The organism is Streptomyces sp. NPDC006134, assembly GCF_040628835.1.
GTDB lineage: Bacteria > Actinomycetota > Actinomycetes > Streptomycetales > Streptomycetaceae > Streptomyces.
In genome coordinates, this window is record NZ_JBEXTV010000012.1 from 1 (window position 1) to 113,823 (window position 113,823).

The 113,823-nt window shown below is 73.1% G+C and carries 100 protein-coding genes and 5 pseudogenes (1 of these 105 only partly in view); 49 read left to right on the forward strand and 56 right to left on the reverse strand.

The features are described from left to right. The 4 genes from ABZ340_RS10205 to ABZ340_RS10220 all read right to left on the reverse strand — a co-directional run. A partial coding sequence (locus ABZ340_RS10205) for an ROK family protein (protein ID WP_358781306.1) occupies nt 1–1,231 on the reverse strand: 1,231 nt, incomplete at its 3' end. A gap of 52 nt (nt 1,232–1,283) precedes the next feature. Further along, nucleotides 1,284–2,654 (reverse strand): nucleobase:cation symporter-2 family protein, encoded by a 1,371-nt coding sequence (locus tag ABZ340_RS10210; RefSeq protein ID WP_358781307.1) that lies wholly within the window; start codon nt 2,652–2,654, stop codon nt 1,284–1,286. A gap of 191 nt (nt 2,655–2,845) precedes the next feature. After that, nucleotides 2,846–4,279, reverse strand: a complete 1,434-nt coding sequence (locus ABZ340_RS10215) for an amidohydrolase family protein (protein WP_358781308.1) — start codon at nt 4,277–4,279, stop codon at nt 2,846–2,848. Between the two features lie 266 nt (nt 4,280–4,545). Further along, nucleotides 4,546–5,493, reverse strand: a complete 948-nt coding sequence (locus ABZ340_RS10220; protein WP_358781421.1) for a 2OG-Fe(II) oxygenase family protein — start codon at nt 5,491–5,493, stop codon at nt 4,546–4,548. 547 nt (nt 5,494–6,040) lie between these two features. Between ABZ340_RS10220 and ABZ340_RS10225 the strand changes: the two genes are divergently transcribed. The 3 genes from ABZ340_RS10225 to ABZ340_RS10235 all read left to right on the forward strand — a co-directional run bounded on the left by ABZ340_RS10225 (nt 6,041) and on the right by ABZ340_RS10235 (nt 8,485). Continuing rightward, complete coding sequence (locus ABZ340_RS10225) at nt 6,041–7,210, forward strand: MFS transporter (RefSeq protein ID WP_358781422.1); 1,170 nt, start codon at nt 6,041–6,043, stop codon at nt 7,208–7,210. A 147-nt stretch (nt 7,211–7,357) separates the two neighbouring features. Then, on the forward strand, nt 7,358–8,089 hold the full coding sequence (locus ABZ340_RS10230; protein ID WP_358781309.1) for a maleylpyruvate isomerase family mycothiol-dependent enzyme: 732 nt from the start codon (nt 7,358–7,360) through the stop codon (nt 8,087–8,089). 120 nt (nt 8,090–8,209) lie between these two features. Continuing rightward, the gene (locus ABZ340_RS10235; RefSeq protein WP_358781310.1) at nt 8,210–8,485 is read left to right on the forward strand and encodes a DUF6332 family protein; all 276 of its coding nucleotides are present in this window, start codon (nt 8,210–8,212) and stop codon (nt 8,483–8,485) included. On the opposite strand, the pseudogene ABZ340_RS10240 reads toward ABZ340_RS10235, so the two are convergent. Further along, a pseudogene (locus ABZ340_RS10240) lies at nt 8,455–8,583 on the reverse strand (DNA-binding response regulator); the annotation flags it as partial. The gene ABZ340_RS10235 and the pseudogene ABZ340_RS10240 overlap by 31 nt on opposite strands. A gap of 17 nt (nt 8,584–8,600) precedes the next feature. Continuing rightward, a complete protein-coding gene (locus ABZ340_RS10245; protein ID WP_358781311.1) occupies nt 8,601–10,841 on the reverse strand; it encodes an MMPL family transporter in 2,241 nt (746 codons plus the stop codon). Between the two features lie 241 nt (nt 10,842–11,082). Here ABZ340_RS10245 and ABZ340_RS10250 point away from each other — a divergent pair, with 241 nt between their 5' ends. Beyond that, a complete protein-coding gene (locus ABZ340_RS10250) occupies nt 11,083–11,925 on the forward strand; it encodes an AfsR/SARP family transcriptional regulator (RefSeq protein ID WP_358781312.1) in 843 nt (280 codons plus the stop codon). 19 nt (nt 11,926–11,944) lie between these two features. Here ABZ340_RS10250 and ABZ340_RS10255 read toward each other — a convergent pair whose 3' ends face one another. After that, entirely contained in the window at nt 11,945–12,691 is a 747-nt protein-coding gene (locus ABZ340_RS10255) for a TetR/AcrR family transcriptional regulator (RefSeq protein ID WP_358781313.1), read from the reverse strand. Nucleotides 12,692–13,152: 461 nt separating this feature from the next. Here ABZ340_RS10255 and ABZ340_RS10260 point away from each other — a divergent pair, with 461 nt between their 5' ends. After that, entirely contained in the window at nt 13,153–13,587 is a 435-nt protein-coding gene (locus ABZ340_RS10260) for a nitroreductase/quinone reductase family protein (RefSeq protein ID WP_358781314.1), read from the forward strand. Nucleotides 13,588–13,642: 55 nt separating this feature from the next. Here ABZ340_RS10260 and ABZ340_RS10265 read toward each other — a convergent pair whose 3' ends face one another. After that, nucleotides 13,643–14,875 carry a geranylgeranyl reductase family protein gene (locus tag ABZ340_RS10265; RefSeq protein ID WP_358781315.1) on the reverse strand — a complete coding sequence of 411 codons (1,233 nt, stop codon included), beginning with the start codon at nt 14,873–14,875 and terminating at the stop codon, nt 13,643–13,645. Nucleotides 14,876–15,069: 194 nt separating this feature from the next. On the opposite strand from ABZ340_RS10265, the gene ABZ340_RS10270 reads away from it, so the two are divergent. The 3 genes and pseudogenes from ABZ340_RS10270 to ABZ340_RS10280 all read left to right on the forward strand — a co-directional run. Continuing rightward, nucleotides 15,070–16,425 carry a dipeptidase gene (locus ABZ340_RS10270; RefSeq protein WP_358781316.1) on the forward strand — a complete coding sequence of 452 codons (1,356 nt, stop codon included), beginning with the start codon at nt 15,070–15,072 and terminating at the stop codon, nt 16,423–16,425. 309 nt (nt 16,426–16,734) lie between these two features. Next, nucleotides 16,735–16,869 carry an MBL fold metallo-hydrolase gene (locus ABZ340_RS10275; RefSeq protein ID WP_358781317.1) on the forward strand — a complete coding sequence of 45 codons (135 nt, stop codon included), beginning with the start codon at nt 16,735–16,737 and terminating at the stop codon, nt 16,867–16,869. Further along, nucleotides 16,866–17,150: pseudogene (locus ABZ340_RS10280) on the forward strand (MBL fold metallo-hydrolase); the annotation flags it as partial. The gene ABZ340_RS10275 and the pseudogene ABZ340_RS10280, both read left to right, overlap by 4 nt. Before the next feature lie 133 nt (nt 17,151–17,283). Here ABZ340_RS10280 and ABZ340_RS10285 read toward each other — a convergent pair. The 3 genes from ABZ340_RS10285 to ABZ340_RS10295 all read right to left on the reverse strand — a co-directional run bounded on the left by ABZ340_RS10285 (nt 17,284) and on the right by ABZ340_RS10295 (nt 19,920). Next, entirely contained in the window at nt 17,284–18,327 is a 1,044-nt protein-coding gene (locus ABZ340_RS10285; protein ID WP_358781318.1) for an NUDIX domain-containing protein, read from the reverse strand. A gap of 146 nt (nt 18,328–18,473) precedes the next feature. Then, on the reverse strand, nt 18,474–18,668 hold the full coding sequence (locus tag ABZ340_RS10290; RefSeq protein ID WP_358781319.1) for a hypothetical protein: 195 nt from the start codon (nt 18,666–18,668) through the stop codon (nt 18,474–18,476). 298 nt (nt 18,669–18,966) lie between these two features. Then, nucleotides 18,967–19,920: an ROK family protein gene (locus ABZ340_RS10295; protein ID WP_358781320.1), complete on the reverse strand. Its 954-nt coding sequence runs from the start codon at nt 19,918–19,920 to the stop codon at nt 18,967–18,969. 257 nt (nt 19,921–20,177) lie between these two features. Between ABZ340_RS10295 and ABZ340_RS10300 the strand changes: the two genes are divergently transcribed. Next, a complete protein-coding gene (locus ABZ340_RS10300; protein WP_358781321.1) occupies nt 20,178–21,227 on the forward strand; it encodes a LacI family DNA-binding transcriptional regulator in 1,050 nt (349 codons plus the stop codon). Between the two features lie 179 nt (nt 21,228–21,406). Here the strand turns inward: ABZ340_RS10300 and ABZ340_RS10305 are convergent, their stop codons facing one another. The 5 genes from ABZ340_RS10305 to ABZ340_RS10325 form a co-directional block, all read right to left on the reverse strand. Beyond that, nucleotides 21,407–22,696: an aldolase/citrate lyase family protein gene (locus ABZ340_RS10305; protein WP_358781322.1), complete on the reverse strand. Its 1,290-nt coding sequence runs from the start codon at nt 22,694–22,696 to the stop codon at nt 21,407–21,409. Between the two features lie 226 nt (nt 22,697–22,922). Further along, nucleotides 22,923–23,885, reverse strand: a complete 963-nt coding sequence (locus tag ABZ340_RS10310; protein WP_358781323.1) for an electron transfer flavoprotein subunit alpha/FixB family protein — start codon at nt 23,883–23,885, stop codon at nt 22,923–22,925. Nucleotides 23,886–23,942: 57 nt separating this feature from the next. Next, a complete protein-coding gene (locus ABZ340_RS10315; RefSeq protein WP_358781324.1) occupies nt 23,943–24,743 on the reverse strand; it encodes an electron transfer flavoprotein subunit beta/FixA family protein in 801 nt (266 codons plus the stop codon). Nucleotides 24,744–24,964: 221 nt separating this feature from the next. Continuing rightward, nucleotides 24,965–25,474 carry a flavin reductase family protein gene (locus tag ABZ340_RS10320; protein WP_358781325.1) on the reverse strand — a complete coding sequence of 170 codons (510 nt, stop codon included), beginning with the start codon at nt 25,472–25,474 and terminating at the stop codon, nt 24,965–24,967. A 68-nt stretch (nt 25,475–25,542) separates the two neighbouring features. Beyond that, the gene (locus ABZ340_RS10325; protein WP_358781326.1) at nt 25,543–25,917 is read right to left on the reverse strand and encodes a thioredoxin family protein; all 375 of its coding nucleotides are present in this window, start codon (nt 25,915–25,917) and stop codon (nt 25,543–25,545) included. A gap of 293 nt (nt 25,918–26,210) precedes the next feature. Between ABZ340_RS10325 and ABZ340_RS10330 the strand changes: the two genes are divergently transcribed. After that, the gene (locus ABZ340_RS10330) at nt 26,211–26,939 is read left to right on the forward strand and encodes a lysophospholipid acyltransferase family protein (RefSeq protein ID WP_358781327.1); all 729 of its coding nucleotides are present in this window, start codon (nt 26,211–26,213) and stop codon (nt 26,937–26,939) included. 165 nt (nt 26,940–27,104) lie between these two features. On the opposite strand, the gene ABZ340_RS10335 is transcribed toward ABZ340_RS10330, so the two are convergent. The 4 genes from ABZ340_RS10335 to ABZ340_RS10350 form a co-directional block, all read right to left on the reverse strand. Beyond that, nucleotides 27,105–27,698 carry a transglutaminase domain-containing protein gene (locus ABZ340_RS10335; protein WP_358781328.1) on the reverse strand — a complete coding sequence of 198 codons (594 nt, stop codon included), beginning with the start codon at nt 27,696–27,698 and terminating at the stop codon, nt 27,105–27,107. A gap of 83 nt (nt 27,699–27,781) precedes the next feature. Beyond that, nucleotides 27,782–28,852 carry a low specificity L-threonine aldolase gene (locus ABZ340_RS10340; RefSeq protein ID WP_358781329.1) on the reverse strand — a complete coding sequence of 357 codons (1,071 nt, stop codon included), beginning with the start codon at nt 28,850–28,852 and terminating at the stop codon, nt 27,782–27,784. Continuing rightward, entirely contained in the window at nt 28,849–29,595 is a 747-nt protein-coding gene (locus tag ABZ340_RS10345; protein ID WP_358781423.1) for an SDR family oxidoreductase, read from the reverse strand. Before ABZ340_RS10345 ends, ABZ340_RS10340 begins: the two co-directional genes overlap by 4 nt. 38 nt (nt 29,596–29,633) lie before the next feature. Continuing rightward, nucleotides 29,634–31,031: a DUF6421 family protein gene (locus ABZ340_RS10350; RefSeq protein WP_358781330.1), complete on the reverse strand. Its 1,398-nt coding sequence runs from the start codon at nt 31,029–31,031 to the stop codon at nt 29,634–29,636. Between the two features lie 207 nt (nt 31,032–31,238). Between ABZ340_RS10350 and ABZ340_RS10355 the strand changes: the two genes are divergently transcribed. Then, nucleotides 31,239–31,922: a glycerophosphodiester phosphodiesterase family protein gene (locus ABZ340_RS10355; protein ID WP_358781331.1), complete on the forward strand. Its 684-nt coding sequence runs from the start codon at nt 31,239–31,241 to the stop codon at nt 31,920–31,922. Nucleotides 31,923–31,925: 3 nt separating this feature from the next. On the opposite strand, the gene ABZ340_RS10360 is transcribed toward ABZ340_RS10355, so the two are convergent. After that, entirely contained in the window at nt 31,926–32,465 is a 540-nt protein-coding gene (locus ABZ340_RS10360) for a GNAT family N-acetyltransferase (RefSeq protein WP_358781332.1), read from the reverse strand. A gap of 189 nt (nt 32,466–32,654) precedes the next feature. Here ABZ340_RS10360 and ABZ340_RS10365 point away from each other — a divergent pair, with 189 nt between their 5' ends. Both ABZ340_RS10365 and ABZ340_RS10370 read left to right on the forward strand, forming a co-directional pair. Beyond that, on the forward strand, nt 32,655–33,047 hold the full coding sequence (locus ABZ340_RS10365; protein ID WP_358781333.1) for a VOC family protein: 393 nt from the start codon (nt 32,655–32,657) through the stop codon (nt 33,045–33,047). Nucleotides 33,048–33,160: 113 nt separating this feature from the next. Further along, nucleotides 33,161–33,922 (forward strand): VOC family protein, encoded by a 762-nt coding sequence (locus ABZ340_RS10370; RefSeq protein WP_358781334.1) that lies wholly within the window; start codon nt 33,161–33,163, stop codon nt 33,920–33,922. A 382-nt stretch (nt 33,923–34,304) separates the two neighbouring features. Here ABZ340_RS10370 and ABZ340_RS10375 read toward each other — a convergent pair whose 3' ends face one another. Both ABZ340_RS10375 and ABZ340_RS10380 read right to left on the reverse strand, forming a co-directional pair. Further along, on the reverse strand, nt 34,305–34,862 hold the full coding sequence (locus ABZ340_RS10375) for a MarR family transcriptional regulator (protein WP_358781335.1): 558 nt from the start codon (nt 34,860–34,862) through the stop codon (nt 34,305–34,307). After that, nucleotides 34,859–36,604: an FUSC family protein gene (locus ABZ340_RS10380; protein WP_358781336.1), complete on the reverse strand. Its 1,746-nt coding sequence runs from the start codon at nt 36,602–36,604 to the stop codon at nt 34,859–34,861. Before ABZ340_RS10380 ends, ABZ340_RS10375 begins: the two co-directional genes overlap by 4 nt. Nucleotides 36,605–36,835: 231 nt before the next feature. On the opposite strand from ABZ340_RS10380, the gene ABZ340_RS10385 reads away from it, so the two are divergent. Together ABZ340_RS10385 and ABZ340_RS10390 are read left to right on the forward strand one after the other, a co-directional pair. Beyond that, nucleotides 36,836–37,387, forward strand: coding sequence for a DUF5134 domain-containing protein (locus tag ABZ340_RS10385; RefSeq protein ID WP_358781337.1), 552 nt, complete (start codon nt 36,836–36,838; stop codon nt 37,385–37,387). A gap of 201 nt (nt 37,388–37,588) precedes the next feature. Then, nucleotides 37,589–38,296, forward strand: a complete 708-nt coding sequence (locus ABZ340_RS10390; RefSeq protein WP_358781338.1) for a phosphatase PAP2 family protein — start codon at nt 37,589–37,591, stop codon at nt 38,294–38,296. 16 nt (nt 38,297–38,312) lie between these two features. Here the strand turns inward: ABZ340_RS10390 and ABZ340_RS10395 are convergent, their stop codons facing one another. Then, on the reverse strand, nt 38,313–39,356 hold the full coding sequence (locus tag ABZ340_RS10395) for an urea transporter (RefSeq protein ID WP_358781424.1): 1,044 nt from the start codon (nt 39,354–39,356) through the stop codon (nt 38,313–38,315). Nucleotides 39,357–39,708: 352 nt separating this feature from the next. Here ABZ340_RS10395 and ABZ340_RS10400 point away from each other — a divergent pair, with 352 nt between their 5' ends. Next, nucleotides 39,709–40,395 (forward strand): helix-turn-helix domain-containing protein, encoded by a 687-nt coding sequence (locus ABZ340_RS10400; RefSeq protein ID WP_358781339.1) that lies wholly within the window; start codon nt 39,709–39,711, stop codon nt 40,393–40,395. On the opposite strand, the gene ABZ340_RS10405 is transcribed toward ABZ340_RS10400, so the two are convergent. Beyond that, nucleotides 40,383–41,885: a hypothetical protein gene (locus tag ABZ340_RS10405; protein WP_358781340.1), complete on the reverse strand. Its 1,503-nt coding sequence runs from the start codon at nt 41,883–41,885 to the stop codon at nt 40,383–40,385. The genes ABZ340_RS10400 and ABZ340_RS10405 overlap by 13 nt on opposite strands. A gap of 211 nt (nt 41,886–42,096) precedes the next feature. Between ABZ340_RS10405 and ABZ340_RS10410 the strand changes: the two genes are divergently transcribed. Continuing rightward, entirely contained in the window at nt 42,097–42,756 is a 660-nt protein-coding gene (locus ABZ340_RS10410) for a DUF305 domain-containing protein (RefSeq protein WP_358781341.1), read from the forward strand. 96 nt (nt 42,757–42,852) lie between these two features. On the opposite strand, the gene ABZ340_RS10415 is transcribed toward ABZ340_RS10410, so the two are convergent. Beyond that, entirely contained in the window at nt 42,853–43,305 is a 453-nt protein-coding gene (locus tag ABZ340_RS10415) for a DUF6214 family protein (RefSeq protein ID WP_358781425.1), read from the reverse strand. A 272-nt stretch (nt 43,306–43,577) separates the two neighbouring features. On the opposite strand from ABZ340_RS10415, the gene ABZ340_RS10420 reads away from it, so the two are divergent. Next, complete coding sequence (locus ABZ340_RS10420; RefSeq protein ID WP_358781342.1) at nt 43,578–44,966, forward strand: FAD-dependent oxidoreductase; 1,389 nt, start codon at nt 43,578–43,580, stop codon at nt 44,964–44,966. A 123-nt stretch (nt 44,967–45,089) separates the two neighbouring features. Then, nucleotides 45,090–46,505: a nucleobase:cation symporter-2 family protein gene (locus tag ABZ340_RS10425; RefSeq protein WP_358781343.1), complete on the forward strand. Its 1,416-nt coding sequence runs from the start codon at nt 45,090–45,092 to the stop codon at nt 46,503–46,505. Here the strand turns inward: ABZ340_RS10425 and ABZ340_RS10430 are convergent. Continuing rightward, nucleotides 46,425–46,781 (reverse strand): helix-turn-helix domain-containing protein, encoded by a 357-nt coding sequence (locus ABZ340_RS10430; RefSeq protein WP_358781344.1) that lies wholly within the window; start codon nt 46,779–46,781, stop codon nt 46,425–46,427. The genes ABZ340_RS10425 and ABZ340_RS10430 overlap by 81 nt on opposite strands. Nucleotides 46,782–46,938: 157 nt before the next feature. On the opposite strand from ABZ340_RS10430, the gene ABZ340_RS10435 reads away from it, so the two are divergent. The 3 genes from ABZ340_RS10435 to ABZ340_RS10445 all read left to right on the forward strand — a co-directional run bounded on the left by ABZ340_RS10435 (nt 46,939) and on the right by ABZ340_RS10445 (nt 50,560). Then, on the forward strand, nt 46,939–48,018 hold the full coding sequence (locus ABZ340_RS10435; protein WP_358781345.1) for an NADH:flavin oxidoreductase/NADH oxidase: 1,080 nt from the start codon (nt 46,939–46,941) through the stop codon (nt 48,016–48,018). A 430-nt stretch (nt 48,019–48,448) separates the two neighbouring features. Further along, nucleotides 48,449–49,246: a pectate lyase gene (locus ABZ340_RS10440; protein WP_358781346.1), complete on the forward strand. Its 798-nt coding sequence runs from the start codon at nt 48,449–48,451 to the stop codon at nt 49,244–49,246. Nucleotides 49,247–49,402: 156 nt separating this feature from the next. Beyond that, entirely contained in the window at nt 49,403–50,560 is a 1,158-nt protein-coding gene (locus tag ABZ340_RS10445) for an exo-alpha-sialidase (protein WP_358781347.1), read from the forward strand. A gap of 33 nt (nt 50,561–50,593) precedes the next feature. Here ABZ340_RS10445 and ABZ340_RS10450 read toward each other — a convergent pair whose 3' ends face one another. Next, nucleotides 50,594–51,583, reverse strand: a complete 990-nt coding sequence (locus ABZ340_RS10450; protein WP_358781348.1) for an aminoglycoside phosphotransferase family protein — start codon at nt 51,581–51,583, stop codon at nt 50,594–50,596. Between the two features lie 184 nt (nt 51,584–51,767). On the opposite strand from ABZ340_RS10450, the gene ABZ340_RS10455 reads away from it, so the two are divergent. Then, the gene (locus tag ABZ340_RS10455) at nt 51,768–52,859 is read left to right on the forward strand and encodes a MupA/Atu3671 family FMN-dependent luciferase-like monooxygenase (protein ID WP_358781349.1); all 1,092 of its coding nucleotides are present in this window, start codon (nt 51,768–51,770) and stop codon (nt 52,857–52,859) included. On the opposite strand, the gene ABZ340_RS10460 is transcribed toward ABZ340_RS10455, so the two are convergent. The 7 genes from ABZ340_RS10460 to ABZ340_RS10490 form a co-directional block, all read right to left on the reverse strand. Next, nucleotides 52,829–53,209: a phosphomannose isomerase type II C-terminal cupin domain gene (locus ABZ340_RS10460; protein WP_358781350.1), complete on the reverse strand. Its 381-nt coding sequence runs from the start codon at nt 53,207–53,209 to the stop codon at nt 52,829–52,831. The genes ABZ340_RS10455 and ABZ340_RS10460 overlap by 31 nt on opposite strands. A 49-nt stretch (nt 53,210–53,258) precedes the next feature. Beyond that, nucleotides 53,259–54,602 carry a hypothetical protein gene (locus tag ABZ340_RS10465; protein WP_358781351.1) on the reverse strand — a complete coding sequence of 448 codons (1,344 nt, stop codon included), beginning with the start codon at nt 54,600–54,602 and terminating at the stop codon, nt 53,259–53,261. A gap of 87 nt (nt 54,603–54,689) precedes the next feature. Then, nucleotides 54,690–55,757: a hypothetical protein gene (locus tag ABZ340_RS10470; RefSeq protein WP_358781352.1), complete on the reverse strand. Its 1,068-nt coding sequence runs from the start codon at nt 55,755–55,757 to the stop codon at nt 54,690–54,692. A gap of 21 nt (nt 55,758–55,778) precedes the next feature. Then, complete coding sequence (locus tag ABZ340_RS10475; RefSeq protein WP_358781353.1) at nt 55,779–56,867, reverse strand: radical SAM protein; 1,089 nt, start codon at nt 56,865–56,867, stop codon at nt 55,779–55,781. A 43-nt stretch (nt 56,868–56,910) separates the two neighbouring features. Then, on the reverse strand, nt 56,911–58,245 hold the full coding sequence (locus ABZ340_RS10480; RefSeq protein WP_358781354.1) for a hypothetical protein: 1,335 nt from the start codon (nt 58,243–58,245) through the stop codon (nt 56,911–56,913). A 25-nt stretch (nt 58,246–58,270) separates the two neighbouring features. Continuing rightward, on the reverse strand, nt 58,271–58,507 hold the full coding sequence (locus ABZ340_RS10485) for an acyl carrier protein (protein ID WP_358781355.1): 237 nt from the start codon (nt 58,505–58,507) through the stop codon (nt 58,271–58,273). Nucleotides 58,508–58,509: 2 nt separating this feature from the next. Further along, nucleotides 58,510–59,709 carry a radical SAM protein gene (locus ABZ340_RS10490; RefSeq protein ID WP_358781356.1) on the reverse strand — a complete coding sequence of 400 codons (1,200 nt, stop codon included), beginning with the start codon at nt 59,707–59,709 and terminating at the stop codon, nt 58,510–58,512. Between the two features lie 630 nt (nt 59,710–60,339). On the opposite strand from ABZ340_RS10490, the gene ABZ340_RS10495 reads away from it, so the two are divergent. Continuing rightward, nucleotides 60,340–61,677, forward strand: coding sequence for an MATE family efflux transporter (locus ABZ340_RS10495; RefSeq protein WP_358781357.1), 1,338 nt, complete (start codon nt 60,340–60,342; stop codon nt 61,675–61,677). Between the two features lie 88 nt (nt 61,678–61,765). On the opposite strand, the gene ABZ340_RS10500 is transcribed toward ABZ340_RS10495, so the two are convergent. Continuing rightward, on the reverse strand, nt 61,766–62,740 hold the full coding sequence (locus ABZ340_RS10500; RefSeq protein WP_358781358.1) for a ParB/RepB/Spo0J family partition protein: 975 nt from the start codon (nt 62,738–62,740) through the stop codon (nt 61,766–61,768). Nucleotides 62,741–63,436: 696 nt separating this feature from the next. On the opposite strand from ABZ340_RS10500, the gene ABZ340_RS10505 reads away from it, so the two are divergent. From ABZ340_RS10505 to tkt, 3 genes are all read left to right on the forward strand, one after another. Next, complete coding sequence (locus ABZ340_RS10505; RefSeq protein WP_358781359.1) at nt 63,437–64,702, forward strand: condensation domain-containing protein; 1,266 nt, start codon at nt 63,437–63,439, stop codon at nt 64,700–64,702. Between the two features lie 144 nt (nt 64,703–64,846). Further along, nucleotides 64,847–65,860 (forward strand): glycosyltransferase, encoded by a 1,014-nt coding sequence (locus ABZ340_RS10510; protein WP_358781360.1) that lies wholly within the window; start codon nt 64,847–64,849, stop codon nt 65,858–65,860. Beyond that, nucleotides 65,857–67,920 carry a transketolase gene (gene tkt, locus ABZ340_RS10515; protein ID WP_358781361.1) on the forward strand — a complete coding sequence of 688 codons (2,064 nt, stop codon included), beginning with the start codon at nt 65,857–65,859 and terminating at the stop codon, nt 67,918–67,920. Before ABZ340_RS10510 ends, tkt begins: the two co-directional genes overlap by 4 nt. A gap of 88 nt (nt 67,921–68,008) precedes the next feature. Here the strand turns inward: tkt and ABZ340_RS10520 are convergent, their stop codons facing one another. Continuing rightward, nucleotides 68,009–68,797: an SDR family NAD(P)-dependent oxidoreductase gene (locus tag ABZ340_RS10520; protein WP_358781362.1), complete on the reverse strand. Its 789-nt coding sequence runs from the start codon at nt 68,795–68,797 to the stop codon at nt 68,009–68,011. Between the two features lie 237 nt (nt 68,798–69,034). Then, complete coding sequence (locus ABZ340_RS10525) at nt 69,035–69,712, reverse strand: uracil-DNA glycosylase (RefSeq protein ID WP_358781363.1); 678 nt, start codon at nt 69,710–69,712, stop codon at nt 69,035–69,037. 443 nt (nt 69,713–70,155) lie between these two features. Here ABZ340_RS10525 and ABZ340_RS10530 point away from each other — a divergent pair, with 443 nt between their 5' ends. Next, nucleotides 70,156–71,109, forward strand: coding sequence for a BadF/BadG/BcrA/BcrD ATPase family protein (locus ABZ340_RS10530; RefSeq protein ID WP_358781426.1), 954 nt, complete (start codon nt 70,156–70,158; stop codon nt 71,107–71,109). Between the two features lie 378 nt (nt 71,110–71,487). After that, nucleotides 71,488–72,411 (forward strand): hypothetical protein, encoded by a 924-nt coding sequence (locus tag ABZ340_RS10535; protein WP_358781364.1) that lies wholly within the window; start codon nt 71,488–71,490, stop codon nt 72,409–72,411. A 135-nt stretch (nt 72,412–72,546) separates the two neighbouring features. Here the strand turns inward: ABZ340_RS10535 and ABZ340_RS10540 are convergent, their stop codons facing one another. Further along, on the reverse strand, nt 72,547–73,581 hold the full coding sequence (locus ABZ340_RS10540) for a lactonase family protein (RefSeq protein ID WP_358781365.1): 1,035 nt from the start codon (nt 73,579–73,581) through the stop codon (nt 72,547–72,549). Nucleotides 73,582–73,712: 131 nt separating this feature from the next. Then, a complete protein-coding gene (locus ABZ340_RS10545) occupies nt 73,713–75,206 on the reverse strand; it encodes an FUSC family protein (protein WP_358781366.1) in 1,494 nt (497 codons plus the stop codon). A 271-nt stretch (nt 75,207–75,477) separates the two neighbouring features. Here ABZ340_RS10545 and ABZ340_RS10550 point away from each other — a divergent pair, with 271 nt between their 5' ends. The 5 genes and pseudogenes from ABZ340_RS10550 to ABZ340_RS10570 all read left to right on the forward strand — a co-directional run bounded on the left by ABZ340_RS10550 (nt 75,478) and on the right by ABZ340_RS10570 (nt 80,665). Beyond that, complete coding sequence (locus tag ABZ340_RS10550) at nt 75,478–75,954, forward strand: Lrp/AsnC family transcriptional regulator (RefSeq protein ID WP_358781367.1); 477 nt, start codon at nt 75,478–75,480, stop codon at nt 75,952–75,954. Nucleotides 75,955–75,998: 44 nt separating this feature from the next. After that, nucleotides 75,999–76,694 carry an HAD family phosphatase gene (locus tag ABZ340_RS10555; RefSeq protein WP_358781368.1) on the forward strand — a complete coding sequence of 232 codons (696 nt, stop codon included), beginning with the start codon at nt 75,999–76,001 and terminating at the stop codon, nt 76,692–76,694. 133 nt (nt 76,695–76,827) lie between these two features. After that, nucleotides 76,828–77,202 (forward strand): annotated as a pseudogene (locus ABZ340_RS10560) (carboxyl transferase domain-containing protein); the annotation flags it as partial. A gap of 25 nt (nt 77,203–77,227) precedes the next feature. Beyond that, nucleotides 77,228–79,190 (forward strand): annotated as a pseudogene (locus ABZ340_RS10565) (beta-L-arabinofuranosidase domain-containing protein); the annotation flags it as partial. 278 nt (nt 79,191–79,468) lie between these two features. Beyond that, nucleotides 79,469–80,665 (forward strand): cytochrome P450, encoded by a 1,197-nt coding sequence (locus tag ABZ340_RS10570; protein WP_358781369.1) that lies wholly within the window; start codon nt 79,469–79,471, stop codon nt 80,663–80,665. Nucleotides 80,666–80,759: 94 nt separating this feature from the next. On the opposite strand, the gene ABZ340_RS10575 is transcribed toward ABZ340_RS10570, so the two are convergent. Then, nucleotides 80,760–81,599, reverse strand: coding sequence for a LysR substrate-binding domain-containing protein (locus ABZ340_RS10575; protein ID WP_358781370.1), 840 nt, complete (start codon nt 81,597–81,599; stop codon nt 80,760–80,762). A gap of 127 nt (nt 81,600–81,726) precedes the next feature. Between ABZ340_RS10575 and ABZ340_RS10580 the strand changes: the two genes are divergently transcribed. Further along, nucleotides 81,727–82,116: a DUF5997 family protein gene (locus ABZ340_RS10580; RefSeq protein WP_358781371.1), complete on the forward strand. Its 390-nt coding sequence runs from the start codon at nt 81,727–81,729 to the stop codon at nt 82,114–82,116. A 110-nt stretch (nt 82,117–82,226) separates the two neighbouring features. Beyond that, the gene (locus tag ABZ340_RS10585) at nt 82,227–82,655 is read left to right on the forward strand and encodes a DUF2267 domain-containing protein (RefSeq protein WP_358781372.1); all 429 of its coding nucleotides are present in this window, start codon (nt 82,227–82,229) and stop codon (nt 82,653–82,655) included. Between the two features lie 185 nt (nt 82,656–82,840). Here the strand turns inward: ABZ340_RS10585 and ABZ340_RS10590 are convergent, their stop codons facing one another. The 7 genes from ABZ340_RS10590 to ABZ340_RS10620 form a co-directional block, all read right to left on the reverse strand. Next, nucleotides 82,841–83,446, reverse strand: a complete 606-nt coding sequence (locus ABZ340_RS10590; RefSeq protein WP_358781373.1) for an ATP-binding protein — start codon at nt 83,444–83,446, stop codon at nt 82,841–82,843. 5 nt (nt 83,447–83,451) lie between these two features. After that, nucleotides 83,452–83,943 (reverse strand): DUF1360 domain-containing protein, encoded by a 492-nt coding sequence (locus ABZ340_RS10595; protein ID WP_358781374.1) that lies wholly within the window; start codon nt 83,941–83,943, stop codon nt 83,452–83,454. A gap of 160 nt (nt 83,944–84,103) precedes the next feature. Beyond that, complete coding sequence (locus tag ABZ340_RS10600) at nt 84,104–84,490, reverse strand: DUF2267 domain-containing protein (protein WP_358781375.1); 387 nt, start codon at nt 84,488–84,490, stop codon at nt 84,104–84,106. Between the two features lie 294 nt (nt 84,491–84,784). Beyond that, nucleotides 84,785–86,005 (reverse strand): XdhC/CoxI family protein, encoded by a 1,221-nt coding sequence (locus ABZ340_RS10605; RefSeq protein ID WP_358781376.1) that lies wholly within the window; start codon nt 86,003–86,005, stop codon nt 84,785–84,787. Then, nucleotides 85,998–88,127: a xanthine dehydrogenase family protein molybdopterin-binding subunit gene (locus ABZ340_RS10610; RefSeq protein ID WP_358781377.1), complete on the reverse strand. Its 2,130-nt coding sequence runs from the start codon at nt 88,125–88,127 to the stop codon at nt 85,998–86,000. The genes ABZ340_RS10605 and ABZ340_RS10610 overlap by 8 nt, the downstream gene beginning before the upstream one ends. Continuing rightward, the gene (locus ABZ340_RS10615; RefSeq protein ID WP_358781378.1) at nt 88,124–89,116 is read right to left on the reverse strand and encodes a xanthine dehydrogenase family protein subunit M; all 993 of its coding nucleotides are present in this window, start codon (nt 89,114–89,116) and stop codon (nt 88,124–88,126) included. The genes ABZ340_RS10610 and ABZ340_RS10615 overlap by 4 nt, the downstream gene beginning before the upstream one ends. Continuing rightward, nucleotides 89,113–89,664: a 2Fe-2S iron-sulfur cluster-binding protein gene (locus tag ABZ340_RS10620; protein WP_358781379.1), complete on the reverse strand. Its 552-nt coding sequence runs from the start codon at nt 89,662–89,664 to the stop codon at nt 89,113–89,115. Before ABZ340_RS10620 ends, ABZ340_RS10615 begins: the two co-directional genes overlap by 4 nt. Before the next feature lie 460 nt (nt 89,665–90,124). Between ABZ340_RS10620 and ABZ340_RS10625 the strand changes: the two genes are divergently transcribed. The 3 genes from ABZ340_RS10625 to ABZ340_RS10635 all read left to right on the forward strand — a co-directional run bounded on the left by ABZ340_RS10625 (nt 90,125) and on the right by ABZ340_RS10635 (nt 93,847). Next, nucleotides 90,125–90,706 carry a TetR/AcrR family transcriptional regulator gene (locus tag ABZ340_RS10625; RefSeq protein ID WP_358781380.1) on the forward strand — a complete coding sequence of 194 codons (582 nt, stop codon included), beginning with the start codon at nt 90,125–90,127 and terminating at the stop codon, nt 90,704–90,706. Between the two features lie 250 nt (nt 90,707–90,956). Further along, nucleotides 90,957–92,090 (forward strand): GDSL-type esterase/lipase family protein, encoded by a 1,134-nt coding sequence (locus tag ABZ340_RS10630; RefSeq protein ID WP_358781381.1) that lies wholly within the window; start codon nt 90,957–90,959, stop codon nt 92,088–92,090. A 122-nt stretch (nt 92,091–92,212) separates the two neighbouring features. Further along, nucleotides 92,213–93,847 carry a cellulase family glycosylhydrolase gene (locus ABZ340_RS10635; protein WP_358781382.1) on the forward strand — a complete coding sequence of 545 codons (1,635 nt, stop codon included), beginning with the start codon at nt 92,213–92,215 and terminating at the stop codon, nt 93,845–93,847. A 151-nt stretch (nt 93,848–93,998) separates the two neighbouring features. On the opposite strand, the gene ABZ340_RS10640 is transcribed toward ABZ340_RS10635, so the two are convergent. Further along, a complete protein-coding gene (locus tag ABZ340_RS10640; RefSeq protein WP_358781383.1) occupies nt 93,999–95,549 on the reverse strand; it encodes an MFS transporter in 1,551 nt (516 codons plus the stop codon). Nucleotides 95,550–95,913: 364 nt separating this feature from the next. Beyond that, on the reverse strand, nt 95,914–96,732 hold the full coding sequence (locus ABZ340_RS10645; RefSeq protein ID WP_358781384.1) for a response regulator: 819 nt from the start codon (nt 96,730–96,732) through the stop codon (nt 95,914–95,916). 320 nt (nt 96,733–97,052) lie between these two features. On the opposite strand from ABZ340_RS10645, the gene ABZ340_RS10650 reads away from it, so the two are divergent. The 3 genes from ABZ340_RS10650 to ABZ340_RS10660 are packed head-to-tail and all read left to right on the forward strand — an operon-like array spanning nt 97,053 to nt 100,085. After that, nucleotides 97,053–98,039, forward strand: coding sequence for a tripartite tricarboxylate transporter substrate binding protein (locus tag ABZ340_RS10650; RefSeq protein WP_358781427.1), 987 nt, complete (start codon nt 97,053–97,055; stop codon nt 98,037–98,039). Nucleotides 98,040–98,095: 56 nt separating this feature from the next. Then, entirely contained in the window at nt 98,096–98,590 is a 495-nt protein-coding gene (locus ABZ340_RS10655; protein ID WP_358781428.1) for a tripartite tricarboxylate transporter TctB family protein, read from the forward strand. A 1-nt stretch (nt 98,591) separates the two neighbouring features. After that, entirely contained in the window at nt 98,592–100,085 is a 1,494-nt protein-coding gene (locus ABZ340_RS10660) for a tripartite tricarboxylate transporter permease (RefSeq protein WP_358781385.1), read from the forward strand. 291 nt (nt 100,086–100,376) lie between these two features. Here ABZ340_RS10660 and ABZ340_RS10665 read toward each other — a convergent pair whose 3' ends face one another. Beyond that, the gene (locus ABZ340_RS10665) at nt 100,377–100,727 is read right to left on the reverse strand and encodes a hypothetical protein (RefSeq protein ID WP_358781429.1); all 351 of its coding nucleotides are present in this window, start codon (nt 100,725–100,727) and stop codon (nt 100,377–100,379) included. Then, a complete protein-coding gene (locus tag ABZ340_RS10670) occupies nt 100,643–101,230 on the reverse strand; it encodes a transposase (protein WP_358781430.1) in 588 nt (195 codons plus the stop codon). The genes ABZ340_RS10665 and ABZ340_RS10670 overlap by 85 nt, the downstream gene beginning before the upstream one ends. 1,133 nt (nt 101,231–102,363) lie before the next feature. Between ABZ340_RS10670 and ABZ340_RS10675 the strand changes: the two genes are divergently transcribed. The 4 genes and pseudogenes from ABZ340_RS10675 (at nt 102,364) to ABZ340_RS10690 (ending at nt 105,415) form a co-directional block, all read left to right on the forward strand. Continuing rightward, nucleotides 102,364–103,329, forward strand: coding sequence for a DUF2399 domain-containing protein (locus ABZ340_RS10675; RefSeq protein WP_358781431.1), 966 nt, complete (start codon nt 102,364–102,366; stop codon nt 103,327–103,329). Next, nucleotides 103,295–104,266: a hypothetical protein gene (locus ABZ340_RS10680; RefSeq protein ID WP_358781386.1), complete on the forward strand. Its 972-nt coding sequence runs from the start codon at nt 103,295–103,297 to the stop codon at nt 104,264–104,266. The genes ABZ340_RS10675 and ABZ340_RS10680 overlap by 35 nt, the downstream gene beginning before the upstream one ends. Nucleotides 104,267–104,466: 200 nt before the next feature. Next, a pseudogene (locus ABZ340_RS10685) lies at nt 104,467–104,765 on the forward strand (transposase family protein); the annotation flags it as partial. A gap of 188 nt (nt 104,766–104,953) precedes the next feature. Further along, entirely contained in the window at nt 104,954–105,415 is a 462-nt protein-coding gene (locus ABZ340_RS10690) for a transposase family protein (RefSeq protein ID WP_358781387.1), read from the forward strand. A 427-nt stretch (nt 105,416–105,842) separates the two neighbouring features. Here the strand turns inward: ABZ340_RS10690 and ABZ340_RS10695 are convergent, their stop codons facing one another. Then, nucleotides 105,843–106,280 (reverse strand): secondary thiamine-phosphate synthase enzyme YjbQ, encoded by a 438-nt coding sequence (locus ABZ340_RS10695; protein ID WP_358781388.1) that lies wholly within the window; start codon nt 106,278–106,280, stop codon nt 105,843–105,845. A gap of 92 nt (nt 106,281–106,372) precedes the next feature. Between ABZ340_RS10695 and ABZ340_RS10700 the strand changes: the two genes are divergently transcribed. Then, on the forward strand, nt 106,373–107,455 hold the full coding sequence (locus tag ABZ340_RS10700) for an NAD(P)-binding domain-containing protein (protein WP_358781389.1): 1,083 nt from the start codon (nt 106,373–106,375) through the stop codon (nt 107,453–107,455). 12 nt (nt 107,456–107,467) lie between these two features. Here the strand turns inward: ABZ340_RS10700 and mltG are convergent, their stop codons facing one another. Further along, nucleotides 107,468–108,340 (reverse strand): endolytic transglycosylase MltG, encoded by an 873-nt coding sequence (gene mltG, locus ABZ340_RS10705; protein ID WP_358781432.1) that lies wholly within the window; start codon nt 108,338–108,340, stop codon nt 107,468–107,470. A gap of 49 nt (nt 108,341–108,389) precedes the next feature. Further along, nucleotides 108,390–110,192: an ABC transporter ATP-binding protein gene (locus ABZ340_RS10710; RefSeq protein ID WP_358781390.1), complete on the reverse strand. Its 1,803-nt coding sequence runs from the start codon at nt 110,190–110,192 to the stop codon at nt 108,390–108,392. A gap of 202 nt (nt 110,193–110,394) precedes the next feature. On the opposite strand from ABZ340_RS10710, the gene ABZ340_RS10715 reads away from it, so the two are divergent. Beyond that, nucleotides 110,395–110,862: a MarR family transcriptional regulator gene (locus tag ABZ340_RS10715; protein ID WP_358781391.1), complete on the forward strand. Its 468-nt coding sequence runs from the start codon at nt 110,395–110,397 to the stop codon at nt 110,860–110,862. Nucleotides 110,863–111,093: 231 nt separating this feature from the next. Here the strand turns inward: ABZ340_RS10715 and ABZ340_RS10720 are convergent, their stop codons facing one another. After that, entirely contained in the window at nt 111,094–111,843 is a 750-nt protein-coding gene (locus ABZ340_RS10720; protein WP_358781392.1) for a hypothetical protein, read from the reverse strand. 194 nt (nt 111,844–112,037) lie between these two features. Here ABZ340_RS10720 and ABZ340_RS10725 point away from each other — a divergent pair, with 194 nt between their 5' ends. After that, nucleotides 112,038–113,823 carry the 5' portion of an ABC transporter ATP-binding protein gene (locus ABZ340_RS10725; RefSeq protein ID WP_358781393.1) on the forward strand. The gene runs 110 nt beyond the window's last position, so only the first 1,786 of its 1,896 coding nucleotides appear in the window; the start codon lies at nt 112,038–112,040; its stop codon lies beyond the right edge, outside the window.

Below are 113,823 nucleotides of genomic sequence, written 5' to 3' on the forward strand. Positions count from 1 at the left end.
CGCCCCCGGGTCCCGCGCCGGGGTCCCCCTCAACCACCCCAACCAACCCCCCGCCCCCCCCCCGGCCCGCCCCCCCCCGGGGGCCGGCCCCACGCAGCCGGGTGGTGCCCGTGCTCCACAGCCCGGACACCACCCTCAGGGCGAGTTCGCGGTCGACGGCGGGCGCGAGCCAGTCCATCAGCTCCCGGTAGACGCCGCCGAGCATCACCGCGTCGGGGTCGAAGAGGTTGACCGCGCCCGACACCACGACGCCGAGCTGCCGCCCCGCCCGCTCCAGCGCGGACACCGCGGACGGCTCGCCGCGCCGGGCCCGCTGCCGGAGCTCGGCGACGCCCGGGAGGCCCGCGTCCGGGTCGAGGCCGGCGGCCTTCAGCAGGGCGCCCTGCCCGGCGTACTGCTCCAGGCAGCCACGGGCGCCGCACCGGCACCGCGGCCCGTCCGGGTCGACGACCATGTGCCCGATCTCGCCGGCGAAACCGTGCGCGCCGCGCAGCAGTTCGCCGCCCAGGACCAGGGCGCCGCCGATGCCGATCTCGCCGGTCAGGTACAGGAAGCTGCGTACGCCCTCGGTGCCCGCGCCGTACCACAGCTCGGCGAGCGCGGCGGCGTTGGCCTCGTTGTCGGAGCTGACCGGCAGCGCCCGGCGAGGCGTGCCCAGCGCGAGCAGCGCCTGGGCGAACAGGCCCTCGACGGCGACCCGCTGCCAGCCGAGGTTGGGGGCCTGGCGGACGGTGCCGCCGGTCACCAGGCCCGGCAGCGCGACATGGACCCCGGCCGGCGCGAGGTCCTGTTCGGCGGCCGATCCGATGGCGCGGGCCGTGAGGCGGGCCGCGCGCGCCAGCACCTCCGACGGCTGTACGCCGCGGTTGTCGACGTGCTCGACCAGGCGGACGCGGTCGGTGCCGGCGAGGTCGACGACGCATACGGCGATGTAGTCGATGTTGATCTCGACCCCGAGTCCGGCCGGTCCCGACCGGGCCACCTTCAGGACGGTGCCGGGCCGCCCGGCCTGCCCGCTGCTCGTCTTGCCCCACTCGCCGACGAAGCCGTACGTCAGCAACTGCTCGACCAGGGACGACACCGCGGCGCGGGTGAGCCCCACGTGCGTCGCGACCTGGGCCCGGGTCGCCTCCCCCGCGTCGTGCACGGCCCGCAGCACCAGGCTGAGGTTGTGCCGTCTGACCGTGGCCTTGTCGGCCTTCGGCTCCAGGGGGGTGAGGTGGTTCTTCATGGTGGTGCCGAGCGTATGCGACGGCGCCGGGCGCGTCGCACGGCGCCGTCGGTCAGACGGCCGGTCCGGTCTCCTCCGCCGGTGCGTCCTGCCCCGGCCGGGTCCGGGCGGTCCGTGTCCGGGTGGTTCGTGTCCGGGCAGGTGGGCGTAGGTGGTGGAAGAAGAGGTTGAGGGCGACCGCGGTGAGCGTGCCGAGCATGATGCCGCTCTCGAAGAGGACCTGGAGCTGGCGGGTCGGCATGTGCTCGGCGAACTGCGGATACGCGGTGGGCAGGAAGCCGACGCCGAGGCTGGCGGCGACCAGCACCGTGTTGCGGGCGTCCGACAGGTCGGCCTTGACGAGGATCTGCACGCCCACGACGGCGATGGTGGAGAACAGCACGAGGGTGGCGCCGCCGAGCACGGCCGGCGGCATCGCGGCGACCACCGCGCCCACCTTGGGCACCAGCCCGAGCACCAGCATGATCACCCCGGCCGCGGCGACGATCCACCGGGACGTCACCCGGGTCAGCCGCAGCAGGCCCACGTTCTGCGAGTAGACGGTGGTCGGGAAGGAGTTGAGCAGCCCGGAGGCGACCGTGGCCAGGCCGTCGGCGCGCAGGGCGCGGGCGATGCCGCGTTCGTCCACCTCGCGTCCGGCGATCTCGCCGATGGCGAAGAACTGGCCGACCGACTCGACCGCGATGATCACCATGACCAGGACGATCGCGAGGACCGCCATCACGTCGAAGCGGGGCGCTCCGTAGTGCAGCGGGGCCTGCACGCCGAACCAGGCGGCGTCCCCGATGCCGGAGAAGTCGGCCCGCCCCGTCAGCGCCGCCGCCACCGTGCCCGCCACCAGGCCCAGCAGGACGGCGACGGAGGCGACGAAGCCCTTCGCGAACCGGTACAGGACGACGATGACGGCGAGGGTGACGGCGGCGAGCCCGAGCTGCGCGGGCGTGCCGAACCCGTCCGCGCCGGGATCGCCACCGCCGACCTGACCGGCGGCCACCGCCATCAGGGTCACGCCGACGACGGTCACGATGGTGCCGGTGACCAGCGGCGGGAAGAACCGCACCAGACGCCCGAAGACCGGCGCCACGAGGAACAGGACCGCCCCGGCCGCGATCACCGCTCCGAACACGGTCGGCAGCCCGGCGTCCGCCCCGCCGGCCGCGACACCGACCGACACCAGCGACGGTACGGCCGCGGTCGACATGCCCTGCACGACGGGCAGCCGGATGCCGATGCCGGGCAGTCCCACCGCCTGGAGCAGCGTGGCCACACCGCACGCGACCAGCGCGGTGTTGACCAGCGCCGCCGTGTCCGCCGCCGACAGGCCGAGGCCCTGGGCGACCAGCAGCGGCATGACCACGGCGCCCGCGTAGAAGGCGAGGACGTGCTGGAGGCCGAGCGCGACGAGACGCCACCACACGGGCACGGAGTCGACGGGATCCAGGGGCCTCTCCCTCTCCCTGGCCCCTTGCCCCTCCCTCTCCCTGGCCTCTTGCCCCTCCCTCTCCCTGGCCCCTTGCCTCTCCCGCTCTGACTCCCTCTCCTGGTCCCTGGGTGTTTGACGGGCCGTCACGTCCGCCAGGTCCGTCACGTGCCCTTTCCCGCTCGTCACGTCCCTCACGAGGCCCTCCCCGGTCGTCCCGCCACATGCCGCCACGGCTCGGTCAGCGCCCCGAACCCGGCCCGCTCCACCAGCCGTCCCGCCCGTTCGCGCGCGTGGGCGCGCAGGGCCTCCTCGTCGACGCCGGGGCAGTGACCGTCCTCGTACACGACCCGGCCGCCGACCAGCGTCATCACGACGTCCGCCGCGCGAGCCGCGTACACCAGCGCGGAGACCGCCCGGTACACGGGCTGGAGCGCCGTGCCGGTGAGGTCGACCACGGCGAGGTCGGCGAGGGCGCCGGTGCGGACGGTGCCGGTGTCCGCGAGCCCGGTGTAGCGGGCGCCGTCGCGGGTGGCCGCCTCCAGGGCGTCCTCGCAGCGGACGGCGGCCGGGTCGAGGGTGTCCAGGCGCTGGGCGAACAGGGTCTGCTTCATCACCTCGAACATGTCCTGCCGACCGCCCGCGCTCGGCCCGTCCGTGCCGAGCGCCACCACCGCCCCGGCCTCGCGCAGCCGCCGCCACGGCATCGTCCCGGACGCCAGGTAGGCGTTGGAGCAGGGCGCGTGGGCGACGCCGGCGCCGGCCGCGCCCACCGCCTCGGTCTCCTCCGCGTCCAGCCAGACGGCGTGGGCGAGGGTGGCGCGGTCGTCGAGCAGGCCCTCGCGTGCCAGCCACGTCACCGGCCGGACGCCGTACGCCTCCGCATGGCTCACCGGGTCCTTGGCGCCCTCGCTGCAGTGGGTGTGCCAGCGCACCCCGTGCTCCCGGGCCAGGGCGGCGGCACCGCGGACCAGGTCCCGGTCGCCGTAGGAGAGGTTGAGCGGGGCGGGCCAGACGCGGACCCTGGCGTCGGGGCCGCGCTCGGCCATGCACTGGCGGGTGAGGTCGAGTTCCTCGGCGGTGCCGTAGCGGTAGAGCGCCTCGGGCAGGCCGCGGGCGGCGGCGACCTCGGTGCGGTCGCCGAGCATGCCGCGGGCCACCGCGCCGCGCAGCCCGATCTCCTCGATCGCGTCGGCCACGGCGAGGACGGTGCCGGGGTCGGTGGGCGCGTAGTGGTGGTCGACGACGGTGGTGATGCCGGCGCGGGCCGCCTCGACGGCGCCGAGCCGCGCGGCGAGACGGGCGTCCTCGGTGTCGAGGTGGATGGCGTAGGGCCACATGAAGCGGTTGAGCCAGGGCCAGATGGCCAGGCCGTCGCCGATGCCGCGGGCGAGGGACTGGAAGAGGTGGGTGTGGGCGTCGGTGAAGCCGGGCACGACGGCACGGCCCCGGCAGTCGACCCTCCGGCGGGCCCGCCAGCGGGCGTCGACCTCGCGGGCCGGGCCGACGTCGACGATCCGGTCGCCGTCGACGGCCACCGATCCGATGGTGTGCACGGTGCGCCCGTCGTCGACGGTGACGACCTGGGCGCTGGACAGCAGGAGCGCGCAGGGGCGCGGTTCGGGCATGGGCACGGGCATGGGGAAACCCCGCTTTCGGTCCGTGGACGGTCCGTTGCCGGACCGTGGGAGTTCCGGGGCCGCCGCGGCCCGCGTACGGGCGGTACGCGGGCCACGTACGGGTAGTACGCGCAGCCCCCGTACGGGTAGTACGCGCAGACCCCGTACAGGAGTACGCGCGGCCCCGTACGGCGGTGCGCGCAGGCCGTGTACGGCGGTGCGCGCGGCCTGCGGCGGGCTCGTCGGGCGGGACGGGAGCGGGCGGAACTCGCCGCTCAGCCGCCGAAATTGGCGGCGATGCGCTGCCGCAGATACTCCTCCGCCGTGATCGGCGCGTACGTCCCGTCCGGAGAGGTGATCACGGCATCGCGGTCGGCCTGCGCGAAGTAGGCGATCGAGTACCGCGGTCCCTGGTCGGCGTCGGGCGCGGGCTGGGCGACGCGGTGGAAGTTGGACAGCAGCCGGTCACCGCTCCACCGCATCAGCATGTCGCCGATGTTGCAGGTGATCAGGTCGGAGCGGGCGGGCACCGGCGTCCAGGCCCGGCTGTCGGCCTCCCGCCCCGGGCAGACCTGGAGGCCCTCCTGCCCGTCACGCTGGAAGAGCAGGGTCAGGCAGTCGAAGTCGGTGTGGGCGCCCGCCCGCCACCCCGCGTCGGACCGCCCGCGCGCCTCCTCCGGCACGGCGTAGTAGTGCAGGAGACGGAGCGTGCTCTGGTGGGCGGGACTGGCCGGGTCGTGCCGCCGGGCGAAGAAGTCCCGCTCGAAGCCGAGGCGTTCGGCGAAGCAGGACAGGACCTGCTGGGCGAGCGCGTGGCAGCGGGCCTCGAAGTGCAGGAGGGTGTCCCGGAAGCCGGGCAGTTCGTCCTCGTCCGGCCACAGGCCCGCCATGTGGGGGCGGGTGAGCTGGTAGGACTCCTTCTCGTCCGGGGTCCCGGTGGAGGGGCGGACCTGGCTGCGGTACTCCCAGCCCGCGTTGAGGCCCTTCTTCAGCGCGTGCGCCCGCTTGATCCGCTCCGGCAGCGCGAAGTACGCCTCGGCGGCGGCGAACGCCGCGTCGGTCTCGGCGGCCGGGAGGCCGTGTCCGGAGAGCTGGAAGAAACCGGTCCCGGTGGCGGCCTGCCACAGCTCGTCGGTGATCTCGGCGCGGCGGGCCTCGAAGTCCGTCAGGTCGACGACCCGGATCTCGCGCACGGCCGTCGCCGTGCCCGCGGCGCGGCCCATGCGCCGCTCGCGGTCCAGCTCCGCCTCGGCGCTCGACGTGCGCTGCCCGTACTGCTCATGCTGCTCGTACTGGTCGTGTTGCTTGTGCTGCTGCGTGGCCAACGTGGTTCTCCCTGGTCGGGGCGTACGCGTGGGCCGGGCCCTGCGCACGCGGGGGGGAACGAAGCGCGGTCACCGCCCCCGGCGCTTCCACCGGCCCGTTCGCACACGGGCCGGGCACGCTCGCGCCCCGCCTTGCTGCCGGGCGCGTCGTGAGCTGGCAGCCCCGAACACGGGTCCGGTTCCCTGTCCGGGTCCGTGCGTCGGGTGCTGCGCGATGGCGAGGAGTCTCCCGGCCCGGTGTTACGGGCCTGCTACGGCGCATGTCGCGTGCGTAACGGTGTCGCTCCACCACGGACCGGCACCGCGACCGGCCGCCACCTCCTCCACCACCGCTACCGCCATCGCCACCTCCACCGCCGCCACCACCGACGCCCTTGCCGTTGTCGGCCCCCCTCCCTACCCTCATTTTGTGCCGCAAATAAACAAAACCCGTTCGCACAACGTCGTGCCGGGTCCCCGCAACGACCTCACCCGCCTCCGTGCCGCCCTCACCGCCTTCTTCGCCCTCGACGGCTTCGTCTTCGCCGGCTGGGTCGTCCGCATCCCCGCCGTCAAGGAGCAGACCGGCGCCTCCACCAGCGCCCTCGGACTCGCCCTCCTCGGCGTCTCCGCCGGTGCCGTCGTCACGATGACCCTCACCGGCCGCCTCTGCCGCCGCTACGGCAACCACCCGGTCACCGTCGTCTGCGCCGTCCTGCTCTCCCTCAGCGTGGCCCTGCCGCCGCTGACCCACTCCGCACTCGCCCTCGGCGCCGTCCTGCTGGTCTTCGGCAGCGCCTACGGCGGGATCAACGTCGCCTTCAACAGCGCCGCCGTCGACCTGGTGGCCGCCCTGCGACGCCCCGTCATGCCCAGCTTCCACGCCGCCTTCAGCCTCGGCGGCATGGTCGGGGCGGGACTGGGCGGCCTCGTCGCCGGATCGCTCTCCCCGGTGCGCCATCTGCTCGGCCTCACCGTGATCGGCCTGCTCGTCACCCTCGTCGCCGGCCGCCTGCTGCTGCGCTGCAAGCCCCCCGTGCCCCCGGAGCCCGCACCCGGGCACGGCCCCGCGCCGCGCCGGCCGGCCGGGCGCACCCGCGCCCTCGTGCTCACCTTCGGGCTGATCGCCCTGTGCACGGCCTACGGCGAGGGTGCCATGGCCGACTGGGGCGCCCTGCACCTGGAGCAGGATCTGGACGCGTCACCGGGCGTCGCGGCGGCGGGCTACTCCGGCTTCGCGCTCGCCATGACGGTCGGCCGGCTCAGCGGTACGGCACTGCTGGAACGGCTGGGCCGGACCCGCACGGTGGTGGCGGGCGGCACGACCGCCGTGGCGGGCATGCTGCTCGGCGCGCTCGCCCCGTCGGTGGGGGCCGCCCTGTTCGGCTTCGCGCTCACCGGACTCGGCCTCGCCAACATCTTCCCGGTGGCAGTGGAACGCGCCGGAGCACTGGGCGGGCCGAGCGGCGTGGCGACGGCGTCCACCCTCGGTTACGGCGGCATGCTCCTCGGGCCGCCCGCAATCGGCTTCATGGCGGACTGGTTCTCCCTGCCCGCCGCGCTCACCAGCGTGGCGGCCCTGGCGGCGGTGGCCGTACTGACCGCCTTCGCGGCACGGCGCGTCATGCCGGGCTGAGCCCTCCGACGTGCCGCCTTCCCCAGCAGGCGGCCGTGCGCCACCGCCCGTACGCGCTCTCGGGTGCGCCTCCCTGCGCGCTCCCGGGCACACGGCGGAAACCGCGCCCTCCCCTTGGAGCGCGCTCCATCCTGCACACTGCCCGCCATGAAGATTGATTCGTACCTCGAAATCCTGGACCGGGAAGGCCGGTTGCTCGCCGAGGCCGCCGAAGCCGCGGGGGTCGGTGCCGAGACGCCGACGTGCCCCGGCTGGCAGGTGCGGGACCTGCTGCGGCACACGGGAGCGGTGCACCGCTGGGCGGCGGCGTTCGTCACCGACCGGCACACCGCCCCCCGCCCCCTCGAGGACCCGCCGGCCCTCGACGGTCCCGGCCTGCTGGCCTGGTTCCGGGAAGGACACGGACACCTCGTCGAGACCCTCGCCACCGCCCCGCCCGACCTGGAGTGCTGGCACTTCCTGCCCGCACCCTCACCACTGGCGTTCTGGACCCGGCGCCAGGCCCACGAGACGACCGTGCACCGGATCGACGCCGAGTCGGCCAGGGGCGGCACGCCGGGCGGCATAGGCACCGGTTTCGCCGTGGACGGCATCGACGAGCTGCTGCGCGGCTTCCACGCCCGTCCCAAGAGCAGGGTCCGCAGCGAGACGCCCCTCGTGCTGCGGGTGCGGGCGACGGACGCGGACGACGCCGTATGGACCGTACGGCTGACGCAGGAGCCGCCCGTCACCGAGCGGAACGAGGCCGGGGACGCCGACTGCGAGATCACCGGCCCCGCCGCACAGCTGTATCTGTCGCTGTGGAACCGGCAGCCGTATCCGGAGGTGACCGGGGACGCCTCCGTCGCCACGCTGTGGCGCGAGACGTCCGCCGTCTGAACCGGGAAACCGGGCGCCGCGCGTGAACCGGGAAACCGGGCGCCTCGCGCGGCCACCGGTCCGCCGCGCGCCCGGCGCGACCTCCTTGCCCGCCGGGCGTGCCCCTGTGACACTCACGGCATGGAGCATCACGGGGGACGGCGGAGCCGGGCCGAGCGGGACGCGGTCACCGTCGAGATCGGGTACGCGCTGTTCAGCGCCGCGTTCGCGGCGGCCGTCCTCTTCGGGGCCGTGGCGGGACCGGCGTACGTCTTCGGCCTGCCGGCCGGCGTGCGGAGCACCCTCATCGGCTGCGGGACGACGGTGGCGGCCGTGGCCTTCGTCGCCCGGGTCGTCGGCGTGCTGCTCCGTTTCCAGCGGTCGGCTCAGCCCGGCCGCACCGGCCCCGACGCGTAGGCCGGCGCCACCGGTTGCGCGCGGCCCCGGGCGCCCGGCTTCACCATGGTGCGGCTGACGTGGGGCTCCGCGGTGACCGGGCTGACGACCAGGCGGCGTCACCCGCCCGTGGCGGTCACACGTGCTCCCGGCGACGTACGCCGTCCGGGCCCGGCCCTTTCCCCTCCGTTCGCCCGCCCGCTTTCCCGTCCTCCCCTCTCTCTTTCTCCTCCCTCACCCGCAAGCGGCGCAGCGGGCGCGGTGCCCACCAGTTCGCGCGGCCCGCCAGCCGCATCGTCACCGGCAGCAGCACCACCCGGACCAGGGTGGCGTCGACGAGGATGGTCAAGGCCGTACCGATGCCCAGCTCTTTGAGGAAGACGACGCCTCCGGTGACGTAGGACAGGAACGACAGCGCCAGGATTCCGGCCGCGGCGGTGATCAGCGGGGCGCTGCGCCGGATGCCCTCGCCGACCGCCCGCACGGTGGCGCCGTCCCCCACCGCCTCGAAGGCGCGGGAGGCGCCCCCACCTTCGTACTCCTCCTTGATGCGGGCCAGCAGGAACACCTCGTAGTCCATGGACAGCCCGTACGCCACGCAGAACATCAGCACCGGGATGCTCGGCTCGATCGAGCCGGTCGGGGTGAAACCGAGGACCCCGGACAGGTTCCCGTCCTGGAAGACCCACACCAGGCAGCCGAACATCACGGACAGGCTGAGCAGGTTCAGCACGGTCGCCTTCACGGGCAGCAGCACGCTGCCCGTCATCAGGAAGAGGATCACGTACGTCGCCACCAGCACGATCGCGACGGCGTACGGCAACCGGTCCAGGAGGGTGGCGCGGAAGTCGGTGGTCTCGCCGGGGTAGCCGCCGACGAGGACGGGCGCCGGGGCCGGGGTCTCCCGGATCCGCTCGACGAAGGCGGGGACGTCCCCGTGCATCGCCGCCTGCGTCGGTACGACGGCCAGCCGCACGCCGCCGCCTTCCGGGGCCGTCAGCCGGTCCTGGCCGGGGGCGCCGGTGCGCTCGCCGTGGCGGTAGGTGCCCTCGGGCGCGTCGACCTGGAACACGCCGGGCAGGCGGGAGAGCGCGGCGGCGTACGCGCGCGTGGCCGCCGGTTCGGCGAGGACGACCTGGACGGTGTCCGTGGGCTCGGCGGCGAACTCGCGGTGCACGATCTCGGAGGTGGTGCGCGAAGAGGTCCCCTCGGGCAGGGTGCGCTCGTCGGGCAGGCCGAAGCGCAGGCCGAGCAGCGGGGAGGCGGCCACCAGCAGGACGGTCAGGACCCCGGCGCCGGCGAGCAGAGGGCGGCGCATCGCGGCGAGGGCGGCACGGTGCCAGAACCCGGAGGGCGGGGCGGCGGGCCGCTCCACCCGGTGCCCCCAGCGGGCGAGCGCCGCGGGCAGGAACAGCACCGCTCCGGCGATCGCGGTGAGCACGACGAGGACGCCCGCGTAGGCGAAGGAGCTGAGGAAGAAGAACGGGAACACCAGCAGCGCGCACAGCGACACCGCGACCGTGACCCCGCTGAAGACGACCGTGCGCCCGGCCGTCCGGGTCGCCCTCGAGGCGGCCTCGGGCTGGGAGTGGCCCGCGGCCCGTTCCTCGCGGTAGCGGTTGATCAGGAACAGGCTGTAGTCCACGCCCAGTCCGAGGCCGAGCACCAGGGCGAGGTTCGCGGCGAACGTCGACACCTCGGTGAACTGCGCGATCAACCGCAGCCCGGCGAGCGTGCCGACGACCGAGAACAGGCCGACGGCGACAGTCAGCAGAGCGGCGACGGTGCGCCGGTAGACCAGGACCAGCAGGAGCAGCACGGCCGGCAGCGCGAACGCCTCCGCGCGCAGGAAGTCGGCGCGGGCCTGCTCGCCGACCTGCCGGGAGATTTCCTCCTGGCCACCCACCCGGACGTCCAAGTCGGGTGTGGTGCGGGTCAGCCGGGGGGAGAGCGTGGCGAGTTCCTCGCGGGTCTCGGTGGCGGTTCCTTCGAGGCGGGCGAGGACCAGGGCGCGGCGGCCGTCCTCGCCGCGCAGGGCGGGGCTGTGCGCGTCCCAGTAGGAGACGACATCCGTGACGAGAGGCAACCGCGCCACCTCGGCAGCCAGTTCGCGGGCCGCCCGCTCGGTGCGCGCGCTGTCCACGTCACCGTCGCGGGCCGTGACGAGCAGGGCGAGGTTGGGGTTGCCGGTGCCGAAATCGTCGCGCAGCCGGTCACCGGCGTGCACGGACTCGGTGCCGGGGGCGTCCCAGCGGGAGAGGTCCAGGGCGTTCTGGGCGCCCGCGCCGTAGGCGGCGAGGCCCAGGAAGAGCAGCAGGAAGCCGGTCAGCACGGCACGGCTGTACCGCACGGCCGGACGGCCGAGCCGGGTGAGCATGGGCGGGCCTTTCTCCGGGAGTTCGGGGCGTGCGCCCTTCCCGAGGGCTTGCCGTGGGCAGGGCACGGCGCACAAGGTCGCCCCTGCCGCTGGAAAAGCCTCTGGAACACCCACTGGAAGATCCACCGGAAGAACCTCTGGAAGATCCACCGGAAGAACCTCTGGAAGATCCACTGGAAAGGCCGACGGGAGGTCCGCTGGAAGATCCGCTGGAAACCGGCGGCCGGGTTACGCTCACCCCATGGGCGAGGGGACGGCAAAGGCGGCGGAGAGCGCAGAGACGACGCGGGCCGGGCGGGTGCCGGGGGCTCCGCCGGGCGGCCCGCGGTGCGAGATCCTCGGTCCGCTGCGCGCCCTGCGGGACGGCGCCGAGATCCCGCTCGGCCCGCCGAAGCAGCGGGCGGTGCTCGCCGTCCTGCTGCTCCAGGAAGGCCGCCCCCTGTCGTACGACGGCTTGGTCGACGCCGTGTGGGGCGGGACGCCGCCGGTGCACGTGCGCAACCTCGTGCAGAAGTACGTCTCCGGGCTGCGCCGCGCGCTCGGGGCCGGGGCGGAACTGGCGTGGACCGGCAGCGGCTACCGGCTCACCGGCGTCCGCGCCGACGACCTCCACGAGCGCCGGGCGATCGTCGGCGCGGCGGTGGCCGCCCGGGACGCCGGTGACCTGCGCCGGGCAGGCGAACTGGCCCGGCAGGCCGAGGAGTTGTGGCGCGGCGAGTTCGCCGAAGGGCTCCAGGCACCGTACCTGGCGGCGGAGCGGCTCCGCTGGGCGGAGAAGAGGCTGACCGTCCTCGAGGCGCGGCTGGCCGGCGAGATCGAACTCGGCCGTCCCTTCGAGTGCGTCCACGAACTGGTCCGGCTGGTCGCCGCCCACCCCTTGCGGGAACGCCTCGTCGAGCTGCTGATGCTCGCCCTGTGCCGCACCGGCCGCCCGGCCGACGCGCTCGCCGCCTACGAAGGGGCCCGGCAGCGGCTCGCCGAGGCGATGGGCGCGGACCCGGGGCCCGCGCTGCGGTCCCTGCACGCCCGCGTCCTGCGGCAGGACGCGGCGCTGCTGCCGCTGCCGCGGATCCCGGTGGCGTGAGGGAGTCCGCGGCTGCCCGTCACCCTTCCCCGGCCGTCTCCCCGGCGCCCGCCCGGCCCTTCTGCGGGTACACCAGGCCGACCCCGTGGGCGAGTTGGCCCACGGCGTGCCGGAAGAACACCTCCCGGTCCTCCACGACCCGGTTGAACTGCCCGAACAGCTCGAATCCGACCAGCCCGAACAACTGGGCCCAGGCCGCGACGAGCGCCGCCACGACCTCGGGCGGCAGGTCGGGGGCCAGATCGGCGGCCATCCGCACGGCCTCGGGCCGCAGTTCGGCGGGCAGCCGGGGCTTGGCCAGGCCCAGGCCCCGATGCGCGTCCCGCACGATGCCGATGAGCACGTGCCCGACCCGGGAGGCGGCGGGGAGGGTGTCCTCGGGGGCCTGGTAGCCGGGGACCGGAGAGCCGTAGATCAGCGCGTACTCGTGGGGGTGCGCCAGCGCCCAGGCACGGACGGCCTCGCACACGGCGGCCCAGCGCCGTACGGGCCCGGCCTCGGCGCCGGCGTCGTGCGCCGCCTCAGCGGTCTCGGCGGCCTCGCCGAGCGAGTCGTAGGCGTCGATGATCAGGGCGGTCAGGAGGTCGTCACGGCTGGGGAAGTAGCGGTAGAGGGCCGAGGAGGCCATGCCGAGGGCGCGGGCTACGGCGCGCAAGGACAGCTTGGCGGCGCCCTCGGCCGCGAGCTGCCTGCGCGCCTCGTCCTTGATGGCGGCGGTTACCTCGATCCGGGCGCGGGCGCGAACGCCCTGTGCGGTGCTGTTCATGTCGGCCAGTGTCCCACAAAAGAAGATCGGTGCACACAAAGCAGAGCAGCGCGCGCAGAACAGAGCAGCGACCGCGAAACAGAACACCGCACGCACAGGAGAGCACCGCACATACAGAAGAGCACCGCACGCACGAAAGAGCACCGCGCGTACAGAAGAGCATCGCACGCATGGAAGAGCGCCGCGCACGGGAGGGCGCTGCACGCTAGACAGAGCACCGCACACGAGAGAGATCACCACACTAAAGAGAGAGCAACGCTGACTAAAGCGAGCGGCGCTCTTGCCTACGATCACCGCTTCCATTCAGAATGAGGACACCAAAACGAGAGCAGTGCTCGCACCAGCGAGCACCGCTCTCCCATCGCGCCTTGGGGGCCACCATGTCACCGTCACCGTCACCGTCACCGTCGTCATCGCCGTCACCGTCGCCGTCATCGCCGTACTACCTCAAGGGCAGCCCGATGGCCGTCCGGCTCAACCGAGCCATCGGCTGGCTGGCCCGGCACGGCCTCAGCCTTGCGGGCACCGCGGAGATGTCCGTCCGCGGCCGCAGCAGCGGGCGGATGCAGCGCATCCCCGTCAACCCGCACACGTACGACGGCGCGCAGTATCTGGTCTCGGCCCGCGGTCACTCCCAGTGGGTGCGCAACATGCGCGCTGCCGGAGGCGGGGAGCTGCGCGTCGGACGCAAGGTCCGCGCCTTCACCGCGGTGGAGCTTCCCGACGAGGAGAAGCTCCCGATCCTGCGGACCTATCTGGAGAAGTGGGGCTGGGAGGTCAACCAGTACTTCCAGGGGGTCACCGCCAAGTCCTCCGACAAGGAGATCATCGCGTCCGCCCCCGACCACCCGGTCTTCCGCATCACGATCACTCCGGCCGCCCCGGCTACGAACTGACCGTCCCCGACCACGGACCGACCACCCCCGAATACGAACCGACCATCTCCCAGAGCTACGAGCCGACCGGGCCCTCGGCCGGGCGGCGGTCCAGCGCGGTCAGGGCCCGCTGGGCCACCGGATGGCTGCGGACCAGCTCGCCCAGCGATGTCGAGCCCTGCGTGATGTCCTTGAACGCCCGCCAGGCCGGCCGGAAGCCGGTCAGGGCGGCGTGGAAGAGCCCCGGGCGCCGTTCGAAGAGCGCGAGCATCCGCTTGCCGACGCTCATCTCCACGCCGAGCCCCGCCTTGACGGCGAAGGCGTAGTTCAGGGCCTGCCGGCGGGTGTCCACGGCGTCGTGGGCCTCGGCGATGCGGACCGCCCACTCCCCCGCGAGCCGCCCCGACCGCAGCGCGAACGAGATGCCCTCGCGGGTCCACGGCTCCAGGAGCCCCGCCGCGTCCCCGCACACCAGGACCCGGCCGCGGGAGAGCGGCGAGTCGTCGGTGCGGCAGCGGGTCAGGTGGCCGGAGGAGATGCGCGGTTCGAACCCGGCCAGACCGAGCCGGCCGATGAAGTCCTCCAAGTAGCGCTTGGTCGCCGCGCCTTCGCCCCGGGCGGAGATCACACCGACCGTCAGCGTGTCGCCCTTGGGGAAGACCCAGCCGTAACTGCCGGGCAGCGGCCCCCAGTCGATGAGGACCCGCCCCTTCCAGTCCTCGGCGACCGTCTGCGGCACCGGGATCTCGGCCTCCAGCCCGAGGTCGACCTGGTCGGCCTTGACCCCGACGTGCGCCCCTATGCGGCTGGCGCTGCCGTCCGCGCCGACGACGGCCCGCGCGAGCACGGTCTCGCCGCCCTGCAGGACGACGGCGACCGTGCGCCGGTCCGGCACCGCCGACCCGTGCTGCTCGACCCGCGAGACCGTCACGCCGGTGCGCAGCTCGGCGCCCGCCTTCTGCGCGTGCTCGACGAGTTGCTGGTCGAACTCGGGCCGGTTGATCAGCCCGAACAGCATCTGCCGGGAACGGCGCGTGCGCGTGAAGCGCCCGTTGTGGGAGAACGTGACGGCGTGGACGCGGTCCTTGAACGGCAGCTCGAAACCGGGCGGCAGCGCGTCCCGCGAGGGGCCGATGATGCCGCCGCCGCACGTCTTGTAACGGGGCAGCTCCGCCTTCTCCAGCAGCAGCACGCGCCGCCCGGCGACCGCCGCCGCGTAGGCGGCCGAGGCCCCCGCGGGTCCCGCCCCCACCACGACGACGTCCCACACCTGCCGCGCGTCCTCCGCCGAAGAGTTCTCGCTGCTCACGATGGTCTACCGCTCCGATCCAGCCGCATGCCGCTTGTGTCCCCCGCATCCTACGGCGGTGTCGCCGCAGGCCACCGCGCGAGGAGCCGCCGGCCGGCGCGCAAAGCCCCGCAAGCCCGCCGTACGAGGCGTCCCGGGCCCCTGTGCGAGGATCGGGCAACGGTACAAACGTCGCATCCACAAGGAGCGTGCCCATGTCGTCGCATCCGGTCGCCGGGACCGTCGCCTCGCTGATGCCCCGGGCGAAGGAGGAGCTCGCCGAGCTGGTGGCCTTCAAGTCGGTGGCCGATTTCGCCCAGTTCCCGAGGAGCGAGAGCGAGGGCGCCGCGAACTGGATAGCCGAGGCGCTGCGCGCCGAGGGCTTCCAGGACGTGGCGCTGCTGGACACCCCGGACGGCACGCAGTCGGTGTACGGCTACCTGCCCGGTCCCGAGGGCGCCAAGACGGTGCTGCTGTACGCCCACTACGACGTGCAGCCGCCGCTGGACGAGGCCGGCTGGGTCACTCCGCCCTTCGAGCTGACCGAGCGCGACGGCCGCTGGTACGGGCGCGGGACCGCCGACTGCAAGGGCGGCCTGATCATGCACCTGCTGGCGCTGCGCGCGCTGAAGGCCGACGGCGGCGTCCCCGTGCACGTCAAGGTGGTCGTCGAGGGGTCGGAGGAGCAGGGCACGGGCGGCCTGGAGCGGTACGCCGAGGAGCACCCGGAGCTGCTGGCGGCCGACACCGTCGTCATCGGCGACGCGGGGAACTTCCGGGTCGGTCTGCCGACGGTCACCTCCACCCTGCGCGGGATGACCCTGGTGCGTGTGCGGGTCGACACCCTGGAGGGCAACCTGCACTCGGGCCAGTTCGGCGGCGCCGCCCCCGACGCGCTGGCCGCTCTGATCCGCGTACTGGACTCGCTGCGCGCCGAGGACGGCTCGACGACCGTCGACGGTCTCACCGCCGACGCGCGGTGGGAGGGGCTCCAGTACGACGAGGAGCAGTTCCGGCGGGACGCCAAGGTGCTGGACGGGGTGGAGCTGATCGGCTCCGGCACGGTCGCCGACCGCATCTGGGCGCGGCCGGCCGTCACGGTCCTCGGCATCGACTGCCCGCCCGTCGTCGGCGCCACCCCGTCGGTGCAGGCGAGCGCCCGTGCGCTGGTCAGTCTCCGGGTGCCGCCGGGCGTGGACGCCGCCGAGGCGACCAAGCTGCTCCAGGCGCACCTGGAGTCGCGCACGCCGTGGGGCGCCCGGGTCGCCGTCGAGCAGATCGGCCAGGGCCAGGCGTTCCGCGCCGACACCGCCAGCCCGGCGTACCAGGCCATGGCCGAGGCGATGGCGGTGGCCTACCCCGGCCAGGAGATGCAGTACGCCGGTCAGGGCGGCTCCATCCCGCTGTGCAACACCCTCGCCACCCTCTACCCGCGGGCGGAGATCCTGCTCATCGGCCTGAGCGAGCCGGAGGCCCGGATCCACGCCGTGAACGAGAGCGTGTCGCCGGAGGAGCTGGAGCGGCTGTCGGTGGCAGAGGCGCTGTTCCTGCGCAACTACGCGGCGAGCTGACGACCGCTCTGCCGGCAGCGGAGGGCCCCGTCATCAGGGCGCGGGCCCTCCTACGGTCGTCCCCATGAACAGAACACAGACATGTCCATGACTATGACCATGAACAAAACATGGACATGAACATGGACGTCGTCGAGCTCCTCCCCGGCCGCCTGCACCTGCTGCGCTTCCCTGTGGGCCAGGTCTGCCTCTGGCGCGATGGCGGCCGGCTGTCGCTGATCGACGCCGGACCGCCCGGATCGGCGGAACCGATCGCCGAGGTGGTCGCCTCGCTCGGCCTGCCGCCCTCCGCCGTACGGCAGGCGCATCGTGCTCACCCACTTCCACGGGGACCACGCGGGCGGCGCGGCCGAGTTCGCGGCGCTGAGCGGGGCCGAGGTGCCGGCCCACCCTCTGGAGGCGCCGGTCCTCCGGGGCGACGCACCGGAGGACCGGCGCCGGTGACCGAGGACTGGGAGCGTCCCTTCCACGAGCGGGCCCTGCGGTTCCTGCCCGAGGGCGGGTACCGCCGCCCCGACCGGATCACCGGGCTCCGGGACGGCGACACCCTGGACTTCCTGGATCTCGGCGGCGGCGCGCGCGTCCTGCACGTCCCGGGTCACACCGACGGCGGCATCGCGCTCCGTCCTCCCCGGCACGGTGTGCTGTTCACCGGCGACGTGATCGCCTCGTCCCCGGCCGACGGCAGCGTCGTCCCCGGTGTGTTCGACCTCGACAAGGCCCGGATGCCGGACTCCTTCCGCCGGATGGCGGCCCTGGACACGCGGGTGGCGTGTTTCGGCCACGGGGATCCGGTGCTCGCCGGGGCGGGCGAGGCGCTGTGCGCGGCGGTGAGCGCCTTCCGGCAGCCGATCCGCGTCAGCCGACCGGGACGCCCGCCTCCAGATAGAGGGCGGCCCCCCGCTCCCGGGCCCGCAGGGCCCAGCGCAGCCGCTCGTACCGGACCGGGGGCAGCAGGCCGGCGGCCTCCTCCTCGGTGACGAACCGCCAGCCGCGCAGCTCGGGTCCGGGCAGCAGCAGCCGCCCGGCCTCGGCGGAGTCTAGGCGTCCGCCGTCGAAGAGCAGGCGCAGCCCGCCGAAACCGGGCGGCGCGGGCCGCTCCCAGTCGACGACGAGCAGGGACGGTACGTCGTCCAGGTGGATGCCGGTCTCCTCGGCGACCTCGCGGATGCCGGCGCGGGCGGGTGCCTCGCCGGGTTCGACGACGCCGCCGGGGAACTCCCAGCCGGCCTTGTAGGTGGGGTCGACGAGCAGCACCCGGTCCTGTTCGTCGAAGAGGAGGACGCCGGCGGCGAGCGTCTCGGCGGTGGGTTCGGGGGTCTGCACGATGTCGCAGACGGGCACGGCACCGGTGCCGACGGCTTCGGCGATACGGGCGGCGGTCTCGTGCGGGGTGAGGGCGCTGGTGTCGATCGGGTGGGCGTCGGCGGTGAGCCAGGCGGCGAGGGCGGCCCGGTAGGGCTCGATGTGGTCGTAGGACCACTGCCGTATGCGTATTTCGCCGTCGGGGAGGTCCGGAGGGACCTCGCGGCCGGCTATCCGCTCCCGCAGGATCGTTTCAGCCGGGGTGAGGAGGATGTGCCGTACGGGAATCCGGCGGGCGGCGAGGCCGCCGAAGATCTCGTCGCGGTACTCCTGGCGCAGCAGGGTCATGGGCACCACCAGGGTCCCGCCGAGCTCGGTGAGCAGCGCCGCCGCCGTGTCGATCACAAGGCGGCGCCAGATCGGAAGGTCCTGGAAATCGCCGACCTCGGCGAGGCGTTTGGGCGGCAGCAGATGCGTGAGCTCCGCGCCGATCACCTCGGGGTCGAAGAGTGTGCTGTTCGGGATCAGTTCGATCAGTTCCCGTGCGGTGGACGTCTTCCCCGCACCGAACGCGCCGTTGATCCAGACGACGGTCACAGGTCCCCCTCTTCCGTTGGCCCCCTGTGGCTTGCCCGCTCCACCCTGCCACGGAAACCAGGCCCAGTTGAGGGCGCACGGAAACGGCGCCGGCGCCCCTGTCTCCGGGGCACCGGCGCCGTGTGCGGTCCGGTCGGCCGTGGGACTCAGCGCCGGTCCTCCGCGGCATGATCACCGAGGGCGAAGCTGTCGTCGCCGGTGGTCTGTTCGACGGTTCCGACGGCCTCGTCCACCCCGTCGGGGCCGAGCGGGGTCCCGCTCAGGGCATGGGAGGGGGTGACGGCCGCGACGACGAAGCCGGTGGCGAGGGAGGCGAGGGCGAGCATGCTGCGCTTTTTCATGCCGGGTTCAACTGCGCGGGCGAGCCCGGGTCACGGCCGCGGGGGGCGTTTCGGCCACCAGTACTCCGTCCGCCTCGCCGGGCAACGTACCGCCGAAGGTTCCTCCCCACGCACCCGCCGAAGGCCCCCACCCCCACCGGGGGTACCCACGCACCCGCCGCCGAAGGACCCGCCTCCGCCAGAGGTCACCGACGCGCCCGCCGAAGACCCCCACCCCACCGGAGGCCACCCACGCCCCCTCCGAAGCCCCCTCACCCCCACCTCCGCCGGAGGTCACCGACGCACCCTCCGAAGTTCCCTACACGCCCGCCGGAGCCGTGTCCGCCCGCCTGGCGAGGGCGGCTGCCGCCGCTCCGACCAGCCCCGCGTCCGTGCCCATCTGCGCCGGGGCCACCGTCAGGTGCCGCGTGAAGGACAGGGTCGCGTAGTCGGCCAGGGCCTCGCGCAGCGGGGTGAAGAGCACGTCGCCCGCCTTGCCGACGCCGCCGCCGATCACCGCGATGTCGATCTCGACGAGCGTCGCGGTGGCCGCGATACCGGCGGCCAGCGCCTGGGCCGCCCGCCGGAAGGAGGCCACGGCGACCGGGTCGCCGGCCCGGGCGGCGGCGGCCACCGCGGCGGCGGAGGTGTCGCCGTCGGGGCCGGGCCGCCAGCCGTCGCCGAGGGCCCGCCGGGCGATGTTGGGGCCGCTCGCGATCCGCTCCACGCAGCCGCGCGCGCCGCACGGGCAGGGGTCGCCGTCGAGCTCCACGCTGATGTGGCCGATGTGGCCCGCGTTGCCGGTCGGTCCCGGGTGCAGCCTGCCGTCGAGCACCAGGCCGCCGCCGACGCCCGTGGAGACCACCATGCACAGCGCGTTGTCGTGCCCGCGGGCGGCGCCCTGCCAGTGCTCGGCCGCCGTGATGGCCACGCCGTCGCCGATCAGCTCGACGGGCAGGCCGCCGGCGGCGGCCCGGACCCGCGCGACCAGCGGGTAGTCACGCCAGCCGGGCACGTTCACCGGGCTCACCGTGCCCTCGGAGGCGTCCACCGGGCCGGCGCTGCCGATGCCGACGGCCGTGGCACGTGCCCACAGCGGCGAGGCGGTCAGCTCGCCGAGCACCTCCTCGACGGCGCGCATCACGGTCTCGCCGTCCTCCTGCGCGGGCGTGGCGCGCTGCGCGCGCACCAGGATCCGGCCGCGGCCGTCCACCAGCGCCCCGGCGATCTTGGTGCCGCCGATGTCCAGCGCGGCCACGAGGTCGGTGTGCATCAGAGTCGGTTCTCCCCGTCCACCATGAGAAAGCATGAGCGACAAACACGAGAAAAAGATGGGAAACACGTACGGCACCGTGGGCCGGCCGGGTGGGGACGGCGCGGTCCGGGAGGCGTCATGGACAGTCTCCCTCGCTTCTGACAACGTTGTCCAGGCTCTATGCTCGACGCCACATCCTCATACGCACTCATGGACCGGCGCATCATCCGCCGACACGCTCCGTGGACGACAAGGACAGGACAGGACACCGCACCGTGCCCGAGACGCCCCGCCGCCCCGACCGCCTCTCCGGGACCCGCTACGGCAACCGTCCCACCATGAAGGACGTCGCCGCCCGCGCCGGGGTCGGACTCAAGACCGTCTCCCGCGTGGTCAACGGCGAGCCGGGCGTGACGCCGGAGACGGAGCGGCGCGTCCAGGAGGCCATCGACGCGCTCGGCTTCCGCCGCAACGACAGCGCGCGGGTGCTCCGCAAGGGCCGCACGGCCAGCATCGGCCTGGTCCTGGAGGACCTCGCGGACCCGTTCTACGGGCCGCTGAGCCGCGCGGTGGAGGAGGTGGCCCGCGCCCACGGTGCCCTGCTCATCAACGGATCCAGCGCCGAGGACCCGGACCGCGAACGGGAACTGGTGCTGGCGCTGTGCGCCCGGCGCGTGGACGGGCTGGTGGTGATCCCGGCCGGGGACGACCACCGGTACCTGGAGCCGGAGCTGAAGGCGGGCGTCGCCACGGTGTTCGTGGACCGGCCGGCCGGCCGGATCGACGCGGACGTGGTGCTCTCGGACAACTTCGGCGGCGCCCGCGACGGCGTGGCCCACCTGATCGCGCACGGACACCGCAGGATCGGGTTCATCGGCGACATGCCCCGGATCCACACCGCCGCCGAGCGGCTGCGCGGTTACCGGGCGGCCATGGAGGACGCGGGCATACCGGTGAAGGACTCCTGGATGTCGCTGGGCGTCACGGATCCCGAGCGGGTGCGCCGGGCGGCCGAGGAGATGCTCGCGGACCCGCATCCGGTCACCGCGGTCTTCGCGGGCAACAACCGGGTGACGGTCACCGTGATCCGCGTCCTGGCCGGGCTCTCCCGCCGCGTCGCCCTCGTCGGTTTCGACGACATCGAACTCGCCGACCTGCTCCAGCCGGGGGTGACCGTCGTCGCCCAGGACGCGGCGGCCCTCGGCCGCACCGCCGCCGAACGGCTCTTCCGGCAGCTGGACGGCGGCCTCGGCACGCCCGGACGGATCGAACTGCCGACCCGGCTGATCACCCGTGGCTCGGGCGAGCTGCCGCCCGCGGACTGAGCGGCCCGCGACGGTCCGGATGCCTTCGGCGCCCGGCCTCGTCGACGCGCCGCACCCTTCCCGAGGCCCCGAGGCGCGCGTCCGCCCGGCGGACCGCACGACACCGCAGAGGGCTCCCCGCGTGTCTTCCCGTACGGGAAGACACGCGGGGAGCCCTCATCCCACAACCCGGCGGCTGCCTACTGCGCCGACGCCGTCAGGTCGCCGCGCCGGGGCGCCGCGAAGCCCTCCAGGTCGGCGCGGGTCAGGCCGGTGAGCCGGGCGACCTCGGCGGTGTCGAGGGCGCCGCAGTCCAGGCCGCGCAGCAGGTAGCCGGCGAGGGCCTTGGCGGTGGCGGGCTCGTCGGCGATGTCGCCGCCGGCGTGGCTGGCGTAGCGGGCGAGGCGGGCGGCGGCCTGCTCGAAGCCCTCGCGGTAGAAGGCGAAGACGGCGGCGTAGCGGGTGGGGATGTGGCCGGGATGCATGTCCCAGCCCTGGTAGTAGGCGCGGGCCAGGGCGCGGCGGGTGAGGCCGTAGTGCAGGCGCCAGGCGTCGTGGACCTTCTCGGTGGGGCCGACCGGCAGGACGTTGGTGGAACCGTCGGAGACGCGGACGCCGGTGCCGGCGGCGGCGACCTGCATGATCGCCTTGGCGTGGTCGGCGGCGGGGTGGTCGCTGGCCTGGTAGGCGGCGGAGACGCCGAGGCAGGCGCTGTAGTCGAAGGTGCCGTAGTGCAGGCCGGTGGCGCGGCCCTCGGCGGCCTGGATCATGCGGGCGACGGTGGCGGTGCCGTCGGCGGCGAGGATGGACTGGCTGGTCTCGATCTGGATCTCGAAGCCGATCCGGCCGGGCTCCAGCCCGTGCGCCTTCTCGAACGCCTCCAGCAGCCGGACCATGGCGGTGACCTGCTCGGGGTAGGTCACCTTCGGGAGGGTGAGGACCAGGCCGTCCGGCAGGCCGCCCGCCTCGATCAGGCCGGTGAGGAAGATGTCGAGGGTGCGGATGCCCCGGTCGCGCACCGCCGCCTCCATGCACTTCATGCGGATGCCCATGTACGGGGCGGCGGTGCCCTGGGCGTACGCCTCGGCGACGATGCGGGCGGCGCGGGCGGCGTCCTGGTCCTCGTCCTTGCCCTGGTAGCCGTCCTCGAAGTCGATGCGCAGGTCCTCGATCGGTTCGCGCTGCAGCTTGGCGCGCACCCGGGAGTACACCGGCTCGGCGAGCTCCTCGGAGAGCCCGAGGACGGCGGCGAAGGAGGCGGCGTCCGGTGCGTGCTCGTCGAGCGCGGCGAGCGCCTGGTCGCCCCAGGAGCGGATGGTGTCGGCGGCGAAGGCGTCGCCGGGGACGTAGACGGTGTGGACGGGCTGGCGGGTGCCGGGGTCTCCGGGGTAGCGGCGTTCCAGCTCCGCGTCGACCGGTGCGAGGGAGGCGCTGATCTCCTCGCTCACGGTGCCCGCGAGGCTCGTCGCCACCTTCTCCTGCTGACCCATTCCGTACCCTCCTATTTTCCGTTGTGCGGAATCAATAATCCGCACAGCGAAGTTATCCCCGACCTTCCCGCCGGTCAACACCCTCTTTCCGGTCAAGGCCCCCCTCAGGACCCCCAGTACAGCACTGGCCGACGGCGGCGGAACCGGCGGAGAACGCTCCCCGGGACGGCCGAGGCCCCCGCGACCACGGACGGTCGCGGGGGCCTCGTGCGCACGGCGTGCGGGATCAGCCCTTGCGGGTCTTGATCTCCTCGGTGAGCTGCGGGACGACGGCGAAGAGGTCGCCGACGACGCCGTAGTCGACCAGGTCGAAGATCGGGGCCTCCGGGTCCTTGTTGATCGCCACGATCGTCTTGGAGGTCTGCATGCCGGCGCGGTGCTGGATCGCGCCGGAGATGCCGGAGGCGATGTACAGCTGCGGGGAGACCGACTTGCCGGTCTGGCCGACCTGGTTGGTGTGCGGGTACCAGCCCGCGTCCACCGCGGCGCGCGAGGCGCCCACGGCGGCACCGAGCTCGTCGGCCAGGGCCTCGATGATCGCGAAGTTCTCCGCGCCGTTGACGCCACGGCCGCCGGAGACCACGATCGCGGCCTCGGTCAGCTCCGGACGGCCGGTCGACTCACGCGGCGTACGGCCCGTGACCTTCGTGCCGGTCGCCTTCTCGGAGAAGGTCACGTCCAGGGCCTCGACCGCGCCCGCGGCCGGAGCGGCCTCCACGGCGGCCGAGTTCGGCTTGACCGTGATGACCGGGGTGCCCTTGGTGACACGGGACTTGGTGGTGTAGGAGGCGGCGAACACCGACTGGGTGGCCACCGGGCCCTCGTCGCCGGCCTCCAGGTCGACGGCGTCGGTGATGATGCCGGAGCCGATGCGCAGCGCCAGACGTGCGGCGATCTCCTTGCCCTCCGCCGAGGAGGGGACGAGGACGGCGGCCGGGGAGACCTGCTCGTGGGCGGCCTGGAGGGCGTCCACCTTCGGCACGACCAGGTAGTCGGCGTACTCGGACGCCTCGTGGGTCAGGACCTTCACCGCGCCGTGCTCGGCGAGCGTGGCGGCGGTGGCGGCGGCGCCGTTGCCGAGGGCGACGGCGACCGGGTCGCCGATGCGGCGGGCGAGGGTCAGCAGCTCCAGGGTGGGCTTGCGGACGGCGCCGTCCACGTGGTCGACGTAGACGAGAACTTCAGCCATGGGATGGATCTCCTTGCGAAAATCGCGAAGTCTGAGGGGCGGTGAGGGGCGTGGCCCCTAGATGAACTTCTGGCTCGCGAGGAACTCAGCGAGCTGCTTGCCGCCCTCGCCCTCGTCCTTGACGATCGTGCCCGCGGTCCGGGCCGGGCGCTCGTCCGCCGCGTCGACGGTCGTGTAGGCGCCCTCGAGACCGACCTCCTCCGCCTCGATGTCGAGGTCGGACAGGTCCCAGGACTCCACCGGCTTCTTCTTGGCCGCCATGATGCCCTTGAAGGACGGGTAACGCGCCTCGCCCGACTGGTCGGTGACCGACACGACCGCCGGCAGCTGCGCCTCGAGCTGCTCGGAGGCGGCGTCACCGTCGCGGCGGCCCTTGACCACGCCGTCCTCGACCGACACCTCGGACAGCAGGGTCACCTGCGGCACGCCCAGGCGCTCGGCCAGCAGCGCCGGTACGACGCCCATGGTGCCGTCGGTGGAGGCCATGCCGGAGATCACCAGGTCGTAGCCGGCCTTCTCGATCGCCTTGGCCAGCACCAGGGAGGTGCCGATCGCGTCGGTGCCGTGCAGGTCGTCGTCCTCGACGTGGATCGCCTTGTCGGCGCCCATCGACAGCGCCTTGCGCAGCGCGTCCTTGGCGTCCTCCGGACCCACCGTCAGGACGGTGACCTCCACATCGTCGTCGCCCTTGTCCCGACGGTCTTCCGAGATCTGCAGCGCCTGCTCGACCGCGTACTCGTCCAGTTCGGAGAGCAGACCGTCCACGTCGTCCCGGTCGACGGTCAGGTCATCGGCGAAGTGCCGGTCGCCAGTGGCGTCGGGCACGTACTTCACAGTGACAACGATCCTCAAGCTCACGCCGGCTCTCCTACTGCGTCGACATTTCAGTGCTGCCTGCTTGCAGGCAGCATAGGCGCCTGCAGCGGCCGATCCCGGTCGGGGCGGCCCTGCGCTCCTGCCGGAATATTACTCGTCAGTACATCCAGTTCGTTCCCGCTAAGCAAGCGCTTTGAACTGTGACCTTCGCAACGCAGCGTAACCGGAACCCGACGGTTTCGCAGGAGAGCCGTGGCGCCGGGTCAGTCGCGCAGTTCGGTGAAGCGGCCCTGGTGGTAGAGGAGGGGCCGGCCGGGCCCGGCGGAGTCGCCGTGCACGACCTCGGCCAGCACGACACGGTGGTCCCCGGCGGGGACGCGGGCGACGACGCGGCCCACCAGCCAGGCGAGGACGCCGTCGAGGACGGGCACGCCCTCGGGGCCCTCGCGCCAGGCCGTGGGCGGGCCGAAGCGGTCGGCGCCCCGGCGGGCGAAGGTGGCGGCGAGCTCCCGCTGGTGCTCGCCGAGTATGTGCACCCCGACGTGGCCGGCGGCGGCGACGGCGGGCCAGCTGGAGGAGCCGGTGCCGACCCCGAAGGAGAGCATCGGGGGGTCCGCGGAGACCGAGGCGAGGGAGGTGGCGGTGAATCCGGCCGGGCCGTTCTCACCGCGGGCGGTGATCACGGCGACTCCCGCCGCGTGGCGCCGGAAGACGGACCGGAACAGGTCGTCGGCGGCCGGCCGGGGCATGCCCGGAGCGGGCGTGGTCGTCATGGAGGGGTCCTTGTGCGAGGGGTCCTGCCGCGCGAGGCGCGGGAACGGCTGGTCCGGCGGAGCGGGCGTCACACCGCCTCCCCCAGGGCGGCGATCACGTCCGCGGTGCGCGGCTGACCGGTGGCGCGCCGCACGACGCGGCCGTCCGCGTCCAGGACGAGCACCGTCGGGGTCTTGCGGATGCCCAGCGCGCGGACGAGTCCGAGACGGGACTCGGCGTCGATCTCGACGTGGGTGACGCCCGCCACCATGCGGGCCACCTCGCCGAGGACCCGCCGGGTGGCCCGGCAGGGCGCGCAGAAGGCGCTGGAGAACTGTACGAGTGTGGCGCGTTCACCGAGACCGGTGCCCAGTGCGGCGGCATCGAGCCGCACGCCGTCGTCCCGTTCGCGCACGCGTCCTCTCCCACTCGTCTTCGGTCCGTCCCCGGTTGCAGCGTTCACGGGACCGCAAAGATTCCCGTGCCTCGCCGGGTGTCCGCCGCGGAGTGCTCGATTCTTCCGGATGCCGGCGCACGGGAGCCACCGCGGGGCGGGGACGGTACCCGCGCGGTAACCCTTCGGCAAAAAGCGGGTCAAAGACGGGACGTGACGAGGATTACGCCGACGCCGGGCACCAGGACTGGTTCACCGGCCGTTCTTGGGGCACCATCTGCGACATGCCGTAAAACCTACGGCCGCGTAACTTTCCACTGGGAGCCCCTTCCCAGGCAGAGCAGGAAGGGTCCGTCCGGCCCATGGCAGAACTCGTCTACCGCCCGGTCATCGGTCTCGCCCGCACCATGTTCAAGGTGTGGGACCTCAAGATCGACTGCCGGGGATCGGAGAACATCCCGCGCTCGGGCGGCGCCGTGCTGGTGAGCAATCACATCAGCTATCTGGACTTCATCTTCAACGGACTGGCGGCGCTGCCGCAGAAGCGGCTCGTGCGCTTCATGGCGAAGGAGTCCGTCTTCCGGCACCGGATCTCCGGTCCCCTGATGCGCGGGATGAAGCACATCCCGGTCGACCGCAAGCAGGGCGAGGCGGCCTACGCGCACGCCCTGGACTCGCTGCGGTCGGGCGAGATCATCGGGGTCTTCCCGGAGGCCACCATCTCGGAGTCGTTCACGCTGAAGAGCTTCAAGTCGGGTGCCGCGCGCCTGGCGCAGGAGGCGGGCGTTCCGCTGATCCCGATGGCGGTGTGGGGCACGCAGCGGCTGTGGACCAAGGGCCACCCGCGCAACTTCAAGCGCAGCCACATCCCGGTCACCATCCGGGTCGGCGAGGCGATCGACGCCTCCCGCGAGCAGTACGCGGGTGCCCTCACGCGCCGGCTACGCGAGCGCGTGCAGGAGCTGCTGGAGGCCGCGCAGCGCGCCTACCCCGTGCGCCCCAAGGGCCCGGACGACACCTGGTGGATGCCGGCCCATCTCGGCGGCACGGCCCCGACGGCGGAGCAGGTCCGCGCGGCGGAGGCGCACTGAGCGGCGCCCGCCCCCGCCGCCGGGGCGGACGGGCGGGCCGCTCCGGGCCGGGGTCCGCGCCGGTCCGGCGGCGGTGACGAAGCCCTCGCCGCCGGCGGCCCGGCCCGGGCGCACCCCGCCCCGGACGCCGGAACGGCGGGCGCGCGGGCCGCGACCGGCCCCGCCTCAGAGGGCGGCCGGGAGCGTCCGCCACAGGTACGCCCGGTCGGGCGCCGCTTTCAGGGCGTCCAGCACGGCCGGATGCGGTGCGGCGTACAGCACCGGATAGTCCATCTCACCGTGCCGCGGGTCGGGGATCCAGGCGAGCCGCTCCCCGTCCAGCGAGAACCGGGCGTCCACGCCGGGCTTGTTGCCGCGCGGGTCCTGCCGGTGCCAGGCGCCGTTGAAGCGGACCGCGACCAGCCCGTGCACCACGTGCCCCTCGCCCCCGTCGTGCAGCAGCCGCTGGTAGCACAGTGCGGCGGGGATGTCCTCGGCCCGCAGCAGCGCGGCCAGCGCGTGGGCCTTGGCGTGGCAGATGCCGGTGCCCTGCGCCAGGACGTCGGAGGCCCGCCAGGTGACGCGCGGGTCTCCGGCGTCCTGTGAGTGCGGGATCGCGTCGCGGACGTACTCGAACGCCAGCCGCGCATAGGCATACGAGTCCTCCGCTTCCTTGGCGAGACGCGCGGCCGTCTCCCGCACAACCGGGTGGTCGTGATCGATGACGTCGTCGGCGGCCAAATAGGCGGACAGGTCGGGGTTCTGCTGGATCGGCTCCATGCCCGCAGAGCATAGGAATGCGACCACCCGCGAGTCAATGACTTTTCAGGTGACCGCATACCTATGCATAAGGCGGAGTTGCCTCAGCGGGCCATCTCCTCCTTGAGGGCCGCCACGAACGCGTCCACGTCCTCCTCGGTGGTGTCGAAGGCGCACATCCAGCGCACGTCGCCCGCGGCCTCGTCCCAGAAGTAGAAGCGGAACCGCTTCCGGAGGCGCTCGCTCACCTCGTGGGGCAGCCGGGCGAAGACCGCGTTGGCCTGCACGGGGTGGAGGATCTCCACCCCGTGCACCGCGCGGACGCCCTCGGCCAGGCGCTGGGCCATCTCGTTGGCGTGGCGGGCGTTGCGCAGCCACAGGTCCTTGGCGAGCAGCGCCTCCAGCTGCACCGACACGAAGCGCATCTTGGAGGCGAGCTGCATGGACAGCTTGCGCAGGTGCTTCATGTGGCGGACGGCGTCGGGGTTGATGACGACGACCGCCTCGCCGAACAGGGCGCCGTTCTTGGTGCCGCCCAGGGAGAGGATGTCGACGCCGGCCGCGTTGGTGAACGTGCGCATCGGCACGTCCAGGGAGGCGGCGGCGTTGGCTATCCGGGAGCCGTCGAGGTGGACCTTCATGCCGTGCGCGTGGGCGTGCTCGCAGATGGCCCGGATCTCGTCGGGGGTGTAGAGGGTGCCGAGCTCGGTGGACTGGGTGATCGAGACGACCTGCGGCATGGCACGGTGCTCGTCGTCCCAGCCGTACGCCTGACGGTCGATCAGCTCGGGGGTGAGCTTGCCGTCGGGGGTGGGGACGGTGAGCAGCTTCAGGCCGCCGACCCGCTCGGGCGCCCCGCACTCGTCGACGTTGATGTGCGCGCTCTCGGCGCAGATCACCGCGCCCCAGCGGTCGGTGACCGCCTGGAGCGCGACGACGTTGGCTCCGGTGCCGTTGAAGACCGGGAAGGCTTCCGCCGTCGCCCCGAAGTGCCCGCGGACGACGCGCTGGAGGTTCTCCGTGTACGCGTCCTCGCCGTAGGCGGTCTGGTGCCCGCCGTTGGCCAGGGCCAGGGCGGCGAGCACCTCCGGGTGGGCGCCGGCGTAGTTGTCGCTGGCGAACCCCCGTTCCCGCGGGTCGTGGTGGCGGCGTGCGTCGGTCTTCGGGGGGTTCACGGCTTCTCGGTCAGCCACAGACGGTTTCCGTTCACTTCCGCGGCGGGCTTCTCCCAGACTCCGGCGATGGCCTCGGCCAGGTCCTTGACGTCCGTGAAGCCCGCGAACTTCGCGTTGGGGCGTTCGGCGCGCATCGCGTCGTGCACCAGCGCCTTCACCACCAGGATCGCAGCCGCGGACGTCGGCCCCTGCTCGCCCCCCGCCTTGCGGAAGTAGTCGGCCATGGCGAGCGTCCACGCCTCGGCGGCGGCCTTGGCGGCCGAGTACGCGGCGTTGCCCGCGGTGGGCTTGCTCGCGCCCGCCGCGCTGATCAGGACGTACCGGCCGCGGTCGCTGCGCTGGAGCGGCTCGTGGAAGGCGAGGGAGGTGTGCTGGACGGTGCGGACCAGCAGCTTCTCCAGCAGGTCCCAGTCGCCGAGGTCGGTCTTGGTGAAGGTCTGGCTGCCGCGCCAGCCGCCGACGAGGTGGACCAGGCCGTCGACGCGGCCGTACTCCTTCTCGATGCGGGCGGCCCAGTCCTTGGCGGCGTCCAGGTCGAGCAGGTCGACCGTCTCGCCGGTGACCGTGGCGCCGCCGTGCGCGTAGCGCGCCGCGTCCACGGCCTCGGCCAGCCGCTGCGGGTCGTTGTCCGAGCCGACGACGGTCGCCCCCGCCTCGGCGAGCCTGAGCAGCGCGGCCCGTCCCGCGGGTCCGCCCGCACCGGCCACCGCGATCACCGCGCCCTCGAGCGCCCCGTTCCCCATGGTCCTCGCCTCCCGAGCCTCGTTCTTCGCGCGGTCGCTCACGCGGCGATCCGCTCGGCGCCGTCCGCCGTGATGCCCTTGGTGGAGGCGATCACGTTCTTCAGTTTCTTCTGCAGCGCCTCGTAGAACATGCTCAGCGGAAACTCGTCCGCAAGCACGTCGTCCACGAGCTTGCGCGGCGGCTGGGTCAGGTCGAGGGCGTCGGGGCCCTTGGCCCACTTGGAGCCCGGGTGCGGGGCGAGGTAGGCGGAGACCAGCTCGTACCCGGCGAACCAGTGGACCAGCTTGGGCCGGTCGATGCCGTCGCGGTACAGCTTCTCGATCTCGGCGCACAGCCGGTTGGTGACCTGCGGGGCGCGCTCCCAGTCGATGGAGAGCTTGTTGTCGGTCCAGCGGACGACGTCGTTCTTGTGCAGGTAGGCGAAGAGGAGCTGGCCGCCGAGGCCGTCGTAGTTGCGCACGCGCTCGCCGGTGACCGGGAAGCGGAACATGCGGTCGAACAGCACCGCGTACTGCACGTCGCGGGCCTGCGGGACGCCCTCGTCCGCCAGTTTCACGGCCTCCTTGAAGGCGGTGAGGTCGCAGCGCAGCTCCTCCAGGCCGTACATCCAGAACGGCTGGCGCTGCTTGATCATGAACGGGTCGAACGGCAGGTCGCCGTGGCTGTGGGTGCGGTCGTGGATCATGTCCCACAGCACGAACGCCTCTTCGCAGCGCTTCTGGTCGTGGACCATGGCGGCGATGTCCTCGGGCAGTTCGAGGCCCAGGATGCCGACGGCGGCCTCGGTGACCCGGCGGAAGCGGGCGGCCTCGCGGTCGCAGAAGATGCCGCCCCAGGTGAAGCGCTCGGGCGCCTCGCGCACGGCGATGGTCTCGGGGAAGAGGACGGCGGAGTTGGTGTCGTACCCGGCCGTGAAGTCCTCGAAGGTGATGCCGCAGAAGAGCGGGTTGTCGTAGCGGGTGCGCTCCAGCTCGGCCAGCCAGTCGGGCCAGACCATGCGCAGCACGACCGCCTCCAGGTTGCGGTCCGGGTTGCCGTTCTGCGTGTACATCGGGAAGACGACCAGGTGCTGGAGGCCGTCCCGGCGGTCCGCGGCGGGCTGGAAGGCCAGCAGCGAGTCGAGGAAGTCGGGCACCTGGAAGCCGCCCTCGGCCCAGCGGAGCAGGTCCTTCACGAGGGCCTCGTGGTAGGCGCGGTCGTGCGGGAGCAGCGGGGAGAGCTCCTCGACGGCGGCGGCGACGCGGCGTACGGCCTCCTCGGCCTCGGCGCGCCGCGGGGCGCCCTCGGCGTCGAAGTCGATCGACCCGTCCTTGGACTGCCAGGGCCGGATCTGCTCCACGGCATCCTTGAGCACGGGCCACGCCGGGTGCTCCACCACCCTGGTCACCGGAGGAACCTTCCCCTCCGCACCCACCTGCACAAGAATTTCCGTCATGTCCCATCCTCCACAGGAGAACCTCGCGTCAGGACACCGTATGCATTCCTGCTTTCTCTCAGCAAGGGGCCTCTCAGGAAATTATCCTGCCCCACCCCCGCCTTCACCGCATGTTTTCCTGTCGGGCACATCGGGGGAGGGGCACGAGCCGGGTCGGCGTTACGCTGCGGCTCTGCCCCGCCGCAGCCCACGGAAGCGAGCCGGACCTTGAACTTCCTCACCATCGGTCACCGCGGAATCATGGCTGTCGAGCCGGAGAACACGCTGCGCTCCTTCGTCGCCGCCGAACGGGCCGGCCTCGACGTCGTCGAACTCGACCTGCACCTGAGCAAGGACGGCGCCCTGGTCGTCATGCACGACGCGGACGTGGACCGGACGACCGACGGCACCGGCCCGATCGCCCGGAAGACCCTCGCCGAGCTGCGCGCCCTGGACGCGGGCCGCGGCGAGCGGGTCCCGGTCTTCGAGGAGGTGCTGGACGCCGTGTCGGTACCGCTCCAGGCCGAGATCAAGGACGTGGCGGCGGCCCGGACGCTGGCCGAGGTGATGCGCCGGCGGGATCTGGCCGAACGGGTGGAGGTGATCTCCTTCCACGCCGAGGCGATCGCGGAGGTCTCCCGTCTGGTGCCGGGGGCGCGCACCGCGCTGGTGGCCCAGTACTACGGTCCCGAGGTCGTGGACCGCGCCGTCGAGGCCGGGGCGGCGGCCCTCTGCCTGGACATCGACCGGATCACCCTGGAGATCGTGCGGCTGGCGCGCGAGGCGGGTCTGAGGGTCTTCGCCTGGGTGGTGAACACCCAGGACCACCTGCGTCTCGTACGGGCCCTGGGCCTGGACGGCGCGACCACCGACCGCCCGGAGATCAAGCGCACCGGCCGCTTCACCGCGTGAGGCTCACACCAGCGGCTTGACCAGCAGCTCGAACCGGAGGTCGTCGCGGAGCGGGATGCCGAAGCGCTCGTCGCCGTACGGGAACGGGGTCGTCCGTCCCGTACGGCGGTAGCCGCGGCGCTCGTACCAGGCGATGAGGTCCTCGCGGACGGAGATCACGGTCATGCGCATCTCCGTCACGCCCCAGGTCTCGCGGGCCTGCCGCTCGGCCTCGGCGATGACCGTCTTGCCCAGCCCCGCGCCCTGGAGCACCGGGCTGACGGCGAACATCCCGAAGTAGGCGTACGAGCCCCGGTGTTCGAGCTGGCAGCAGGCGACGATCCGCCCGTCCCGCTCGACCGTCAGCAGGCGGCTGCCGGGCGACTCGATCACCCCCAGCACTCCCTCCGGGTCGGTCCGCTGCCCTTGGAGCAGGTCCGCCTCGGTGGTCCACCCGGCCCGGCTGGACTCCCCGCGGTACGCCGACTCGATCAGCGCGACGAGCTCGTCGACGTCTGCGGCGGCGGCGTCGCGAAAGGTCAGTCGGGTCTCGGCGGTGTCCATGGTGGTTCTCCCGTTCTCGGGCGCGGCGTGGGCAGGGACGAGGGTAACGCTGCCGTCAGGGGGCTTCTGATGGATCTCCGTGGAAGAAGGAGCAGCGTTCGGTGCGTGCTCTCGGTGTGCGGGGCGGAGGGCGTGCCGGGCGTCGCGACGCCACGGAGATCCATCAGAAGCCCCCTAGACTCCGGATGCATGGTCCACGTACTCGGCAGCAGGGTCCTGCTCCGCCCCACCGACCCCGAACGGTCCCGCGTCTTCTACGGCGAGCGGCTGGGCCTCGCCGTCTACCGCGAGTTCGGTACGGGGCCGGAGCGCGGCACGGTCTACTTCCTCGGCGGCGGCTTCCTGGAGCTCTCCGGCCGGTCGGACACCCCGCCGTCCCCGGCCGTGCGGCTGTGGCTCCAGGTCGAGGACGTCACCGCGGCCCACGAGGAGCTGCGGGCGAAGGGCGTCGCGATCACCCGGCCGCCGGTCAGGGAGCCGTGGGGACTGGTGGAGATGTGGGTCGCGGACCCGGACGGCACCCCGATCGTGCTGGTGGAGGTGCCGACGGACCATCCGCTGCGGTACCGGCCGGGGATCTGAGCTCACCGGGAGCGGCGCGCACCGGTGGTTCCGTGCCGGATGGCCGGAGTCCGGGCGGGGGCTTAGCGTGCTGGAGGGGCCCCGGCCAGGACTGCGGAAGGAACGCCCGGCGCATGAAGCTCGACCAACCGGTGACCGGCGGGCCCTGCTGGGCCGAGCTGGGGACCAGCGACGTGGAGGCGGCCAAGCGGTTCTACACGAAGCTGTTCGGCTGGCGTCCGCGGACCGATGCGCGTCTGCAGACGGGCGGCTACGCGATCGCGCGCCTGGGGGACGCGGCGGTGGCCGGGCTGTCCCCGCTGTACCAGCCGGCGCAGCCGGTGGCGTGGAACGTCTCGTTCGCGGTGGACGACGCGGACGCCGCCGCGCGGCGGGTGACGGAGGCCGGCGGGACGGTCCTGCTGGGGCCCGAGGACGTGTTCGACGCGGGCCGTTTCGCGGTGGCCGCGGGCCCGGACGAGGAGGTGTTCCATCTGTGGCAGGCCCGTGCCTTCCCGGGCGCCGGACTGTTCGACGCCCCCGGCGCGCTGGGCTGGGTGGAGCTGCTGACCCGCGAGCCCGGCCGGGCCCGGGACTTCTACACCGCGGTCTTCGGCTGGAGCGCCGGCGGCACGGAGCGCTACCCGCGGTGGAGCGTCGGCGGCGCGGAGTTCGGCGGCATGGTGACGATGGACGACAAGTTCCCGCACGAGGTGCCGGCGCACTGGCTGCCGTACTTCGCGGTGACCGACGTGGACCGGGCCGCGGCCGACGCGACGAGCGGCTCCGGCACCGTCCTCATGACGCCGACCTCGCTTCCCGAGGGGCCGCGCATCGCGGTGCTGCGGGATCCGCAGGGGGCGATGTTCGGGGTGTACCGGGCGCAGGGGGGCTGAGAGCCCCGAGCGGAAGGGGAGCCCGATCGGCTCGCGGCGTCCGGTGCGTGCGAGCGCAAGACGCCGAAGCCCTCTCGTGGCGGAGCCACGTGGGTGTTCCGGAACCGCGGCGAGCGTGCGTGCCGGGCGTCGCGAGCCGGGCGCCTCTTCCGCTCGGGGCTCTGAGAGACCGGCGGTCCGGCGGCGCTCGCCCGGGCGCCGCCTGCGGCCGGGAAGCTCCCGGCAGGTACCGGCGGGGCGGGTCCGGGCGGCCGGTCACCGGCGGGCCCGGGCCCCGTGAGGACGCAGCGGCCGGCACCGGGGACGTCCGCGGCGACCGCCACTCCCCCACCGCCGCCCGGTGCACGGCGTGCCCGGGGCGCCGGCGCCGCGGCCGTGCGCGTCACGCCCGCAGCGCGTCCAGGCGGCCCTCCAGCTGACCGAGCAGCTCCCCGAGCAGCGCGGCCAGGTCGCCCCGCCGCTCCCCCTCCAGGCCGGACAGCACGGCGGTCTCGTAGGCGAGCTGTTCGGGCAGGATGCCGTCGACCAGGTCGCGGCCCGCGTCGGTGAGGCGGACGTGGGCGACGCGGCGGTCGCGGGTGTCCCCGCGCCGCTCGACCAGGCCGCGTTCGGTGAGCTGCTTGAGGCGCTTGGTGACGGCGGCGCCCGAGGAGAAGGTCTCGCGGGCCAGCTCCCCGGGGGTCAGTTCGTGGCCGGTGCGGCGCAGGGCGCCCAGCAGGTCGAACTCGGGGCGGCTCAGGCCCGCCCGGCGCAGCGGAGCGTCCTCGGCCTGCTGGAGGAGGGCGGCGCAGCGGTTGATGCGGCCGATGATCTCCATGGGGCCGGTGTCGAGGCCGGGGTGCACGGCCCGCCACTGCCGGACGACCGCGGCCACGGTGTCCCCTCCGGTCGCGTCCGCCCCCACGCCCTCGCTCGCCGAGCGCCCGCCGTTTGCCGTCATGGCCGTACGTCCTCCGTCCTCGTGCCCGCGTCCTGGTCCGGCCGCCCCGCCCCCGGGCCGGTCCGGCGGCGGACCATTGCGGCGAGCGTACGGTGTCCGGCCTGCTCGGCGCGCACCACCCTCTCCTGGGGCAGTGCGCGCTGCCACCACTCGCCGGCCGCGGCGTCGGCGGTGGCCCGCAGTTCGACCAGCGCGGCGGCCAGGGCGCGGTGCGCGGCGTCCAGGGCGGCGGGGGCCGGACGGGGCTCGGCCAGCAGGCGGGCGGCGCGTTCGCGGACGCGGTCCACGGCGGTCAGCGCCTGTTCGACCCGGTCGCCCGCGCGCCGGTTGGTGACGGCGACGGCGGCGGCGAAACCGACCAGAGCGCCGACGAGGGTGTCCACGACCCGCTCGGTGATCAGCACGCCGGGCTCCTGGTAGCCGGTGAACTCGGTGATGAGCAGCGCCATCGGGGTCACGCAGAGCGTGCCGAGCCAGTAGTTGCGGCTGATGAGGGCCTCGGCACCGAAGGCGAACAGCAGGCAGAACAGGACCAGCGCGGCCTGGCCGAGGTGGGCCAGCGGGGCCACGGCGGCGAAGACGAGGACTCCGGCCAGGTTGCCGACGACGCGCTGGACGACCCGGTTCCAGGTGAGGGTGAGGTTGGCCTGGTAGAGCGCGGCGGCGGTGACCAGGGCCCAGTAGGGGCGGCCGATGCCGAGGGCGAGCGAGGCGTATCCGGCCAGGGCGCAGCCGAGGGCGGTGCGCACGCCGATGGGGGCCAGCGGGGCCAGCCGGTGCCACAGCGGCGCGGGCCGGGCGCCGCGCTCGGCCTCCACGCCGAGGAGTTCGTCGGTGGCGGCCCGGGAGTCGCCGGTGCCGGGATCGCCGGTGCGCGGGTCCCCGGGCCGGGGGACGCGTCCGGTGCCGCGCAGGGCGCGCGCCCAGGCGCGCAGCCGCTCGGGGTCCGTGTCGGCGGGCGCGGCGAGGGCGACCTCGGCGCGGACGAGGAGCCGCTCCAGGGCGTGCCGGGTGGCGGCGCGGGCCCCCTTCCCCGGCAGCGGCAGCAGCGCCTGCCAGGCGGCCTGTACGGCGGCGTAGCCGGCGGCGCGCGCGGCGCGGGCGTGGCCGTCGTCGGTGCCGTGCGCCCCGGCGTACGCGGCGTACGCGGCGGCGGCGTTCAGGGCCTGGGCGGTGGCGCGGCGCTCCGGGCCGGTGGGGCGCAGCAGCGCGGGTGCCATGCCGACGAGCCAGGCCCAGGAGCCCGCCGCGGCGGTCAACGCCAGGTGCCCGGGAACCTGGCCGAGGGTCTGCGGCGCGAAGAGGGAGGCGGAGCTGATGAAGGTGAGGACGACGTTGCCCGGCGGGCCGACGCGGGTGGCGTCGCACAGGACCTTCTGCGCGGCGGCCAGCAGGGCGCCGACGGCGACCAGCACGGCGGCGTCGCGGGTGAGCGAGGCGGTGACCAGGGCGACACCGACGCCGCCGAGCATGCCGAGCACCACCCAGGCCAGGACCCGGGCGCGGACGGCGTAGGGCCGGTTGTGGGCGTACAGGGCGCACAGGGACCCGGCCATGGTGTACATCGCCAGGTCGAGCCGGCCGAGCGCCAGCAGGATCAGGTTGGGCGGGGCGACGGCGGCGACCACGCTCAGGGCGGGCTTGAACCAGATGTCGGAGGGGCGTCCGGGACGCAGCGCGCCGGCCAGCGGCAGACGCCGGCGGCCGAGCGGGGTTGCGGAGGTGGGGGTCGCACTGCTCATGCAAGTATTTTAACAGGTGTTTTACCAGTGAAATAAATGTCGCGTGCCCTCGGGCGCTCCCCGCGTACACCCATGCGCTCGCGTACGCGCCGCGTCACCCGGGCATCCCTTGACCGATCCACGAAGACGGCCTTCGACGTCAGCCTTCGACGAGCGGTCTTCGAGGACCGGTACCCGAGGGCCGGCCGCCGGGCGGACGGCGGCCGGCCGAACGGCGAGCGGGAGGTGCGCGTGCACGGACCGGCGTCGTCCGGCTGGCTGCTGGTAGCGCTGTGCGCGGCGGCCGGCGCCTACTGCCTGCTGCGGATGCGCGGCAGCGCCGAGGCCCGCGACCGCCGCGCCGCGGGCGGCGAGGCGGTCATGGGCTTCGGCATGGCCGCGATGGCCGTGCCGCCCGCGGTGTTCACCCCTCCCCCGTGGGCCTGGGCCGTCCACGCGGCCGTGTTCGGTGCGGCCGGGCTGCACGCGCTGTGGGCGGCCCGGGGCAGCCCGTACCATCTGCACCACCTGGTGGGCGCGGGCGCGATGGTCTACATGGCCCTCGTGATGGCCGGCTCCCCCGGCCACGCGCACGGGCACGGCGGCTCCGGCGTGCCGCCGCTGACCGGAGCGCTGCTGCTCTACTTCGCCGGGTACGTGCTGCTGACCGGCGTCCGCCTGGTGCCGGCCGCCGCCGTCACGGCCGCCGAAACGGCTGCCGGGTGGGCCGACCGGCCGGAGCTGGCGCGGGCGTGCCGGCTTTCCATGGGGATCGCGATGCTGGCCATGCTGCTGACGCTGTGACGGCACAGCGCTGGCCCACGTCCTGGGCACAGCCGGCCTCGGGGCGGCGGTGACGGCGGCCCTGGTGCCGGTACCGCCGGTACTGACGGCGTTCGTACCGGGGCCGCAGGCACCGGGGTGTCCGGGCCGCCGGGCCCGCCCCGCGCGGCTCGCTGCCCACGGGAGTGGTGTGCGGGCCCGCCGGTCGGCGAGGATCGCTCCATGCAGACCTCGCCCGTCGGCTCCCCGCCCCGCCCGCCCCGGACCCGTACCGCCGTCCGTGCCGCCTGGATCCTCGCGGCGTGCTCCGTGCTGCTGCTCCTCCTCGTCGCGGCCGAGTGGCACCCCCTGCTCGCCCTGGACGGCGGCATCGCCCGCACCACCCACCGCTGGGCGGTCGCGGAGGACGGCGTCACCCAGGTCTTCCGCATCCTGACGGACTGGGTCTGGGACCCGTGGACGATGCGGCTGCTGTGCGCGGCGGCCGTCCTGTGGCTCGGGTGGCGGTGCGCGGCCTGGTGGACCGCCGGCTGGCTGGCGGTGACGTGCGCGCTGGGCACCCTGCTGCAGCAGGCGCTGAAGGCCGCGGTGGGCCGCCCCCGGCCGGTCTGGCCCGACCCCGTGGACAGCGCCCACTACGCCGCCTTCCCCTCGGGCCACGCCATGACGGCGACGGTCGTGTGCGGTCTGCTGCTGTGGCTGCTCCACCGCCACGGCGCCGCCCGCGCCCTGCGCCTGGCCGCGCTGGCCGTGGCCGTGGTCTCCGTGGCCGGCGTCGGGCTGACCCGGGTGTGGCTGGGCGTCCACTGGACCTCCGACGTCGTCGGCGGCTGGCTGCTGGGCGCCCTGGTGGTGGCGGTCGCGATCGCGGCGCACCGGCACGGGCGGGGTGACCTGCCGGCTCCCCGCCCGTCGTCCCCGGCGCGGTAGCCGGTCCCGGCGGACCCTACACGGAGGGCGTCGGCGCGGTGACCTGCCACGGCGGGGCGGCCTCGCCCGGGCCGGGGCCCCGTCCGGTCAGACGCGGGAAGGAGCGGACGGCGGCCAGGAAGCCGAACGTCGTCAGAACGAACGGCCAGGTGAACGCGTGGCCGCCGGACGGGGCGAGCAGAGCGGCGACCGCCGGTGTCAGGGCGGTCGCGGTCGCCGCGCCGAGCAGCGCGTACAGCAGCGTCGCCGGGGTCGCCTCCAGGAACACCCCGCACAGCGCGAGCGCCACGAGCACCGCGTTGTAGCCCATCGTGCCGTCGGCGATCCGTGCGGCCGGCGCACCGAGCGCCCAGGCGGTCAGGATGCCTGTCACGCTGCCGCAGCAGGCCACCAGCCCCGCCACCCGGCTCGCCAGGAAGACGCCCGCGAGCAGCAGTGCCCCCACGTACCACCGGTCCTGGAAGAAGACCTGGGACACGTTGCGGAAGAACGCCCCTCCCACGTCGCCCGGGCGCAGGGCGGTGGGACCGGAGACGGCGCGGGGCAGCGCGGCGAGGCTGTGGCCGTGCGGCCAGATCCGCCGGAAGCCGGGCGCGGCGACCGTCACCGCGCCCGCCAGCAGGCAGTACGGCAGGGTCAGCGAGGGCAGATCCCACACGCCCAGCAGCCGGACCACCGCCGCCGTGACGACCGTGACCACGACACAGCCCGCGGCGGCGAGCAGGACCGTGGAGAGCCGGTCCGCGCCCAGGAGAACCGCGAAGCACAGAGCGACGAGGCAGGAGTTGAAGCCCTCCAGTCCCGTTTCCACCCGGTCACGGGCCACGCCCAGCAGGCGTGCGGTACCGGTGCCCAGGGCGGCGCCCCCCAGCCCGTATGCGCCGTACCGCCAGTCGGCCGTGCACAGCGCCAGGCAGAAGACGGCGCCTGTCCACGGGTTGGCCAGGAACATCACCTGAGCCGGGCCGCACAGCACCTGCGGCCCGAAACCCGGTACCCGTCGCGGACGCCGGCCCCCGGCGCCATCCGACCGTCGCACGTCCCGCTCACACCCCCACACACTCTTTCCGCATAACGGCATCACTTTTCCGCTACACGATACAGCGAGAGAGGGCGCCCACACGCCCCGGGGCTTTGGCCCCGGAACCGGGAAACAGCGGCAGACAAGAGGGGGAAGAGAAGGGAGGGAAGGGAGGGAAGAAGAGAGCGCCGCAGGACGGAAGGGGCAAGGCGCAAAGTCAAAGACTCAAGAAAGACTCAAGAGGGAAGGGCCGTCACAGGCCGGCCGTTCCGCCTCGGGCGATCCCCCGCGTCGCCCGAGGCGGACGGCGACTGCGGCCGGAGCCGCCAGGGGCCCGGCCGGATGTGTTGAGTATAGTTGGCTGGCAGCCAGTCAACGAGGAGTTTTCAGAATGTCCCCGCGCAGCGCCTCGGTCAACGAAGAGTTGCGGCGGCGTTCGAAGGAACGGCTCCTGCAGGCCGCGGTGGAGCTGGTCGGCGAGCGCGGCTACGAGGCGACGACGCTCGGCGACATCGCCGACCGGGCGGGCTCCGCGCGCGGGCTGGTGTCGTACTACTTCCCCGGCAAGCGCCAGCTCGTCCAGTCCGCCGTGCACCGGCTGATGCACCGCACGCTGGAGGAGGCGCTGGAGCGCGAACCGCCCACCGGGGACGGGCGGGAGCGGATGGCGCGGGCCATCGACGCGATCCTGGGCCTGGCCCGCGACCGGCCGGTGCTGATGCGCCAGCACATGGCCGGCCTGCTGCAGGCCGAGGGTTTCGTGCCGTGCCCGGAGCAGCGGCGCCTGGCCGAACTGCTGCGGGACACCGTCGCCCGGCACGGCTCCCGGGACGTCGACAGCGACTACCCGATGCTGCGCGCGCTGCTGATGGGGGCGGTGTACGCCGCGCTGGTGCCGGGCGCGCCGATGCCGGTACCGGTGCTGCGGGCCGAGTTGTTCAAGCGTTACCGGCTCGACTGGGAGATGGGTGTCCCGCCGGACGCTCAAGTGCCCGGCGGGACGTGTGAGGCGGATCTGTCGCGGTTCTTCGCGACCGGCTCGGCACCGGCGTGCCGGCCGCCCGGTCAGCCGAAGTAGTCCGGCTGCGTCTGGACGTTCAGTTCGCGCAGATGGATCCGCTTGGCCGGGTCGGTGCGCCGGTCGTCGAGCTTCAGGACGTCGAAGCCCTTGGCCATGTCGTTCGAGTAGATGTACCCGTTGTAGTAGTACGCCGACCAGGAACCGCCGCCGACCAGGTTGTCGGTGGACAGCGGGCCGCGCTCGAAGTAGGCGATCTCCTTCGGGCGGGTGGAGTCGGTGAAGTCCCAGACGGAGACGCCGCCCTGGTACCAGGCCTGGACCATGAGGTCCTTGCCCTTGACCGGGATCAGCGAGCCGTTGTGGGCCACGCAGTTCTCGGTGTCCGCCTGGTGCCGCGGGATCTTGAAGTAGCTGCGGAAGACGAGCTTGCGCTTGTCGCCCTTGCCGACGATGTCGTAGATGCCGTCCGCGCCGCGGTTCGGGCCGATCTCCGCGTTGCAGGTGGCCGCGCCGCCGCCGCCCAGCTCGTCGGTGAACACGACCTTGTCCGCGTGCTGGTTGAAGGTCGCCGAGTGCCAGAACGAGAAGTTCACGTTGTCCTGGACCCGGTCGATCACCTTCGGGCGCTCGGGGTCCTTGATGGAGAACAGGATGCCGTCGCCCATGCAGGCGCCCGCGGCCAGGTCCTTCGAGGGCAGCACCGTGAGGTCGTGGCAGCCGGTGGTCTTGGAGACGCCGGGGTTGGTGGGCGCGCCCGGGTTGCCGCCGCCGTCCGGCCCCTCACCCGGGAAGAGCACGGGGAAGCTGACGACCGCCGCCTTCTCGGGGGCGCTGCGCGGCACCTTGATGACCGAGATGCCGTCGTGCGGCGGCAGGCAGTCGGGGTACGACGCGTTCGGCGCGTACGAGGAGACGTAGATGTAGACGTCGCGGCGCTCGGGCACCAGCGTGTGGGTGTGCGAGCCGCAGGCGGTCTCGACGGCGGCGACGTACTTCGGGTTCCGCTTGTCGCTGATGTCGAAGACCTTCATGCCCTCCCAGGAGGACTTCTCGGTCGCGGGCTGCGTGGTGCTGTTGCAACTGCTGTCGCTGCGCGAGGAGTCGGTCGACAGGAACAGCAGGTCGCCGGAGACGGAGACGTCGTTCTGCGAGCCCGGGCACAGGACCTGGGCGACCGTCTTCGGGGACTTGGGGTTGCTGATGTCGAAGATGCGGAAGCCGTCGTAGTTGCCGGCGAAGGCGTACTTCCCCTGGAAGGCGAGGTCCGAGTTGGTGCCCCGCAGGGCGTCCTTGGGGATGTTCGCCAGATGTTCGATGTTGGCCGAGTGGACGATCTCGTCCCGGCCGGGTATCTCGCCGTTCGCGATGGCCTCACGGGCCTCGGCCCGGGCGCTCTTCGACACCTCCTTGGGCTTGGCCGGGGCGTCCCCGGGGTCGGGGGTCGCGGCGGCCGGGCCGGCCGTGAGCAGCGCGGACAGAAGTCCGGCGGCGACGGCCGCAACACCCAGGCGTCTGCGCCGGGTTCGGGGGTCGTGCAACAGGATCACTGCTTTCTCCCTACGTCCGTTCGTATGGGAACGGTTCACGCACTCCGGCAGTATCGTCTCGCCATGCACATACCAACAGGGGGTAGCGTGCACGTAATGCAGTTTTTTGATCAGTGACACACGGAAGCGTGCTAGGACGGTCATGCACACACGAGGGCACTCACGAGGTGCCGTCCGTCCTGCTCCCACCCGCCTGTCACAGGAGGTCGTCGTGCTCTTCCGCCCCGCGTCGCGCACCTCGCTCGTCACGGCCTCGCTGGCCGCCCTGGCCGTGCTCGGGCTCGGAGCCTGCGATTCCGGCCCGGAGGCGAAGTCCGCCACCGCGGACGGGCCTTCGGTGATCGCGCCGGGCATGCCGGGCGAGGCCAACCAAACCCTGTCCGCCGAGGACGCCGAACGGCACCGCGCCGACGACGACTCGCCCAACTCGGCGGACGTCGCCTACGCGCAGATGATGGTCCGGCACCATTCCCAGGCCCTGGAGATGACGGAACTCGCCCCCCAGCGCGCCGGTTCCGCGCAGCTCAAGCGGCTCGCGGAGCGGATCGCCGCCGCCCAGGGACCGGAGATCACGGCCATGCGGGGCTGGCTGAAGAAGCACGGCGAGAAGGAGACGGGCGGAGCGCACGGCCACGACCACGCCACGATGCCCGGGATGGCGACCGAGGCCCAGCTGAAGAAACTCCGGGAGGCTCGGGGCGAGGCGTTCGACCAGCTCTTCCTCACGCTGATGATCACCCATCACGAGGGCGCGATCACCATGGCGACGGACGTGAAGGCGCAGGGCAACAACGTGCAGATCGAGGAGATGGCCGACGACGTGGTCGCCCAGCAGACGAGCGAGATCACACGGATGCGCACGATGCTCTGACCTCGCGGGACGGACCGGTGCGCGAACCGGTACGCGGGCCGGTGCGTGGACCGGCACACGGACCGGTAGGACCGGACACGCGGACCGGGGCGCCGCTCAGCGCCGCGCCCGGCGCGGGGTCAGGAAGCCCTCGTCACGGGCCTGGCCGATCAGGCGGAGCGACGCGCGGCGGCTGTGACCGGTCGCGCGCATCACCGCGAGGACGGGGTCGGCGCCCCGCTCCTGCGCGGCGCGGTACTCCCGGGCGACGAGCCGCCGCCCCTCCCTGCCCCGCGGCCACTCCGGGCGGGCGCGCCGGGCGGCGGGCGCGCCGGGCGCCGGGGACGGCACGCACGCCTCGGCCAGCGGCCCCTCCAGCCACTCGGCGAGCACCGCCAGGTCGTCCAGGGACAGCCCCGGCCGGCCCCGGACGTCCTCCAGGCAGACGCCGCCCTCGGACACCGCGGCCAGCGCCTCGACCCGGGCGCCGTCGGCGAAGGCGAGCCGGACCTCGAACCAGGTCACCGCGCCGGAGCCCTGCCGTACCGTCCAGGCCCGCCGCACGGACACCGTGCCGTCCGCCGGGGAGCGGCCGGAGAGGTGGAGGGCGTCATGATGAAGACAGGATGCTTCAAACACACACGCAACGTAACCGCATCATCACATCCGTACGGACGGACACGCGCCTCCCGCCGCGCACAACACCCTGACAGCTCAGGCCGGCGGTGCGATGCTGGAAACCACCAGCGATCTCCCGAGGAGCCGGGAGCCGGAAGCCGGGACGCACGCTCCGCGATGCATGGTCCACGGTCCCCCGGAGGTCCCCGGGTAAGGAGGCCGCCGTGCTGCGTGTCGCCGTCGTGGGCTCGGGCCCGAGCGGGTGCTACGTCGCCCAGAGCCTCGTCCAGCAGGAGCGTGAGGCGTACGTCGACGTCCTGGACCGCCTGCCGTGCCCGTACGGGCTGGTGCGGTACGGCGTGGCCCCGGACCACGAGAAGATCAAGTCGCTGCAGAACACGCTGCGCGCGGTGCTGGAGCACGACCGGGTGCGCTTCCTCGGCGGCGTGGAGGTGGGGTCCCGGGGCGTGCCGGCCGCCCGGTTGCGGGAGCTGTACCACGCGGTGGTGTACTGCGTCGGTGCCGCGACCGACCGGCGCCTCGGGATTCCCGGGGAGGACCTGCCGGGCAGCTGGTCGGCGACCGAGTTCGTCTCCTGGTACAGCGCCCATCCGGACGCCCCCGAGCTCTCGGCTCCGCCGGGGCGGGGAGGCGTCCCCGCCGGCGACGGCTTCCTGCGCCACGTGCGGTCGGCGGTCGTCATCGGCGTCGGCAACGTCGCCGTGGACGTCACCCGGATGCTGGCCCGCGGCCCGGCCGAGCTGAGCGGCACCGACATGCCGCAGGCGGCGCTCACCGCGCTGTCCGCCGGCCGGGTGGCCGACATCCGCATGGTGGGCCGGCGCGGCCCCTCGCAGGCCCGCTTCACCACCAAGGAACTGCGCGAACTGGGCGCCCTGCCGGACACCGACGTCGTCGTGGACCCGGCGGAACTGGCGCTGGACCCGGCGTACGCCGACCCCACGGGGCTGCCCGGCACGCAGCGCCGCAACGTGGAGGTCCTGCGCGCCTGGGCCGAGGCGCCCGCGTCCGGCGGCGCCCGCCGGATCGGGCTGCGCTTCTTCCTGCGTCCCGTCGCCCTGCTCGCCGGCGCGGCGGGCCGCGTGGGCGCCGTACGCTTCGAGCGGACGGCGCCGGACGGGCACGGCGGCGTGACGGGCACCGGCCGGTACGAGGACGTCGAGGCGCAGCTGGTGCTGCGGTCGGTGGGCTATCGCGGGGTGCCCCTAGAGGGGCTGCCGTTCGACGCGGCGCACGGCACGGTGCCGCACCTGGCGGGGCGGGTCCTGCGGGCGGGCGCCGTCGCGCCCGGCGAGTACGTGGCCGGCTGGATCAAGCGGGGCCCGACGGGCGTCATCGGCACCAACCGCCCGTGCGCGAAGGAGACGGTGACGTCGCTGCTCGCGGACGTCCCCGTGCTCGTGTCCGGCAGGGACGTGCCCGCGGATCCGCTGCCGCTGCTGCGGGCGGCGGGGATCGAGCCGGTCGGGTGGGCCGGGTGGCGGGCCATCGAGCGGGCCGAGGCGGAGCTCGGCGCCTCGCTGGGGCGGAGCGTGGTCAAGCTGCCGGACTGGGAGTCGCTGCTGGCGGCGGCACGAACGGCGGCACCGTAGGCGCGAAGCCGCCCCGCCGGGCCGACACACAGCGGCAACACCACGGAAATCAACAAACCGTTCAACGGGCCTACGGTCTCCGGCTGTTCGAATGTTTTTCCCGCCCGCAGCCCAGGAGCGCCCATGGCCCCGACCGCGCCCGCGCACGCCCCGCGCCCCACACCTCCCGCGCATCCCGTCGACGAGGTCCCTCCCGTACGGCAGCTGGCCGCCTTCGGCCTCCAGCACGTGCTGGCGATGTACGCGGGCGCGGTGGCCGTCCCGCTGATCGTGGGCGGGGCGATGAAGCTGCCGCCCGCCGACCTGGCGTACCTGATCACCGCGGACCTGCTGGTGTGCGGCATCGCCACGCTCGTCCAGTGCGTCGGTTTCTGGCGCTTCGGCGTGCGGCTGCCGATCATGCAGGGCTGTACGTTCGCGGCCGTGTCGCCGATGGTGCTCATCGGGACGACGGGCGGCGGACTGCCCGCGATCTACGGGGCGGTGATCGTCGCCGGACTCGCGATCATGCTGCTGGCGCCGGTCTTCGGCAGGCTGCTGCGCTTCTTCCCGCCGCTGGTCACGGGCACGGTCATCCTGATCATCGGTGTCTCGCTGCTGCCGGTGGCGGGCAACTGGGCCGCGGGCGGCTCGGGGGCCGAGGACTTCGGGGAGCCGGAGAACCTGGCGCTCGCCGCGTTCGTACTGGCGGTGGTGGTGGCCGTGCAGCGGTTCGCGCCGGCGTTCCTGAGCCGGATCGCGGTGCTCGTCGGCATCGCCGCCGGGCTGGCGGTCGCGGTGCCGTCCGGTTTCACGGACTTCGGCGCCGTCGCGGACGCCGGCTGGGTGGGGATCAGCACCCCGTTCCACTTCGGCGCGCCCGTCTTCGAGGCGCCGGCGGTGGTGTCGATGCTGGTGGTGGCACTGGTGTGCATGACCGAGACGACGGGCGACTTCATCGCGGTCGGCGAGATGACGGACCGGAAGGTGCGGCCGCGGTCCCTGGCGGACGGGCTGCGCGCCGACGGTCTGTCGACCGTCCTCGGCGGTGTCTTCAACACGTTCCCGTACACGGCGTACGCGCAGAACGTGGGGCTGGTCGGCATGACCCGGGTGCGCAGCCGCTGGGTGGTCGCCGCGGCGGGCGGGATGCTGGTGCTGCTGGGGCTGCTGCCCAAGCTGGGCGCGGTGGTGGCGGCGATCCCCGCGCCGGTGCTGGGCGGCGCGGGCCTGGTGATGTTCGGGACGGTGGCCGCGAGCGGGCTGCGCACGCTCGCGCGGGCCGGCGTCACGGACGGCCACAACCCGACCGTGGTGGCCGTCTCGGTGGCGGTGGGGCTGCTGCCGGTGGGCGTGCCGGCGGTCTACGACCGGTTCCCGGACTGGTTCCAGACGGTGATGCACAGCGGCATCAGCGCCGGCTGCCTGACCGCGATCGCGCTGAACCTGCTCTTCAACCACCTGCCGGCGCGGGCCCGTTCAGCCGGTGCCGAGCCGGTCGGCCTGACGGGCGGCAGCGGCCAGGAGGGCGTCGAGCAGACCGGGGAAAAGATCGTCTAGGTCGTCCCTGCGCAGACCGTTCATCTTGGCCGTACCCCGGTACGTCTGCCGGATCACCCCGCTCTCGCGCAGCACCCGGAAATGGTGGGTGGTGGTGGACTTGGTGACCGGCAGGTCGAACCGCGAGCAGGAGAGCTCGTCGCCGTCGGCGGCGAGCTCGCGCACGATACGCAGCCGCATGGGGTCGGCGAGCGCGTGCAGCACGCCCTCCAGCCGGATCTCCTCACGGGCCGGGTGCGGCAGGTCGCGGCTGCTGGGGGCGGGGGCGGCGGTCACGGCGGCTCCAGTTCGTCCGGGAGGGGTCTCCCACCGTCCAGGAGGGGTTCCCGAGGGCCCTCATTGTACGAGAGGCATCGTAGTTTGACATCCACCGTACTACGAGAGCTATCGTACGAAGCGTTCATCGGTACCGCGACGAATGGAGCAATCCGCCGTGAGCGCCCTCTTCCAGCCCCTGACCCTGCGCGACGTGACCATCCCGAACCGGGTGTGGATGCCGCCGATGTGCCAGTACTCGGCCGAGCCGCAGGGCCCGGCGGCCGGCGTCCCCGGCGACTGGCACTTCGCGCACTACGCGGCCCGCGCGGCCGGCGGCACCGGCCTGATCATCGTCGAGGCCACCGGCATCTCGCCCGAGGGCCGCATCTCCCCCTACGACCTGGGCCTGTGGAACGACACCCAGGTCGAGGCGTTCCGCCGGATCACGGACTTCCTCCGGACGCAGAACACCGTTCCCGCCATCCAGCTGGCCCACGCGGGACGCAAGGCATCGACCGACCAGCCCTGGAAGGGCGGCGCCCCGCTCGGCCCGGACGCGCTCGGCTGGCAGCCGGTGGCGCCCAGCGCGCTCGCCTTCGACGAGGCGCACCCCGTGCCGGACGAGCTGCCGGTCGCGCGGATCCAGGAGATCGTGGAGCAGTTCGCCGACGCGGCCCGCCGCGCCCTCGCCGCCGGTTTCGAGATCGTCGAGCTCCACGGCGCCCACGGCTACCTGATCAACGAGTTCCTCTCGCCGCACTCCAACCACCGCACCGACGCCTACGGCGGCTCGTACGAGAACCGCACCCGCTTCGCCCTCGAGGTCGTCGACGCCGTGCGGGCGGTGTGGCCCGAGGACAAGCCGCTGTTCTTCCGCATCTCGGCGACCGACTGGCTCCAGGAGGGCGGCTGGACGCCGGACGACACCGTCCGCTTCGCCCGCGACCTGCAGGACCACGGCGTCGACCTGCTCGACGTCTCCACCGGCGGCAACGCCTCCGGCGTCCGCATCCCGACCGGCCCCGGCTACCAGGTGCCGTTCGCCGCGCGCGTGAAGTCCGAGACCACGCTGCCGGTCGCCGCCGTCGGCCTCATCACCGAGACCGAGCAGGCCGAGAAGATCCTCGCCAACGGCGAGGCCGACGCGGTGCTGCTGGGCCGCGAACTGCTGCGCAACCCCTCCTGGGCGCGCCACGCGGCCCGCGAACTGGGCGGCGAGGTGCACGTGCCGGACCAGTACCACCGCTCCGTGTGACCCACTGACGCCGATGGCCCCGGGGAGTTTCCCCGGGGCCATCGGCGTACGGGCCCCGAAAGCCCGCCGGCGCGGGGCGGCGCGGGAGACCGCCACGTGCCGCCGGGCCGGAGCGGCGCCCCGTGCCGGCCAGGACGGCCGGATACGCACTGCGCGAAGCGTTGACTAGAAAGCGCTTCCCCCCTACGGTCCGTTCAGCGACATGACTCGTCCCTCGCACCACTCCCCACACGGGACATCATGTTGCCCGTTGTTCAGATACATGACCCGGGACATGGTCTGAACAACTGGAAGGGCCGCTCCGCGAGCTCGACGAGCCCCACCCGCTCGCCGAGTTCGCCAAGCTCGACGCCGGCACCGGCGCCGGGTGCTCCGGCATCCGGCCGGGTCCGGCGACCCCCACAACCCCACACCACAGAAGGAACGGGACATGACTTCTGCAGCACGTCCACGGGCGCGTGCGCTGACCGGCGCGCTGGCCACCCTCGGCCTCTCGGTTGGCATGCTCATGACCACCGGGGCCTCTTCGGCACAGGCCGCCACCTGGCCGACCCCCAACGGCAGCCAGGGGGTCTCCTCCACCATCTCGGTCTCCGGCACCAAGGACTACGGGATGAAGCGCCTCTACGGCACCGGGGACCTCGGTTCCGGCGGCCAGGACGAGGACCAGGGCCCGCTCCTGGAACTGGAGCCCGGTGCCGTCCTGAAGAACGTCATCCTCGGCGCCCCCGCCGCCGACGGCATCCACTGCAAGGGCAGCTGCACGCTGCAGAACGTCTGGTGGGAGGATGTCGGCGAGGACGCGGCGACGTTCCGCGGCTCCTCCTCGTCGAACGTCTACAACGTCGTCGGCGGCGGCGCCAAGGAAGCCAGCGACAAGGTGTTCCAGTTCAACGGCGCCGGGACGCTGAACGTCTCGAACTTCGCCGTGAAGAACTTCGGCACCTTCATCCGCTCCTGCGGCAACTGCTCCTCGCAGTACAAGCGGACGATCAACCTCGACACCGTCGAGGCGACCTGGAAGGGCAGCCGGCTCGTCGGCATCAACACCAACTACGGCGACAGCGCGACCCTGCGCAACATCACCATCGTCGGCGACAGCGACCGGAAGATCGTCCCCTGCCAGAAGTACATCGGCAACGACGACGGCGACGAGCCGACCACCAACGGCTCCGGCCCCGACGGCACGTACTGCAAGTACACGGCGTCCGACATCACGTACAAGTGAGCCCGGCGCGGTGAGCGCGGCCGTACGGGGCGCCCCGCGCGGCACCTCGTACGGCCGTCGTGTGCCGCCGGGCGGAGTCCGCGTCCACGCGGGCTCCGCCCCTCCGTGCCACACCGTCCCGACCTGCGCGGACGCCGTTCCCGGAAGAGACTGTCAGTGCCGGGGTGCAGACTGGCCGGTGTCCGGGACGAAGGCGTCGACGGGGACGCCGCGGAGGTGATCGGCATGACCGAGGTACTGCTCGCCGTGGGCACGCGCAAGGGCCTGTTCATCGGGCGCAGGCGGGGCGCAGGCTGGGAGTTCGACGCGAGCCCCTATTTCAACGCGCAGGCTGTGTACTCGGTCGCCATCGACACCCGCGGCGCCGTCCCGCGGCTGCTGGCCGGCGGCGACAGCGCGCACTGGGGACCGTCGGTGTTCCACTCCGACGACCTGGGCCGCACCTGGACCGAACCGGCCCGGCCCGCCGTCAGGTTCCCCCAGGACACCGGGGCCTCGCTGGAGCGGGTGTGGCAGCTGCACCCGTCCGCCGCGGAGCCCGACGTGGTGTACGCGGGCACGGAACCGGCCGCGCTGTACCGCTCGGAGGACCGCGGGGAGAGCTTCGCGCTCGTCCGCCCGCTGTGGGAGCACCCCACGCGCGGGCGGTGGATGCCGGGCGGCGGCGGTGAGGGCCTGCACACCGTGCTCACCGACCGGCGCGACCCGCGGGCGGTGACGGTCGCCGTCTCGGCCGCGGGCGTGTTCCGCACGGACGACGGCGGCGCGAGCTGGGCGCCGTCCAACTCCGGGGTCTCCGCGGTGTTCCTGCCGGACCCGAACCCGGAGTTCGGCCAGTGCGTGCACAAGATCGCCCGGGACGCGGTGACCCCGGACCGGCTGTACCTGCAGAACCACTGGGGCGTGTACCGCAGCGACGACGCGGGCGCGCACTGGACGGACATCGGCGAGGGCCTGCCCTCCACGTTCGGCTTCGCCGTGGCCGCCCATCCGCACCGCGGCGACACGGCGTACGTCTTCCCGGTCAACGCCGACGCGGACCGGGTGCCGGCCGGCCGGCGGTGCCGCGTCTTCCGCACGGCGGACGCGGGCGGGAGCTGGGAGCCGCTCGCGGCGGGGCTGCCGCGGGAGGACCACTACGGCCCGGTGCTGCGCGACGCGCTGTGCACCGACGACGCGGACCCGGCCGGCGTGTACTTCGGCAACCGCAACGGCGAGCTGTACGCGTCGGCCGACGACGGCGACACCTGGCGGCAGCTGGCCGCGCACCTGCCGGACGTGCTGTGCGTACGGGCCGCGGTCGTCGGGCCGTAGCGGGGAGACCCGGCTGCGCGGGGGTGCCGAGGGTCAGTCCGCTTGTTCGCCGAGCAGCGCCAGGGTCTCCCGCAGCCGCTTGCACGCCCAGTCGTACTGCTCGGTGTCGGTGTGCGCCCGGAAGTCCGTCTCGATGACCTGGATCAGGGCGAGGTGGAGGTTGTACAGCCGCCGCCGGATCCGCTCGGCGGTGGTGAACGGCCGGTGGCCGTAGCCGCGGATGAAAGCCGTGGCGTCCCCGAAGGCGCTCGACTCGCTCCCGGCGAAGCCGAACTCCATCAGCGGATCGCCGTAGAACGCCCGCTCGTGGTCGAGGACCGCCACGATCCGGCCGTCGCGCACCATGCAGTTGCCGGGCCACAGGTCCCACTCGACGAACCGGGGCTCGGTCACCTCGTCCAGCGCGTCGGCGTGGGCGGCCACGACTTCGCGGATCACGTCGTAGCCGCGGGGGACGACGACGCCGCGCCGCTCGCCGTCTTTCAGCAGTTCCTCGACCATCCGCAGGAAGGCCGCGCGCCACGTGCTGTCGCCCGGCCCGGCCAGCGGGCCGAAGGCGGGGCCGGGGATGGTGTTGAGTTCGCGGGTGACCGCGCCGAGCGCTTCGCCGTACGCGGTGATCTCCGCCTCGGTCAAGGTGCCCCTGATGGCGTTGAGGTTGTCCGCGTCCACGTACGTCATGAAGAAGTAGTCGGCGTCGCACACCTCATGGGTCCGATCGGCGAAGTCGACCTCCGGCACGGGAACCTTCGTGTGCTCCCGGATCAGCCGCAGCGCCTCCAGTTCGGTGGCCATGGCTCCACGCTCGTAGGTCATGACCTCGACATCCGGCGGCGGCGCGATCTTGAGGACGACGTGCGTGCCGGAGCGCAGCCGGATCCGGTAGGCCACGTTGAACCAGCCGTCGGTCAGTTCACCGACCCAGTCCTCGCCCGCGTCGCACACCTCGTCCGGGCCGTAGGCGCGGGCGACCATGGTGCGAAGCGCCTCGACGGACTGCCGGTTCTTCGTGATGCTCTCCATCAATCCTCCGCCCCGAGCTTGGCCGGACGGTAGCACCAGGAGGGAGTTGTGCACTCGGGTCCGCCGGGGCGCCTTGCCACTGCTGGTCCGCCGGCCTCGCCGATTGCTAACGTGCCGATCGACCGGTCGCACACTATGTGCGGTTTGTCCGAGCCTTGGCGTCAGACGACCGACGGGGGGAACCGTGGACTTCAGCCTGTTCTATTTCGCCGACGACGGGGAAGCCGAGGGCGATCGCTACCGCCTGCTGATGGAGGGCGCCCGCTTCGCAGACGAGCACGGGCTCACCGCCGTCTGGACGCCCGAGCGGCACTTCCACCGCTTCGGCGGCCTGTTCCCGAACCCGTCGGTGACGGCCGCGGCGGTGGCGGCCGTCACCTCCCGGGTGCAGGTGCGGGCGGGCAGTGTGGTGCTGCCGCTGCACCACCCGGTGCGGGTGGCCGAGGAGTGGGCCGTGGTGGACAACCTCTCGCACGGCCGGGCCGGCGTGGCGCTCGCCTCCGGCTGGAACCCCCGGGACTTCCTCTTCGGTCCGGACGCGTACGCCGACCGCCGGGAGCGCACCGTGGCCGCCGTCGAGACCCTTCGCCGGCTCTGGCGGGGCGAGCCCTTCGACGCCGAACCGGAGTGCCGGATCTACCCGCCGCCCGTGCAGGCGGAGATTCCGCTGTGGCTCACCAGCAGCGGCAACCCGGGTACGTTCGAGACCGCCGGGCGCGTCGGCGCCGGTGTGCTGACGAACCTGCTCACGCAGAGCATGGAGACGCTGGCGGAGAACGTCGCGGCCTATCGGCGCGCCTACGCGGGTTCGGGGCGCGACGGCCGCGGACACGTCGTCCTGATGCTGCACACCTGCCTCGGCGAGGACCGCGAGTCGGTGGAGCGCCTCGTGCGTGAGCCGCTGCGGCGCTATCTGATGTCCGCGCTGGACCTGAACCTGCGCTCGGCCGGGCCGTCCGCGGGCGAGGGGACCGCCGCGGGGCGGCCGTCCGCACAGGAGCGGGCCCGGGCGTGGGCCAGGACCACCTTCGCTCCGGCGGCCGTCGACGCCGCCTACCGGCGCTATCTCACCTCGGACGGCCTGTTCGGCGCGGTTTCGGACGTGCTTCCCGTCGTGGAGCGCGTGCGGGAGGCGGGCGTCGACGAGATCGCGTGCCTCATCGACTTCGGTGTGCCGGCCGACGCGGCGCTGAGTGGACTGGCGCGACTCGACGAGCTGTGTGCCGTGGCGGGCGGAAGCACGGCTCAGCGGTCCGTGGAGGGGAGCAGACGGTAGTCGTCCTCGAGGCGTTCGATGTCCTCTTCGTCGAAGAAGCCGAGGGACAGTTCGAGGAACCTGCGCGGTACATCGCCCGGGTTGTGGACGCGGTGGGCGAGGCCGCGCGGAATCCAGATGCGTTCGCCGGTGACCGCCGTCCACGCCCGATCGTCGAGCCGCACCTCCAGCGGGCCGTCCAGGACGGTCCACCACTCGTCGCGTTGCGCGTGCCGGTGCAGTCTCACCCGCTGCCCCGGATCGATGGTGATGAACTTGACGGTCGACGCGGTGTTCAGCGTCAGCCGCTCCTGGAGGCCGTAGGGGCGCGGGTAGTAGTGGATCTCCGGCCCGGCGGCTTCGTTGCGCATGCGCTCAGCTCCCAGCTCGTGCGCGACCGGTCGGCCGGTCGCGCTCAGGTCAGGCTTCCCCTGCCTCGGTGACGAGGAGGTCCTCCAGCTCGGCGAGTGCCGAGACGGCGTCGGCCGGCGGAATCCGCGTATCGTCGCAGACCACTTGCAGGATCAGCTCGTCGCCGTCGCTGCCGAGATCGGCGAAGAGGGTGGCGTCGCCCAGGTCGCGCCGGCCTGCGGTGGTGAGGGACGACTCTTCGAGCAGGGCCCCGAGCTCCGGCAGCCTCCTCTCCAGGCCCGCCCACACACCGCGATCGCTCCGCACGTCGTTGAAGTAGTACGAGAAGTCGGCCGCGTTCCCCTTCTCCGTGAGCGCGGTGAGCGTGTCCCGCCACTTGAGGCAGTCGTATCGCGCGCGGCTGTACGTGGTGATCGTGCGGGCGTAGATGTTCTTCGCGTACGCGGCGAACCGGTCTTCGCGCCTCTCGTCCGGCAGGACGAGCAGCCCGTTCCCGATCGTCTGGCCGACGAAGTCCGCGAGCTGGGGATGCGACCGGTTGCTGCAGACGAGCAGGAGAGCGGAGAGGTCGCTGTCGACGTGCCGGCGGATGGTTCTCGTCAGCGCGGAGACGACGACGGCGCTCGCGCTCACCCCGTGCCGCAGGGCGAGCGCCTCGACGGCGACCGCGGCCGCCCGCGACCGCAGGAGCGTCACCGAGAAGGCACCGGGCGCCATCGACATCAGACCGCGGCCGGGCGGCAGCTTGGAGGACGAGGCCAGCCAGCCGTTGATCACGGCGTCGCTTCTGCGGATCTGGTCGGCGGACCGCTCGTATCCGACCAGATCCGCGGTCTGCATCCTGGGGAGGCGGATTGCACGCCCCATGACCGCGTCGCGGATCAGGCGGTCCAGCGGACGGCAGGCGCCGCCGTCGAACGCGAGATGCGACATCGCTACGTCGATCTGCGTGACGAACCCGTCGACGTGCTGCAGTCCCAGGCGGATCTGGGGCTCGTCCATGCCGAACGCCCCGCTCGCCAGCTCCGCGCAGGCCGGGTCCTTCCGCGTGTTGTACCCGTGGCACACGGGAACCGCGTCGGCCGGAGCCTCGGTCACGCGGACCTCGATACGGGCCTCGCTCTGGAAGGTCTGCCGTACGCGCTCCGTATCGAACGTCACGCGGAAGATGTCGAGGGAAGACAGCAGTCCCCGGAGCCGGTCGAGCGCCTCGGACACGCCGATGCCGTCTGCCGGCGGGGAAACGGGCCAGGAGATGTTGAGGCGGTCCGACGACGGGCCGAGGGCGGTCATGCTGTCCCACATGTTCCCCTGTCCCCAGGTGAGGGGCATCGTGCCCTGCTCGGTCCCCCGGATGGAGAGGCTGTGCTCTTCACTGTCGCCGACGGCCATCGAAGCCCTCTCGCCAGGTATCGATTCCCATGGTGCGTATGGATTCTGTGGGATCTCGGCGCGCAATCGTCGCCGCGCCCCGAACCATCAGCGGCGTCGCCGGCCGAATCCCCGGGCGATGATGCGGTCCGGATAGGACGCGGCCGCGTCGCGGGCCGCGCGAAGGCGCTCGTGCATGGCCGTGAGCAGCGCCGGATCGGGCTTGTCCAGCCAGTCCGACAGGCGCATCCCGAATCCGAGCGCGCACCAGACCGCTTCGTTGGCCAGCTCCCAGCCGCCCAGCGCCTCCGTGAACAGAACGGGCGTCGCGGCGTTGAGCGAGTCGATGAGCGTGCCCGCGCCCGGCTTGCCGACCACCGCGCGGCTGCGCCGGGTCAGCTCGAACGAGTCGGCCCAGTGCTCGCGGGAGTCGAACGAGGGGGCGTCCGTGCCCGTACCCGCGATCAGCCGCGGAAAGGCCGTTCCCCGGCCGGGCTCCCAGCCGGGGTCCTGGTGGTACGCGCTCAGCCCGGCCGGCGGATCGCCCCAGGGCTCCGGCAGGATCAGGCTCACCGGCTCCCCCTCCTCGACGAGCCGCGCGGCGGCGGCCGCGTGGGTCCCCATGCCCCAGCCGCCGCCGTGGGCGAGGAAGCCGATCGACCGCGCTTCCCAGGGAAGCAGCGCCCCGTCCTTCGTCACCGGGATCGTCTCGTTCAACGCGTTCGTCCGTGCGTCGAGCAGCCATGTGTGCGTGCTGCCGGTGAGACGTGCCGCGTGGCGATGAGACGGGGAGGGCACCGCGTCGACATGGCACACGTCGACGAGGACGCCCGGACGCCGGTCGGCGTATGCCGCGACGATCTCCGTCCAGAATCCGGAGAAGACGGTGATCGAGCCCACTTCGGCCTCGTCCCACTCGTCGAAGAGCGCCGTGAGCGTCTGCGGCGCGATCAGCTCCACGTGGTCGGTGGCCAGCGCGTGGGCGGCCTTCGCCAGCCGGTAGTCGCGGCTGTACCGGCCCTTCGCGATCCGGATGCGCTGCCTGACCTCGTCGGGGAAGTACTCCTCCAGCACGTACACCCTGCTCGGCAGTCCTCGGGCCGTCAGGGCCCGGTCGAGCAGCAGCCCGGGTATGTGCGTTCCCAGTGCGACTCCGGACGTCAGTGCGATGTTCATGGCCCTCGTTGATCCGCCTCGTCAGACCGGGTGGGTTTCCAGCGAGTAGTAGCGCGTGCAGGTGGGGCAGATGGGCCACAGCGAGGAGCGCAGATGCCTGCGGATCTTCGTGGCCTGCTCGCCCTGCCAGATGTCCAGCAGCGAGGACTCGTGGATGTTCCCGAGCGGGATGTCGTAGAACGTGTGGCAGGTCGTGACGTCGCCGCGCGCCGAGATCTCGGCGTAGCGCCACGGGACGGCGCAGCGCTCGTGGAAGTCCTTCATCGCGGTCCAGTCGGCGCGCAGATAGGCCCCGACGGTCTCGGCCTCGAGCGCCGCCGGCCGGGAGAAGAACTTCACGCCGGCCTGCTCGCACGCCTCCCGCGCGTCGGTCATCTGCCGGACGAGATCCTCGACGTCGATCGACTCGAAGAACCGGGGGCTGCGGATGTAGGGGGCCGAGTGCCGCACCGCCGGGATACCGAAGCTGTCACGGGCCACGCGGCCGTAGTGCCGGTGCATCTCGGCCGTCGCGAAGCTCTGCAGCTCAAGGCTCACGGCGCCGAGCTTGCTCAGGTCGACCTCCTTGAAGAACTCCGAGATGTGCGCGGCGTTGTCCGGCGTGACCAGGTAGGTGATGCCGATCTCGGGGAACCGCACGCCGCGGCGGCGTTTGAGGCTGTCGACCGCGTCGATCCCGGCCATGGCCTTGTCGAAGACCCCGGCGCCGCGCTGCACGTCGTTGACCTCGCGCGGCCCGTCCACGGACACCCACACCCTGATGTGGCGGTCGGCCACCAGCCGGTCGGCATGGCTGCGCAGCGTCGTCCCGTTGGTGGGAAAGACGAGCTGGCTCCCGCCGGCGTGGATCGCGTCGATGACCTGCCAGACTCCCTTGTAGAGCAGCGGCTCCCCGCCGAACAGCTCGACGTACGGCCGGATCGGCCGGCACTCCTCGAGAGTGCGCAGCACCAGGTCGACGTCGAGCTCGGCGAGATCCGGCAGGACGTGGAAGGAGCCTCCCTCGCCCCACTCGTAGCACATGTGGCAGCGCAGGTTGCATCGTTCGAGCAGTTGCAGCACCAGCCAGGACGGGCCTGCTTTGGGGGAGCGGACAAGCGTGTTGGACATGGGCTCTTCTCTCCAAAGGGGGGTGGACGGCCGGCAGCCGTCATCACGCCGGTTCGCCGGCGGGCCGGGCGTGGCAGGGGTGACGCTGATCCTCCGAGTGGATTCCGCACGCGCACGCGATCCCGATGGCCTCACGCAGCACGCGCGCCGCGTCACCGGGTGGGTGGAACACACCGAGGACGAGACGGCCGCGCTCGCCCCGGGTGAGTGTGTTGGCCGCGATCGGTATGACCCCCGGCCGCTGTCGCCGGTACAGCAGGCCCGCGTCGTCCAGCCTGTCCACGAGCGACGGGAAGGGACGCGTCCTTGCGTCCAGCCGTACGTTGACGAACTCGAGCGTCGCGTGCAGGCCGAGCCGCGCGGCGTGGCGCGTCAAGGCCAGCGCGACGGTGCCCATGGATACGCGGGCGTTCACCTCCAGGCACGGCACGACCGTTCCGTCCGTCGCGATGAGCCCGTCGATGTCCACCGGGCCGAAATATCCGGCCGCGAAGAGTTCCTTGCACAGGATCCTGCCCGCCGTGTCGATGTGCTCGAATTCCTCCGGGTGAAAGGAATCCGGGTCCGCTGCGGACGAGCCCCGGTAGCGGAAGCCCTCGACGTCGTTCTCCAGCAGCCCGGTACTCCGTACGGAACCGTCGGGGGAGATGTGCCAGTGCGACGAGATGTCCCTGCGCTTCTCGAACAGGGGCTGGACGAGCAGTTCGAGCCGCTTGCCCCGGTCGAGCTGCCGGGCGAGGTACCGGGCCACGGAGCGGTACGCGGCCTTCGAGCGGATCGCCACGGTCCCCTGGCCGGACACGCCGTAGGGGTCCTTCAGCAGCGCGACGGAGCCGGCCTGCGCGACCCGGCGCTCCAGTTCGGCGAGCGAGGTGGCGGGCCACGCGGCGCCGTTCCATCCGTGCCCCAGGACGACGTCGTTGGACCATGTCTTCGAGTTGACCCGCGCCGCGCACTCGGCGGTGGGCGACAGGTGGACCAGATCCAGCGCGGAAGCGAGTTCCTCGTACTCCGGGCGCGTGGCGTACGGCCGCAGGGTCATTCCGGCGACCTGGGGACGGAGCCCGTCCGCCTGGGCCAGTGTCCGCGCGACGACGTCACCGGCCTCCCCGGTGTCACCGGCGCCTTCGACAAGGGGCACGGGGTCCACGGGGAAGCCCGCCGCCCGCATCGCCTCGACGAAGCCGGGGGGAGGCTCGAAGGCCGTGATCAACCGGTCCCCTTCCTCGCTCAGCGCGGAGAGGACCTCGTCCAGGGCCTGGGCGATGGCGGAGCCATGGGCGGTCCCGATGCGGGGCAGCCGGGCGAGGTCGGCGGGCCGCCAGGAATCCTCCACCCCCACCGGGCCGATGTGCAGGGAACTCTTCCGCGGTTCCATGGCTCGCATCCGCTTCCCTGATCCCTCAGCCCCTGGTGGACACGAAGCGGCAGAACGCGTCCACGGACTGGAGGCAGTCCATGTCCATGGTCTCGAAGTCCAGCTCGACCTGGAGCGTGTCCTCGACCGTGAGCAGGAACTCGATCATCTGCAGCGAGTCGAGGCCGAGATCGGAGATGATGTTCGTCTCCGGCTCGATGGAGACCTCGCGTCCCAGAACCTTGTGCAGGCACGTCGATACGGTGCTGAAGATCGGGTCCACGCCTAGACTCCATTCAGATACAGAAGTATGCACTTTGAACACACGGGCATGAGGCCCCTGCTCCGCAGAATTTCCCGCACACGCCGGAAACGCTCGCTGTGCCAGAGGTCGAGGACATCCGTCTCGTTCAGATTTCCCACCACGAACTCGGGAAAGAACTTGCAGGAGCTGACGTTTCCGTCGGCGTGGACCTCCATGCGGTTCGACACCGCCAGGCAGCGCCGCCGGCCCTGGGCCGGTTTCGAGGTGCCCCGGACGAAGTCGTCCACTTCGTCCAGTCCGACCTGCGGCTGATATCGGATCCGCGACTTCCAGCGCCGCCCGGACAGTTTGGCCATCGATTCCCGCAGCGTCGGGATGGCCTCCGGCTCGAGGCGGTAGGTGTACGAGTGCCACGTCGCGGGCTTTCCCGGCTCAGGCGGGTTGAGCCAGGAGAACTCCTCACGATAGAGGTCGTCCATCTCGGCTGCGACGTCCTCGTTGATGTACCAGGGGAACTGGAAGTAAACGCTGTCGACGCCCAGTTCCTCGGCCCATTCCATGAACTCGTACATCTGGCCGACGGTTTCGTTGCTGACCATGCAGGACAGCGAGATGGTGCCGTCGAAGCGACCGGAGCGCTGGAGGTCGATCATGTGCTGGATGTTGCGCATCGTCCGGTCGAAGCTGCGCGGCCCGCGCAGCGCCTCGTGGTGCTCCTTGAGGCCGTCGAGGCTGATCAGGAGGCTGAGGTTCCTCCCGATCCGCATCAGGTCATCCGCGTGGCGCTGCATGAGCAGGCCGTTCGTGCACATCGTCACGGGGCGCGGGTCGGCGGCCAGCAGTTCGGCGAACTCGCCGAACTTCGAGTACATGAGCGGCTCGCCGCCCCAGACGAACAGCTTCGACTTCCGCTCGGAGGTCGCCTCGAGAACCCGCCGCACGATGTCGATGCCGAGTTCGGTCTTCTGCTCGGCGGCACTGAATTCGTGGAAGAAGCCCTGTTCGCTCCACTGATAGCAGTGCAGGCAGCGGAGATTGCACTTGTAGGTGAGCTGAAGGCTTACCTCGTCCGGCACTTCCGACGCATATCGCGGGTCTTCGTCGAGCGCGTGAAGCGTCTTCGACCGAACCGCAACCGTTCTGCGCAGATCGAGGAACTCGCGGTTGTCGAGGTTGCGTGAAGTCTGGGGGCCGGCTGCTCCCGTGCCGATTTCTGCCATGCCGCGACCTACTCTTCCCTGCGCTTGAACGCCGCCGCACGCATTCCCCAGCGGGTGGCGTCGATGGACTGGGATGTGCTCTGCCTGGATGGGGACTTGGCCGAGAAGTTCGGGAGCTCCACTGTGACCGACGCTTCGCCGGGCGTCAATCAGTTCCAACCTGGCTGCGGCAGTCACGAGTTGGGCTCTTCACGCCCAGGTAATGGCGCCACCCGAACCTGCCGAATTCTTCCGGAGAACGGCGGAGTCCAGGACCGGGGGCCCGGCCGTCGAGGCGCCGTGCGGGTCCCTCGGCCGTGATCCGAGAGGCCGGGGACCGTTCCGGACGGCGCGCAGAACCCTCGCCGTGGGCGGCATCACCGAGTTCCCTGTCCACGGGGGGGAGGCAGCTTCGCGGGACGCACCCCCATCCGGCCGAAAGAAAAGAGGAGCCGGTGCGGCGCCGGACAGGGCGGCGCACGGGCGCGGCCACCGCGGACCAGCCGGGTGGGACCAGCCTGACCAGGGAAGAACCGCGTGGGTACGCACGGTGGTCGAACCGATCGGGCGCGTGGTTTCCTGCTGGGCGTGAAGAGCCCCTCGAAGCGCTCGAAAACACTGGAGACCGCGTCCGAGGATGCCGTGGGCCGTATGGCGACCCGCCCGGTGGGCAGGCTGCTGTGGGAGAACTGCGTGCAGACCATCGCGTCGGTCGGCATGTTCGGCTTCTACGCCCTGACGAACGCCTGGTTCGTCGGCCACGGGGTCGGCGATCAGGCGATGGCCGCGGTCAACCTCGTCGCCCCGCTGCTGCTTCTGCTCGGAGCCGTGTCCACCACCGTGGGCGCGGGCGGCGCGACGCTGGTCTCGCGCGCGCTGGGCGCCGGCGACGAGCGCGCGGCCGCCCGCGCTGCGGGCAACGCCTTCACGCTGTTCTGGGTCACCGCCGCCCTCACCACCGCGGCCGGGCTGGTCTTCATCGACCCGCTCCTCGACGTGCTCGGCGCGCACGGTCCACTGCGCGAGTACGCCCGGCAGTACGCGGTGATCCTGCTGTGCGGGTCGCTGTCCTACACCGGGTTCTCCAGCCTGGTGCGCGCGGAGGGCCGGGTCGGGTTCTCCACCCGCATGTGGATCGGCGCCATCGTGGTGCAGATCGTCCTCGACCCCCTGCTGATCTTCGGCTTCGACCTCGGGGTGAGCGGAGCCGCTCTGGGCACCGTCGGCGGGCAGACCGTATCCGCCGTGATGAGCTGGTGGTTCTTCTTCCTGCGACGCGAGCGGCCGTACCGCGTCCGCCTCGCCGACCTGCGCCCGCACACCGTGACCCTGCGCACGCTGGTGGGCATCGGGCTGCCTTCCTTCCTGGCCAACATCGGCCTCACCGTGCTCGCCGTGCTGGTCAACGCCACCCTCGCGGTGACCGGAGGAGCGATGGCGCTGACCGCGTACGTCGTCTGTTCCCGCCTGCAGACCTTCGCCGTGATGCCGCACACCGGCATGAGCCAGGGGCTGCAGCCCATCGTCGGCTACAACGCCGGGCGCGGCCTGGACGCCCGCGTGGCGCGCACTCGGGCGCTCGCGCTGCGGGCCTCGCTCGTCTACGGCGCGGTCACCGCGGCCCTGCTGACAGCGCTCGCCGAGCCGCTCGTCGGCATCTTCGTCAGCGATGGGGCAGCTGCCGAGGAGGCCAGGTTCGCGCTGTGCGTCCTCGCCGTCGGCGGGATCGTCACCGGTGTCGCCCCGCTGGTCGCCGCCTACTTCCAGGCCCTGGGGCGCCCACTGCCCGCCTACGTCCTGACCATCGGGTCCCTGATCCTGCTCAAGGCGCCGCTCGTCGTGGTGTTCGGCCTGGTCTGGGGCACGCACGGCGTATGGTTCGGTCTCGCCGCCGGTGAGCTCACCACCGCGGCGAGCGCGCTGGTGCTGTTGCGTCGCGCCGACCGGCGCACGCCGCCCCCGGCCCCGGTGCTCCCCGCTGCGTCCTGAGACGCCCGCCGGCGCGGCGGGGGAAGGGGATCGGAGGGGAGGTTTCCGGGCGCGGGGCAGACGGGAGTCCGCGGACGCGGCCCACCGCTCAGCCGAGGCTGTCGACCGGGTTTCGCTCCGGCTTTTCGAGCCGCTGCGCGAGCTGCCCCCACGCCTGGGCGCACTCCCGCGCCAGCAGTGCGACGTTCTGCGAGCAGTGACTCGGTACCGAGTGGGCCATCTGCGCGACGGAGGAGTGCGCCTTGAGCAGGCGCAGCAGCTGCCGGCCGTGACTGGTGTACCGCAGTGAGGGATCGCGGGTGAGCTGCCGCCAGGAGGCGGACACATCGACGCTCGCGGCGGCCGCCGCGGACCAGTTCACGGAAATCGTCTTTCCCGACTGCCCGGCCGGGACCGGGGAGTCGCCGCGCAGCACGCGGCGCCGCACGTCGGCGACGGTGCCGAGGGAGAGTCCCGTCTCCTTGGCGACCTCGCGGAGGGTGGCGCCGGGCCGTGCCGCCATCAGCTCCGCGGCCTTCCGGCGCCCGTCCTCGGTACTGACCGGTCGTACCCTGCCGTCCCGGCCCACCCGGCTGTTCGACTGCGCAGACTGCGCAGTCGAACAGCGCACGGCGGCGACGGTACGCGCCGAGATGCCCACGATCGCGGCGATCGCGCGGTCCGACGAGTCCGGGCACATGTCGAGCAGCCGGCGGGCGGCCGCGCTCCGGTCCGCGGCGGTCAGCGGCAGGCCGTGCGCGTTGTTGGCCGTCACCGAGAGGACGAACGCCGCCTGCGAGCTGCCGTCGAAGAACTTGACCGGGATGCTCTTGTCCCCCCTGAGGCTCGCCGCCTTCAACCGGTGCATGCCGTCGATCACGCGCATCGTGGCCTTGTGCACGAGGATGGGCGGCATGCACAGTTCGGAATCGGCGATGAGGGCGACGTGTTCCTCGCTGATGCCGTCGAGCCGGATCAGGTCGGCGGGGAGGAGCTGATCGATTTCCACCGTGGTGACCTGACCGATGAAGTCTTCCCCGGAGAACAGGTCGTTTTTGCCGGGAACGGAAAGCACTGACACCATCGCACCTCTCGACTCCGTGATGGCACGCGATCTGATGTACTGCGCGACCGACCTGGGTGGGCAGCCGCACCGGCCCGCAGCTGCATGACGCTGCGTTTGAAATTTCGAACGTTAGTACCGTTGTCAACGAGGGTCAGTATGCGCTTTCTCTCGTTGGGATCAACAGTGGTGTGGCCGATACCCATGCCTTGTGCCGACGTTCACCTCCGCGGCCGAGGCGCGCGCCGGTTTCGAGACGGCCGCGCGTCCGCCCGAGCGGCCTGGCCTGCGCTCTGGCCGACCCGCGAATGCGCGGCGAAGGCGATCCCTCGCTCACCACTTGGCCGATTCCGGCTGCCGCGCAGCGGTGCGTCATCGTCGTTGACGATCGCGACAGAAAGCGCATACGGTGCGCACGATGAGAAGTCGTCCGGCGCTGCGAACGCCGACGATCCTCGGACTTCACGCACAAGGCGGGAGAGGGCGGCCGAGTCGCTGAAGGTCCGCCCCGCCCCGGTGAGCCCGGTGCGGCGAGGCGGGTGCTCGCCGGCCGGCCACCGCTGCCCCACCGGCCGCCAGGTGGACCCTGAACGACCGGGCAATTGTCCGCGCCCAGGATTCGCCCCCCTGGAAAGGGCCCTCACTTACCGTATGCGGGAGTCAGGAATGGACCAGTGTACGTTTGCATTCTCCGGAAATCGCTCGGCCACAGGACCCATGACATGGGGGCAGCACGAGCAGTGGATCACCATACGAAGGATCGCGCCAGAAGACGCAAGGTTCAATCTCCCGTTCATGTGGAGGGTTTCGCACAGGGCCTCGCTGCCGGAAGTGGTGGAAAGCATCGGAAGGCTCGTCGAGCGGCATGAGGCACTCCGTACCGTCCTCACCTCCGAGACCGAGGAGAGGCCGTCACAGACGGTGCACCGGACGGGTGAGGTGACCGTCTCCCTGCATGAGGTGGACGATGACGACGAACCCCCCTCGCTCACCTCCCCCTGCGTGCAGGACCTGGCCTCCAGGAGGTTCGAACTCGCCCATGAGTGGCCTGTGCGCTTCAGGATCCTGACGGACCGGGCGAACCGGCCGCTCTGGGTGTGCGGCGCCGTTTCCCACATCGCGGCGGACGCCACCGCGGTGACGATCATGGAGCGCGACTGGAACGTGCTGCTGGGGGCGGACAGAGAGACCCGCCTGACACCGCACCCCCTCCAGCCGCTGGACCGGGCCGCCCACGAGAACTCGACGGCCGGCAAGGAAGCGCTGGAAGTGGCACTGAGGCATTGGCGGAAAACCCTGCACGGTGCGCCATGGCTACGGTTCGGTGAACGGCGCCCCGCCGAGGTCGAAACACGGTTTCCGAGAATGACCCTTCACTCGAAGTCGCTCGGCGAGATCGCTCGCCAAGTGGCGCGCGACCTGGGCGTCTGGGAATCGGCTGTGCTGATGTCGAGCGCCGCCCGCGCCTTCCTGGAGACGACCGGAGGGGACTCCTTCCCGATGTTCGTGACATGCTCGAACAGAGTGGGGGGCGCTGTCGGCGCATACGTCGGGACCCTGGCCCAGCAAGGCGTCGTCCCCATGGCCGGTGACGTCGAATTCCATCACACGGCCAGGAAACTCTGGCGGTCCCTGCTCGGGATGCCGCGACACAGCAGGTACGACCCCGCCGCCCTCGGAGAAATCTTCGAGAAGTCCAGCGGAGGACAGCACTCCTGGCTTGATCACTTCGTCAATCATCTCAGCCTCCCGCGCACAGAGGACACGGCGAGGACGTCCAGGGAGATGGACGGCCTCCGTGGTTTCCTGCCCGAGGGAAAGGTGGAATCCAGTTTCCTGCGCTTCGGCCTCATGCTCCGTACGCACGGGCCGGACGCACAGTTCAAGCTCTTCGCCGACAACTGCTCCATGGACAAGGAATCGATGCGGTCCACGCTCATCCGGATGGATGACGTGATACGCGAGCAAGGGGCTCGGCAATGACCGGTCCGCAGCCTTTCGTCCTCGGCCGGAACGGGTCCGGACCTCTTTGAACGCTCACCGGTGTTGAACACATCGGACGCTCCGTACGCTTCCGAAGGCGCTCTGCCGCCGCCGCAGCACCGCGGAGGAAGGACCGGAAGCACCATGCCACCGACGCTGAGCATCGTCGTGCCCGTATTCGACGTCGAGCTGTACCTCTCCGCCTGCCTCGAGTCGCTGACCGGCCAGCGCCTCACCGACACCGAGATCATCGTCGTCGACGACGGCTCGGCGGACGGCAGTCGCCCGATCGCCGACGCGTGGGCGCGCAAGGACGCCCGGGTGCGGGTCCTCGAGCAGCGCAACTCCGGCTTGAGCGCCGCCCGCAACACCGGCGTGCGGGCGGCGCGCGGAACGTATCTCGCCTTCTGCGACGGCGACGACATCGTGCCGCCCGGCGCGTACGCCGCCCACGTCGCCTCGCTCGAAGCCTCCGGCTCCGACTTCTCGACCGGCGACGTGCGGCGGATCGACAGCACCGGCGTACGTCCCCACCCCGGATACCGGGACGTGTTCGCGCGGAACCGGCACCGCACCCACATCCGCCGCCACACCGCGCTGATACGCGACCGCATGGTGTGGAACAAGGTGTTCCGCCGGTCGTTCTGGACCTCGCGGAAGCTGGCCTTCGCGCTGCCCGCCTACGAGGACGCGCCGGTCATGATGCGCGCGCACATCGAGGCCTCGGCGGTCGACGTCCTTTCGGAGGTCGTCTACCACTGGCGGATCCGCGAAGCCGGCGCGCCCTCGATCACTCAGCGACGCGACGAGCCCGCGAACCTCGCCGCCTGCATGCGGATGGTGGTCGACACCTTCGACGTCATCACGGAGCTGGCCGAAGACCTCGTCCTCCCGTACGCGGACGACATGTGCCGCGGCGACGTCCGGGACGTGCTCGACGGCCTGAGACTGCACGACGAGCACGTCCTGGGCGAGGCTCTGTCACTGGCGCGCTCGTTCGTCGAGCGGGTTCCCGCCGTGCTCATCAGGTCCCTGCCCGCGGCGGACAGACGTCTGCTGAACCACCTGGTCCACGGCGAGCCGGCCGAGATCCGGCAGTTCGTGAACGAGGCACCGCCCGCTGCCGCAGACGAAGACGAAGGGGAACCAGCTCGGTGAGCGCAGAGACCGCCCTCGCATGGTCCGACCTCGACGACAAGGCGATCGCGGTCAGCCGTGCCCTCGCCGCCGACGCCGTCGAGCAGGCCGGCGGCGGCCACTGCGGCGCGGCGATGGCTCTCGCCCCGGCCGCCTACCTCCTCTTCCACCGCCTGATGCGGCACGACCCGGCGGACCCGGCGTGGATCGGCCGCGACCGGTTCGTCCTCTCGTGCGGACACACGAGCCTGGCGCTCTACGTTCAGCTGATCCTGACGGGCTACGAGCTGTCCGTGGAGGATCTCGCGCGGCTGCGCCGGCGGGGGTCCCCGACCCCCTCGCACCCGGAGTACGGCCGCACACCCAGCGTCGAAGTGACGACCGGGCCGCTCGGACAGGGCCTGGCGACGGCGGTCGGCATGGCGATGGCGGCGCGCAAGCAGCGCGGCCTGTTCGATCCGGAGAGCCCGCCCGGCCGGTCCGTGTTCGACCACACCGTCTGGGTCGTCGCGTCAGACGGCGATCTCCAGGAGGGGCTGACCAGCGAGGCGTCCTCGCTCGCCGGCCATCAGCAGCTCGGCAACCTGGTCCTTCTCTACGACGACAACCACGTCTCCACCGAAGGCGACACCGATCTGGCGTTCAGCGAGGACGTGCTCGCACGCTACGACGCCTACGGCTGGCACACGCAACGCGTCCGGGACATCAACGACCTTTCGGCGCTGTACGGCGCGCTGGTCGCGGCGCGCGACGAGACCGGCCGTCCCTCGATCATCGCGGTCGAATCCGTCATCGCCTGGCCGGCGCCGAACGCGCGGGGCACCGCGGCAGCGCACGGCGGGCCGCTGGGCGCCGAGGAGGTGGCGGCGGCCAAGCGCCTGCTCGGGCTCCCCGAGGACCGGACCCTCCACATCCCCGACGACGTACTCCGCCACGCGCGTCAGGGCGCTGCACGGCGCCGGGAGGCGCGCGCGGACTGGGATGTCCGGTTCGGCAAGTGGCGGGCCGGCCATCCGCAGGCCGCGGCGCTCCTCGACCGCATGACGAGCCGCGGCCTGCCGGACGGGTGGTGGTCCGGGTTCCCCGTCTTCCCGGCCGGTGCGCGGACGGCGACCCGCACGGCGTCCGGTGTGGTGCTGAACGCGGTCGCCGCGTCGCTGCCCGAGCTGTGGGGCGGCTCCGCCGACCTGGGCGGAAACAACTGCACGGTGATCAACGGCGCCGACAGCTTCCTGCCCGAGTCCAAGGGCGGCTCGCCCTACGGCCGCAATCTGCACTTCGGCGTCCGCGAGCACGCCATGGGCGCGATCCTCAACGGCTTCGCGCTCTACGGGTTCCGGCCCTACGGGGGGACGTTCCTCGTCTTCTCGGACTACATGCGTCCGGCCGTGCGTCTCGCGGCCCTGATGGGACTGCCGGTGACGTACGTCTGGTCGCACGATTCGATCGGCCTCGGCGAGGACGGCCCGACCCATCAGCCTGTCGAGCACCTCGCCGCCCTGCGCGCGATACCCGGGCTCGACGTGGTGCGCCCGGCGGACGCGAACGAGACCGTGGCCGCCTGGCGCGCCATTCTGGAACACGGCGCCCGTCCCGCCGGCCTGCTCCTGTCGCGGCAGGATCTGCCGGTGCTCGGCCGGACGGCGGACGCCGGGGCCACCGGGGTCGCCAGGGGCGGCTACGTGCTCGTCGAATCCTCGGCCCCGACGCCCCGGGTCATTCTGATCGGCACCGGATCCGAGGTGCAGCTCGCGGTGCGGGCGGGTGAACTGCTCGAAGCGGAAGGGATCGCGACCCGAGTGGTGTCGATGCCCTGCATGGAGTGGTTCACCGAGCAGGACCCGGCCTACCGCCGCCGCGTCCTGCCGCCGGAGGTCGGGGCACGCGTGTCGGTGGAGGCCGGGATCGCCCTCGGCTGGCGTGACGTCGTCGGCGAGCACGGGGAGATCGTCGCCCTGTCGCACTACGGTGCCAGCGCGGCTTACGAAGTCCTGTACGAAGAGTTCGGCCTCACCGTGGAACGGGTCGTGGCCGCCGCCCGCACCAGCCTCACGCGGGCGGAGGCGCACACAGCCCCCTGAGCGGCTCCACCCGGCGGAGCTTCCGGGGACCGGCCGGGGCGCTCCCGGCGCCCCGGCGGCAACCCGCGGGCCTCTCCGCCGAGGCGGCTCAGCGGCTCACCGCTTGCGACGCCAGCTGCTTCGTCTTCAGCAGTGACATCGTCGCGTCGGCCACGTTCGCCCGGCCCGGGATGCACAGTTCCGCTCCGCGTTCCAGAGCGTCCACCGCGACGGCCGCGACATCGTCGGCAGATTTCCACATGACCGACGGGATCGCCGCGATCTCCTCGGCGGCGAATCCCGCGCGCCGGTCGAAATCGGTGGCGACCGGGCCGGGGCACAGGGCGGTCACGGTCACCGGGGTGTCTTGGAGTTCGTGCCTGAGCGTGCGGGTGAAGGACAGCACGAACGCCTTCGACGCCGCGTAAGTGCCCTGCCTGTCCATCGGTTTGAACGCCGCTGTCGAGGCTATGTTGAGGATCGCGCCGGAATTCCGGGCAATCATGCCGTCGACGAAGGTGCGGCACAGATCCACGACGCTGATCATGTTCAGCTCCATGTGCCGGAGCTCCACGTCGAGGTCGCACTCCGCGATGCTGCCGCGGGTGGCCGCACCGGCGCCGTTGACCAAGATGTCGACGGCCAGCCCGGTCCGTTTCACGCACGCCTGGAGCTCTGCCCGGTCCGTCCGGCTGGTCAGATCGGCTTCGACGATCTCGACACGGGCACCGTACGTGCGCAGTTCGTCCGCAAGGCGCCGCAGCCTGTTCACGTCGCGCGCCACCAAGGTGGTGCCATAGCCGCGCGATGCGAGCGCGCGCGCCATGGCCGCGCCGATACCCGAGGACGCTCCAGTGATCAGCGCGGTCCCCCGCGGGGACGGTGGTGGAAGTGACATGACAACAACCGATCGCGACTGCCTCGGAATTGTCAACCACTCGGCCGTGAACGACCGAGCTCGTCGACTCGGTTCGATACGGCTCTGTTCATGCCCCCGGCCGCCCCTCCCCTACGGCAGGGCGGTCACGGGTCACATCCACCGGTTCCCGCGTCGTGCGGGGGCCGACGGCAGGGGAAGCGGTCCCGGGCGCGCCGGCCGGCGCGCCCGGTGTGGCCGCAGCGCGGGCGGCCCGGTCTACGGCAGGCGCCAGTCCACCGGCTGCGCTCCCTGCCGGGCCAGCAGCTCGTTGGCGCGGCTGAAGGGGCGCGAGCCGAAGAACCCGCGGTCCGCCGACCTGGGTGAGGGGTGAGCGGACTCGATCACCGGGAGATCCCCGAGCAGAGGCCGCAGGTTACGGGCGTCACGGCCCCACAGGATCGCCACCAGCGGCTTGCCGCGCGCGGCGAGAGCCCGGATGGCCTGCTCGGTGACTTCCTCCCAGCCCTTGTCCCGATGCGCACCCGGCTTGCGCGGCGCCGTCGTGAGCACTCTGTTGAGCAGCAGCACGCCCTGCCGGGTCCACGGGGTCAGGTCGCCGTTGGACGGCCGGGGAAGCCCCAGGTCCTTGTGCATCTCCCAGAAGATGTTCTCCAGGCTTCCCGGCAAGGAGCGCACCTCCGGCGCCACGGCGAAACTCAGCCCGATCGCCATGCCCGGTGTGGGGTAGGGGTCCTGGCCGACGATCAGGACGCGGACGTCGTCGAAGGGCTGCTGGAACGCGCGCAGGACGTTCGCTCCGGACGGCAGATAGGTCCGGCCGGCCGCTATCTCGGCCCGCAGGAAGTTTCCCATCGCGGCGATACGTTCGGCCACGGGTTCCAGGGCCTTCGCCCAGCCCGCTTCGACAAGTTCGTGCAGAGGTCTCGGTGCCACAACGCGTCACCCTACTGGCCCCCACCGACACCCCGCACACCTGCGGAAACCTCACACACGGCCACCGCCGCCGGCACTAGTCTTCTTCCGCGTCGAAAGCGTCGGGCCGGTCCGGCAGACCGTGCGGCCCGTCACGGGGAGGGGAGCCCGTTGCATCCAGTGATCCAGCCCTCGCGCGAGGGGCATCACGCCTCGCCGGCCCTTCGCTCCCGATACCCAGGTGCCGGGACTTCCGGGCACGTGGTGGAGTCCGCCCCTCCCTCCCCCCTCTCCGCCGGCCGCGGGTTCTCCGGCCCGCGCCCCTCCGGCAGGGCCGGCGGCCCGCCGGTCCGGCAGGGCGGGCCGCCGGTGGACCGGTGCCTGCCGTGACCGGCCGGGGGGCGAAGGCCGGGCCGGCCGGCGGTCCGGGCGGGGAGCCCGAGGAGTGGGGCGGTTTCCTCGCCGTGGACTCCGGCGGTTCCGGGCTGCGGGTCGCCGTCGGGGCCGCCGGGCGCGGGATGCTGGGCCTGCGGACGTCGCGGGAGCCGGTCCGCACCGGTGCGCGGGGGATCGATCCCGGGCATCTGATGGAACAGCTGGTGCCCATGGCGCGGGCGCTGGCGGCCGAGGCGGGTGTGGCGCGGCCGCGCACCGCCGTCGTCGGGGCGGCCGGTCTGGCCTCCCTGGGCGACGCCCTGCGCGCCGACCTGCCCGCCGCCCTCGCGCGGGAGCTGGGCATCCGGACGGTCGCGCTGGCCGCCGACGCCGTCACCGCCTACGCCGGTGCCCTGGGCCCGCGGCCCGGTGCCGTCGTCGCCGCCGGTACCGGACTGGTCGCGATCGGCACCGACCTGACCCGCTGGCGCCGCGCGGACGGCTGGGGGCACCTGCTCGGCGACTGCGGCGGCGGCGCCTGGATCGGGCGGGCGGGGCTGGAGGCGGCCCTGCGCGCCCACGACGGGCGCGACGGCGGCTCCGCCCGGCTGCTCGCCGGGGCCGAGGAGCGGTTCGGTCCGGTGCGCGGGCTGCCGGGCGCGCTGTACCCGCGCCCGGACCGCCCGGCCGTCCTCGCCTCCTTCGCGCCGCACGTCGCCGCCGCCTGCGCGGACGGCGACCCCGTCGCCGCGGGTGTGATGCGCGCCGCCGCGCGGCACATGGCCGACTCGGCCGCCGCCGTCTGCCCGCCCGCGGGCGAGCCCCGCATCGCCGTCACCGGCGGCCTGCTGAAGCTGGGCGACGCGCTCCTCGTGCCGCTGGAGGAGGAGCTGGCGCGGCGGCTGCCGCACGCGCGGCGGGTGGTGGCCGAGGGCGATCCGCTGGAGGGCTCGGTCCGCATCGCCACCGGCCTCGTCACGGGCTCCCTCCCCCTGCCCGGTGACGAGGCGATGCTGTGCGTGACGACCGTGACGCCGCCCTGAGACCGCCCTGGGACCGCCCCGAGGCCGTCCCCGGTCCGCCCTGCCGAGCCCGTCCTTCTCGGTCCGGCCTCGGCCCATCCTCGGCCCATCCTCGGTCCGGCCTCGGCCCATCCTCGGTCCGGCCTCGGTCCGGCCTCGTCGGGCCGGCCGGCCGACCCGGCCCGCGCGCTCGCCCCGGCTCCGGAAAGCTCTGCCGCCGGTGTCCGGAAAGGGCGCCCCCGGACCGGTTTTCCGCCCCGCCACCGGTCGCCCGCCGCGACGGAAATCGTGCGGATGTCCGCCTCCCGTAGGCGACTCATCCGACAAAAGCGGACGGATACCGCTCACCTGCACCCTCCCCGAACAGGGGAGCCCAGGAAACCAGTAACATGCGGCGCCATGAGCTCCCCCACTGGGCCCGCGTCCGGCCTGCCAGTACGAATGCCGCGCCCCCGCCAGCCCGGACGGCACCGCCGTCCCGAACCCCTGGTGGCTCCCGAAGGCGCGCCCGCGCTCGTCCTCGCGGTGCCGGGCACGCCCAGCGGCGCGACGCGCGGCCTCGCCGAGGAGGTCGTGAGCATCGCCCGCTCCGAGCTTCCCGGCCTCAACGCCCGGATCGGGTACCTCGACGGGGACGACGAGGAGTTCCCCTCGCTGCGGTCCGTGCTGGTCCACGCCGCCGAGGAGCGCACCGCGCGGTACGAGCTGGCGCTCGCCGCCGGGGCCGAGGCGAAGGAGCCCGAGGGCCCCGTCGCCGTCGTCGTACCGCTGCTGGCCGGTCCGGACAGCGCGCTGCTGCGCCAGGTCCGCCAGGCCGTCATGGACAGCCGGGTCGCCACCGAGCTGACCGACGTGCTGGGCCCGCACCCGCTGCTCGCCGAGGCGCTGCACGTGCGGCTGTCCGAGGCCGGTCTGGCCCGCGCCGACCGCGCCCGCCTGTTCACGGTGGCGACCGCCGCGGACGGCATCATCCTGGCGTCCGTGGGCGGCGAGGAGGCCGTGCAGGCGGCCGGGATCACCGGCATGCTGCTCGCCGCGCGCCTCGCGGTGCCGGTGATGGCGGCGGCCCTGGACCAGGAGGACTCGATCACGTCGGTGGCCGAGCAGCTGCGGTCCTCGGGCTCGCAGCAGCTGGCGCTCGCGCCGTACCTGATCGGCCCGGAGATCGACGCGTCGCTGATCGAGGCGGCGGCCGAGGAGGCGGGCTGCCCCGCCTCCGAGGCGCTCGGCCCGTACCCGGCGATCGGCAAGCTGGCCCTGGCCAAGTACACGACCGCCCTGGGCATCGCCCCGCAGCAGGCGCAGAGCACGCCGGTCCGCTGACGCGCAGGACGCCCCGTACGTCCGAAAGGGCCCGCTCCGGTTCAGGAGCGGGCCCTTCGGCATGGGGAGGCGCTTCGGTACAGGGCGGCGCTTCGCCGGGAGGGGCGGCAGCGGCGCCGGGAGGGCCGCCGCGGCTCAGCCGAGGACCACGCAGGAGGCCGCCGGCACCTTGAGGGAACCGCCGCGCCGCGGCATCCCGGTCTCCGCGTCGAGGGCGAACCAGGTCACGTCACCGGACCGCTCGTTCGCCGCGTACAGGACGCCGTCCGACTCGGCGATCGCCCGCGGCCAGTGGCCCCCGCAGGGGACCGTGCCGAGCAGCCGCAGGGTCTCCCCCTCGACGGCGAGGACCGACAGGACGTCCTCGCCGCGGGTCGCGGTCCACACGAAGCGGCCGTCGGGCGAGACGACGACGCCCGAGGGGTAGGCGTCGCCCGCCGGGGCACCGGGCAGCACCGGGGTCTCGGCGAGCGGGCGCAGGGTGCCGTCGGCCGCGTCCCAGCGGCACACGGTGACGGTCGGGGTGAGTTCGTTGAGCACGTAGGCGCGGGTACCGTCCGGGTGGAAGGCCAGGTGCCGCGGCCCCGAGCCGGGCCGCAGCGCGGTCTCCCGGTGCACGGCCGGCACCCCGTCCGTCAGCGTGCACACCCGCACGGAGTCCGTGCCGAGGTCGACGCTGACCGCCCACCTCCCGCTCGGGTCCGACTGCACCTGGTGGGCGTGCGGGCCCTGCTGGCGCGGGGTGTGCGGGCCCGATCCGGTGTGCCGGAGCACGCCGGACGCGGCCCGGGCGAGGGTGCCGTCGGCGCGCAGCGGTACGGCGCTGACGCTGCCGGAGCCGTAGTTCGCGGTCAGGACGTGACCGGCGAACAGGCCGAGGTGGGTGGGCCCGCTGCCGTCGACGGGCACGGGCGGTCCGGCGGGCTCGGGCTCGTCCCCGTGCACGCGGTAGGCGGCCACCGCGCCGTCGGCGGTCTCGCTGACGGCGTAGAGCATGTCTCCGTCCGGCGACAGGGCCAGGTAGGAGGGGTCCGGTACGCCGTTCAGGGTGCTCAGGGGGGTCAGCGCGCCGGTGTCCGCGGCAACCGCCGCCGTCACGATCCCGGGGCCTCCGGCCGCCGTGAACGACCCGATGAACGCCCGCCGCTGCCGCCTGCCGCCGTCTGCCACCGCTGTCCCCTCTCGTCCTGTGCTGCCGTCCGGGGTGACGGTAGCAGCCGGCCGATCAAGGTCTAGACCAGACGCGCGAAGAGCCGGGGCCCGGACCGGCCGAGGACGGCCCGCCCGCTCGCCGTCCGGCCTCAGGCCCCGACCAGCGGCGTCCCCGGCCCGGCCCGCAGCGGCACGGCGAGCTCGGCCAGGGCCCGCTCCAGGCCGTGGAGGTGGGCCAGCGCGGGTTCCGCGGCGGGCTCCCGGCCGGTCTCCCGCGCGGGGACGGCACCGCCCCCGGTGAGCGCCTCGACGGCGGACTCCACGCGCCAGCAGGCGGCGGCGAGGCGGGCGTCGTGCGAGGCCACCGGGTCGGCGGCCACGGCGACCAGGCCGCGGATCTCCCGGGCGCAGTCGTCGAGCAGGGCGAGGACCCGGCGGGCGCGCCGCTTGCGGCCGAGCGCCGGGTTCAGCGGGTGCACCAGCGGGGCGACGGACAGCCGTACCCGGCCGAGGAGCTGCTCCAGCTCGGCCACCCGGGGCACCGGGTCGGCGTTCTCGTCCCCGGCCAGGCGGGCGGCGGCCTCGGCGGTGCAGGCGTGGACGCAGCGCAGCGCGCGCTGGATCCAGGCGTCGGTGACGGCGTGGGTGGTCACGGGCAGGACGAGGAGCACGGCGAGGACGACGCCGAGCGCGCCCACCGCGGTCTCGGCCAGGCGCAGGGCGAGCAGGCCGGGGGTGAGGACGCCCAGGAGGCCGTACAGCGAGGCGGCGAGCACCGTCACGCACAGCATCATCCAGGTGTACGACACGGCGGCCGTGTAGAAGATGCCGAAGACGCAGACGGCGACGAGCACGGCGGTGGGCACGGCGGCACCGTGCGCGGGCACGGCGACGAGCAGGCCGAGGGCGATGCCGAGGACGGTGCCGAGGACCCGCCGGAAGCCGCGGACGAGGGTCTCGCCGCGCGAGGTGGTGTTGACGAAGATCCACCAGGTGGCGCCGACGGCCCAGTACCAGCGCTGCCCGGAGACCAGCTGGCCCACGACGAGGGCGAAGCCCGCGCCGGCGGTCGCCTGGACCGCCTGGCGCGTGGTCACGCGGGCGAGGCCCGTCCCGCCGGGCGGGGCGGGCACGGGGGCGGGCGGGAGGCGGCGCTCGTAGCACCACAGGCCGAAGCGCACCGCGGCGGCGGTGAGCACGGACAGCAGGACGGACGCGTACAGCTCGGGCAGCCGGGCGGGGGTCGCGTGCAGGAACTGCGCCACGAAGTAGGTCATGAACGCGAACACGCCGAGGCTGTGCCCGCGCGGTCCCCAGCGGCGCGCGTACACGCCCGCGCCGACGAGGGCGAGGAAGGTGAGGTCGCGGGCGACGGGGTGGTCGTGCAGGACGGCCGCGGCGGTGAGGACGGGCAGGCCGACGGCCGGCAGCAGCGCGGTGGTGACCGCCTGCCCGCGGACCGTGGCGTCGGTGACGGTGAACAGGGCGAGCAGGGCGGCGAGCCCGCCGGTGACCGCGCCCTGGAGGGAGTGTCCGGCCAGGCCGCAGACGACGACGGCCAGTCCGATGCCGAGGACGGCCCGCGTGGCGAAGCGCAACCGTGTCCGCCCCGGATCCGGAGCCACGAACACCCTTTTCAGCACTGATTACCGCCCCCTTCGTTCACTGATCATCGACCGGCATGAAAAAGGCGCCGCGGGATCCGCAGCGCCATCGACGTATCCATATCAGCATCCCGACTGCCAGTGGCTCAAGAGCTCGCTTTCCCACTGGTCCATTGGCACACCCCAGGGTGCATCGGCTTGGCCGTGAGCAGGCCAACGGCCCAGGACAGGTGGTCCGCTCGTCCGGCACCCGGCTGGGCCATTGGTACAGTCGGGAACGATCACCGAGGGACGAGGAGGCCGGGGCGCCGTGGCCGTGGACGAGCTGGACACCCGCATCCTGCGGCTGCTGCTGGAGCAGCCGCGCACCAGCGTGCGCGAGTACGCCCGCATCCTCGGCGTCGCGCGCGGCACGGTGCAGGCCCGTCTGGACCGGCTGGAGCGGGAGGGTGTCATCACCGGCACGGGGCCCGTCCTCTCCCCCGCCGCGCTCGGCCACCCGGTGCTCGCCTTCGTGCACATCGAGGTCACCCAGGGCCACCTGGACGACGTGGGCGACGCGCTCGCCGCGGTCCCCGAGATCGTCGAGGCGTTCTCCATCACCGGTGGCGGGGATCTGCTGACCCGGGTCGTGGCGCGGGACAACGCCCACCTGGAGGACGTGATCCAGAAGCTGATCAGCCTGCCCGGCGTGGTGCGCACCCGCACCGAGGTGGCGCTGCGCGAGCGGGTCCCGTACCGGCTGCTGCCGCTGGTGGAGTCGCTCGGCCGCGGCGCCCGGGGCTGATCCCGCCGTTCCGGGGCCCGCACGGTCTTTGACATCCTGGGCCCATGAGCACTCTCGGTGATGTCTCGGTCATCTTCGATCTCGACGGAACGCTCGTGGACAGCGAGCCGAACTACTACGAAGCGGGCCGGCAGATCCTCGCCGAACACGGCGTCCCGGACTTCACCTGGGAGCAGCACGAGGAGTACGTCGGCATCAGCACGCGGGAGACGGTCGCCGACTGGAAGGAGCGGTACGGCCTGGCGGCCCCGGTGGAGGAGCTGGTCGCCGCCAAGAACCGCCGTTATCTGGAGCTGGCCCGCGCCTCGACCCGCGTATATCCCGAGATGCGGAAGTTCGTCGAGCTGCTGGCGGCCGAGCAGGTGCCCATGGCCGTGGCCTCGGGTTCGTCGCCGCAGGCCATCGCGGTGATCCTGGCCGGGACCGGACTGGACGCGTATCTGCGCACCGTCGTCTCGGCCGACGAGGTCGCCCGGGGCAAGCCCGCCCCCGACGTGTTCCTGGAGGCCGCCCGCCGCCTCGGCGCGCGCCCGGCCGACTGCGTGGTGCTGGAGGACGCCGCCCCGGGCGCCGCCGCGGCGCACGCCGCCGGGATGCGGTGCATCGCGATCCCGTACGTCCCCGCCCAGGCCACCGCCCCGGAGTTCGCCACCGCCGGGCTGCTGCTGCGCGGCGGCCAGCGGGAGTTCACGGCGCGGGCCGCGTACGACTGGCTCGTGCGGTCGGCCCCGTCCTCCTGATCCCGCCGGTGGGCGGACGGGCGCGGCTCCCGCGCGGTGCGGGCCGGGCCCGGCGCGGTGCGCCGCGGTGCGGGGCCACCGGCCGCGGTGGGCCTCGTCCCGGCGGGCGCGCGGACCGGCGAGCCTCTCCTCGGTGCGCCACGCCGGTGACCGGTGCGTCCTGCGCGGCTACGCCCGCCTCTTCGTCACGGGCGCCCATCTGCGGGTGCCGCTGGTCAGCCTGGTGCTGCGCAAGGCGTACGGACTCGGCGCGATGGGCCTGATGGGCGGCTCCACCCGCGCTCCCCTGACCACCGCCGCCCGGCCGAGCGGCGAGTCCGGCGGCATGGGCCTGGAGGGCGCGGTCCGCCTCGGTCACCGCAAGGAGCCGGAGGCGATCGCGGACCCCGGGGAGCGGCGGCGCGCCTTCGAGGCACGGGTGGCGGAGCTGTACGAGCACGGCAAGGCCGTGAACGCGGCGGCGGCACTGGAGATCGACGCGGTGATCGATCCGGCGGAGTCGCGGGGGTGGATCCTGAGCGCGCGGGAGGGGTGGCCGCTCCCCCTTCGGCGCCGATCCCGTCTTCGCGGGCGCCTTCGGGGGGGGTGCGACGTGTGGTCGCGGGCCCTCGCCGCGGACGAGATCGCCCGGTCGCAGGACCGTCCGGGGCGACGGCGACCTCGTCTCGTACGCCTTCGACGAGACGGCCGGCGGCACCTTCGCGGACGCCTCCGGCCGGGGCCTGACCGCCACCCGGCGCCGCACCTGGGGCGTGCCCAGCCACCCCGGGTTCCTCGCCGTGTATCCCGAGACGCGGTTCATCCGGCTCGAGTCGATGACCGCCGGCGACTACACCGAGGTGTGGGCGCCGTACTCCACCGCGCACAAGATCCTGCGGGGGCTGCTGGACGCCCGTCTCGCCGCGGACGACGACCGGGCACCGGACCTCGCGTCCGCCCTGTGCGACTGGATGCGCTCCCGGCTGTCGAGACTGCCCGCCGCCACCCTCCAGCGCATGGGGGGCCTGTTCTCCAGCGGGGAGTCCGGCGGCATCGTCGAGGCGGTCTGCGGCCTGTACGCCCTCACCAGCCGGTCCGAACACCTCGCGCTGGCCCGCCTGTTCGGCCTGGGCCGGCTCATCGACGCCTGCGTCGCCGACCGCGACGTCCTCGACGGGCTGCACGCCAACCAGCACATCCCGATCTTCACCGGGTACGTGCGGCTGTACGACGAGACCGGCGAGGAGCGCTGCCTCACCGCCGCGAAGACCTTCTGGCACATGGTCGTGCCGCACCGCATGTACGGCATCGGCGGCACCAGCAGCGGCGAGTTCCGGCAGGCGCGGGACGTCGTCGCGGGCACGCTCGGCGCCCCCACCGCCGAGACGTGCTGTGCCTACGACCTGCTCGAGCTGAGCCGGACGCTGCTCTTCCACGAGCCGGACCCGGCCTCCATGGACCACTGCGAGCGGGCCCTGTACAACCAGGTGCCCGGCTCCAAGCAGGACCGGCCGGACGCCGAGAGGCCGCTCGTCACCCACTTCATCGGGCTGACGCCCGGCCAGGTGCGGGACTGCACGCCCGAGCAGGGCACGATCTGCTGCGAGGGCACCGGCACGGAGAGCGCCACGAAGTACCAGGACTCGGTGTACTTCGCGCAGGCCGACGGCAGCGCCCTGTACGTCACCCTCTGCAGCCCGTCCACACCGGCCTGGGCCGAGAAGGGCGTCACCGTCACCCAGACCACGGATTTCCCCGCGAGCAGGGGACCACCCTCGCCCTCGGCGGCGGCAGCGCCTCCTTCGCGCTGCGGCTGCGGGTGCCGTCGTGGGCGGCGGCCGGGCCGGGTTCCGGGTGACCGTCAACGGCCGGGCGGGTGACCGTCAACGGCCGGGCGGGTGACCGTCAACGGCCGGGCGGGTGACCGTCAACGGCAGGGCGGTGCCGGGCACCGCGCCCGGGGAGCTGCTTCACCGTGTCCCGGACGTGGCGGCGCGGCGACACCGTGCGCGCGGGTGTCCCGTTCCGGCTGCGGGTGGAGAGGACGCCCGACGACCCGTCGCCGCAGACCCTCTTCCTCGGGCCGGTCGACCTGGTCGCCCGCGACGCCCGTACCGCCTTCTTCGAGCTGGGGCTGTACCGCGACGCGGGGCTCTCCGGCGACCTGCTGCCCTCGCTCACCCCCGTCCCCGGCGAGCCGCTGCACCACACCCTGGACGGCATCGAGCCGACGCCGTTCTTCGAGGGGACCGAGGCCCCCTTCCACGCCTGCTGCCGGCGGTCCGAGCCCCGGGCCGTCTTCGGCACCCTCGACGCGGGCGTCGCCAACCCGGCGCGGCCCGACGGCACCACGCTGCTGGACGAGGTCTGGGCGGAAGCGCCGTTCGACGGGAAGGGGGCGCTGGTGGCCCGGGTCCGGTCGACGGTGGACGCGTGGGTGTCCGAGGGGGTGCTCGGACGGGCCGACGGCGCCCGGGGGGGGTGGAGACGGCGCGGAAGGCGTCGTACGCGCCGTGAGGGGCGCGTGGGTGCGGGGAAGGTGTGAGAGGGCGCAGGCGGGCGCGGGGAAGGTGTGCGAGGAAGGGCGCGTCGGCGGCGGAGAGATTTCGCCGGGAACACCGGTTGTTCCGCCGCCTCCGTCCGCACGTGGAACGCCCCACGCGGTGCGCTCATCGAGCATTTCCCGCCACGGCCGGCGCAGCTGCCGGGAATCGAGTGGTTCTGCCCTTGGGCGGCGCCCGGCGCGAGGGGCACCATGTCCACAGCTCCGCAACCAGCCCAGTGAGGTGGTCCCCATGGACGTCGTCGACCTGGCCGCGCTCGGTGAGTCGTTCACCCGCGACCCCTACCCCGTGTACGCCCGGTTACGGGCCCAGGGGCCGGTGCACCGCATCCGGATGCCGGAAGGGGGCGCTTCGGCCTGGCTCGTCGTCGGGTACGAAGCCGGGCGTGCCGCGCTGGCGGACTCCCGCCTCTCCAAGGACTGGGACAAGGCGTCCCCCGCTCTCCCCCTGGGCTCCGTCTCCCCGGGCCCGCACATGCTCAGGGCCGACCCGCCGGACCACACGCGGCTGCGGAAACTGGTCGCCCGGGAGTTCACCTCACGCCGGGTGGAGGAACTCGCGCCGCGCATCCAGAAGACCACCGACGCGCTCCTGGACCGGATGCTCACCGCTCCCGACGGGCGGGCCGACCTCGTCGAGGCGCTGTCCTTCCCGCTGCCCATCTCCGTGATCTGCGAACTCCTCGGCGTCCCCGACCTGGACCGCGCGTCCTTCCGGGCCTGGTCGAACGACGCCCTCGGCGCCACCGACCCCGAAGTCCGCAAGACCGCGGCGGCCTCGATGGCCCGGTACATCGCGGAGTTGGTGGAGGACAAGCGGCAGCGGCCCGGTGACGACCTCCTGAGCGCGCTGATGCACGGCTCCGGCGACGACGGCGACAGGCTGTCCCACGAGGAACTCGTCGGCATGGCCTGGCTGTTGCTCGTGGCGGGCCACGAGACCACCGTGAACCTCATCTCCAACGGCGTACTCGCCCTGCTCACCCACCCCGAGCAGCTGGCGGCCCTGCGCGCGGACGCGTCCCTCATCGACAACGCGGTCGAGGAGGTGCTGCGCTACGAGGGACCCGTCGAGACCCCCACGTACCGGTTCACCACCGAGCCGCTGACCATCGGCGACACGGTCGTCCCCGGGGGCGGCGAACTGGTCCTCGTGGCGTTGGCCGACGCCGACCGCGATCCCGCGCGCTTCCCCTCACCCGACCGCTTCGACATCTCCCGTGACAGCCGCGGCCACGTGGCCTTCGGCCACGGCATCCACTACTGCCTGGGCGCGCCGCTGGCCCGCCTCGAAGCGCGCATCGCCATCGGGACACTGCTGGACCGCTGCCCCGGCCTGTCCCTGGACATCCACCCCGCGGCGATCACCTGGCGCCCGGGAATGATGATCCGCGGCCCGCTGAGCCTGCCCGTACGGTTCACCCGGTAGGACACGGTCGGTTCATCCGGCAGGACACGTCGGTTCATCCGGCAGGACACGTCGGTTCATCCGGCAGGACACGGTGCGGAGGGGCGTTCTCCGGTCAGGACCGGCGGCGGGGGCCGCCGCGCCGGCCGCCGCTCTTCGGGGTGGATCCGGAGCCCCGGCGCGGGGTCTTGCCGGCCGGCTTTCCGGCAGCCGACCTGCCCCCCGCCGACTTCGCCCCCGCCGGCTTCCCGGCCGCCTTGCCCCCGGCCTGCTTTCCCGCCGCGGGCTTGCGTCCGGCGCCGCCCGTGCCGGTGCGCTGCGACTCGGCCTGCTCCGGGGCCTGCCTGCGGCCCCGGGTGCTGTTGACGGTCCGGCCGCGGACGATGCCGATGAAGTCCTCCACCAGGTCGGTGGTCGCCCCCTCCGGCCAGGACAGCGCCACGCTCGACGTGGGAGCGTCGGTGAGCGGCCGGTGGGTGAGGTCCTTGCGGTGGTGCAGCCGGGCCAGCGACAGCGGGACCACGAGCACGCCGATCCCGGCCGCCACCAGCTCCACGGCGTCCGCCGTGGTGGCGGGGCGCTCGAACGCGGGCCGGCCCGGGAGCCGCTCCCAGCCGAGGACGTCGTCGAGCGGGTGCAGCACGATCTCGTCGGCCAGGTCCGCGACCGACACCTCGTCGGCCGCCGTGACGAGATGGTCCTTCGGGACCACCACGACCGTCGTCTCGGTGTAGAGCGGGATCGCGCTGAGGACCGTCCGGTCCACGGGCAGCCGCACCAGGCCCGCGTCGGCGTCGCCGGCCAGCAGCACGCCGCTCGCGTCGGCGGCGGGGACCTGGGCCAGCGACAGCGGAACGCCGGGCAGCCGCTCGTGCCAGATGCGCACCCACTTGTCGGGCATCACACCCGGGACGTACGCGAGCCGGAACGAGGCGGGTTCTTCCGAGGCTGTCACCTGGCCAGGTTACCGGGCGTGGCCGTCGGGCGGGGCCGTCAGGGCTGGTCACCGGGGCCGGCGCGGTCGCCGGGATGGACGCCGGGAGTGGTCATCGGTCGCGCGCATGCTCGATACCCTGGATGTCATGACCCAGCACCAGAGCACCCAGACGATGAAGCCCGCGACCGCGGCCAAGAAGCTGGGTGTGTACCTCGAGGCCACACCCGCCGACTTCCGGGAGGGTGTCGTCTCGCGCGCCGAGCTCAACGCGCTCCAGGCCGACCCGCCCGAGTGGCTGCGGGAACTGCGCCGCACCGGCCCGCACCCCCGCCCGGTCGTGGCGGCCAAGCTGGGCGTCTCCATCGCGGGCCTGCACCGGGGCGGGATCACCGAGCCCCTCACCACCGAGCAGATCGAGGCGCTGAAGCAGGAGCGTCCCGAGTGGCTGGAGCGTGAGCAGGCGCTCCAGGCGGAGGTCCGCAAGGAGGCGGCGCGCGTGAAGAAGCTGCACGCGGAGCGCGCCCAGGCTTCCTGACCGCCGCCGAGTCCTCGGCCGTCGGCCGCCCCGGTGTCACCCTCCCCGTACCGGACACTCGTCGCACACACGCACCTGAGTGTCCCGAGGAGCCCGAGGAGTGGGTGCCGATGAAGTACGACGATCTGGTCCGGACCGTTCAGGAGCAGAGCCACGCGGCCGGCCGGGACGAGGCCGGGCGGACGGTGTCGGCCGTGCTCCGCACCCTGGCCGAGCGGCTCCCCGAGGGGCTGGCCGAGCATCTGGCGGCCCAGCTGCCGCACGAGCTGGCCGAGGCGGTCTCCCCGGCTCGGGCGGCGGGGGACGGAGACGGGCACGCGCGGAGTACCGGAGAGCGCTTCGACCTCACCGCGTTCGCCGGCCGGGTGGCCTGGCGGGCCGGTATCACCGAGGAGGCCGCGCTCCAGCGCTCCGCCGTGGTGCTGAACGTGCTGGACGCCTTCGTCTCCCCCGAGGAGATGACCAAGGTGGCGGGTGCGCTGCCCGCGGACATCCGGGAGCTGCTGCCGACGACACGCGCCGTGGAGAGGGAGTCCTGAGGCCGACCGGTTGGCCGGCGGAGCGGACGGGCAGCTCATCGGCCCGACGGCTCCGGAGCCCGCGCCGCATCGGCTCCGGTCCCGTTCCGACTCACCGGCTCCGGTCCCGTTCCGGCTCACCGGCTCCGGTCCCGTTCCGGCTCACCGGCTCCGGTCTCGTTCCGGCTCACCGGCTCCGGGGGTGTCTATCCGGCCGCGGCGGGCGGCGGCCGTACTTCGAAACCGCCGCGGCCGTCGAAGCGGACGTCCAGCACGGCGTCGAAGCCGTCCTCGCGCGTCGGCCGCCGCAGCCGTCTCAGCGTGGCGTGGACGCCGACGTCCGGGACCCGGTCGCGCCCGGTGCGCGCGGCGTTGCGCCGCAGGGAACCGGCGAGGTCGGGCGGGAACCAGTAGGCGACGACGACGGCACCGTACAGGTGCCCGGCCGCCACCAGCGGGCCCCATTCCTCGGGAGAGGGGTTGGTGTTGTCGACCACCACCGACCGGCCGGCGGCCAGCGCCTCCTCGACGAGCCGCATCTGCCGGGCCTGCTTGTTGCGGGCGCCGCGCGGGAACCGGTCCTTGCCGACCAGCGCGCAGCGCCCGGCGAGGACCTGCCCGTAGAAGGTGGACTTTCCCGAGGCCTGGAGTCCGACCAGGACGGCCAGCTCGGGTCTGCCGGCCCCGCCCGGCCGGGCGTCCCCGGGGTTCTCGTTGTCCCCGGTGTTCTCCGCGTTCCTGGTGTTCTCGGTGTTCCTGACGTTCTCGGTCTCCTCGCCCTCCTCGCCGTCCCCGTCCACCGATCCGGTCACCGCGCTCAGCCTTCGGCCTTCTGCTCGGTCAGGCTCCAGGCGTACTGGAGCCAGTCCGCCACGGTGACGGCGGTCAGGCCCGCGCACACCAGGCGGGCCGCCCGCGGGGCGGCGGCGTAGGTGCCCACGAGTGCGCCCGCCACCCAGGCCGAAGTGCAGAACGGGCAGGACACCAGGTCGCCGACGGCCCGGCGCAGCCCACTGCCCCGCGAGACGTCCATCACCTCGTTGGCCTCGCTGTCGCGCTCGCGGCGGGTGAACGGTGCCCGGATGAAACTGGTGACCTTGTCCTTGGACAGCAGCCGGGAGGCCTTGAACGTCGCCGTGCCCAGGAGCGCCACGTCCCAGGGCGGTACCCCGTCGGGCAGCCGCAGCCCACGGCGGCGCGCCACCACGGCGAACAGCCCGACGCCCGCCGCGAAGGTCGTCGTCAGCGCCGCGTAGCCCCCGAGCGGGGTCTCCTCCTCGCCGTCGTACCGCTGCTCACCGTCCGTCATGGGTACCTCCTCGGGAACGCCTGCGGCCGGCCTGTGCCGGCCGGGGCCGAGTGCCCTTTCCCGCCCTGGCCATACGCGGTGCCCTCGCCGTGCCCCCGGATGGGACGGCGGGCCGGATCACCGGTGCCGCCGGGGCCGCGCTCCGGCCCGGGCCGTCGGCTCAGGCCCGTTCCGGCCGGCCGAAGAACTCCGCGTAGTCGGACGGCAGCTGGGCCAGCAGGTGATCGACCTGGCCGCCGGAGACCGCGTCGGCGACGGTGGACAGCACGGCGCTCGCGTCCCACTCCGCGGTCGCCTGCCGGGCGCCGGTCTGCCGGGCCACGCGCCGCAGGAACTCCTCGTGGCCGAAGGTCTCCGGCCGTCCCCGCTCCAGGCGCAGGGCGTCGTCCAGTGGGGCGGGCAGCTGTGCCGCCAGGTCGGCGGCCTCCTCGGGGGTGATCCGGGAGGCGAGCACCCACAGAACCGCCGAACTGACCTGCTCGGCCTCCTCCTGGCTGCGGTACTCCCCGCGGTCGCGGACCTCGGCGAGGAATTCGTCGAGCCTCATGGCCCCCTCCTTCCGTCTGCCCTTCTGCCGACCTGCCGGTCTGCCGACCTGCCGGTCTGCCGACCTGCCGGTCTGCCGGTCTGCCGGTCTGCCGGTCTGCCGGTCTGCCGGTCTGCCGGTCTGCCGGTCTGCCGGTCTGCCGTGGCCGGGTGCCCGTCGCCCGGGCGGCGGAAACGGGCACCGGCCGTCCGGGCGTACGCACCCCGCGGCGGCCGGCCGGCTCCCACCGGCGCGGGCCGGCCGCCGTGCCCCGCCGGGACGGCCTCACCGAGCCGGGTGCGGGACGGCGGCCCCTCAGGCCGCCGTCCCCTCGCCTCCCCGGCGGCCCGCCGTCTCCGCCCCGTCGTCCTGGCGGACCGGCGTCCGCACCCCGCCGTCCCGGTGGCTCGGCGTCCGCACCCCGCCGTCCCGGTGGATCGGTGTCCGCCCCCCGGTCAGCGGGACGCCCGTGCCGCCGCGGCGGGCCGCGACGATCTCGGCCGCGATGGACACGGCGGTCTCCTCCGGTGTGCGGGCGCCCAGGTCGAGGCCGATGGGCGACCTGAGCCGGGCCAGTTCCCGCTCGCTCAGGCCGGCTTCGCGCAGCCGCCGCAGGCGGTCCTCATGGGTGCGGCGCGACCCCATGGCGCCGACGAACGCGACCGGCATGCGGAGCGCTTCCGTCAGCAGCGGTACGTCGAACTTGGCGTCGTGGGTGAGCACGCACAGCACCGTCCGCGCGTCGGTCGGGGTGCGCCGCAGGTAGCGGTGCGGCCAGTCGGCCACGACCTCGTCGGCCTCGGGGAAGCGGGCCCGCGTGGCGAAGACCGGGCGGGCGTCGCACACGGTCACGTGGTGGCCGAGGAACTTGCCGACCCGCACCAGGGCCGCCGCGAAGTCGACCGCGCCGAAGACGATCATGCGGGGCGGTGGCAGGCTCGACTCGACGAGCAGGGTCAGTCCGCCGGGGCAGTGCGTGCCGTCCTCGGAGAGCTCCACCGTGCCGGTGCGGCCGGCCTCCAGCAGGGCCCGGGCCTCGGCCGCCGCCGTGCGGTCCAGCTCCCGGTGGCCGCCGAGGGTGCCCTCGTACGACCCGTCCGCGCGGACGAGCAGGGCGTGGCCGAGGAGTCCGGGCGGGCCCTCGGCGACCCGGGCGAGGGCGGCCGGCTCGCCGTGGGCGGCGGCCGCCAGCGCCGACCGGAGCACCGGCCGGGCGGGCGCGTCCGCGCGGACGGGAGTGACCAGGACGTCGATGGTCCCGCCGCAGGTCAGCCCGACGGCGAAGGCGTCCTCGTCGCTGTAGCCGAACCGTTCGCGCACCGTCCGCCCGTCCTCCAGGGCCTGGACGCACAGGTCGTACACCGCGCCTTCGACGCAGCCGCCGGAGACCGAGCCGATCGCGCCGCCCTCGCCGTCGACGGCGAGGGCGGCGCCGGGACCGCGCGGCGCACTGCCGCCGACGGCGACGACGGTGGCGACGGCGACGTCCCGGCCCTGCTCCAGCAGGCGCCCGAGCTCCCCGGCGATGTCAAGCACGCGGGGCCCCCGCCGCCAGGACGCGGTCGGGCCGGATCGGCAGGTGGCGGTGGCGTACGCCGGTCGCGTGCCAGACGGCGTTGGCGACGGCCGCCGCCGCGCCGACGATGCCGACCTCGCCGACGCCCTTGATGCCGACCGGGTCCTCCGGGTCGCCGTCCTCCACCCAGTCGGCCTCGATACGCGGCACGTCGGCGTGGGCGGCGACGTGGTAGCCGGCGAGGTCGGCACCGTAGGGACCGCCGGTGGCGCGGTCGCGGACCGCCTCCTCGTGCAGGGCCATGGAGATGCCCCAGGTCATGCCGCCGATGAGCTGGTTGCGGGCGGTGAGCGGGTTGACGATGCGGCCCGCGGCGAAGATGCCGAGCATGCGGCGCACCCGCACCTCGCCGGTGGTGACGTCGACGGCGACCTCGGCGAACTGGGCGCCGAAGGAGTGCCGTTCCTTCTGGGCGAGGGCGCCGATGGCCTCGGTGGTGTCGGAGCGCACCGTGATGCCCTCCGGCGGGATCTCGCCGGTCAGGGCGAGCCGCTCGCGCAGCTCCCGGGCGGCCTGGGTGACCGCCCAGGACCAGGAACGGGTGCCCATCGACCCGCCGGCGATCCAGGCGGGCCCGAAGGCGCTGTCGCCGATGTGCACCCGGACCCGCTCGGGGACCGTCTCCAGTGCGTCGGCGGCGACCAGGGTGAGGGCGGTACGGGCGCCGGTGCCGATGTCGGCCGCGGCGATCCGCACCGTGAAGGTGCCGTCCGGCTCGGCGGTCAGCGCCGCGGTGGAGGGCCCGGCGCCGGCCGGGAAGGAGGCGGCGGCCGTGCCGGTGCCCAGCAGCCAGCGTCCGTCGCGGCGCACGCCGGGGCGCGGGTCGCGCTCGGCCCAGCCGAACCGGCGGGCGCCCTCCCGGAAGCAGGCGGCGAGGTTGCGGCCGGCGAACGGCAGCCCGGACACCGGACCCCGCTCGGGCTCGTTGCGCAGGCGCAGCTCGATCGGGTCGAGGCCGCACTTCTCGGCGAGTTCGTCGAGGGCCGACTCCAGCGCGAAGGAGCCGGGCGCCTCGCCCGGGGCGCGCATCCACGTCGGTGAGGGCACGTCGAGCCGTACCAGCTCGTTGGCCGTGCGGTGGGCGTCGGCGTCGTACATCACGCGGGCCGGTCCGGCGCTGGGCTCGACGAACTCGTACACGGTGGACGTCCGGCTGAGCGCGCGGTGCTCCAGTGCGCGCAGCCGCCCGTCGGCGTCGGCGCCGAGCCGGACCCGCTGGACGGTGGGGCTGCGGTGCCCGGCGAGGGAGAACATCTGACGCCGGGTCAGCACGACGCGGACCGGGCGCCGCAGGACGCTCGCGGCCATCGCGGCGGCCACCTGGTGGGCGCGGATGCCCTTGCTGCCGAAGCCGCCGCCGACGTGCTCGGAGCGCACCCGCACCGCGGACGGGTCGAGCGCGAACAGGTTCGCCAGTTCGCTCTGGACCCAGGTGGTGCCCTGGTTGGAGTCGACGACCTCCAGCCGGCCGCCGTCCCACCGGGCGGTCGCCGCGTGCGGCTCCATGGGGTTGTGGTGCTCTTCGGGGGTGGTGTACTCGGCGTCCACGACGACGGCGGACGCGGCGAGCCGGGCCTCCACGTCCCCCTTCTCCGTCACCGCCGGCATGTGCCCGTCCGCCGGGTAGGCGTCGGGGCGGCCGGCCGCGAAGGCGATGTCGTGCGGTTCCTCGTCGTAGTGCACGGCGAGGGTGTCGGCGGCCTCGCGGGCCTGCTCGGGCGTCTCGGCGACGACGAGCGCCACGGGCCAGCCCGCGTGCGGTATCCGGTCGTGCTGGAAGACGGCGGCGGTCGGGTCGGGGATGCCGAGCAGGCCGACGTAGTCGGTGGTCAGGCGCGGGGCGTTGCCGTGGTGGAGCACGGCGAGCACGCCCGGCATGCCGAGCACCGGGTCGGCGTCGACCGCGCGGATGCGGCCGCGGGCGACGGTGGACAGCACCAGCCAGCCGTGGGCGAGGCCGGTGAAGGGGATCTCCGCCGCGTAGCGGGCGGCTCCGGTGACCTTGTCGCGGCCCTCGACGCGGGTGCGCGCGGTGCCGACGGAGGGCGGGGCGGCGGCCGGCCGGATCGGGGCGGTGGTCATCGGGCGGCCTCCTCGGCGAGTTCGGTCAGGACGGCCACCGTGAGATTGCGCATGAGGGTCACCTTGTATCCGTTGTCGGGCAGCGGCCTGGCCGCCGCGAGCTCGGCGTCGGCCGCGGCGGCGAAGGCGTCGGCGGTCGCCGGGGCGCCGGTCAGCGCCCGTTCGGCCGCGCGGGCGCGCCAGGGCCGCGACGCGACCGCGCCGAAGGCCAGCCGTACGTCGCTCACGACGCCGTCGGTGACGTCGAGCGCGGCGGCGACCGAGCCGATCGCGAACGCGTACGAGGCACGCTCGCGCACCTTGCGGTAGCGGGAGCGGGCGGCGACCGGGGCGGGCGGCAGGGTGACGCCGGTGATCAGGGCGCCCGGCGGCAGGGCGGTCTCGCGGTGCGGGGTGTCGCCGACGGGGAGGTAGAAGTCGGCGAGCGGCAGCTCGCCCGGCCCGTCGGCGGTCTCGTACGTCACGACCGCGTCGAAGGCGGCCAGGGCCACGCCCATGTCCGAGGGGTGGACGGCCACGCAGTGCTCGGAGGCGCCGAGGACGGCGTGGTTGTGGTGGACGCCCTCGATGGCGGGGCAGCCGCTGCCGGGAAGGCGCTTGTTGCAGGGCTGGGTCACGTCGGCGAAGTAGCCGCAGCGGGTGCGCTGGAGCAGGTTGCCGCCGACCGTGGCCATGTTGCGCAGCTGTCCCGAGGCGCCGGCCAGCACCGCCTGGGCGAGCGCCGGGTAGCGGCGGCGGACCTCGGGGTGGGCGGCGAGGTCGCTGTTGGTGACGGTGGCACCGATGCGCAGGCCGCCGTCGCCGGCCGGTTCGATGTGGTCCAGGGGCAGGTCGCGGACATCGACGAGCTGGGCGGGGCGCTCGACGCCGGTCTTCATCAGGTCGACGAGGTTGGTGCCGCCGCCGAGACAGCGTGCGTCCGGGTCGGCGGCGAGCAGCGCCACCGCGCCGGAGACGTCGGTGGCACGCCGGTATCCGAACTCCCTCATACGGCCGCCTCCTCGGCACCGGCGGCCCGTGCGACGGCCTGGACGATCGCCACGTACGCGCCGCACCGGCACAGGTTGCCGCTCATCCGTTCCCGTATCTCCTCGGCGGTCAGGGGAGGCGGTCCCGCCTCGGGTCGTACGTCGTCGGTGGCGGCGCTCGGCCAGCCCGCCGCGTGCTCCTCGATGACCGCGACGGCCGAGCAGATCTGGCCCGGTGTGCAGTAGCCGCACTGGTAGCCGTCGAGGTCGAGGAACGCCTGCTGCACCGGGTGCAGTTCCTCGCCGTCGGCGAGGCCCTCGATCGTGGTGATCTCGCGCCCCTCGGCCGCCACCGCCAGTTGCAGGCAGGACACCGCCCGGCGCCCGTCGAGCAGGACGGTGCAGGCACCGCACTGCCCCTGGTCGCAGCCCTTCTTGGTGCCGGTCAGGTCGAGGCGCTCGCGCAGGGCGTCGAGCAGGGTGGTGCGGTGGTCGGCGGACAGCGTGTACTTCTCGCCGTTGACGTGCAGGGTGATGGTGCTGTGGGTCGGCGAGGGGGCTGGGCCCATGATCAGCCTTCCTTCCGTATCCGGATCGGGTCGGGGACGCGCTCCGGGCAGGCGGGTCAGGTCGGGTCGAGTCGTGTCGTGTCGTGTCGGAGGCAGGGGGCAGGGAGGGCAGGGATGCAGGGTGGTACGGGACGGTGACGGGTCTGCCGACGGATCTGCGGGCGGGTCTGCGGATGGGTCTGCGGGCGGGTCTGTGGACGGGGCTGCGGACGGGGCTGCGACGGGGCTGTGTGTGGTGGCAGGGGTGGTACGGGGCGGGTACGTGGCGGCCGGCCGGGCCGGGAACGTGTGGAGGCGGGAGGAAGCGAGCTCGTGACTTCCGGCCGCCGGGTGCCCGTGCCGGCCGTATCCGCCGTATGGTGAAGCACAACCGGACAACTGTCCGTTCACTGGAAACGTAGTGGACAGTTGTCCGCTTAGCAAGGGCCGGAATCCGGCCACGAGTTCGCGAGGAGGACGCGTGCGGCAGCCGGAGAAAGGCTCTCCTCTACGGTCGGACGCGCAGCGCAACCGCAAGCGCATCCTGGAGGCGGCGCTGACCGAGCTGACGCGCTGCGCGGACACCCCGCTGAGCGTGATCGCCAAGAAGGCGGGCGTCGGACAGGGGACGTTCTACCGCAACTTCCCCAACCGCGAGTCGCTCGTCCTGGAGGTCTACCGGTACGAGATGCAGCAGGTCGCCGACGCCGCGGCGCAGCTGCTGGCGACCCGGGAGCCCGAACGGGCGCTGCGCGAGTGGATGGACCGCCTGGCCCGTTTCGCCATGACCAAGGCCGGTCTGGCGGACGCGATCCGCCAGGCCACCAGCGCGCCGGGCAGCCCCGCGAAACCGGGCCCCTCCCCGGTGGTGGCGGCGGCCGAACTCCTGCTCCGCGCAGGCGAGGAGGCGGGCGTCATCCGCCCCGGCGTGAGCGGCGACGACTTCTTTCTCGCCATCGCCGGCCTGTGGCAGATCGACCCACGCGAGGACTGGCAGCCGCGCGCCGGCCGGCTGCTGGATCTCGTGATGGACGGGTTGCGGGCGGGGGCACCCGGCCGCTGACGGCCGGTCATCCCCTGAGGGGCGGGCCACCAGTCAGCCCCTGAAGGGCGGGCCGCTGGAAGTCGGCCACCCCGGCGGGCAGTCGACCACCCCCGGCGGGCAGTCGGCCACCCCCGGCGGACGGTCGGCCGCGCCTCGGAACGGCGAGCCGCCACACTGCCCGCCGCGGCAGTCTTGACGCGTGAATGACAACGATGGCTTGATGCGTTACGGGAGCGCTCCCACACCCCCCTGGAGGAAGGACCCCCCCATGCGCAGCACCCATCCCGCACGCTTACCGGCCCTCCCGGTTCTCGGCCTGCTGGCCACCTTGCTCCTGTCCCTCGGAGTGACGCTCGCCCCGCGCGCCGCGGCCGCACCGGCGGCGAAGGCGGCCGCGGACCCGGTGCGCATCATGCCGCTGGGCGACTCGATCACCGGTTCACCGGGCTGCTGGCGGGCGGTGCTGTGGAACCGGCTGCTGAGCGCCGGGTACACGGACATCGACTTCGTCGGCACCCTCGGCCCCCAGGGCTGCGGCCAGGAGTACGACGGCGACAACGAGGGCCACGGCGGTGAGCTGGTGACCGGCGTGGCCGACCGGAACCTGCTTCCGGCGCGGCTCGCCGCGACCCGCCCCGACATCGTTGTCATGCACTTCGGGACGAACGACGTCTGGAGCAACATCTCCCCGGACCGCATCCTCGCCGCCTACACCAGGCTGGTGGAGCAGATGCGGGCCGACAACCCGGACATGAAGGTCCTCGTCGCGCAGATCATCCCCATGAACCCCGCCACCTGCGCGGAGTGCGCCCAGCGCGTCGTCGAGCTCAACGCGCGCATCCCCGGCTGGGCCCGGGCGACGACCACCGACCGCTCTCCGGTGACCGTCGTCGACCAGTGGACCGGTTTCAGCACGGCCACCGACACCTACGACGGCGTACACCCCAACGCCTCCGGCGACGGCAAGATCGCCGCCCGCTGGTACCCGGCCCTGTCCGCACTGCTCGACGCGGGCACACCGGGAGACCCCGGTGATCCTGGCGATCCGGGTGACCCTGGTGACCCGGGCACCGGCGAGCCCGTCTGCACCGCGTCCTTCCGGGCCGTCTCCACCTGGCAGGGCGGCTACCAGGGCGAGGTCACGGTGACCAACGCGTCCGCCGCGCCCGTCTCCGGCTGGACCGCCACCGTCGTACCGTCCGGCGGCGCACGGGTCACGCAGGTCTGGAACGGCAGCCTCACCACGGCCGCCGACGGCACGGCCACGGTCGCCGCCGCGCCGTGGAACGGCACCCTCGCTCCGGGAGCGAGCACCACCTTCGGCTTCATCGCCGCCGCCTCCGGCGCGTCCGGCACCCCGTCGGCGGCCGTCGGCTGCACGGCACGGGCCGCCACTTCCTGACCCCGCCTCCGCCCCTCTCCGTGAGGCCCCTCTCCGTGAGGCCCCTCTCCCTGAAGCCCTTCTGCCTGAAGTCCTTCTGCCTGAAGTCCCTCTCCGTGAAGCCCCACTCCCCTGGAGCCGCCATGAGATCACCCACCGACACCGTCCCCCGCCTGGCCACCGTCGTGGCCGCCGTGCTGGGGCTCCTCCTGCCCCTGCTCGCCCTCGGCACCCCGGCCCACGCGGCGCCCACCGGCTTCCGCGTCGAGAACGGCCGGCTGCTGGAGGCGTCCGGCAACGACTTCGTGATGCGCGGCGTCAACCACGCCCACGCCTGGTACCCGGACCGGATCGACTCCCTGGCCCACATCAAGGCCAAGGGCGCCAACACCGTCCGTGTGGTCCTCTCCAGCGGTGACCGCTGGACCCGCAACGACACCGCGGACGTGGCGAACGTCGTCGCCGAGTGCAAGCGGAACCGCCTGATCTGCGTCCTGGAGGTGCACGACACCACCGGGTACGGCGAGCAGAGCGGAGCCGTCTCGCTGTCCCGCGCCGCCGACTACTGGATCAGCGTGCAGAGCGCCCTGACGGGGCAAGAGGACTACGTCATCGTCAACATCGGCAACGAGCCGTACGGCAACACCGGCTACGCGAACTGGACCGCCGACACGAAGGCCGCCGTCCAGAAGCTGCGGAACGCCGGATTCGACCACACGATCATGGTGGACGCGCCCAACTGGGGCCAGGACTGGGCGTTCACCATGCGCGACAACGCCGCCTCCGTGTTCGCGGCCGACCCCGACCGCAACACCGTCTTCTCCATCCACATGTACGGCGTCTTCGACACCGCGGCCGAGGTCGGCGACTACCTCGACCGCTTCGTCGCCGCGAAGCTCCCCGTCGTGGTGGGCGAGTTCGGGCACGACCACTCCGACGGCAACCCCGACGAGGACGCCATCCTGTCGGTGACGCAGCGGCTCGGCCTCGGCTACCTCGGCTGGTCCTGGAGCGGCAACGGCGGCGGGGTCGAGTACCTGGACATGGTCACCGGCTTCGACCCGAACCAGCTCACCCCGTGGGGACAGCGGCTCTTCAACGGCGCGAACGGCATCGCCGCCACGGCCGAGGAGGCCGCCGTCTACTCCGGCTCCGGCGGCGACACCACCGCTCCGACCGCCCCCGGGACCCCGGCCGCCTCGGCGGTGACGTCCTCGTCCGTGGCCCTGTCCTGGTCCGCCGCCACCGACGCGACCGGCGTCACCGGCTACGACGTCGTCCGGATCGGCGGCGGGGAGGAGACCGTCGTCGCCCGTACGACGGGCACCTCCGCCACGGTCACCGGCCTCGCACCGGCCACCTCGTACACCTTCGCCGTGTACGCCCGCGACGCCGCCGGCAACCGCTCACAGCGGTCCGGCACGGTGGCGGTGACCACCCCCACCGGTGGTCCGCCGGTCACGTGCGGGGTCGGCTACAAGGTCACGGGCCAGTGGCCCGGCGGCTTCCAGGGCGAGATCGTCCTGCGCAACACCGGCACCTCGGCGATCGACGGCTGGACCCTGCGCTGGACCTTCCCCGACGGCCAGCGCATCACCAACCTGTGGGGCGGCACGGCGGCGCAGGACGGGGCGGAGGTCACCGTCACGTCCGCCTCCTACACCGCCTCCCTCCCCGCGGCGGGCTCCGTCACCCTCGGCTTCACCGCGTCCCGGGGGTCCGCGAACCCCAGCCCCACCGCGTTCACCCTCAACGGTTCCGCCTGCACGGTGGGCTGACGTCCGGGTCCTGGGGCCCCGGGTCCGAGATCCGGAGCCGGGGGCCAGGACCGGGGCTCAGACCCTCCGGGGCCGGCGTCCTGGCCCCGGCTGGGAACCTGAGTCCCTGCTGGGAACCTGAGTCCCTGCTGGGAACCTGAGCGCCCCGGCCTCACAGCGGGCCGGGGCTCCTCCCGCCCTGGAGGTGTTCCAGGTCCGAGGGCCGGACCTGGACGACCACGACGGCGATCAGGGCGGCGACCAGGGCGAAGAGCGCCGCCATCACGAAGGCCGCCGACACCCCGGCGGACAGGACCTCGTCGGCCCAGCGTCCGGGCAGTTCCCCCGTGCGCTGGAACCGCATCCGCTCGGCCGGGGTCGCCTGGGCCAGGAAGCGGGGGATCTGCTTCTCGGCCTCGTTGGCGCCGGCCGTGCCGAACATCGTGACCAGGATGGACAGCCCGAGCGATCCTCCGACCTGCTGTGTGGCGTTGAGCAGGCCGGAGGCCGCGCCGGACTCCCGGGCGGAGACACCGGAGAGCGCCATGAGGGTGAGCGAGACGAACTCCATGCCCATGCCCAGGCTGAAGACCAGCATGGGGCCGAGGACGCTGCCCGCGTAGGTGGAGTGGACGTCGGTCAGGGTCAGCCAGGCCAGCCCCGCCGCCGCGAGGACCGCGCCCAGGACCATGAAGGGCTTGGGACCGTACCGGGGCAGGAACCGTGAGGCCAGTCCGGCGCCGATCGCGATGACCGCGCTGACCGGCAGGAAAGCGAGCCCGGCCCGCAGGGGGCTGAAGTCCAGCACGTTCTGCACGAAGAGGGTGAGGAAGAAGAACATGCCGAACATCGCGGCGGCGAGGCACAGCATGATGCCGTAGGTGCCCGCCCGGTTGCGGTCGGCGAACATGTGCAGCGGTGTGATCGGCTGTCCGGACCGCCGCTCGGTCAGCACGAACACCGCGAGGACGACGACGGCCACGGCGAACGAGGCCAGGGTGAGCGCGTCCCGCCAGCCGTCCTGCGCCGCCCTGATGAAGCCGTACACCAGCAGCACCATGCCGATGGTGGAGGTCAGCGCGCCGGTGATGTCGAAGTGGCCCGGGTGCCGCACGGACTCCCTGACCCAGCGGGGTGTGGCGAGGACGATCAGCAGCCCGATGGGGACGTTGACGAACAGCACCCACCGCCAGTTCAGCCACTCGACGAGCATCCCGCCCGCCAGCAGACCGATCGCGCCGCCGCCCGCCGACACCGCGGCGAACACCCCGAAGGCCCGGTTGCGTTCCGGGCCTTCGCGGAAGGTCGTGCTGATCAGGGCGAGGGAGGTCGGGGACGCGATGGCCCCGCCGACGCCCTGGAGAGCGCGGGCGGCCAGGAGTTGGCCCGAGTTCTGGGCGAACCCGCCGAGCAGGGAGGCGAGCACGAAGAGCAGCACACCGAAGACGAACACGCGCCGTCTGCCGAGGATGTCGCCGGCCCGGCCGCCGAGCAGCAGCAGACCGCCGAAGGCGAGTGTGTAGGCGTTGACCACCCAGGACAGGCCGGTGGTGGAGAAGTCCAGCGAGCGCTGGATGTCCGGCAGCGCGATGTTCACGATGGTGATGTCCAGGACCACCATCAGCTGACAGCACGCGATGACCAGCAGTGCCATCACGCTTCCGCCGCCGCCCTCCTGGGCGGTGGCGGGCGGCGCGGAGGTGGGGTGCGGACTGCTGCTCATGGCGCTCGCGCTCCTGAGGGGGCGGGCCCTCGGAAGGGGAGGGGGCGGTGAACGGCCGCGCCGACCTCATCGACCGCGTCGACCGCGGTGTCCACCGTTCGACCGTACGCCCGCGCCCCGGCCGTCACCAGTCGATCACCACGGCCGCCCGGGTGCCGTCGCGGCGGGCGGCGGGCCGGGGCACCGCGCCAGCCGGTCTGCCGCGGCGGTGACGCGCGGGCCGCCCGCCCCGGCCGGCCTCGGGCCCTCACCCTTCGCGAGCCCTCACCCTCCACGAGCCCTCACCCTCCACGGGCTCCCCCCCTCCACGGGCTCCCCCCTCCACGGACTCTCACCTCCACGAGCCCTCCCCCTCCACGAGCCCTCACCCTCCGCGGGTGCCCGGCCCGCACGACGCCCCGGCGCGTGCGCGCGGACCGCGAGTCGCACCACCGGGACCGGTCTCCTCGGGCCGGCCGCGGAACCGGTAGCGGCGTTCGGGCCGGCCGGTCGCGCCGTAGCGCAGGGAGACGTCGGCGTCGCCGACGGTGTGGAAGTACTCCAGGTAACGGCGCGCGCTCACGCGGGAGATGCCCGTCAGGGCCGCGCACTCGCTGGCGGACAGGGAACCGTCGGCGGCGCGCAGGACGCGTTCGACCAGTGCGGCGGTCTCCGTGCTCATGCCCTTGGGCAGGTCCGGGACCGGCGGGGCCGGGGCGGGGGCTCCGGCCAGGACGCGGTCGACATCGGCCTGGCTGCGCACGACCGCGCCGAGCCGTCGGCCCCGCCGGGCGGCGTAGCGCTCCAGGCGGGCCCGCAGGTCGTCGAACTCGAACGGCTTGAGCAGGTAGTCGACGACGCCGTGCCGGACCGCACCGCGCACCGCGTCCGCGTCGCGGGCGGCGCTGACGACCATGATGTCGCAGTCGTGTCCGGCGGAGCGCAACCGGGGGATGACCTCCAGGCCGAAGGTGTCCGGCAGGTACAGGTCGAGCAGTACCAGGCCGGGACGGAGGTCGTCGACGGCGGCGACGGCCTGCTCGCCGGTGCCGGCCACGCCGACGACGCGGAAGGGGGCGACGCGTTCGACGAACGCCCGGTGGATCCGGGCCACCATGAAGTCGTCGTCGACGACGAGCACGTCGATCACACCGGCCGCACCGGACGTCCCGCCCGTGGCCGGTGCTTCCTGCGTGCTGGTCATCGAACTGCTCCTTCCGTTTCTTCCACTCCTTCCGCTCCTCCCACCGGCACGTCGGCCCGACCCGTCGGCCCGGCGCATCGGCTCCGGTCCGGCGGCACGACGGAGGGGCGGCCGGCGCGCCGGACCGCCATGATGGCGCCCCCTCGCGGGGAAGGAAAGGGATATCGGGCGCCCCCGGGAAACCGTGACCTCAATGACCACAACCTCCATTGGTTCCGGAAGGCAGACAGCCCCCGCGCGGACGGGCACCATGTGGCCCTCATCCCCCTGCCCCCAGGGCATCTCTCACCGACAGACGCAACCGACAGGTGGTGGCACTCGTGCGCCTGCGCACCCCCCTCGCCCTGCTCGGGGCCGCCGTGCTCGTCCTCGTGGGACCGCCGCTGCTCTCCGCCGGCGACGGCACCGAGACCGGCACACAGATCCCGGGCCTGCGCCTCATGGTCCCCAACACACCCGGCGGCGGCTACGACATCACGGCCCGTACGGCCGCGAAGGACGCCGAGGACGCCGGCCTCACGCACAACATCGAGGTGTTCAACCTGCCCGGTGCCGGCGGCACCGTCGGGCTGAGCCGGCTGGTGAGCGAGCACGGCAACGGCAGGCTCGCGATGTCGATGGGCCTCGGCGTCGTCGGCGCCGTCCGCTCCAACCACGCCCCCAGGACGCTCGCCGACACCACCCCGATCGCCCGGCTCACCGAGGAACAGGACGTCGTGGTCGTCGGCAGGGACTCCCCGTACCGGACGATCGACGAGCTGATCGGCGCCTGGCGGAAGAACCCCGGCAAGCTTCCGGTGGGCGGCGGCTCCTCCCCCGGCGGGCCGGACCACCTCGCGCCGATGCTGATGGCGCGGGCCGCCGGCATCTCCCCCAAGGCGGTCAACTACATCCCCTTCGACGGCGGCGGCGAGCTGCTCGCCTCGATCCTCGGCGGCAAGGTCGCCTTCGGGGTCTCCGGCGTCGGCGAGTACCTGGACCAGATCAAGGCGGGCGAGCTGCGGGTGCTGGCGGTCACCGGCCCGCAGCGGGTGGCCGAGCTGAAGGACGCGCCGACGCTCAAGGAGTCCGGCTACGACGTGGACTTCACCAACTGGCGCGGCATCGTCGCCCCGCCCGGCCTGTCCGACGCCGAGCGGGACAAGCTGATCCGTCTGGCCGAGGAGCTCCACGACTCCCCCGAGTGGCAGAAGTCCCTGAAGCGCAACGGCTGGGACGACGCGTTCCTGACCGGGAAGAAGTTCGGCGCGTTCCTGGAAGCCCAGGACCAGCGCGTGGTGTCGGTACTGAAGGAGCTGGGACTGTGACGGCACGGACGGACCGCGCGCCGGACGAGGGAAGGACGGCCGGGCGGCGCCCGGGACTGCGCCCCTGGCTGCGCGACCACTCCGAACTCGGCGTCTGCGCCCTGCTGCTGGCGCTCGGCGTGCTCGTCCTGACCGACGCGCTCGCGATGGACGTCGACATCGCCCAGCGCGGCCCGGTCGGCCCCAGGACCGTACCGGCCGCTGTCGGCATCGGCCTGCTCGTCATCGCGGCCCTGCTCGCCGTCGACGTCCTGCGCGGCGGCCGGGGCCGGGCCGAGGGCGGCGAGGACGTCGATCTGTCGGAGCCCGCCGACTGGCGCACCGTGCTGCTGCTCGCCGGGATCTTCCTCGGCGCGGCCGTCCTCATCGAACCCGCCGGCTTCCCCGTCGCGGGCGCCCTGCTCTTCTGGGGTGCGGCCTTCGCGCTCGGCAGCCGCCGCCTCGACCGGGACCCGCTGATCGCGGCCGTGCTGTCCCTGGTCACCTACGCCGTCTTCGACAAGCTGCTCGGAGTGCCGCTGCCCGGCGGCCCGCTGATGGGAGTGCTGTGACATGAACGCCCTGACCTCCCTCCTGGACGGCTTCGGCACGGCCCTCACCCCGCTCAACCTGCTGTGGGCCGCGCTCGGCGTGCTGCTCGGCACGGCGATCGGCGTCCTGCCGGGCATCGGCCCCGCGATGGCGGTCGCGCTGCTGCTGCCGGTGACGTACGGGCTCGACCCGACCGGCGCGTTCATCATGTTCGCGGGCATCTACTACGGCGCGATGTTCGGCGGCTCGACCACGTCGATCCTGCTCAACACCCCTGGTGAGAGCGCCGCCGTCGTCGCGGCCATGGAGGGCAACCCCATGGCCAAGTCGGGGCGCGGCGCCCAGGCGCTCGCGGCCGCCGCCATCGGTCACTTCGCGGGTGGCCTGATCGGCACGGTCCTGCTGGTGGCGCTCGCGCCGACGGTCGCGGACCTGGCGGTGGACATCGGCGCGCCGGACTACTTCGCCCTGATGGTGCTGGCGTTCATCGCGGTGACGTCCGTGCTGGGCTCCTCCCGCGTCCGCGGCCTGGCCTCCCTGCTGATCGGCCTCACCATCGGCCTGGTCGGCCTGGACCAGATGACCGGGCAGCAGCGCCTGACCTTCGGCTCCCTCCAGCTGGCCGACGGCATCGACGTGGTGATCGTCGCGGTCGGTCTCTTCGCGATCGGCGAGGCCCTGTGGGTCGCCGCCCATCTGCGGCGCCGGCCGGCCGAGCCGATCCCGGTGGGCCGGCCCTGGCTGGGCCGCGCCGACGTGCGGCGGACGTGGAAGTCCTGGCTGCGCGGCCCGTTCATCGGCTTCCCGTTCGGCGCGATCCCGGCGGGCGGCGCCGAGATCCCCACCTTCCTGTCGTACGTCACGGAGAAGCGCCTGTCGAAGCACCAGGACGAATGGGGCAAGGGCGCGATCGAGGGCGTCGCGGGCCCGGAGTCGGCCGCCTCGGCCTCGGCGGCGGGCACCCTGGTCTCCATGCTGACGCTCGGCCTGCCGACCACGGCGGTCGCGGCGGTGATGCTGGCCGCCTTCCAGCAGTACGGCATCCAGCCGGGGCCCCTGCTGTTCGAGCGCGAACCCGACCTGGTGTGGGGCCTGATCGCGTCCCTCTTCGTCGGCATGGTGCTGCTGCTCGCCCTCAACCTGCCGCTGGCACCCCTGTGGGCGAAGCTGCTGCGCATCCCGCGCCCCTATCTCTACGCGGGCATCCTCTTCTTCGCGGCCATCGGCGCCTACGCGGTCGGCGGCGAGGTCGTCGACCTGGTGATCCTGCTGGTCATCGGCCTGGTCGGGTTCGGCATGCGGCGCTACGGCCTGCCGGTGCTGCCCGCCGTCATCGGCGTCATCCTCGGCCCGGGCGCCGAACAGCAGCTGCGGCGCGCCCTGCAGATCAGCGACGGCAGCGTCACGGGCCTGGTGAACACGCCGTTCGCGGTGACGGTGTACGCGGTGATCGCACTGCTGCTGGCGTGGCCGCTGGTGAGGCGGGCGGCGAGCCGGGGCCGGACCGGAGTCTGACCTCCGCCGCCCGCCCCCGCCCTGGGCTGCTCAAAAGGCCGCCGGTGACGTGGAGCGCGTCACCGGCGGGCGGGCCGAGGCGGGCCGGCGGGATCGACGATGTGGATGCCGGAAAGATCGAGGCCGTGCGGGCGGGATGCGGTCCGCAGCGGCGTGGAATCGGCCGGGGCTGCGGCCGCCCTTGCCGCCCCTGGCCTCGACGGCGCGCGGTCCGCCGCGGGTCGGCTCGCGCCGGAGGTCGCTTCGCCGCCGAGGGTGCCTTCCGTTGCCGACAGGCGCCGACTCCGCCGATCACGAGTCCGTACGCGCTCCTGTTCTCGGGCGAAGCGCGTCGACGAGGAGGTCGAGCAGGCGGTCGGTCCGCTCTTGAGGAGCACCGTCCGTGATGGCGACGAACACGCCGATGAGCGGTGTGGTGATGTCGTCGGGGTCGATGTCCGCACGGAGGGTGCCCGCCGCGACGCCCTGTTCGAGGATGGCGGCGATCGTGGCGGTGACGCGCTCTCGCGAGGGAGTGGCGATGCGCCCGGAGGCGAATCCGGTGCGCAGGGTGTCCATCATCCCGCGCTTGGTGGCCACGAAAGCGGCGTAACGGCCCATCCAGGCCCGCAGGGCGATGTCGGCGGGGTGCCGGTCGAGCAGGGCCGGGACGCTCTCGGTGACGGCATCGAGTTCGGTGGCGTAGACGGCGTCGACGAGGTCTTCGCGGGTGGGGAAGTGGCGGTGAACCGTGAGGTCATCGCCCCTTTGCTGCCGCGACGCCAGGTCACCTCGGCGAACCGGCCGGCACCGGCCTCGACCGCGAGGACGGAGACGGCCCGTGGCGGGGCGCGGTAGCAGGGCAGCGTGGGCGGACCGAGACCGCCGTAGGCGGGCCGGTGCGGCCGGGCGTCCTCCGGGTGGGCGGCCTCCTTCCCGGTCAGCGCCAGGACGTAGGACAGCCCTCGCTCCCGGGGCCCGGTCCCGAAGGGGGTGCTGACGCCGTAGCCGGCATCGGCGACCACGACCGGCGCCTTCGGCTGCCAGTCGGCGAGTCTGCCGAGCAGGCCGGGCGCCAGACGCCACTTCTCCTGGCGGGCGACCTCGTCGGGGGCTCCTTGCCCCGCGGCGGCGGTCCGGCTCGTCCGTCCACTCGCGCGGCAGATACAACTGCCGGTTCAGCGGGCAGGAGGCGGTGCCGGCGGCCGTGTGCACGCTGACCGCGGTCTGGCAGTTCGCCCGTTTACCGACCGCGCCGCAGTACTGCCGGGCCACCCCCACCGACGCGGTGCCGCGCTTGAGGAACGACACGTCGTCGACCACCCACACCCCGGGCGTGATCACCTCCGACAGCCGCTCGGCGATCCGCCGCCGCATCGGCAGCGGATCCCACGGCGACTGGTTCACGAACTGCTGCAGGGCCTGCATGTTCCCGTCCGGCAGCCGCTCGGCCATCGGCTGGACCGGCTTCCGCCGGCCGTCCGGCATCAGGCCCGCAGACAATACGCGCCCCACCGCCGCCGATCCCGCCGCGGCAACGACCCGAACACATCCGCAGCGAACCCCGCCAGCTCACCCCGGAGCCGTTTCACCTCCCCCAGCTTCACTTTGGGAGGCTGCCCACCACCAGCCGGGATCACTCGACGTAACGAAGCACTACCAGGCGGCGCGACGCGGACGGTGAACCGCCTTCGGCGGCAACGCCGAGGCACGACAGCGGTTCACGACAACGGTTTACGACAGGCCCAGTCGGCTACGCGGGGCCCGCTGCCTGGCTCCGCCCCGGCGATCTCCTCGACGCGGCCGCGATCGGAACACCCTCGCCCACGCCTCCGCGCAAGTAGCCAAACCCGCGAACAGTGCCGACGGCCCTGACCAGCCCTCGGCGCTTGTCCGCGCAGGCGGCTTCTGCGTCCCCAGCCGTCAGGATGAGGCGGAAGCCGCCTCCGCACGCCCCAGAAGGATCTACAGCACCACACCGGCAACGGCCGAACACCCCACGTAATAACGCGGATATGAAAGCACCCTCGCCCGGTTCCTCGTCGGCCACCGGCGACGACGGGGCGCGGAGGCGGCTGGACGCGTCCGCCTACCTCGGCGCGCCCGAGCGGCTGGAGCACCTGGCGATCATGCGGGTCTTCTGCGGGACCCTGCTGGCAGATCCGGCCGTCCCGGACGTCCTGGCGAAGTTCGTCAGGACGGGGTCCTGCCGCCGGGCTCGACGCCGACACCCTCACCGTCCGGCTGGAGCAGCTGGTGCGGTGGGGGGGGGGGGAACCTGTTGCGCAGCAGCCACACCGTGAGGGCGTCCAGCATCAGCGAGTACCAGCGGTCCCGTGCTCGCTACCAGCTGTCGAAGCCGGGCGAGCGCATCCAGCGGGACGCCGATGCTGCCTTGGCCGAGGCGGACGCCGCCCGTGCGGTGAGCAACGAGTCGATCCACATCCGTGAGAATCCGTGCGTGGTGGAGGCCGCGGCGGACGCCGCCTGCCTTCGGCCGCTGGTGTGCACCTCCGGCAGCGCCGCCACGGTGGTCCTCATGCCGCTCGACGCCCTCGCCGCCACCGGCTGCCGTTTCGCGTACCACGGCGATTTCGACTGGCCGGGCATCGTTCTGGCGAACCGGATCATCCGCCGTTACGGAGCCCTGCCCTGGCGCATGGGTGCCGAGGACTACGAGCGCCTGGCCGCTCGAAGTCGGTCCGAGGGAATCCCGCAGCCTCCGCTCGGCGGACAGCCCGTCAGCGCGGCCGGGGACCCGCGTCTCTCCCCCTCCATGACCGCCCTCGGCGTCGCGCTCCACGAGGAGGCCGCCCTTGACCTTCTGGTGGACGACCTTTCAGGTCGATCGCAGGAAGGACTTGGGACACGCGGCGGATACCCGGGGTCCGAGCCCAGGTTCTGGGAGCCACCCGGGAGCCGCCGCGCTCTCCGGGCCCCTCCATCCAACCCTGCGAAAAGGCTCATCGCGAGGCAAGTCATACGACCCATCGGCCGGTCGCGGCGCACATCGGCGGCCGGTCGCGCGGGACCAACAGTGGAACGCCCTACGGTCGTGAGGCTCTTTCGCTATTGTCCCGGTTGGCGTCCGTCCGCAGCGCGGACTGTGGGAGGACCTGGGTTGGACGGCAGGGGGGTGCGGTGTGCTGAGCGAGAGCGACGTTCTGAACGCTGTACGGCAGCATGTCCAGGACCAAGCGGGAACTTCCGGACTGAGTCTGCCGGACACGGTGGAAATCACCTGGTTCTCCCTCCTGGAGGGTGAGACCGTGCGATGCATCGAGAGCAGGAAAGAAGCCCCGCAGGAGCATTACGGCTCGATCGATCTGTCGAGCCGGCCGGTCTATGACGACCTGGGCAATTACCACGTGGCGCCGCCGAAGAGCCCAGAGGAGAAACTGACGCTGAAGCTGGTGCGACGCGGAACGGTGGTCGACGAGTCATGTTCGTGCAGTAACGGCAAGGTGCCTTGCCCCCGCTGTAGCGGCCGGGGCGATCTGCCCTGCGAGGAGTCGGTGATCTGCCCGGCCTGCCGCGGTGTGGACTCCTGTCTGCGCTGTGACGGCACCGGAACCAAGATCCGAAAGCTCCCCGAGGACCGCGGCCCGGTGGACGAACGTACTCTGTGCCGGCGCTGCGGGGAACGAGACGCCGCGTGTACCACCTGTCATGGCAGGGGCCGCGTCACCTGCTCCCAGTGCGGCGGCAGAGGACAGCGCAGCTGCCCCGACTGCAACCGCGCCGGAACCCAGGACCATGAAAAATGCAGAGGCGCTGGCCGGATCGTGACGTGGACCGAGGGCACCATCTCCCGGACTCCGAAGAAGGACACGGTAAGAAAGCCCGAAGCAGGCATGCCGGACCGTGTCCGGAAGGCGGCTCACGAAAGCGGCCACTGGTACACCATGCATCTGAACGACGATCAGCCTGTGCCCGCGGACGCGACCAGCGAGTTCCGCCGTGCTGTACAGCCGTACCTGTCACCGGTCAAAGGTGAGATCGCATGGCAGGCAACGTTCAAACACCTGAAACTGGCGCGCGCGGTGGCACCGCAGCACCCGCACCGTGTCTACTACGTCATTCCCACGGCCGGTTCGCCCAGGGTGGTCATCCTGCCTTCGCAACGGCGCCTCTGGCAGATCGCCGCAGTGGTTCTCGGGGCCCTCGTAGCACTGATCACGCTTCTGCGCCTGTTGTCGTGACCGTGCCTGAGCAGGCACCGGCCAAGTGTGCGCAACCAAACCACTGCCGCCGGGCAGTCCGCGCACATGCTGAGCACAGCCCGGTCTCCCCGTCACCTTGGATTCCCCTGGCACCGGTCACCCCTCCCCCGGAACACAAGTGCGGCGTGCGGAAGACGGCCGGCTCCCAGTGTGGCGGCAGAGGACAGCGCAGCCCCCGACTGCGATCGCGCCGGAAGACGGCGTCGGAGCCCTCCTGGACAGCCCCCGTTCACGGGGCTGAGCCCGCGGCAGTTCGGCAAGCGGGGCACCCGCGCTGCGCCGCGAGGGCGCGGATCCGGTCCGCAAGGGCCGGCGCCGGAGCCTGTCACGGGCGGAACGGGTCCTGCCGGTCGCCGCGTACTGGCGCACGAACCTCACTCTGCGGCAACCGGCTCCGCCGTTCGGGGTGCCGAAGACGGCCGTGGGCCGCATCATCGACCATCTCGGCCCGTCGCTCGCGCTCCAGCAGCGCAAGCGGGCCGTGGGCACCGGCGCGAAGCACCGGCTGGTCTTCGTCGACCGGCTCCAGGCCCCCTTGTGCACCTTTGGCACGTGGCCCCACGACGTGCTCGCCTGCTGGTTCGACGTGGACCGCTCCACCATCACCCGGGCCGTCGACGAGGTGCGGCCCTGCTCACCGAGCGAGGGCGCACCGTCAGCCCCGGAGTGCGGCCGCGGACCCTGGCCGAGGTCGTCGGCCACCTCGGCGCCGGCGGCAGGACCGGGATCGTCGATGGAACCGAGATCCGGCGGCCGGCCGCCGGACGCAAGGACCGGGACACGTTCCTCTGTGGCAAGAGCAAGCAGAACACCGTCAAGTCCATGGTGCTCACGGCCGGGGAGGGCCGGCTGCTCTTCTGCAGCCCGGCCAGACCCGGAAGCTGTACGGACATCGCCCACGCCCGCCGGCCAGGGCAGGTCGAGCTCCTGGTCAGCGGTCCCGCCGTGGAGTTTCTCGCCGATGCCGGCCGCCAGGGGCCGGGCGCCCAGACCAGCGGCCGGGTGGTGACACCACCGCACCGCAAGTACAAGAAGAACGCTCCGGACCGGTACGAGCAGATGTATGAACGACGGCGCGGGCACATTCCTCACGACACATCCGCGTCGAGCGCGGCATTTCCCATCTGACGAACTGACGGGCGCCGACCCGCCACCTTGGCCGCCGTGAGCACATGAGCGACATCGTCCAAGCCATCGTCCGCCTGCTGTCCCATCAGCAGGCCGCGAACCTGCCGTCGGCGCGGTAGAGGTGAACACCGAGCCCTGCCGCCCTCCTCGGCGTCTCCCTGCCTGCCGTGCACGAGTTCGTCAGCCGCAGAGGGGCTCCTCGAACGGCAGCATCTCCAGGAGTGGGTGATCGACAACCCTCATGTCCTGGGCGGGTCGGTACTCGTGATCACCGCGGAGTTCGACCGGAGGGCCGTCGCTGACGGGGGTGCCGGCACGGGACCGACTGGACGTCCTCGGGCTGAACGCCACCGGCCGCCTCGTCGTGGACGAGCTGAAGCGAGGAACGGCCGACCGGGATGCTGTGGCCGGGCATCACCCCTACAGTTCAGATCTCGCCGGCGCCGCCGAGGAACGACAGCCGTACCTTGCGGTCGGGGTTGTCCCGGTTGGTGTCCACCAGGCACACCGACTGCCACGTCCCCAGTTCCAGCCGTCCGCCCAGGACCGGCAGGGTCGCGTGGGGTGGGACGAAGGCGGGCAGGACGTGGTCGCGGCCGTGGCCGGGGCTGCCGTGGCGGTGCTGCCAGCGGTCGTCGGCGGGCAGGAGGGTGTGCAGGGCGGCCAGGAGGTCGTCGTCGCTGCCCGCGCCCGTCTCGATGACGGCGATCCCGGCCGTGGCGTGCGGGACGAAGACGTTGAGGAGGCCGTCGCGGCCGGCGGCCGCCTCGCGCAGGAAGGACTCGCAGTCGCCGGTGATGTCGACGACCCTCTCCCGGGAGCCGGTGGCGACGTTCAGGACGCGGGTGGTGAAGGCATCTGACATGGTTCCCATCCTGACGCATGCGCCGGACTCCGGCCGGGAGGGGCCGGGCAGGGGGCGGGAAGATCCGTGGCCGGGACACTGTTGGTAGAAACGTGAACAACACGCGTGAGGTCGAGGTCGTCGTCGTCGGCGCGGGCCAGGCGGGCCTGTCCGCCGCCTTCCACCTGCGGCGCACGGGGTGGGAGCCGGAGCGTGACTTCGTCGTGCTCGACCGCTCCCCCGGCCCCGGCGGCGCGTGGCAGTTCCGCTGGCCGTCGCTGACGTACGGCAGGGTGCACGGCATGAACTCCCTGCCGGGGATGGAACTGACCGGCGCCGATCCCGCGCGGCCGTCCGCCGAGGTGGTCTCCGAGTACTTCGCCGCGTACGAGCGCGCCTTCGGCCTGCGGGTGCGGCGGCCCGTCGACGTGCGGGCGGTGCGCGAGGGGGACGGTGGCCGGCTGCGGGTGGAGACGTCGGCCGGGGTGTGGACGGCGCGGGCGCTGATCAACGCGACCGGCACCTGGGAGAGGCCGTTCTGGCCGCGCTATCCGGGCCAGGAGACGTTCCGGGGGCGCCAGCTGCACACCGCGCAGTACGCCGGGCCGGAGGAGTTCGCCGGGCAGCGGGTGGTCGTGGTCGGCGGGGGCGCCTCGGGCACGCAGCACCTGCTGGAGATCGCCCCGTACGCCGCGGCCACCACGTGGGTGACCCGGCGTCCGCCCGTGTTCCGGGAGGGACCGTTCGACGAGAACGCCGGCCGGGCGGCGGTCGCGCTGGTGGAGGAGCGGGTACGGCGGGGGCTGCCGCCCGGGAGTGTGGTGTCGGTGACCGGGCTGCCGCTGAACGACGCGATCCGGCGGGGCATCGCGGACGGGGTCCTGGACCGGCGGCCCCTGTTCGAGCGGATCACGCCCGACGGGGTGGAGTGGGCGGACGGACGGCGCGTGGCGGCCGACGTCATCCTGTGGGCGACCGGATTCCGTGCCGCCCTCGGCCATCTGGCACCGCTGCGCCTGCGCGAGCCGGGCGGCGGCATCCGCGTGGAGGGGACGCGCGCGGTCGCCGACCCGCGGATCCATCTGGTCGGTTACGGGCCGTCGGCCAGCACCATCGGCGCCAACCGGGCGGGCCGCGCGGCCGTACGGGACATCAGGCGGCTGACGACGGCCGGGCCGGAGGCGGTCGCCGCGTGACGCTCCGCCGGGTCAGCGGGCCGCCGCGGACGCGCTGCGCTGGTGGCGGTTGAACTCCTCGACGTTGCGCTGGTGTTCGCGGTAGTCGGCGGTGAAGCGGGTGTCGCCCGGCTTGACCGTGACGAAGTACAGCCAGTCGCCCGGCGCCGGGCTGATCGCGGCGCGCATCGCGGCCTCGCCGGGGTTGTCGATGGGCGTGGGCGGCAGGCCCATGCGCTGGTAGGAGTTGTACGGGCTGTCGATCCGCGTGTCCTTGACGGTCGTCCGCAGCGTGGAGCGGTTCAGCGCGTAGTTGAGGGTGGAGTCCATCTGGAGCGGCATGCCGCGCTCCAGGCGGTTGAAGATCACCCGGGCGACCTTGCCCATGTCCGCCTCGTCGGCGGCCTCGGCCTGCACGATGCTGGCGATGGTGACCGCCTGGTAGACGTTCATGGCGTTGCGCTGGGCGCCGGCGGCGATGGGGGCGCCGTTGAACTTCTTGTCGGCCGTGTCGACCATGGCGGTCAGCAGCTTCTCCGGCGTTGCCTTCTCGTCGAGCGGATACGTCGCCGGGAAGAGGTACCCCTCGGGGTTGCCCTCCGCGTCGTTCGGCAGCCTCAGGTGCGCCTTGGCGAGGGACTTCCGGGTGGTCCCGGGCGGCAGGGCGAGGGCCTTGTCGACGGCCTGGTAGACCTGGCTCGCGCGCCATCCCTCGGGAATCACCAGGGAGGTCGGCCGGGCCTCCTCCTCGTCGCCCAGGGCCAGCAGCGGCACCGCCACGGCGGTGCCGGCCACGACGGCTCCGGTCGCGATCAGGACGAGGCGGCCCCGGCGCGTCAGCCGGATCGTGTTCCTCGTGCTCGCCGTGGTCGTCGTGGTCGTCGTGCTCCGTGACGGGGTGTTCATCTGCATGCGGGCACGGTAACCCTCGAATCACCGCAAACCCGGCATATCTTCATCTTGTCAGGTCCAGTCGGGCGTCCCGGCGGACCAGCGCCGCGTAGCGCCCGTCCCGCTCCAGCAACTCCTCGTGCGTGCCCCGCTCGGCCACCCGCCCCGCGTCGAGGACCACGATCTGGTCGGCGCCCCGGACGGTGGACAGGCGGTGCGCGATGGTGATGGTGGTGCGGTGGGCGGACAGGGCGTCGACGGCCTCCTGGACGGCGGCCTCGGTACGGGTGTCCAGGGCACTGGTCGCCTCGTCGAGGACGAGGACGGGCGGGTCGCGCAGGATGGTGCGGGCGAGGGCCAGGCGCTGTTTCTCGCCGCCGGAGAAGCGGTGGCCGCGCTCGCCGACGACGGTGTCGTAGCCGTCGGGCAGGGACGCGATGCGGTCGTGGATCTGGGCCGCCTGCGCCGCCGCGACCAGTTCGTCGTCGGTGGCGTCGGGTTTGGCGAAGCGCAGGTTGTCGGCGACCGAGGCGTGGAAGAGGTACGTCTCCTGCGAGACGACGCCGACCGCGCGGGCGAGGGTGTCGAAATCCAGGTCGCGCACGTCGACCCCGTCGAGGGTGACCCGGCCGCCGGTCACGTCGTACAGGCGCGGCACCAGGTGGCCGAGGGTGGACTTGCCGGCGCCGGTCGGGCCGACGACCGCGAGGCTGCCGCCCGCCGGGACGGTGAGGTCGATGCCGTCGAGGACGGGAGCGTCCTGGCCGTCGTAGCGGAACTCGACGTTCTCGAAGCGGACCTCGCCCTTGATCCGGTCGAGGTGGACGGGGTCCTTCCGTTCGGTGATGTCGATGGGGAGGTCGAGGTACTCGAAGATGCGCTGGAAGAGGGCGAGCGAGGTCTGGATCTGCACGCCGGTCGACAGCAGGCTCACGGCCGGGCGGAACAGGCCCTGCTGGAGCGAGACGAAGGCGACGATGGTGCCGAGGGAGACGCCGGGGCCGCCGAAGTGGAGCGCCAGGCCCGCGGCCCAGTAGATGACGGCGGGCATCGCGGCCATGACGATCGTGATGACGGCCATCCGCCAGCGGCCCGCCATGCTGGACCGCACCTCCAGCTCGACCAGGCGTTCGGACTCGTCGGAGAAGGCGCGGGTGAGCGAGTCGGCGCGACCCATGGTGCGGCCGAGCAGGATGCCGCTGACGGAGAGCGACTCGGTGACCGCGGCGGCCATCGCGGCCATCTGCTTCTGCCGCTGGGTGGTGATCTTCCGGCGTTCGCTGCCGACGCGGCGGCTGATCCAGACGAAGACGGGAAGCAGGACGAGGGAGACGACGGTCAGCCGCCAGTCGAGGGCGACCATCGCGACGACGGTGGCGACCACGCTGGTGAGGTTGGAGACCAGGGAGGTGGCCGTGGAGGTGACGGTGGCCTGCATGCCGCCGATGTCGTTGGCGATGCGGGACTGCACCTCGCCGGTGCGGGTCCGGGTGAAGAACGCGAGCGACATGCGCTGCAGGCGGCCGTAGACCGCGGTGCGCAGGTCGTGCATGACGCGCTGGCCGACCGTCGTCGAGATCAGCGTCTGGAGCACGCCGAAGACGCTGGTGAGGACGGCGCTGAGGATCATGCCCAGGGCGAGCAGGCCCAGCAGGCCCGTGCGCCCCTCGGGGATCGCGACGTCGAGGATCTCCTTCAGCAGGAAGGGCGTGGCGACCGAGACCAGCGACGAGGCGGCGACCAGCAGGCCGACGACCGCCAGTCGGCCGCGGTAGGGGCGGAAGAGCCGCAGGATACGGCGCACCTGCCGGGGCTGTTCCGCGGCGTCGGCGGGCGGGGTCCAGGTCGGCTGGTGATCGGGATGCATGGGCTCCTACGGGGGATGGAGGATGAGGGATGGGGCGACGGGTGGAGGAGTGGGCGGCCACCAGACCGCCGACCCCACAGGTACCGCCGGCCCCGCGGATATCGCGGATGCTGCGGGTACTGCGGGTACTGCGGCACCCTGACGGACCTTAGCTCATTGTTACCTATACTCACAATGAATGTCGTGCTGATATCGTTCCCCCATGACCAGCCCCGACCCCGACGGCCTGCTCGCCGAGCAGTTGCTGCGGCTCACCCGCCGGGTGCACCGCATCCAGAAGCGCCACCTGGAACAGCGCGACCTCGGCATCACGCCGGCCCAGTCCCGGCTGCTGCGCACCCTGGCGCACTATGCCTCGCCGCCCCGCATGGCCGATCTGGCACAGCGGCTGGAGGTCGTGCCCCGGGCCGTGACGACGCTGGTCGACGGGCTGGAGGCAGCCGGGAAGGTGCGCCGGGTGCCGGATCCGGCCAACCGCCGGGTCATCCGGATCGAGCTCACCGCCGACGGCCGCACGGCCCTGCGTGAGCTGCGCCGCGCCCGCAGGTCGGCCGCGGAGGAGATCCTGGCGCCCCTGACGGGCGAGCAGCGCAAGGCGCTCGGGAGGCTGCTGGACACGCTGATCGACGGGGCGCCGGTACGGGACTGCGGCGGCGGCGCGTCCGTGTGACGGGAGACGGCCGGTGACGGGACCATGGGCCGGGAAATGGTCGGTGGCGCGTCCGTAGCCCGGGAAACGGTCGGTGACGGGCCCGCGGACCGGAAGACGGCCGACGGCGGGCCCGCGGACCGATGGCCCCTGTGAAGAAGCCCGACGGCGTCGAGGCGTCCGGCCCGGGGACCCGGGCGGTCGTGTCGGCGGCCTGCGGCCCCCGGGAAGGGGCCGGCGGCTCTGCCGCGGTTACGCCTTCAGGTGCGCCTTGTCCCCCATCACCACGACCGGGTTCAGATCCGGGTCGAGTGTCCGCAGCAGGTACTCCATCGCCGGCTTGGGCAGGCTGACGCAGGCCGACGTGCCGCTGCCGTGGTCGAGATGGAGCCAGATCCCGCCGCCCGCGGCGGAGCCATCGGGCCGGGCCGGATCGTTCGGCGGGGTGCCCTCGACGCGGTTGTAGTCGATGGCGATGACGTAGTCGAAGTCGTGCCAGTACGCCTTGTCCCACCAGCGTGGGGCCGCGAAGGCGGCGGACCGGGTGTACGGCAGCCGGGAACCCGGGTCCGGGAGGACGCCGCCCGCGTCGCTGAGCGTGAACACGCCGACGGGGCTGCGCTTGTCGCCCTCGTGGTGGTGCGTCGTCCAGCCCTTCGTGCCGTTGTGCGCCGCCCAGTTCCGCGTCCGGTGCCAGGAGGAGCCGTCCTTCGTGTACAGCACGACGGTGGACTCGGCGGAGTCCTTGCCCTCGCCGTACACCGCGACGACCTGCCGGGAACCGGCGGGGATACGCCCGTGGAGCCGGTCGCCGACGCCCGGGATGCGCGTCGTACCGGCCGTCGCCGGTGACGTACGGACCGTCCCGGCCGCACCCCGGGTCCCCATGCCGTCCGCCCGCGTCCGTCCGTCGGCCGCCCCGCCGCAGCCGGCCAGAGCCGCCAGCAGGCAGCCGAGAACCGCCGGCGCGATCGCCGTACGCCGTGCACCGCATGTCCGCATCACCCCATCGTCGCATCACGTTCCGGGCCGCGATCCGGGCCCCCGCGGCCACCGTCCGGCGCGCGGCAGCCGATTCTGTGCGGCCCCGTGGAAAACCGTTTGATTTCGACCACGCCGCGACCCGAACCTTGGACGGCTCGCTGCCGCTTGATGCCGTGTCGCGCGGCACCCCCGACCCGAGCCGCTGGGATGTCATGCAGATCCAAGACCTTCCGTTTCCCGATCCGGGCGTGCCGGACGCGCGTTCGGGCCCCCGCTTCCTCCGGTGGCTCTTCCGCAACCAACTGGGCGGTCAGCTCAAGTCCCTGGCCTGGGGCCTGCTGCACTTCGCCGCCGTCTCGGCGCTGCCGTTCTGCGTCGGCCTCGCCGTCCAGGCCGTCGTCGACCGCTCCGGCACCCGGCTCGCGCTCGCGGGCGCCCTGATGGCCCTGTGCTGCGTCGCCAACGCGGTCGGCGACACCTTCCTGCACCGCGCCGCGGTCACCAACTGGATCACCGCGGCGGCCCGCGTCCAGCAGCTGCTGGCCCGCAAGACCGCGCTGCTCGGCTCGGCGCTGACCCGGCGGGTGGCGGCCGGTGAGGTCGTCGCCGTCTCCACGGGCGACGTCGAGAAGATCGGCTGGTTCGTGGAGGCCGTCTCCCGCTTCACCGCCGCCGCCCTCACCATCGTGCTGGTCTGCGTGAGCCTGCTCGTCTACCAGCCCGCCCTCGGCGTCGTCGTCGCCGTCGGCCTGCCGGTGCTGGCGCTCGCCGTGCTGCCCCTGCTGCCCCGGGCGACCCGACGGGCCGACATTCAGCGGGAGAAGGCGGGCCGCGCCACCGAACTGGCCTCGGACACCGTCGCCGGACTGCGCGTGCTGCGCGGCATCGGCGGCGAGGAACTCTTCCTCGACCGCTACCGCCGCGCCTCCCAGGAGGTCCGCCACGCCGCCGTGCGCAGTGCCCGCATGTGGTCCCTGATCGCCGCGATCCAGGTGGTCCTGCCGGGCCTGCTGCTGATCGCGGTGGTCTGGTACGGCGTGCATCTGGCCCGCGAGGGCCGGATCGGCGTCGGCGAGCTCGTCACCGTCTACAGCTCGGTCATGCTGCTCACCTACCCGCTGCGGCACTTCGAGGAGATCGCCATGGCGTACTCCTTCTCCCGCCCCTCGGCCAAGCGGGCGGCGCGCGTGCTGTCGCTGGAGCGCGCCACGGACACCGGCGGGTCCCGCGCCGCCGAGGTGCCCTCCGGAGACCTGTACGACCCGGCCTCCGGCCTGCTCGCCCCGGCCGGCCGGCTCACCGCCGTGGTGTGCGGCGACCCGGACGCGGCCGGCCGGCTCGCGGAACGGCTCGGCGGGCACGCCTCCGAGGAGGGCACCTCGGCGCTGCTGGGCGGCGTACCGCTCGACGAGCTCCCGCTGGACTGCGCCCGCACGGCCGTCCTGGTCCAGGACAAGGATCCGGTGCTGCTCTCGGGCACCCTGCGGGAGCTGCTCGACGTGCCCGCGTCCGGCGACGTCGGCGCCGAGGAGGCACTGGCGGCGGCCCAGTGCGAGGACGTGCTGGCGGCGCTCGTGCAGAGCTCGCTCGGCGCCGAGGACCCGATGGACGCCCGCATCACCGAACGGGGCCGCTCCCTCTCGGGCGGCCAGCGCCAGCGGCTCGCCCTGGCCCGGTCCCTGCTCACCGACCCGGAGGTGCTCGTCCTGGACGAACCGACCTCCGCCGTGGACTCCCACACCGAGGCACGGATCGCGCAGGGCGTACGGGAGCTGCGGGCGGGGCGCACCACCCTGGTCTTCACCTCCTCCCCGCTGCTGCTGGACCGCGCCGACCGGGTCGTCTTCCTGTACGAGGGCGAGGTGGCGGCGGTGGGGGGCCATCGCGACCTGCTGCGGACCGAACCGCGGTACCGGGCGGTGGTGACCCGGGAGACCGACGACGAGTCCGTCTCCGCGAACGGTGCCGGTGGCCTCGGCGGTGCCGGCGGCGTCCGCG

Bases quoted from the DNA above. Each gene is read 5' to 3' on its own strand.
- ABZ340_RS10215 (WP_358781308.1), bottom strand. From the start codon at position 4,279: ATGCCCGAACCGCGCCCCTGCGCGCTCCTGCTGTCCAGCGCCCAGGTC.
- ABZ340_RS10220 (WP_358781421.1), bottom strand. From the start codon at position 5,493: ATGGGCCGCGCCGCGGGCACGGCGACGGCCGTGCGCGAGATCCGGGTC.
- ABZ340_RS10230 (WP_358781309.1), top strand. From the start codon at position 7,358: ATGAAGATTGATTCGTACCTCGAAATCCTGGACCGGGAAGGCCGGTTG.
- ABZ340_RS10235 (WP_358781310.1), top strand. From the start codon at position 8,210: ATGGAGCATCACGGGGGACGGCGGAGCCGGGCCGAGCGGGACGCGGTC.
- ABZ340_RS10245 (WP_358781311.1), bottom strand. From the start codon at position 10,841: ATGCTCACCCGGCTCGGCCGTCCGGCCGTGCGGTACAGCCGTGCCGTG.
- ABZ340_RS10250 (WP_358781312.1), top strand. From the start codon at position 11,083: ATGGGCGAGGGGACGGCAAAGGCGGCGGAGAGCGCAGAGACGACGCGG.
- ABZ340_RS10255 (WP_358781313.1), bottom strand. From the start codon at position 12,691: ATGAACAGCACCGCACAGGGCGTTCGCGCCCGCGCCCGGATCGAGGTA.
- ABZ340_RS10260 (WP_358781314.1), top strand. From the start codon at position 13,153: ATGGCCGTCCGGCTCAACCGAGCCATCGGCTGGCTGGCCCGGCACGGC.
- ABZ340_RS10270 (WP_358781316.1), top strand. From the start codon at position 15,070: ATGTCGTCGCATCCGGTCGCCGGGACCGTCGCCTCGCTGATGCCCCGG.
- ABZ340_RS10290 (WP_358781319.1), bottom strand. From the start codon at position 18,668: ATGAAAAAGCGCAGCATGCTCGCCCTCGCCTCCCTCGCCACCGGCTTC.
- ABZ340_RS10295 (WP_358781320.1), bottom strand. From the start codon at position 19,920: ATGCACACCGACCTCGTGGCCGCGCTGGACATCGGCGGCACCAAGATC.
- ABZ340_RS10305 (WP_358781322.1), bottom strand. From the start codon at position 22,696: ATGGGTCAGCAGGAGAAGGTGGCGACGAGCCTCGCGGGCACCGTGAGC.
- ABZ340_RS10310 (WP_358781323.1), bottom strand. From the start codon at position 23,885: ATGGCTGAAGTTCTCGTCTACGTCGACCACGTGGACGGCGCCGTCCGC.
- ABZ340_RS10320 (WP_358781325.1), bottom strand. From the start codon at position 25,474: ATGACGACCACGCCCGCTCCGGGCATGCCCCGGCCGGCCGCCGACGAC.
- ABZ340_RS10330 (WP_358781327.1), top strand. From the start codon at position 26,211: ATGGCAGAACTCGTCTACCGCCCGGTCATCGGTCTCGCCCGCACCATG.
- ABZ340_RS10335 (WP_358781328.1), bottom strand. From the start codon at position 27,698: ATGGAGCCGATCCAGCAGAACCCCGACCTGTCCGCCTATTTGGCCGCC.
- ABZ340_RS10345 (WP_358781423.1), bottom strand. From the start codon at position 29,595: ATGGGGAACGGGGCGCTCGAGGGCGCGGTGATCGCGGTGGCCGGTGCG.
- ABZ340_RS10350 (WP_358781330.1), bottom strand. From the start codon at position 31,031: ATGACGGAAATTCTTGTGCAGGTGGGTGCGGAGGGGAAGGTTCCTCCG.
- ABZ340_RS10360 (WP_358781332.1), bottom strand. From the start codon at position 32,465: ATGGACACCGCCGAGACCCGACTGACCTTTCGCGACGCCGCCGCCGCA.
- ABZ340_RS10365 (WP_358781333.1), top strand. From the start codon at position 32,655: ATGGTCCACGTACTCGGCAGCAGGGTCCTGCTCCGCCCCACCGACCCC.
- ABZ340_RS10370 (WP_358781334.1), top strand. From the start codon at position 33,161: ATGAAGCTCGACCAACCGGTGACCGGCGGGCCCTGCTGGGCCGAGCTG.
- ABZ340_RS10375 (WP_358781335.1), bottom strand. From the start codon at position 34,862: ATGACGGCAAACGGCGGGCGCTCGGCGAGCGAGGGCGTGGGGGCGGAC.
- ABZ340_RS10380 (WP_358781336.1), bottom strand. From the start codon at position 36,604: ATGAGCAGTGCGACCCCCACCTCCGCAACCCCGCTCGGCCGCCGGCGT.
- ABZ340_RS10390 (WP_358781338.1), top strand. From the start codon at position 37,589: ATGCAGACCTCGCCCGTCGGCTCCCCGCCCCGCCCGCCCCGGACCCGT.
- ABZ340_RS10400 (WP_358781339.1), top strand. From the start codon at position 39,709: ATGTCCCCGCGCAGCGCCTCGGTCAACGAAGAGTTGCGGCGGCGTTCG.
- ABZ340_RS10425 (WP_358781343.1), top strand. From the start codon at position 45,090: ATGGCCCCGACCGCGCCCGCGCACGCCCCGCGCCCCACACCTCCCGCG.
- ABZ340_RS10440 (WP_358781346.1), top strand. From the start codon at position 48,449: ATGACTTCTGCAGCACGTCCACGGGCGCGTGCGCTGACCGGCGCGCTG.
- ABZ340_RS10450 (WP_358781348.1), bottom strand. From the start codon at position 51,583: ATGGAGAGCATCACGAAGAACCGGCAGTCCGTCGAGGCGCTTCGCACC.
- ABZ340_RS10460 (WP_358781350.1), bottom strand. From the start codon at position 53,209: ATGCGCAACGAAGCCGCCGGGCCGGAGATCCACTACTACCCGCGCCCC.
- ABZ340_RS10465 (WP_358781351.1), bottom strand. From the start codon at position 54,602: ATGGCCGTCGGCGACAGTGAAGAGCACAGCCTCTCCATCCGGGGGACC.
- ABZ340_RS10470 (WP_358781352.1), bottom strand. From the start codon at position 55,757: ATGAACATCGCACTGACGTCCGGAGTCGCACTGGGAACGCACATACCC.
- ABZ340_RS10475 (WP_358781353.1), bottom strand. From the start codon at position 56,867: ATGTCCAACACGCTTGTCCGCTCCCCCAAAGCAGGCCCGTCCTGGCTG.
- ABZ340_RS10480 (WP_358781354.1), bottom strand. From the start codon at position 58,245: ATGGAACCGCGGAAGAGTTCCCTGCACATCGGCCCGGTGGGGGTGGAG.
- ABZ340_RS10490 (WP_358781356.1), bottom strand. From the start codon at position 59,709: ATGGCAGAAATCGGCACGGGAGCAGCCGGCCCCCAGACTTCACGCAAC.
- ABZ340_RS10495 (WP_358781357.1), top strand. From the start codon at position 60,340: ATGGCGACCCGCCCGGTGGGCAGGCTGCTGTGGGAGAACTGCGTGCAG.
- ABZ340_RS10500 (WP_358781358.1), bottom strand. From the start codon at position 62,740: ATGGTGTCAGTGCTTTCCGTTCCCGGCAAAAACGACCTGTTCTCCGGG.
- ABZ340_RS10505 (WP_358781359.1), top strand. From the start codon at position 63,437: ATGACATGGGGGCAGCACGAGCAGTGGATCACCATACGAAGGATCGCG.
- ABZ340_RS10510 (WP_358781360.1), top strand. From the start codon at position 64,847: ATGCCACCGACGCTGAGCATCGTCGTGCCCGTATTCGACGTCGAGCTG.
- ABZ340_RS10520 (WP_358781362.1), bottom strand. From the start codon at position 68,797: ATGTCACTTCCACCACCGTCCCCGCGGGGGACCGCGCTGATCACTGGA.
- ABZ340_RS10535 (WP_358781364.1), top strand. From the start codon at position 71,488: ATGAGCTCCCCCACTGGGCCCGCGTCCGGCCTGCCAGTACGAATGCCG.
- ABZ340_RS10555 (WP_358781368.1), top strand. From the start codon at position 75,999: ATGAGCACTCTCGGTGATGTCTCGGTCATCTTCGATCTCGACGGAACG.
- ABZ340_RS10570 (WP_358781369.1), top strand. From the start codon at position 79,469: ATGGACGTCGTCGACCTGGCCGCGCTCGGTGAGTCGTTCACCCGCGAC.
- ABZ340_RS10580 (WP_358781371.1), top strand. From the start codon at position 81,727: ATGACCCAGCACCAGAGCACCCAGACGATGAAGCCCGCGACCGCGGCC.
- ABZ340_RS10585 (WP_358781372.1), top strand. From the start codon at position 82,227: ATGAAGTACGACGATCTGGTCCGGACCGTTCAGGAGCAGAGCCACGCG.
- ABZ340_RS10595 (WP_358781374.1), bottom strand. From the start codon at position 83,943: ATGACGGACGGTGAGCAGCGGTACGACGGCGAGGAGGAGACCCCGCTC.
- ABZ340_RS10600 (WP_358781375.1), bottom strand. From the start codon at position 84,490: ATGAGGCTCGACGAATTCCTCGCCGAGGTCCGCGACCGCGGGGAGTAC.
- ABZ340_RS10610 (WP_358781377.1), bottom strand. From the start codon at position 88,127: ATGACCACCGCCCCGATCCGGCCGGCCGCCGCCCCGCCCTCCGTCGGC.
- ABZ340_RS10615 (WP_358781378.1), bottom strand. From the start codon at position 89,116: ATGAGGGAGTTCGGATACCGGCGTGCCACCGACGTCTCCGGCGCGGTG.
- ABZ340_RS10620 (WP_358781379.1), bottom strand. From the start codon at position 89,664: ATGGGCCCAGCCCCCTCGCCGACCCACAGCACCATCACCCTGCACGTC.
- ABZ340_RS10630 (WP_358781381.1), top strand. From the start codon at position 90,957: ATGCGCAGCACCCATCCCGCACGCTTACCGGCCCTCCCGGTTCTCGGC.
- ABZ340_RS10635 (WP_358781382.1), top strand. From the start codon at position 92,213: ATGAGATCACCCACCGACACCGTCCCCCGCCTGGCCACCGTCGTGGCC.
- ABZ340_RS10640 (WP_358781383.1), bottom strand. From the start codon at position 95,549: ATGAGCAGCAGTCCGCACCCCACCTCCGCGCCGCCCGCCACCGCCCAG.
- ABZ340_RS10645 (WP_358781384.1), bottom strand. From the start codon at position 96,732: ATGACCAGCACGCAGGAAGCACCGGCCACGGGCGGGACGTCCGGTGCG.
- ABZ340_RS10660 (WP_358781385.1), top strand. From the start codon at position 98,592: ATGAACGCCCTGACCTCCCTCCTGGACGGCTTCGGCACGGCCCTCACC.
- ABZ340_RS10695 (WP_358781388.1), bottom strand. From the start codon at position 106,280: ATGTCAGATGCCTTCACCACCCGCGTCCTGAACGTCGCCACCGGCTCC.
- mltG (WP_358781432.1), bottom strand. From the start codon at position 108,340: ATGAACACCCCGTCACGGAGCACGACGACCACGACGACCACGGCGAGC.
- ABZ340_RS10710 (WP_358781390.1), bottom strand. From the start codon at position 110,192: ATGCATCCCGATCACCAGCCGACCTGGACCCCGCCCGCCGACGCCGCG.
- ABZ340_RS10715 (WP_358781391.1), top strand. From the start codon at position 110,395: ATGACCAGCCCCGACCCCGACGGCCTGCTCGCCGAGCAGTTGCTGCGG.
- ABZ340_RS10720 (WP_358781392.1), bottom strand. From the start codon at position 111,843: ATGCGGACATGCGGTGCACGGCGTACGGCGATCGCGCCGGCGGTTCTC.